This is a genomic window from Ramlibacter sp. P4_H7, from assembly GCF_056400765.1.
In genome coordinates this window covers 1-110,618 of the sequence record NZ_JBFUKP010000007.1, presented here as the reverse complement: position 1 = coordinate 110,618, position 110,618 = coordinate 1, and the positions used below count along the sequence as shown (strand labels likewise).

Genomic DNA, 110,618 nt, shown 5'->3' with positions numbered 1-110,618 from the left:
TCAGCGGAAGTTCGTGCTGTTACAGCATCCCGTCCTACATCGGCGTCAGACGTGAAAAACTCATGTGCTCCGGAACGATGAGCCAGGTGTTTGCGTGAATATTCACGGGGCGCCGAGGGCAGTGCGGATGGCTCGGCAGCGGTCGTTCGTCAGGCTTGGCAGGCTTGGCAGGCACTTTGTATACATGTATAAATGCATCCATGCCTGCCTCATCCATGACCCAGACGACGTCCTCCGCGGTCACGCAACTGCTCAGGCAGTCGCTTGATCGCGGCCGCTGGGCTTCGGGCGCGCCGCTGCGCCAGGAGGAGATCGCGGCAGAGCTTGGCGTCAGCCGCGTTCCCGTGCGCGAGGCGCTGTTCCAGCTGCAGGCGGAGGGCCTGTTGCGGATGGTTCCGAACAAGGGCATGTACGTGCGCACGGCCAGCGCCGCCGACCTGCGCGAATGGTTCCGCCTGCGCCGGCTGATCGAAAGCGACGTGCTGGAAGAGGCGGTGCCCCTGCACACTCCGGCGACGATCAACCGGGCTGAGACGGTGCAGGCCGCGCTAGACAAGGCGCAGGCGGTGGACGACTGGATCGCGGGCGATCGCGAGTTCCACGAGGCGCTCTATGCCCCGGCGCAGCGCCCCGAGTCGCTGGCGATCGTGCGCCGCCTGCGCTTCCTGGTGGACCGTTTCTATTTCGCGAAGATGAAGCCCGGCACGCGGGCGCACGGCTGGGCCGACGAGCACCATGCGCTGGTGCGCGCGGTGCGAAGGCGCGATGCGAAGGGGGCCGTCAAGGTGCTGCAGGCGCACCTGGCCGCCACCGAGCGCAGCGCGCTCGCGGCGCTGGCGAAGGGCTGAAGGAGCACACCATGGCCACGTACGGATGCAGCGTCGAATGGTCGCGCGGCGATGCCGCATTCAGCGACCTGCAGTACAGCCGCGCGCACACCTGGCGCTTCGACGGCGGCGCCGTGGTGCGCGGCTCCAGTTCTCCGCACTCGGTGCGGGTGCCCTTCTCGGATCCCGGCGCCGTGGATCCGGAAGAGGCGCTGGTCGCGGCCGTGTCCAGCTGCCACATGCTCTGGTTCCTGTCGCTGGCGGCCGAGGAGGGTTACGTGATCGACAGCTACAGCGACAGCGCCCGGGCGAGCATGGGCCGCTTCCCGGACGGCCGGCGCGGCCTGACCGAGATCGTGCTGCGGCCGCTGGTGGTGGTGTCGGGGGGCAGGACGCCCGACGATGCCGCTCTCGACGCCCTGCACCATGCCGCGCACGCCCGTTGCGACATCGGCAACTCGGTCCGCGGCGAGGTGCGCGTGCAGGGAAGCTGGCGCATGGCCGGCGCCGGGGCCAGCTGAGTGGCGCGCGGCGGTCGCCAGCACTACCACGTGTACGTGGTGGAACTGGACGACCGGGTCTGGAACAACGCGCGCTTTCGCCGCTGCAATCCCGACTACCGGCTCGGCATGCCCTTCGTCTACGTGGGCATGACGGGACTCGACCCGGACCTGCGCTTCGACCGCCACAAGGCGGGCATCCAGTCCAACAGCTTCGTGCAGGACCACGGCGTGCGGCTGCGGCCGGACCTCTATGCCATCTACAACCCCATGCCCTATCGCGCCGCCTGCGAGATGGAGGTGGAACTGGGCATCGCCCTGCGGGAGAAGGGCTACGGGGTGTGGCAGGCCTAGTTCGGCGCGTGGCGATCAGGCGTCCGGCGCCGCCGGCGGCGGCGCCACGAAACGCTGCAGCAGCGGCCCCACGATGTCCAGAGGCAAGGGAAAGACGATGGTGGAGTTCTTGTCCGCCGCGATGACGGTCAGGGTTTCGAGGTAGCGCAATTGCAGGGCCTGCGGCTGCTTCGCCAGGATCTCCGCGGCTTCCGCAAGCTTGTGCGAGGCCTGCAGCTCGCCCTCGGCATGGATCACTTTGGCGCGGCGTTCCCGCTCCGCCTCCGCCTGCCGGGCGATGGCGCGGATCATGGTGTCGTTCAGGTCGACATGCTTGATCTCCACGTTGGTCACCTTGATGCCCCAGGCATCGGTCTGCGCGTCCAGGATCTTCTGCACGTCCAGGTTCAGGCGCTCGCGTTCGGACAGCATCTCGTCGAGTTCATGCTTGCCCAGTACCGCCCGCAGCGTCGTCTGCGCCAGCTGGCTGGTCGCCTCGAGGAAGTGCTCCACCTGGATGATGGCGCGCTCCGGATCCACCACGCGGAAGTACAGCACGGCGCTCACCTTCACCGAGACGTTGTCGCGCGAGATCACGTCCTGGCTGGGGATGTCCATCACCACCACGCGCAGGCCCACCCGCACCATCTGCTGGATGCCCGGGATCAGGATCACCAGGCCGGGTCCCTTGACCTTCCAGAAGCGGCCGAGCTGGAACACGACGCCGCGCTCGTATTCGCGCAGGATGCGCAAGGCCGACATCGCGAACAAGATCGCCAGCAGCAGCAGCGCGCCGAAACCGAGGCCTCCAACCATGTCGTTCTCCTTGTGTTGCCGGCCGCTTCAGGCGGCCACCACTTCCAGCGTGCCGTCGTGCCGCGAGGTCACCCGCACCCGGTCTCCCGCCTGCAACTGCTGCGGGCCGCGCACTTTCCAGTGTTCGCCCTGCACCAGGGCCCAGCCCTGGCCGCCCGCGTACTCCAGCAGTTCGCCGGCGGCCCCCACGAGCGTCTGCGCGCCGGTGCGCACCGGCCTGTTGCGGGCGCGGGCCGCCATGCTCGCCAGCAGCAGCAGGAAGCCGGCGGAGGCCAGCGCCAGCAGCCCGACCAGGGGCAGCGGCACGCCCCAGCCGGGCGAGTCAGTGTCGATCAGCATCATGGCGCCGAAGGCGAAGGCGATCACGCCGCCCAGCCCCAGCACGCCAAAGCTGGGCATGAAGGCCTCCGCCACCAGGAAGGCCACGCCCAGCAGGATCAGGCTCAGCCCCACGTAATTCACCGGCAGCATCTGCAGGGCGAACAGCGCCAGCAGCAGGCAGATCGCGCCGACCACGCCCGGCGCCACCATGCCCGGATTGCTGAACTCGAAGACCAGGCCGTAGATGCCGATCATCATCAGCAACAGCGCCAGGCTGGGATTGGCGATGGTCGACAGCACCCGGCTGCGCCAGTCCTCCTCGAAGGGCACGACCGGCGCGGCGCGCGTCTGCAGCCGCCGCACGCCGGACTGCAGGCGCACCTCGCGGCCATCCAGTTGCTGCAGCAGATCGGGCAGGTCGCGCGCGACCACGTCGACCACCCGCAGCTGCAGCGCCTCGCTCGCCGACAGGCTCACGGCCTCGCGCACCGCGCGTTCCGCCCACTCGGCATTGCGCCCGCGCAGCTGCGCCAGGCTGCGGATGTACGCGGCCGCATCGCCGATGCGCTTGGCTGTCATCGCGTCGCCCGGATCCGCTGCTGCGCTCGCGCCGGCGCCCGAGGCCGGCTTGGCCGGCGGCAGCGGGTTGGCGGGCTGGCCGCCGCCCGGCATGCCGATGGCCACCGGTGTTGCCGCGCCGAGATTGCTGGCCGGCGTCATCGCCGCCACGTGGCTGGCATAGAGGATGTAGGTGCCGGCACTGGCCGCGCGCGCGCCACCGGGCGCGACGAAGGTGGCCACCGGCACGGTCGCGGCCAGGATGTCCTTGATCATGCTGCGCATGGCCTGGTCGAGCCCGCCGGGGGTGTCGATCTGCAGGACGAGCAACTGCGCCTGCTGCTGGCTCGCGGCCGCCAGCCCGCGGCGCAGGTAGTCCGCGGTTGCCGGCCCGATCGCGCCGTCCACCTGCAGCACCAGCACCGGGGCGCTGGTGACAACGTCGCTCCGGGCCCAAGGCATGGCAAGCACCAGGGCCAGCAGACAGACCAGGCGGCACGCTGCGCAGCGCATGCAGGGAGTCTAGGCCGTGTGCCGCCGCCGTCAACAGCGGCCCTGCCAGCTCTCGCAGCCTGCCCGCCGCAGCATCGCGGCGCGAGCGCGGTGCGGGCCCGATTCCCCGATGAGGAAAGGCCCGCGGAAGCGGGCCTCTCGGGCGGGAGGTGGCCCGGCTCAGTGGTCCATGGGCCCGTGGCTCGGGTGCGAGAACCTGTAGACGCTGTCGTCGGCGGGGCCGCTGACTTGCAGCACGGCGCCGGCGCCCTTGGCCACGCGGGACAGCGCATGGTCGACCATCAGGTACTTGCCGGGGTATTGCACCTTGAAATCGACGATGGTCGCGCCGCCGGCCGGCACCAGCGTGGTCTGCACATTCTCCTTGACGGTGTTGGTGGCGCCTTCGCTGTACACCTTGTCGAAGATCTCGCCGATCACGTGGAACGACGACACCTTGTTGGGCCCGCCGACGCCGAAGTACACGCGCACCGTCTCGCCCGCCTTGGCGGTCATCTGGTGCTCCTTGGTGAGCGCGCCCACGGCCCCGTTGAACAGGTAGTAGGTGGGCAGTTCGTCCGCAGCCTTCTCGGGGCTGTACGCGTGGTGGCCCTTGGTGCCGAAGGCGTGGTCCGTGTACAGATCGCCCTGCATCACGTAGAACTCCTTGTCGACCTTCGGCAGGCCCTTCTCCGGCTCGACCAGGATGAGCCCGTACATGCCGGCCGAGATGTGGTGCGCCACCGAGGGCGTGGCGCAGTGGTAGACGTAGAGGCCGGGGTTGAGCGCCTTGAAGGTGATGGTCTTGGTCTCGCCGGGCGCCACTTGCGTGTGTTCGCCGCCACCGAGGCCGCCGGTCACCGCGTGCAGGTCGATGGAGTGCACCGCCTTGCTGTTCGCGTTGTTCGTGAGCTTGACTTCCACCGTGTCGCCCTTCTTCACGCGCAGCATGGGACCGGGCACCTTGCGGCCGAACGTCCAGTAGGTGAAGGTCGTGCCGTCGTCCAGCTTGCCCTCGAGCTCCACGGTTTCGATGGCGTACTTCACGAGCTGCGGCGCGCGCGCGCCGAGCGGCTTCGGCACGGCGTTCGGGTCCTGCGACACGCTCACCGCATTGGCGGCGGCCGGCGCGATCGGCGCGGCGGTCGAGGCGCCGAGGATCGCGGTGGCCTTGGCAGCGGGCCTGGCGGCAGCGGACGCATCCGCCGGGCCGGTCACTTCCAGCACGCCTTCCATGCCGATCTGGCGATGGCCCGGGATGGAGCAGTAGTAGCTGAACTTGCCGGACTGGGTGAGCTTGAGCGTCACCGTCACGGGGCCGCTCTTGCCGGTGAACTTGGGCGACTTCACGTCGAGTTCCGGGAACACGATGTCGTGCTCGGCCCCTTCGCCGCTGGACACTGTGAGCACGATGGTGTCGCCCACCTTGCCGCGCAGGACGGGGTTCGCATGGCCCTGGTCGTCCAGGTACACCATCTTGCCGCCGGACATGCCGGTCTTCAGCGCGACCTTCTGCACCGCCTGGGCGGTTGCGGCGGGCGTGGCGGCGGCGGCGACGGCCTGCTGCTTGGCGATAGCGGTCGCGCCGACGGAGCCGATGAAGGGCGACGCTGCGAACAGCAGCGCGACGGCGAACGGGACGGGTGCAATGGCACGGTGGAACATCTTGGCTACCTGCTTTCTTTTCATCTTTCGCGGGCACGGTCCCCGCGGGACCAACGAGCTCTGGGCTGTTGAAAAGAATGTAGGTTCGTGCCGTCGGTGCGGTTTTGATGCAGCGCAATGCAAAGGTGCATCTCATTTGCACCTTTGATCTGGATCAGGTCAGCCGGGCTTGCCGTCGACGCGCGCACGCGTCAACACCGTCCAGTACGTGACGAAATAGAGGGCGAATCCGGCCGACCAAAGCAGTGCCGAGGCGAGCACCGCATGGACCGTCCAGCCCGGAACGGCGAGCGGGACCAGCACCCGCACGAAGGCGGCGAATGCGACGAGCCCGTAGCAGGCCACGTCGGTAACGCCGGCGCGCAGTGGCCGCCCGGTGTGGCCGCGCGCGGTGCGGGTCATCATGCCGATGACCAGGCCGCCGACCGCGCCCACGGTGAGCGCGTGCGTCGCCGCCGAGGGAAGGATCCAGCCTGCGGCCGCCAGCGCGCGCAGCGCCAGGTGCGCGGGGATCCAGGCGTAGGCCAGGTGCAGCACCCACACGAGCGGTTTGCGCAGCGTCGCCCACGGGCGCCAGAGAAGCCAGCGCACTGCGTGCAGCAAGGCCGCCGCCGTTGCGATGGCGCCGACGGCCCAGGCCGAGGCCTGCAGGACGTCGGCCGCGAGCAGCAGCAGCACGGCGCCGAGGGCGCCCTTCTCCACCCACGGATTGCGCTGCGCGTTGGTGCCCGGCACGCCGTTGATCGTGAACATGGGAATGACGCGGCCTCCCATCACGCAGATGATGAACAGCACCACGTCCAGGGCGATCCCGATCCCGGCCCAGGCCGGCACGCTCAGCACGCCCATCTGCCCCAGGTGCACCACCAGCGTGGCCGCCGACAGCAGGAGCAGCAGCGCGACGAAGAAGTAGTTGCGCCGCGTGCCGGCCCGGTAGAACGGGATGCCGAGCGCCACGGCGGCGGCCAGCGGGAACGCCGCATTCACCAGGGCGGAAAGCCAGCCGTAGGGCGTGAGCACCAGGACGCGCGCGGCCAGCCACAGCGCCGCCAGCGCCGCCAGCCGGCCCCCGGTCGGGGTGGGGAGCCCGGTCCAGTTGCGGCCCGCGGTGAACAGGAAACCGACGATCACCGCCAGCACGAAGCCGAACAGCATCTCGTGCGCGTGCCACAGCGGCCCCGGCAGATAGGGCGCGGCCAGGTACCCGTTGAACTGCAGCGCCCACAACAGGATCGACAGCGCCGCGAATCCGCTGGCCAGCAGGTAGAAGGGGCGGAAACCGAGTTGCCACAGGGCGAAGCCCTGGGGCGGGGGCGGCGCCGGCTCCTCGATCGGAAGGAAGGTGGTCATGGAGACTTTCTGGATGGAGCGGCGCCGCCGTGCCGGCGGCGCCACGCGATGGCAGCGCCGGCCATCGTGAGGGCGAACAGAGCGAGGGCCAGCGCATTGCCTGCGGCGCCGTGCGCACGCCAGCGGAGATCGAAGAAGCCGGCCGCCAGCCGCAGCGCCAGCGACAGGTGCAGCACCGCCAGCGGCAGGTAGAACATCGGCCCGTACTGCACCTTGATGCGCGTGACGGCAGGGAGGATCACGGGCGCGTGGCCCATGATCATGCTGACGACGAAGCCGAGACCCAGCGCGTGCAGTGCGGTGTCGCGGGCGGGAAAGCCGAGCGCGGTCGCTGCCCAGGCCACGCCCCCCACGGCGAGCCACGCGTATCCGCCCAGCAGGCACACCGCCATGTAGCGCGAGAGTCCGTCGGCGCGCACCGTGCGGCGTGCGATGTCGAAAGCGAACAGCCACAGCGCCAGCGCGAACAGCGACAGGCCGAACAACACGCCGCCCACGCGGGCCGACAACGAGGAAGCGGCCGCGCCCAGCACCAGCAGCGCCAGGATCGCGAGCAGCGCCGGCTGCGCCCCGGGGCGGCGGCGCATCAGACGCGTCATCTCCAGCCGCTCGGCGGCGATGGTCATCACCAGGAAGGCGAACCACCAGGGAAGCACCGCCACGGCATTGGCGCCCAGCGCGAACAGCACGTTGCCGACGAACCAGGCGGCCGCGCTCACGAGGAGCAGCCCGGTGTGGCTGGCGCGCTGGCGGTGCAACAGCAGGATGTTGACCGCGATGAAGACGGCACCGGCGGCGGCCAGCAGCCAGGCCGCGACCGCATCGGCTCCCCGCAGCAGGGTCAGCGCCGCGAAGCCGCATGCCAGAGGTGTGGCCCATGCAAACCGGCGCTTGGCCGCGACGGCGCGCTCGATGGACACCACCGTGCCCAGGAAGCCGCACATCATCAGCGCGGCATGCGCCAGCGCGGCGCGGCCGAGCCAGGGCGCGTCGGGACTGGCGACCGCCAGCCCCAGACGAAAAAGCCCGCCGGCGATGCCGGCGAGCAGCGAAGAAGCGACACAGGCAACGAGCAGCGCGCCGACCAGGCGGCGCGTGCTCACCAGCCCATGAAGCTGCGGGCTTTGGCGCTCAGGCGCTGCTGCGTCCATGGCGGTTCCCAGACCAGTTCGACGTGGATCTTCAGGTCCGGCGGCAGCGCCTTGTCCAGCGCGTCCTCCACGTCCTCGACGATGATGTCCGTCACCGGGCAGGCTGCGGAAGTCATGGTCAGGTCCACGTCCAGGCGGCCGTCGGCCACCTTCACGCCGTAGACCAGCCCGACGTCGACGATGTTCATCGCCACTTCGGGATCGACCACGCTCTCCAGCGCCTGGACGACGATGAGCAGCAATTCCGGCGGTCCGGTGTAGGGGAAGCGTTGTTCGCTCATGCCGGGCCCCCGGGACGTTGTGCGCCCTTGGGCTGCGCGTGGAGGTCGATGAACAGCATGCGGGCGAGCTGGTTGCGGTTGTTCACCAGGTCTTCCACGGTGTAGCGGTCCAGCACGGCGTAGAAGGCGGTGACCGCCTCGCCCAGCACGCCGCGCAGGCGGCAGTTGGGGGCGATGTGGCAGTCGCCGCCGGACTCGCCGAAGCATTCCGCCACCGCGTCCCCGCCTTCGGCGGCGCGCACCACCTGGCCGACACGGATCTTCTGCGGCAGTTCGCCCAGCTCCAGCCCGCCGCCCTTGCCGCGCACGTTGGCCAGCCAGCCCTGCTTGCCGAGGAAGTGCACCACCTTCACCAGGTGGTTCTCCGACACGTCGAAGGCCTGCGCGACCTGCGCGATGGTCGCGCGCTGTCCCGGCTGCACGGCCAGGTAGATCAGCACGCGCAGGCTGTAGTCGGTGAAAGTGGTGAGCTTCATGGCTTTTGAACCTTAATGGCCGGCAGGGGCCGGCCATTGACCAGGATCAGCTTCGTGCCGGAAGCTCCCCGCCGGTCGTCACCCTCTGCCGGGCCTTGCCGCCGCCCAGCAGCCGCAGGGCATAGAGGGCCAGGAACAAGGCGCCGATGGCGAACAGGATGTCGCCGGGGACGCGCAGCCACACCAGGGTTTCCATCACGCCGGAGTGGATGATCTCCGGCGAGCGGGCGTACCACAGGCCCTTGGTGATGCTGGCGTAGGCCTGGTAGATGCCGGCGGGCAGCAGCGACAGGAACACCATCATGGCCAGGCCGATGTTCAGGCCCCAGTAGGCGGGCTTGAGCAGGCTGTCGGCGTGCAGGTTGCGGGCATACAGGCCGCGCAGGCAGAACAGCATCAGGCCGATGCCCAGCATGCCGTACACACCGAAGAGCGCGGCGTGGCCGTGGGCGGCGGTCATGTTCAGGCCCTGCACGTAGTACAGCGAGGCGGGCGGGTTGATGGCGAAGCCGAGCAGGCCGGCACCGACGGTGTTCCAGAAGCCGACGGCCACGAAGCACAGCACCGGCCACTTGTACGCGGCGAGCCACGGCGTGCCTTGCGAACGCTTCCAGGTCTGCAGGGCTTCCAGGCCGATCAGCGTCAGCGGCACGACTTCCAGCGCGGAGAACACGGCGCCGACGGCGATGATGGACGTGGGCGTGCCGGTCCAGTACAGGTGGTGCAGCGTGCCCAGGATGCCGCCGAACAGGAACACGATGGTCTCTGCCACGATGGCGCGGTTGGCGCTGGAGGCGCGCACCAGGCCCAGCTTGGTGAAGATCAGCGCGATCACGGCGGTGGCGAACACTTCGAAGAAGCCTTCCACCCACAGGTGGACCAGCCACCAGCGCCAGTATTCGACCATCGAGTAGTGGGTGTTCTGGCCCCACACCAGCGAGGTCGCGTAGAAGCCGCCGATGCAGGTGGCCGACAGGAACACCATGGCGATCAGGCCGCGGGACTCCGAAGGCGTCTTGAGCGCCGGCCACAGGGCTCGGCCGAGCAGCACGGCCCACAGCAGCAGGCCGACGAACAGCAGGATCTGCCAGACGCGGCCCATGGAGGTGAATTCCAGGCCCTGGTTGCCGAGCCAGAAGCTGAAGTCGGTGCCGTTGCGTTGCAGCGTGCCGAGCCAGCCGCAGGCGGTGGAGCCGACGACGATCACCAGCAGTGCGTAGAACAGGAAATCGGCGCCGAGCTTCTGGAACTTCGGCTCCTTGCCTCCCAGCAGCGGCGCGATGTACAGGCCCGTGGCCAGCCAGGCGGTGGCGATCCAGAAGATGCCGACCTGGGTGTGCGCGGTGCGGCTCACCACGTAGGGGAGCACCTCGGCAAGCGGAATGCCGAAGAAGGACTGCCCCTCCACCGCGTAGTGCGCGGTGACGACGCCCATCACGATCTGCAGCAGCATCAGGCCGATCACGACGAAGAAGTACTTGCGCGTGGCCAGCATCGACGGCGTGGCCTTGACGCCCAGCAGCGGGTCGGACTTGGGCGGGACGGCTTCCTCTTCGTGCTTGCCGGCGCCGTGCAGCCACAGCATGGCGGCGATCGCGGCCAGGAGAAGGATGACGGAGGCCATCGACCACATGGCGGCCGAGGTCGTCATGGTGTTGCCCACCAGCGGCTCGTGCGGCCAGTTGCTGGTGTAGGACAGGCCCGTTTCCTCGGGACGGTCGGTGGCGGCGGCCCAGGCGCTCCAGAAGAAGAACGCGGTGAGCGCCTCGCGATCGGCCTTCGTCTGCACCAGGCCTTCGCTCATCGCGTACTGGTCGCGCAGCTTGGCGAGCGACGGGTCGTTGCCGAACAGGCTTGCGTAGTGATCGGCCGTCTGCCGGATCGCCTGCGCACGCAGCTCGCTCACGGTCACCTTGCCGGTGGCCGCGTCGTACGTGTTGCGGCGCATCTCGTCCTTCAGGGCGCCGGCGACGGCGCCCTGCTCGGTGGCCGTCAGCGCGGACGCATCCTTGGCGATCGTCTTGGCGCGCAGGGTCTGCAGCGCCGTGGCTTCACGGTGCAGCCAGTCGGCCGACCAGTCCGGCGCGACGTAGGCGCCGTGGCCCCAGACGCTACCCTGCTGCTGGCCGCCGCTGGCGAGCCAGACCTGCTGGCCGCGCTGGACCTGTTCACCGGTGAACAGGACCTGGCCGCCGCTGGTGACGACCGCGCTGGGAATCGGGGGGGCCGTCAGGTAGATCTGCCAGCCGAGGTAACCGAGGAGGCCGAAGGACAGCACGAAGATCAGTGCCAGCCAGCGCCAGAGGGGATTGTTGCTTCTCATGATGGTGTTTCCTGCTTGGATCCGTAGGTGCGCGTTCAGCCTCCGCAGCCGCCGCCGCAGCAGCTGCCGGCGCTGTCCGCGGCCGGTGCGTCCTGGGTGCGGGTGATGGCGACACGCCAGAGGTCCGGGCCGTTTTCCAGGTAGTCCCAGGTGAACTGCCCGGGCATCTGGGCGTTGAACTGGTAGTACAGCGGGCGCGGATCGTGGTCGTTGACCAGCTCCAGGGCCTGGCCGGCGGCCAGGCCGCTGAAGGTGGAAAAGATGAGGGGATGGCGGTCGCGCGGCGCGATGGTGCGCACGTCGATGCGGGATGCGGTCATGGTCATGCGGACTCCTCTTTGCTTAAAGGTGTATTTGGAATGCACCTATTGTTCGAGGACCCGTCCCGAGGGGGTTTGACGCAGATCAAGGTTCGGCGCCGCAGCGGGCGCGGTGACGGACGCGGGCGCGCCGCGGACGCCTCAGGCGCTGGAGCTGTTGCGCCAGGCCGCGCGGGCGACGGCGTCGAGGGCGCCTTCCACCACGGGGTGCGCGGACACCAGGCGCAGGCTGCCCTGCGCCATCATGGAATGGAGCTTGCGGCGTGTCATCGAGCGGGTGGCGCCGCTCGCGTGCGCGAACATGAACAGCAGCCCGTGCGGGCTGGCCCAGGTGAGCTGCCAGCGCTCCCAGCCGGCGCCGAGCAGATCCACGTAGGCGCCGATCTCCAGCTCCGGCGGGGGCAGCGTATCGTGCTCCGATGGCGGGGCGTCGATCGGCCGGGCCGATTCCGGCACGAAGCCGGACTCGTGCATCTCCAGTGGCGCCAGCCAGGTGTTCACCTTGTCCGGCAGCGGTTCCGGCTCGGCCTCGGAGGCACGCAGCGCAGTGCCGGTCGCCGAGGACAGTGCCAGGTCGCGCAACGCCGACAGCAGGTTCTGCCAGCGGTCCGTGTCGGCCGGCAGGTGGTCGATGCTGGCCAGGCCGGCATCGATGCGCTCGACCAGCGCGCGCTGGTGCGCCGCGACGCGCGCGGCCAGCGCGGGTTGCACGCTCCAGAGCACCGTCCGCACCACCCAGCCGCAACCACCGGGGTCTTCGGCGCCGGTGGTGTCCATCAGGCGGGCCTGCGCCATCACCTGGGTCCATGGCCCCGTCAGGAACGCCAGGGCCTCGCGGGGCGCCTGGGCGGCATCGGGACGTTCCAGGATCTGGCGCGCCAGGCGCTCGGCCAGCAGGTTGCGCTGCTCGGCGCGCATCAGGGCCCGTACCGCCCGCTCGCGGTTGCGCCGCGTGCGCGGCTGCGCTTCGTCCCAGGCTTCCTGCAGCGCCGACACGGCGATCTCGAAGTTCTCGGGGCCGCCGCCACCGGCATCCAGCAGCGCTTCGGTCGCCTGCTGCAGTCCTTCCATGAAGCCTGCGAAACCGGGCTCGTCCGCCGAGCTCCACGCCAGGCTGCGCTGCGTGATCTGCTCCAGCAGCTGCCGGGCCGGATGGTTGCGATCGCTGAAGAAGCGCGGGTCCCCCAGCGCCAGGCGCAGCAGCGGCGGCTCGAGGTCCCGCACGACGTCCCGAACGGCCGGCAACAGGCGCGGGTCCTCCGCGAGGTTGTCGACCAGCAGGTGCACGACTTCCAGTCCCAGGGCCTGCGCCGGACGCCTGGCCTCGTCGCGCAGGGCCGCGCGGAAGGCCGCCAGGCTGTCGCGCCCCCGCCCGGGCATCGCGGCCTGGCGCTGGCGCAGCTGCAGCAACAGCTGGTCCACCTTGCGCATGTCCTGCACCATCTCCAGCGCCGCCGGCAAGGTATGCGAGAAGTCGCTCTCGCCGAAGACGGCCACGGCTTCCTCGCCGTCCCCGGCATCGCCGGCCAGCAGCTTGCGCAGTTCGCGGATCGTCAGTTGCGTCGCGCGCGCCGCCGCGTCCTGCGGCGCCACCGCGTCCAGGTCGATGTCGGGCGTGACCGCGACGGCGGGCTGCAGGCGCAGTGCCACCGCGTCGTAGGCCTGCGCGAGATCGGGCGCCATCAGCGGCGGCAGGTAGCGAATCCAGCGACGGCGGACCGCGGGCGCCACGGGGCTCTGCCGCACCAGCCGGTAGACGCTGCGCACGTACACCTCGGGGCGCAGGGGATGGCGGTGCGGCCCGCCGGCGGGCGTGAGTTCGGCCGCCGCGAGCAGCGCTTCCAGCCGGGCGAGCTGCGGGCGGACCGCCGCTTCGAGTTCGTGCGCGGCGCGAACCAGGTCCGCGTTGTCCTGCAGCTGATCGTCGCCGAGCAGCGGCAGCGCATCGAAACCGAGGTTGGGTGCGCGGCCGCCGGCGATCGCGTGCGCGAACTCGGCGAGCAGCGCCTGCGGGAAGGAAACGGTCAGCACCTGCTGCTGGTCCTTCAGCACGCCGATCGCCTCCAGCAGCAGGCCGCGGTCCACCACGTCGGCGATGCGCGCCGCGGTGGCCGGCAGATCGCGCAGCGCCCGCGCCAGCGTGGCCTGCATCAGGCCGGCGCCGGCGGCGGCGGCGTCCTTGATGCAGGCACGGTAGAGCGACTGGTACTGCGGTTGCTGCGAGTCGCCGCGCATGGCGGCCCGTCTCCTCGGTTTACTTCAGGGCTTTATAGCGCACGCGGTGGGGTCTTGCACCTTCCTCGCCCAGGCGCTTGCGCTTGTCGGCTTCGTATTCCTGGTAGTTGCCGTCGAAGAAGACCCACTTGCCTTCGTCTTCCGCCGCCAGGATGTGCGTGGCGATCCGGTCCAGGAACCAGCGATCGTGGCTGATCACCATGACGCTGCCGGCGAACTCCAGCAGCGCGTCTTCCAGCGCCCGCAGGGTTTCCACGTCGAGGTCGTTGGAAGGTTCGTCCAGCAGCAGCACGTTGCCGCCCTGCAGCAGGGTCTTGGCCAGGTGGAGCCGGCCGCGCTCGCCGCCGGAGAGCATGCCCACCTTCTTCTGCTGGTCGCCGCCGTTGAAGTTGAAGCGGCCGCAGTAGGCGCGGCTGGCCATCTGGAACTTGCCGATGTTGATGATGTCGAGGCCGCCGGAGACGTCCTCCCACACGGTCTTGTCGTTCGCCAGTTCGTCGCGGTGCTGGTCGACGAAGGCCATCTGCACCGTCTTGCCGACCTTCACCTCGCCCGCATCGGGTTTCTCCTTGCCGGAGATCATCTTGAACAGTGTCGACTTGCCGGCGCCGTTGGGTCCGATGATGCCGACGATGGCACCCGCGGGCACCTTGAAGCTCAGGTTGTCGATGAGCATGCGGTCGCCAAAGGACTTGCTGACGTTCACGAACTCGATCACCTCGTGGCCCAGGCGCTCGCCCACCGGGATGAAGATCTCGTTGGTCTCGTTGCGCTTCTGGTATTCGTAGTCGGACAGCTCCTCGAAGCGGGCCAGGCGCGCCTTGCTCTTGGCCTGCCGGCCCTTCGGATTCGAGCGCGCCCACTCCAGTTCCTTCTTCATGGCCTTGGTACGGGCGTCCTCGGTGCGCTGCTCGGTTTCCAGGCGCGCTTCCTTCTGCTCCAGCCAGGTGGAGTAGTTGCCCTTGTAGGGAATGCCACGGCCGCGGTCCAGCTCCAGGATCCACTCGGCCGCGTTGTCGAGGAAGTAGCGATCGTGGGTGATGCCGACCACGGTGCCGGGGAAACGGGCCAGGAACTGCTCCAGCCATTCGACGGATTCGGCGTCCAGGTGGTTGGTGGGTTCGTCGAGCAGCAGCATGTCCGGCTTGGACAGTAGCAGGCGGCACAATGCCACGCGGCGCTTCTCGCCGCCGGACAAGTTCTTGATCGTGGCTTCCCACGGCGGCAGGCGAAGCGCGTCGGCGGCGATCTCCAGCAGGTGCTCGCCGCCGCTCTCCGCGCCGGCGGCGGCAATGACCGCTTCCAGCTTCTGCTGCTCCTCGGACAGCTTTTCGAAGTCCGCGTCCGGTTCGGCGTAGGCCGCATAGACCTCCTCCAGCCGCGCCTTGGCATTCATCACCTCGCCCATGCCGCCTTCCACCGCCTCGCGCACGCTCTGCTCGGGGTCGAGCTGCGGCTCCTGCGGCAGGTATCCGATCTTCAGGCCCGGCATGGCGATGGCTTCGCCCTCGATCTCCGTGTCGATGCCCGCCATGATCTTCAGCAGCGTGGACTTGCCCGAACCGTTGAGGCCCAGCACGCCGATCTTGGCGCCGGGGAAAAAGCTGAGCGAGATGTCCTTCAAGATCTGCCGCTTGGGCGGCACGATCTTGCTGACGCGGTTCATGGTGTAGACGTACTGGGCCATAGGAGTTTTCAGCGGGAAACCGCCGATTATCCCGTATGACGAAATGCGGCTGCGGCCGCAGAGGCCTCAGCCTTTCTTTTCGAGGCTGTTCTTCAGGGCGGCCTGGGCCACCTGGTCGAGCGCTTCATCGACCACCGGGCGCTCGGCGACGATGCGCAGGTGGTCGGTCGCGCGCAGCCGGTCCAGAGTGCGGCGCGACATCGAGTGGGCGGTGCCGCCCACGGAAGTGAACATGAACAGCGTGGCGTGCGGGCTGCACCAGGTGAGCTGGGCACGCACCCATTCGCCCTTGATCAGGATCTCCACCCAGGTGCCCACGCGCAGGTCCTCGGCGCGGGTGGGCACGGGTTCGCCGGCGGCATCCTCCGCCTGTTCCTCGGCCTGCCGCTGCGCCTGCACTTCCTGCTGCGCCGCCTCGGCCGAAGCCACGTGTTCCACGTCGGTGTCGACGCCGCCGTAGTCCACGTAGCCCGATTCCTGCACCTCCATCCCGTCCAGCCACATTTCCATCTGGCTGTCGGTGAAGCGGGACTCCTCCTTCCACGCGTCGTCGGCAGCCTTCTGCACGACCGCGTCGCGGCCTTCCTGCACGGCGGCCTTGTGCAGCGTGATGAGGTGGTCGAAGAAGCGCTGCGTCAGTTCCGGCGGATAGCCGATGCGTTGCAGTCCCTCGCGCATGCGCTTGAGAAGCCCGGGGATCATCTGCACGAGGCGGCGCGCGCGTCCCCGCTGCGCGGAGCTCTTCTGCACGCTCCAGACCAGGTCGTCGACCAGCGCCCGGTAGCCGTGCGGGTCGACCTCGCCGTCTTCGCAGCTCAGCTGCGCCTCGGCGACCACCTGCGCCCAGGCATTGCGCAGGAAATCGCGCACGAAATCGGCCACGTCCAGGCTCTGCAGCATCTCCAGGAATTCGGCGGCCAGCTTCTGCGCGAGCAGGTTGCGCTGCTCGGCGTGCAGCAGCGCGCGGGCGGCGTCCTCGCGCTTCTGCTTGCTGCCATGGTCCTGGTCGTTCCACTGCTCCTGCAGTTGCTCCAGCAGTTCGCGGAAGGTCTCGGCGTCCACGACCTTGCTCTGCAGCCAGTGGGTGGCGGACTCCACGGACTTCATGAAGCGTTCCCAGCCGGGATCCGTTTCGGACTGGAAGGCCAGGCTGCGCTGCGTGATGCGATCGAGCACCTGCCGCGCCGGATGGTTGCGGTCGCTGAAGAAGCGCGAGTCCTCTTTCGCCAGGCGGTGCACCGCGGATTCCATCGCCTTGAGCTGCCGCTTGAGCGCAGGCAGCAGGCGACGATCGTCCGCCAAGTGGTCGAACATCATGTGCACCACTTCCTCGCCCAGCTGCTCGCCGATGCGCGAGGGGACCGTGGCGGAAGCACCGACCTCGGCCAGCATGTCCACCGGCGCTGCCGGCACGACCGCGGGCTTGGGCCGCTGTTCCAGGCGCTTGACGAGTTCGTCCGTCTTCTTCAGGTCCTGCAGCAGTGCCATCGAGGCCGGCACCGTGTGCAGGAATTCAGCCTTGCGCGGCTGGTCCAGGTCACCCGTCAGCAGCTTGCGCAGGCGGTCCAGGGTCAGCAGTGTCTTGGCCTGGGTGTCCGTCACCGGCTTGCCGCTGGCGCCGGTGCTCTTGTCGATGCGGCCGCCCAGGGGTACCGCCGGCTCGACGCCCGTGGAGCGCAGCCACTCCGACATCTCGCGGTAAAGCCGGCGCAGGTTCACGCCCAGCAAGCCGGCGGCGGGCGTGATGAGTGCTTCGCGCCCGGTGGCGTCGGGCAGGTGCTGCTGCAAGGTGAACTGCAGCGCCCGCACGAACACGTCGGGGCGCACGGGATTGAGCCCGGGCTGGATGGTGCGCCATCCCAGCATGGTGCTGATCAGGGCATCCAGCGCCGGCAGCGTGTCGTCGACGGCGAGCGCGACTTCCTGCTGCGCGCGCGCCAGTTCGATGCTGAGGTCCAGCTTGTCGTCGGCGAACAGCTGCAGGTCCTCGAACCGCAGCACTTCGGCGGTCGTCTGGTCCTTGCCTCCGCCTTCGTAGACGAGGCGCGTGAGTTCCACGACGAAGTTGGCCTTCACCGTCTCGGCGTCTTCCTGCAGCGTCAGGATCGCATTGCGGACGTTGGGCAGCTGGAAGACCGGGACACGGCGCGGGCCGGTGGCCAGCGCGCCGGCCTCCAGGCCCTGCAGGACCTGGTCCATCAGCGTCTCGGACTGCTTCAGCATCGCCGCCAGGCAGTCGCTCAGCGAGGGCTGCATCTGGGTCGGATCGTCCGCGACGCCGAGGCGGAGCTTCATCAACTTGGCCATGTAGGAGGTCTTTCGATTCATTATGGGGGCCTGCCCTACACCGCCAATTTTTGACAGGACGGGTGACACTTTGCGCGCGACAGCCGGTGCGACGGTGCAACGCGAACGGCACGCCCGGCGCAACAACGCCATTCATGAGACAATGGCTTCTCTCGCGGCCTCCAGTTGCCAGCGAGCTCAGCGTTTCCGCTGGGGACGAAGCAGGCCACACGCCCGCTGGCTCCCGACCCACTGCAACTTCATCTGCCTCTCACTGGATCCGGCCCGCGTGGCCCGGAACGGCCGATGCCCCCGCGCCCGGGAAGGCGCTTCTTTGCTCAATGACTTTTGATGAACTGAATCTCGCTCCGGCGCTCCTCAAGGCCGTCCGCGAACAAGGCTACGACACCCCCACCCCCATCCAGGCCCAGGCCATCCCGGCCGTCCTCGCGGGCCATGACCTCCTCGCCGGCGCGCAGACCGGCACCGGCAAGACGGCGGCGTTCACGCTGCCGATGCTGCACAAGCTCACCAAGGGTCAGGGCAAGCTCAACAAGTTCGGCAAGGACGGCATCGCCGCCCTGGTGCTCACGCCGACGCGTGAACTCGCCGCCCAGGTGGAAGAGTCCATCCGTACCTACGGCAAGTACCTGCCGCTGTCCTCCACGGTCGTCTTCGGCGGCGTGGGCATGAACCCGCAGATCGACCGCATCAAGAAGGGCGTCGACATCCTGGTGGCCACGCCAGGACGCCTGCTGGACCTGCAGCAGCAGGGCCACCTGGACCTGTCCACTGTCGAGATCCTCGTGCTCGACGAAGCCGACCGCATGCTGGACATGGGCTTCCTGCCCGACGTGAAGAAGGTGCTCGCGCTGGTTCCCAAGGAAAAGCAGAGCCTCCTGTTCTCGGCCACCTTCAGCGACGAGATCAGCGACCTGGCGCACACGCTGCTGAAGAATCCGCAGAGCATCCAGGTCACGCCGCGCAACACCACGGTGCAGCGCATCACCCAGGTGGTCCACCCGGTGGGACGTGGCAAGAAGAAGGAACTGCTGGCCCACGTGATCCAGGAACACGACTGGTCGCAGGTGCTGGTGTTCACCCGCACCAAGTTCGGCGCGAACAGCGTGGCCGACTTCCTGGTCAAGAAGGGCATCACCGCGATGGCCCTGCACGGCAACAAGAGCCAGACCGCCCGCACGCAGGCGCTTGCCGGCTTCAAGAGCGGCGACATCCGCGCCCTGGTGGCCACCGACATCGCCGCGCGCGGCATCGACATCGACGACTTGCCGCACGTGGTGAACTACGAGATTCCCAACGTGCCGGAGGACTACGTCCACCGCATCGGCCGCACCGGCCGCGCGGGCAAGGAAGGCGCGGCCGTCTCGCTGGTCTGCCTGGACGAGGAAGGCTTCATGCAGGAGATCGAACGCTTCACCAAGCGGGACATCCCGGCGCAGGTGATCGAGGGTTTCGGCCCCGACGCGAACGAGCAGGCCGAACCCATCGCCATGGGCCGCCAGGTGCTGTGGGGCGGCAAGGGCCGCCCGCCGGCGCGCGAGGTGATGAACGCGGCGGCCAAGGCGGCGCGCAGCGAAATGATGCAGCGCATGCGCGACAACAAGGACAAGTCGGGCCAGACCGGCCGGCGCGGAGGCGGCGATGGCCGCACTGCCGAAGGCCGCAATGGCAACGGCAACGGCAACGGCCAGCCCGCACGCAACGGGAGCGGCCAGCAGCCTCGCAATGGCAATGGCAATGGCAATGGCAATGGCCAGCAGGCCCGCAACGGCAACGGCCAAGGCAAGACCCAGCAGCCGCGTCCCGCGCGGCAGCAGAACGCGCGCAATGGGCAAGGCGGCCACGTGTACACCGACGGCAACGGCAACGGCAACGGCCAGCAGCCTCCGCTGCGGGACGAGGATCGGCAGCCGCGCGAGGGCGCGCACAATATCCGCAGCCCCTTCGTGGTGAGGGAGCCCGTTCAGAGGAGCACCGATGGACAACCCGATCCGCTCCGCACCAGCGTCGACAGCATGTCCAAGGGCGGACGGCGCGGCGGCAGCCGCCCGAACCGCACTGGTGGCGGGGGCTACGGGACTCGTGGGCCGGGAAATCCTTCGAGGACTTCTAACCGATGATTCGGTCGCGGCGGTCCACGTGCTGGCTCGCCGCCCGCTGGAACTGCGGCATCCCAAGCTGACGACGCAAGTCGTCGACTTTGCCGCGCTCCCCGCCCTTCCCCGGGTCGACGAGGTCTACCTCGCGCTCGGAACCACCATCAAGGTGGCCGGCAGCCAGCCAGCGTTCCGCGCCGTGGACCACGACGCCAACATGGCGGTCGCCACGGCCGCCCGGGCTGCCGGCGCCGCCCGGCTCGGTCTGGTGAGCGCCATGGGCGCCGACGGCAGATCCTCCATCTTCTACAACCGGGTCAAGGGCGAGCTCGAGGACCATCTGGGTGCCCTGGGCTACGAGGGACTCGTGTTCGCGCGCCCTTCGTTGCTGGTGGGCGATCGCGCGTCGCTGGGCCAACCCGTCCGCCGCGGCGAACGATGGGGTCACGCCGTGGGACGTTGGCTGCAGCCGCTGATTCCGGCGAACTACCGTCCCATCCTCGCGCGCGATGTCGCGCGCGCCTTGTTGTGCGCCGTGCCGTCCGCGCGGGGCACCCAGGTGCTGCCTTCCGGACGCCTGCAGCAGGTGGCGGCGCAGCCCTGAGCCGCGCGATGCTCAGCTGAGGCGGCTGTTGGCCGGCAACGGGTGCGTGACCTGGTTGCGCAGTCCGCGCAAGGCCCAGTCCACGATGGGCGCCATCACGACCCACTGCAGCAGGCGTCCCGGCGAGAAGTGCCGGCGATAGGCGCGAGAACGCATGAACTCGCGCGGATCATGGAACACGCCGAGGTCGCGCACCACCATCAGGTCGCATTCCGTGGGCACGCCGCCCAGGTAGGCGTCCTCCAGGCCGTCCCACAGCATGTGGCCGTTGACGTGGATGCCATAGCCCCACTCCCAGCCGCGGTCGCGCAGGCGCTGTCGCGCCGCCGCCATGCAGGCGGGATCGAAGATGAAGGTGTCGGTGCGCAGCCAGCGGCCATGCAGCCACACCTCCACCAGGGGCCGCGCGGCTTCCTTGAGGCCGGGCGCGACGCCCCTGAGGATCTCGCCGGCCAGCGACACGTAACGGATGCGCGCGGGCAACTGGGCGAGCCGCAACATGGCGACCAGCAGGGTCGCCTTGTCCGGCGCGTCGCCGCAGCCGGCGTCGAACACCTCGCGCGCCGTGTGGGCACGCAGCTTGACGCGGCGGGTGAGGGGCAGGCGCTTGACGTAGCCGTAGATCGCCAGCGCCTTTTCGCGCTCGTTCTTGCAAAGCTGGGTGAGCGCCTGCACCCGCAGGCGCAGCTTGGGGTCCTGCAGGTCCAGCAGCGACGTCGATCGCAGCCAAGGCTGCAGTTGCGGCTCATCGGTTCCCTCGGACACGGGGGAGCGTGCGGACTGTGCCACGGGTAACGACCTTCCCAACGTTTGGTTCTGGCGGCGCCCCTGGAGCGCCAACGCTTGTGACAAAGTGTACTGTCCCGCAGCGCTTCGTTACTAGGAGAGTGGCCTAAGCGTTGTTCAGGCGATTCACCCGGACTCTTTTCCCGCCCCCGCCCCGCTCCCCGGCCTCGGGCAAAAGACGGGCGGGCAGATCGAGCCGCGGCAGCCTCTTGCGGCTGGCCAGGACGGCATCGATGTCGTCCCCCGCACCCGCGATCAGGACCAGCACGGCGCGTTCGGCCTTGGCCGGGTTGCGGGCGATCACCGCGTCGAGCACCGCCCGGTGCAGCGGCAGCGACATGCGCGGACCGTCCTGGCGGCTGGTCGAAATCTCGAAACTGGTGCGCAGCAGGGCGCCGATGGCCTTGCTCATCTGAATCATCATGCGATTGCCGCAGGCGCGCAGCAGCCCCTGGTGAAACCGCAGGTCATAGGTGACGTAATCGCCGCCCTCCTCCACCGCGCGCTTCATGCCGGCGAACGCCGCCTCGATCTCCGCGATGTCCTGCGCTGCGGCGCGTTCGGCGGCCAACCGCACCGCGGCAGGCTCCACCACCCGGCGCAGCTCCTGCAGCTCGCGCAGGAACTCGCGCGTGAGCCCGATGCGCGACTGCCACATGACCACGTCGGGATCGAACCAGTTCCAGTGTTCGGAAGAGAGCACGCGGGTGCCGACCTTGGGTCCCGTGCTCACGAGCCCCTTGCCGACCAGGGACTTGACCGCCTCGCGGATCACGGTCCGGCTCACTCCGAGCTCGGCACCGAGCAGCGGCTCCGGCGGGATGGTCGCGCCGGCCGGATAGCGCCCGGACACGATGGCCTCGCCGAGGTGGTCGACCGTGTTGCCGTAGACGTTCTTGATCATGGGCGGCCCTCCGCCGGGCCATTCATATGACCATATGACCAAGCCTGCATCGGGATCGACCCGCATGCGGGCCGAATCCGGGTGCAATGCTGATGACGCGCCAATTCATTCATGCTACAAGGTCCGTCGCCTTCCGCATCATCCGAGGAACGATGGCCACAGTCGACATCAGAGGAGTGGAGAAGTACTTCGGCACCGCGCACATCATTCGCGGTGTCGACATCTCCATCGAGGATGGACAGTTCGCGGTGTTGGTCGGGCCTTCGGGCTGCGGCAAGTCGACGCTGCTGCGCATGATCGCCGGGCTGGAGCAGATCAGCGGCGGCGAGATCCGCATCGGCGACCGCGTGGTCAACAACCTCACGCCCAAGGAACGGGACATCGCCATGGTGTTCCAGAACTACGCGCTGTATCCGCACATGACCGTGCGCGACAACATGGCGTTCAGCCTGATGCTCGCCAAGCAGCCCAAGTCGGTGGCCGACGAGCGCGTGCGCAAGGCCGCCGACATCCTCGGCCTGGGCGCCCTGCTCGACCGCTTTCCGCGCCAGCTGTCCGGCGGCCAGCGCCAGCGCGTGGCGATGGGGCGCTGCATCGTGCGCGACCCGCAGGTCTTCCTGTTCGACGAGCCGCTGTCCAACCTGGACGCCAAGCTGCGCGTGCAGATGCGCACCGAGATCAAGGAACTGCACCAGCGCCTGAAGACCACGTCGGTGTACGTCACGCACGACCAGATCGAGGCCATGACGATGGCCGACAAGATCGTGGTGATGCGCGACGGCCTGGTGGAGCAGACCGGGACGCCGCTCGAGCTGTACGACCACCCCGTCAACCAGTTCGTCGCCGGCTTCATCGGCTCGCCCGCGATGAACTTCCTGCCGGGCGTGCTGCGGCGCGCCAACGGAGCGGCACGCGTGGAACTCGGGGACGGCCTCTGGCTGCCCGCCCCGCCCGACGTCGCGAGCGCGCAGGATGGCCAGAAGGTGATCTACGGAACGCGGCCCGAACACATGGAACTTTCCGAAGGTGAAGTCGGCGTTCCCACGGAAGTGGTCGTCGTGGAACCGACCGGCGCCGACACGCAGGTCTTCAGCAAGATCGCCGGCGTGGAAGTGACCAGCGTCTTCCGCGACCGGCATGCCTTCCGTCCCGGCGAGATGATCCGGCTGCGGCCGGACCCCACCCGCGCCCACCTCTTCGATGCCGCCAGCGGCGTCCGGCTGGACTCCTGAACGAGCCCGCCGCAGGACCCCTTGCGCTTCCCCTTTGCGTCAACCACAGGAGACAATCTATGACGAACCGTCGCAAGTTTCTGAACCAGGCCTCGGCCGGCGCCGCCGCCGTCTCGCTGCCGCTCCTGTGGCCGGCGAGCGCCCAGGCGCAGTGGAACAACCAGCCCGAGAAAGGCGCGAAGCTGCGCGTGCTGCGCTGGAAGCGCTTCGTACAGGGTGACGAGGACGCCTACATCGCGAACGTCAAGAAGTTCAGCGACAAGTACGGCATCGAAGTGCGGCTGGACAACGAAGGCTGGGAAGACGTGCGCCCGAAGGCCGCGGTGGCCGCCAACACCGGCGCCGGCCCGGACATCATCCTGTCCACCAACGACGACGCCAACCTCTACCCGGACAAGCTGGTCGACATGACCGACGTGGCCGATTACCTGGGCAAGAAGTACGGCGGCTGGTATCCGGCCTGCGAGGCCTACCTGCGACCCGACGGGCGCCGCTGGATCGGCGTGCCGCTGGGCGGCACTGGTTCGATGATGGTCTATCGCGACAGCCAGATGAAGGCGGCGGGCGTCAGCGCCTTTCCCAAGGACACCGACGGCTTCCTGAAGATGTTCCAGGCGCTCAAGGCGAAAGGCACGCCGGGCGGCATGGCGCTGGGTCACGCCACGGGTGACAGCGGCTGGACGCAGTGGCTGATCTGGGCCTTCGGCGCCGCGCTCGTCGACAAGAACAACAAGGTCACCATCAACAGCCCGGAGACGCTCAAGGCGCTGGAATACGGCAAGGAGCTGTACGCCACCTTCGTTCCCGGAACGCTGTCCTGGCTGGACCCGAACAACAACAAGGCCTTCCTCGACGGCCAGGTCTCGGTGACCAACAACGGCATCTCGATCTACTACGCCGCCAAGAACTCCACCGACCCGAAGGTGAAGGACATGGTGGCCGACATCCAGCACGCCACCTTCCCTGTCGGTCCGGTCGGCGTGCCCACCGAGTACCACCTGTTCTTCAACCAGATGGTGTTCAAGCACTCCAAGTACCCGAAAGCGGCCAAGGAGTTCGTGCGCTTCATGATGGAGGAGGAGCAGTACGGTCCCTGGATGCAGGCGGCCGGCGGCTACATTTCGCAGCCGTTGCGCGCGTACGAGAAGAATTCGGTGTGGACCGTGGACCCGAAGAACACGCCGTACCGCGACGCCGTGAAGAACATGCGTCCCGCCGGCTACATGGGCAAGCTGGGCTACGCCTCGGCGGGCGCCCTGGCCGACTTCATCGTGCAGGACATGGTGGCCGAGGCCGTGAGCGGTTCCAAGACGCCGAAGGAAGCGGCGGAACGCGCACAGCAACGCGCCGAGCGCTACTACAAGGTCTGAACCGAAGGCCGACATGCTCCGCCAGCTCCAGAACAGCCGCAACTTCCTCGGGTTGCTTTTCATGCTGCCCGCGGCAGTGCTGCTGCTGCTCTTCCTGACCTACCCGCTCGGCCTGGGCGTGTGGCTGGGATTCACGGACGAAAAGGTGGGGCGTGTCGGCCAGTGGATCGGCTTCGAGAACTATGCCTTCCTGTGGGGAGACAGCGTCACGCGGCTGGCGCTGTTCAACACCCTCTTCTATACGGTGGTCGCCAGCATCATCAAGTTCGCGCTGGGCCTGTGGCTTGCGATCCTGCTGAACGAGCAGATCCCGTTCAAGACCTTCTTCCGCACGGTGATCCTGCTGCCCTACATCGTGCCCACGGCGCTGTCGGCGATCGCCTTCTGGTGGATCTACGACTCGCAGTTCTCCATCGTCAGCTGGACCCTGGTGAAGATGGGATGGATCGACCGCTACATCGATTTCCTGGGCGACCCGTGGAACGCACGCTTGTCGACCATCGCGGCAAACATCTGGCGGGGAGTGCCCTTCGTGGCGATCACGCTGCTGGCGGGCCTGCAGACCATCTCGCCGTCGCTCTATGAAGCCGCGGCCATCGACGGCGCCACGGGCTGGCAGCGCTTCCGGCACGTCACGCTGCCTCTGCTCACGCCCATCATCGCGGTGGTGATGACGTTCTCGGTGCTGTTCACCTTCACCGACTTCCAGCTGATCTACGTGCTCACGCGCGGCGGCCCGCTCAATGCCACGCACCTGATGGCCACGCTGTCGTTCCAGCGCGCCATTCCCGGCGGCGCGCTCGGCGAAGGTGCGGCGATCGCGATCGCGATGGTGCCTTTCCTGCTGGCCTCCATCCTCTTCAGCTATTTCGGCCTGCAGCGCCGTGCCTGGCAGCAGGGAGCCGACCAATGAGCAAGCCCTCCAACGACAGCGAAGGGATGACCTACCTGAGTTCGCTGCCCCGCCGGGTGGTGACGCTCTACGTGCCGCTGCTGGTGTTCGTCATCGTGCTGCTGTTCCCGTTCTACTGGATGGCGATCACGGCTTTCAAGCCCGACAACGAACTGCTGTCGCGCGAAGGCAATCCCTTCTGGGTGATCGGGCCCACGCTCGCGCACTTCGAAAAGCTCTTGTTCAAGACGGCTTATCCGGAGTGGCTGTGGAACACGGTGGTCGTCTCGGTGGTCGCCACTTTCGTGTCGCTGCTCGCCTCGGTCATGGCCGCCTACGCGATCGAGCGCCTGCGCTTCAGCGGCGCCAAGCACGTGGGCCTGTCGATCTTCCTGGCCTACCTGGTGCCGCCCTCGATCCTGTTCATCCCGCTGGCCACCATCGTGTTCAAGCTCGGGCTGTTCGACACGCGCTGGGCGCTGATCCTCACCTACCCGACTTTCCTGATCCCCTTCTCCACCTGGCTTCTGATGGGCTACTTCCGCTCCATCCCGTACGAGCTGGAGGAATGCGCGCTCATCGATGGCGCCACGCGGCTGCAGATCCTGTGGAAGATCATCCTGCCACTGGCGGTGCCGGGGCTGATCTCCGCGGGCATCTTCGCGTTCACGCTGTCCTGGAACGAATTCATCTACGCCCTGACCTTCGTCTCGTCGTCGGAAGTGAAGACGGTTCCGGTCGGCGTCGTCACCGAACTGGTCGAGGGGGACGTTTACCATTGGGGGGCGTTGATGGCGGGCGCATTGCTGGGCTCGTTGCCGGTGGCCGTCATCTATTCGTTCTTCGTCGAGTATTACGTGTCGGGCCTGACCGGCGCGGTCAAGGAATAGACATCCCCATGAAGAGAAAGAAGCCAGAGGAGCTGCGCTCCCAGCAGTGGTTCGGCCGCCAGGACCGGGACGGATTCAACTACCGCAGCTGGGTCAAGGGCAAGGGCGTCCCGCACAACCAGTTCGACGGCCGTCCCGTCATCGGCATCTGCAACACCTTCAGCGAACTCACGCCCTGCAATTCGCACTTCCGCACGCTCGCCGAGCAGGTGAAGATCGGCGTCTACGAGGCCGGCGGCTTCCCGCTGGAGTTCCCCGTGATGTCGCTCGGCGAGACGCTGCTGCGCCCCACCGCCATGCTGTACCGCAACCTGGCCAGCATGGACGTCGAGGAATCGATCCGCGGCAATCCCATCGACGGCGTGGTGCTGCTCATGGGCTGCGACAAGACCACGCCGTCCCTGCTGATGGGTGCTTCCAGCGTGGACCTGCCGACCATCGGCGTCTCCGGCGGACCGATGCTCAATGGCAAGTGGCGCGGCCAGGAGCTCGGCTCGGGAACCAGCGTGTGGAGCATGAGCGAGCAGGTGCGCGCCGGCACGCTGAAGCTGCAGGATTTCTTCGAGGCCGAAAGCTGCATGCACCGCAGCCACGGGCACTGCATGACCATGGGCACCGCCTCGACSATGGCCAGCATGGTCGAAGCGCTCGGCGTGGGCCTGCCGGGAAACGCCGCCTATCCCGCGGTCGATGGTCGCCGCAACGTGATCGCGCGCATGGCGGGCCGCCGCATCGTGGACATGGTGCACGAGGACCAGAAGCTGTCCTCCATCCTCACGCGCGAGGCCTTCGAGAACGCGATCAAGACGCTGGCCGCGATCGGCGGCTCCACCAACGCCGTGATCCACCTGATCGCGATCGCGGGCCGGCTCGGCGTCAAGCTGTCCATCGAGGACTTCGACCGCCTCGGCAGCGAACTGCCCTGCCTGGTGAACCTGCAGCCCTCCGGCAAGTACCTCATGGAGGACTTCTGCTATGCCGGCGGCCTGCCGGTGGTGATGCGCGAGATCGCGCCCATGCTGCACCTTGGCGCCGTCACGGCGAACGGCAAGACCGTGGGCGAGAACATCGAAGGCGTGCAGAACTGGAACACCGAAGTGATCCAGCCACTGTCCGCGCCGTTCAAGGAGAAGGCGGGCATTGCCGTGCTGCGCGGCAACCTGGCGCCGCGCGGCGCGGTGATCAAGCCCTCAGCCGCGACGCCGTCCCTGATGAAGCACCGGGGGCGCGCTGTCGTGTTCGAGAACATCGAGGAGTTCCACACTCGCATCGACGACGAGAACCTCGACGTGGACGAGAACTGCGTGCTGGTGCTGAAGAATTGCGGTCCCAAGGGCTACCCGGGGATGGCCGAGGTCGGCAACATGCCCCTGCCGCCGAAAGTGCTGCGCAAGGGGATCACCGACATGGTCCGCATCAGCGACGCGCGCATGAGCGGCACGGCTTATGGCACCGTGGTGCTGCACACCGCCCCCGAAGCTGCAGCGGGCGGCCCCCTGGCCGTCGTGCGCACCGGCGACTTCATCGAGCTCGATGTCGCACAGCGCCGCCTGCACCTGGACATCAGCGACGAGGAACTGGCGCGGCGGCTGGCCGCCTGGACGCCTCCTGCGCCGCCGCTGGGCAGCGGCTACTGGAAGCTGTACGTGGACCACGTGCTCCAGGCGGACCAGGGTGCCGACCTCGATTTCCTCGTCGGGCGCCGCGGCAGCTTCGTGCCGCGTCCGGACGAGCCGGAGCCCGAGGGCGGCGCCCTCGGCGCCTTCGTTCCGCGCGACAACCACTAGCCCCGTGCGTGCGCTCGTCGCCGTCGACTGGGGCACCTCGTCCCTGCGCGCGGCGTGCATCGCCGGCGACGGGACAGTGCTGGAGCAGCGCGCCAGCGAACGCGGCATCCTGACCGTTCCCGCCGGCGGTTTCCCCGGCGTGCTGCACGAGATGTGCGGCGACTGGCTTGGCGATCCGTCCACCCTGTGCCTCGTGAGCGGCATGGCGGGCAGCCGCCAGGGCTGGCGCGAGGCGGCGTACGTGGCCTGCCCCTGCGGGTTTGGCGAACTGGCGCAGGGCCTGACCTGGATCGAGCCGCGCCGCATCGCGCTGGTGCCCGGCCTCCGTTGCGAATCGCGCGGCGTCCCCGACGTGCTGCGCGGCGAGGAGGTGCAGGCCTTCGGCGCCGCGGACTTGCTGCAGGAGTGCGATGGCTGCTTCGTGCTGCCCGGCACCCACAGCAAGTGGCTGACGCTGCGCGCGGGGCGCGTCGAATCCTTCGCCACGTTCATGTCGGGCGAGCTGTACGCGCTGCTGCGCCAGCACTCCATCCTCGCGCGCATGATGCCGGCCGCGGACGGCGCGCTCGACGAGCCTGCCTTCCTGCGCGGCGTGCAGCAGGCGCAGGACAGCGGCAGCCTGCTGCGCAGCGCATTCAGCGCACGCTCGCTCGCACTGTTCGAGCGGCTGCCGACGACGTCCCTGCCCAGTTACCTGTCCGGGCTCGTGATCGGCGAAGAACTGCGGCTGCGCGACGCCGGGCTCACGGGCGTGGTGCTGGTCGGCAACCCGGCGCTGACCCGACGCTACGCGCTCGCCCTGCGCTCGCTGGGCTGCGCATCGCGCAGCCTCGGCCCCGAAGCCACCTGGCGCGGCCTGTGGGCGCTCGCCCAAACCCTGGAGTCCTGAAGGATGGAAGCCCTGCTCTCCCAAGCGTGGCGGCATGCCCTGGCGCGCTTGCCCCTGGTCGCGATCCTGCGCGGCATCACGCCGGCGGAAGTCGAAGGTGTCGGCGATGCGCTGTGGTCGGCCGGCTGGCGCCTGCTGGAAGTACCGCTCAATTCACCGGATCCGCTGGACAGCATCGCCGCCCTGGCGAAACGCCACCCGCATGCGATCGTCGGCGCCGGGACGGTGCGCACCCCCGCGGAAGTGCGGCAGGTGCACGATGCAGGCGGCCGCCTGGTGGTCTCGCCGCACTTCGACGCCCGCGTGGTCCAGGCGGCGGTGGAGCTCGGCATGATCGCGCTGCCCGGCGTGCTGACACCCAGCGAAGCGTTCGCCGCGCTCGAGGCGGGCGCCACCGCTCTGAAACTGTTCCCGGCCGAGATGGTGTCCCCGGCGGCGGTCAAGGCCCTGCGCGCCGTCCTGCCGCCGGAGGTGATGCTGATGCCCGTCGGCGGCATCACGCCTTCGGGCATGGCGGTTTACCGGGCCGCCGGCGCCAACGGTTTCGGCATCGGCTCTTCGCTGTACAAGCCGGGCATGGATGTGCAGGCGGTGGCGGCATCGGCGCAGGCCTTCGCCGATGCATGGACGGGTACGATGCGCGCATGAACGCGCCGGCCACTCCCGCCCCCTCCTCGTCCCATGTCCACTTCGGCCTGAACGGCCGCGTCTGCATCGTCACCGGCGCCGCGCAAGGCATCGGCGAGGCCTGCGCGCGTCGCTTCGCGCGCGAGGGCGCAAAGGTGGTGATCGCGGACATCGACGACGCGAAAGGCCAGGTCCTGGCGCAGGAGCTGCAGGGGCTGTACGTGCGCTGCGACGTCGGCGACAAGGCACAGGTCGACACGCTCGTCGCCAAGACCCTGCTGGCCCACGGTCGCATCGACGTGCTGGTGAACAACGCGGGCATCTTCAAGGCGGCGGACTTCCTGGACGTCAGCGAGGCCGACTTCGACGCCGTGCTGCGCATCAACGTGAAGGGATCGTTCCTGGCGGGGCAGGCGGTCGCGCGCGAGATGGCCAAGGCGGGCGGCGGCGCGATCGTGAACATGAGCTCGGTCAACGGCACGCTGGCCATCCCGAACATCGCCAGCTACAACGTCAGCAAGGGCGGCATCAACCAGCTCACGCGCGTCATGGCGCTGGCGCTGGCCGACAAGGGCATCCGGGTCAACGCCGTCGCGCCCGGCACCATCGCCACAGAACTGGCGGCGAAGGCCGTGCTCACGAGCGAGGAAGCCCGGCAGCGCATCCTGATGCGCACGCCCATGAAGCGGCTCGGCGAGCCGTCCGAAGTGGCGGACGTGGTCGCCTGGCTGGCGAGCGACGCCGCCAGCTACGTGACCGGGGAAATCGTGGTGGTGGACGGCGGGCGGATGACGCTCAACTACACCGTGCCGGTGTGAGCCGCTAACGCGCCTTGCGGGCCGGCGGCTTGCGCGCGGCGGCACGGCGCGCGGGCGCTTCGACCTGGTTTTGCTCCATGAACTCGCGAATCAGCCGGCGGACGACCTGCGACGGCGTCATGTCCTGCGTATGGCACAAGGCCTCGAAAGCCAGCTTCTTCGCGGGATCGATCAGGATGGTGAGCCGGGCGGTCTTGAGCTCCATGGGCAGCGGGTTCCGATGTGAATCGGATTCTAATGAGTTTCCGCTGCTGCAGCGGGCGGCCCTCACCCCGGGTTGTGACCGTTCGCTCGCGCCAGGTCGACGCCATGCCGGGCCAGGTAGTCGCGGATCAGCTGGCGCACGACCTGCGAAGCGGTGATGTCCTGTGAGGCGCACAGCGCCTCGAAAGCCTTCTTCTTCTGCGCGTCGATGAGGACGGTGAGGCGGGCGGGTTTCTCTTCCATGCGTTCCTTGCCGGTTCCAGACATGATAAGAATGTGCACTTATCATGTGACTGGAATGGTAGTACTTCCGCGCGCAAGAGCCACGGAGAATCCCCGCAAGCCCGATCGGTTTGCGGCTCAGGTTCCTGTAGGGCGTTCCTCGCGCTGAGCTTGGCAGCAAGGACTCTTGCGGCGGCCCTCGGGCGCACCGGCCGGGAGGGTAAATTCGCTCGTGAGGGAGCCGTCCCAGCCCGACGGCGTCAGGCTGCAGCGGGAACTGCGCGCGCCGCCAACGGCGCTTCCCGGATCGGCAGGTGGATCAGCGCCGCCGCGACCGCCAGCACGATGTCGACGTACCAGACCCAGTCGTAGGAGCCGGTGCGCTCGAACACCTTGCCCCCCATCCAGGAGCCGACGAAGGCGCCAAGCTGGTGCGTGAGCATCACCACGCCGAATAGCGTGGCCATGTTCGCCGGTCCGAAGAACTTGGTGACGAGTCCCGCCGTCGGCGGCACCGTGGAGAGGTAGGTCAGTCCCATCACCGCGGCGAACACCAGCACCACGGTGCCGGTCTTGGGTGCGAACAGGAACACCAGCACCGCCACCGCCCGCGCCGCGTAGATCAGCGACAGCAGCGACTTCATGCGCCAGCGTCCCATCGCCCAGCCCACTGCGAGGCTGCCCACGATGTTGAACAGCCCCAGCATGGCGAGCGCCCAGCCGCCCCACTGCGTCGGCAGGCCGCAGGCCTCCACCACGCCGGGCAGGTGCACCGCGAGGAACGCGACGTGGAAGCCGCACACGAAGAAGCCCGCGGCCAGCAGCAGGTAGCCGCGCTCGCGCAGCGCCTCGGCGACGGCTTCGCGGGCGCCCTTCGGTCTGCGACCCGCGGCATCCGGGGCAGCGACGGCCGCGCCGCGCAGGATCCACGCCGCGGGGAGGCAGAGCAGCACCATCACGGCGAGCACCTGCATGGCGGAGGCCCAGCCCATGCCCACGATCAGTGCGGCCGCGATGGGCGCGGTCGCGAACTGGCCAAAGGAGCCGCCGGCATTGACGATGCCGGTGGCCATGCCGCGCCGGGCCGGATCGATCATGCGCACGCTCGCCGACATCAGCACCGCCGGGCCGGCCATGCCGGAGCCTCCCGAAGCGAGCACCCCGATCGCGAAGATCAGGCCCAGCGTGCTGGTCATGAACGGCGTGATGAAGGTGCCGATCGCCAGCAGGACCACGCCGGCGATCAGCACGCGTGCGGCGCCGTAGCGATCGGCCAGGGCACCGGCAAAAGGTTGCGTGAGGCCCCACCACAACTGGCCGAAGGCGAACGCGAGGCTGATGCTGCCCAGGCCCAGGCCCGTCGAAGTGTTCAGCGCGGGCAGGAACAGGCCCATGCTCTGGCGCGTACCCATGGTCAGCGCGAAGGTGCCGGCCGCCGCCAGCATCACCAGCCAGAAGGCGGCGCGTCGGTTCGCATCAGTCATCCACGTCTCCATCGGGAAGGTCCGCCAACAGTGTCTGGCATTCATCGAGAAGTGCATGCAAAGCCACCACGCGCCGCAGGCCCAGTCGCTCGTTCAGTGACTCCTGCGCCACACGCCAGCGACGTTGTGCCTCCTGCCGCTTGTCCCGGCCGGCGGGCGTGGCGCTCACCAGCCGGCTGCGGGCGTCGGGCCCCGGCTCCAGCACCAGCAAGCCGGCGTCGATCAGCGGCCGCAGGTTGCGCGTGAGCGTGGAGGCATCCACCTTCATTTCGCGCGCCAGGTCCACCGGCCGCACCGGCCCGAGCTTCACCACGTACGACAGCAGCGAGTACTGCGTGCCGCGCAGCCCGGTCTTCCCGACCTCGGCGTCGTAGCGCTGCGCCACCCGGCGCATCAGCTGGCGCAGCTTGAGGTTGGTGCAGCCCTGCGGCTTGACAATGGTGTCCATGGTGATTATTGTAGCTGCAACCATTGCATATGCAAGTATTCTTCAACGGAGCGGACGAATGAGCAAGGTGGACCAGCTGGAAGCATGGCTCGCGCAGGAACGCGAGGTGGCACGGAAGTTGGAGGCCGGGGTGGGCTGCGGCGTGGCCACGCCCGAGCAGGTGGCCGGCCGCAGCGGGCTGGAGATCATGCAGGCGATGCTGCGCGGCGATCTGCCCTTCGCGCCGATCGCGAAGACGCTGGACTTCCAGCTGCTGGAGGTCGAGGAAGGGCGTGCCCTCTTCCAGGGCACGCCGGGTCCGGCGCACCTGAACCCGCTCGGGACCGTGCACGGCGGCTGGTACGCGACGCTGCTGGACTCGGCGCTCGGCTGCGCGGTGCACACGAAGATGCCGGCCGGCCGCGCCTACACGACGGCCGAACTCGGCGTGAACCTGGTGCGCTCCATCGGCCCGAAGGTGCAGCGGGTGCGCGCCGAAGGCCGCGTGCTGCACTGCGGGCGCCAACTCGCCACCGCCGAAGCCCGGCTGTTCGGCCCGGACGGCACGCTGTACGCGCACGCGACCACCACCTGCCTGGTGTTCGAGCTGCGCTGAGCGCCACTACTTCTTCTTGCCCCAGCCGTCGAAGGAGAAGGTGAAGATCAGGTCGACGCCGGTGCGTTCGCCGGCTTCGGCGCGCACCGTCACCATCCGCGAGACGTCGTAGAAGATGAACAAGGTGCCCATGGCGCCGGACAGGCTGCGTTCGTAGGCCGCGTAGAAGTTCTCCGCGAAGCGCTTGCCGACGCGCACGACCGCACCCGAGGTGCTGTCGGGCCGCACGCTGAGGTCATCGATGCCGAGGGAACTGGTCAGTCCCTTGCCGGTTCCGCTGCGGCCCGCCAGCAGCGCGGTCGCGGCGCGCTGCAGCACCGCGGTCTCCGCACCGCCGCCCGCGGAAGAACGGCCCAGCACGACGTACGAGAGGGTCTCCGCCTCGGACAGGCCCGCTTCCGAATACAGCTCCACGTGCGGCGACTGGGCACGCCCGGTCACCTGCACGCCCACCTTGGGCGTGAGGAGGGGCCGGACCGCCAGCACGTCGATCGCCGGGTTGTCGGCCGCACCCGTGAAGCGCAGTTCGCCCCGCTCGATGGTCATGCGCTGGCCATAGGCTTCGTAAGTCCCGCCCACAGTGCGGATCTGCCCGACGATCTGCGGAGTGCCGGCGGTCGTGCCCTGCACCTGCACCGAACCGGCCAGGCGCGTGTCGATGCCGCGCCCCGCCACGCGGAAGTCCTGGCCCAGGTCGAAGCCGATGCGCAGCGTCACGGTGCGCCCGCCCTCGCTCGGAGCCGGCCGCTGCTGGCGCTCGGCTTCCGTCGCCGCCACGCCCGGGGCATTGCGCACGATCACGTCGTCACCCAGGCGCGGAGGCGCCTCGTCGGGCACCTGGATGCGGGCGCGGTCCACGTGCAGGTCCCCGGTCACGACGGTGCCGCCGCGGTCGGTGCGTGCCGACACCGGACCGGAGACCGTGAGCTGGCGATCGGACCGGACACTGGCGCGCAACTGCGACAGCTGCACCTGCGCCTGGAAGACCGGCCCCTGCGGCGTCCAGCTGCCGTCGCCGAAGGCCAGCAGCGTGCCTCCGCCGCCGCCTCCTTCCGGGCTGCCATGCAACAGGAACTCGCTGACGACCAGGCGCTGGCCCGCGAGCTGCGCCCGCAGCCGACCGTTGCGCAACTCGATGCCGTCCACCACCGAACGCAGCGCCAGGTCATCCGCCTCGAGCGGCCCGGAGAACTCGGGCTGCCCCCGCGTGCCGGCAATGACGATGTCGGCGCCCAGCGAACCGCGCAGGCGCCAGCCGGGAGGGGCCAGGACCGACCACACGCCGATGCGCGGAAGGCGCGCCTGCAGGCGGCCGGAGATCGGCGCCTGCTCCGGCCAGGTCCATCCGTCGTCGGCCGTGCGGACCAGGCGCGTGCGCACCTCGCCTTCCGCATGCCCGGCGCGCTCGCTGTCCCATAGCAGCGCCAGCACGAGCTGCTCGCCGCGCGTGCTCACGGTGAGGCGCGCCTCGCGCACGCCGGCGCTCACGCGAGCCGCCGCGCCGTCGATGCTTTCGGCCAGCACGTTGACGTCGCCGCGCACGCGGGCGAGCGAGGCATCGATCCGTAGCGTGGTGCCCAGCTGGGCGTTCCACTGGGCATCGAACACCATGTCACCCGAGAGCGCCGAGCCGGCCAGCTGTTGGCCGCCGACCAGTTCGATCCAGGCGATCGGCAGGCCGCTCAGGTGGCCGGAGGTCGAGAGCTGGCCGCCCTGCCGGCGCACCGGCGACCAGGCCAGCACCGCGTCGGTCGCCGGCGCGCCGCTGCGCATCGTCGGCGCGCGCAGCAGGGCCTCGCCCGCGGTGAGGTCGAAGTTGCCGGCGCCGGCGTGCCAGTCGACGGGGCGCTGCAGCTGCAGCTGCCACGGGTCGCGCGTCACCGAGGGATCCTCCATGCGCACGCCGAGGGAGGCCACCTGCCCGCGCCACGCCGACGCGCGGCCCCCGCTGCCCAGCGTGGCGCCGAGGCGGCCGGCGGCCTGCAGGTCCAGCCGGCGCTGTCCCCGGTCGGCGGCGCCGCGCAGCACCAGCGCCGCGTCGCTCAGCCGGCCCTGCACCTGCAGGTCCGCCTCGCGCACGGTCCACGGCAGGGGCGCCGCATCGTCCGCGGCGGGCACGGTCTCCCAGCCGAAGGCGCGCGCGCTGAAGTGGCCGTCCACCGAGGGATCCTGCCAGCCGCCCTGCCAGGCCAGCTGCGCCTGCGCCTGTCCACGCAACGCGAGCGCACCGAACACCTTCTGCAGCCCGGGCCAGCGCGCGATCCAGTGCTGCGCCTGCGCCAGGTCGCTGGCGGCGAGATCCGCCGAGCCCTGGCCGCGTGCCGGCGCTATGCTGCCCCGTGCTTCTCCCTGCAGGCCAGGCGCGCGCAGCTGCAGCCGGCCGTTGCCTGCGTTCGCCTGCGGCTGCCACTCGATGCTGCCTTCCAGGACGGCGTCGCTGGTGCGCAGCCGCGCCTGCGCGAGCGACAGGGTGTCGCCGCTCCAGCGACCCTGCGCCACCAGCTCACGCAAGGCCATGGCAGCCGCGGCGGCCGCCAGCCCGCCGCCGTTCGCACTGCCCGCACGGGGCGCACCCGCCTGGAGCGACAGGTCGAAGGCAACGCTGCGTCCCTCGCCCTGCAGTTTCAGCGGACCGCTGAGCGGCAGGGGCGCGAGCGCGGTGTGCAGCCGCGCGGGGTCCACCTTGTCGACGCGTCCCTCGAAACGCCAGCCCTGCCCTTCCCAGGCCCCGCTGCCCTCGATCCGCCCGCCGGCCGTCTCCGCGCTCAACGCCTTCACCAGCGCCACGCCATCGCGCCACTCGCCCTGCACGCGCGCGCTCGCCACGGGCAGCCGTCCGGCGTCCCACGGGCCCGCCGCGTCGTTGCGCACTTCGCCGCGCAACGCGTAGCTGGATTTGTCCTGTGGCAGCACCTCGACGTGCCCGGACAGGCGTGTGCGCGGCGCCGACGGCCACAGGAGCGCCAGGTCCAGCTGCCGGAAATCGGCCTCGCCCCGCGGGACCGGCATGGGCGCGAAGGGCGTGATCCGGGCCGTCGCCGTCGCCTGGGGCAAGTCGTCGGCCTTGGCGGACGCCCGCACCACCTGCAGCTTGCCCTCGGCCGAGATGTCGGCAGCGGGGCCCTTGGCGCGTAGCTGGAACTCCAGCGGCACCGGCTCGCGCACGCCCGGCACCGGCGCGGTGAAACGGCCGGCGAGCTGCGCATCGAGCGTCAGCGGTGCGCGCGCCAACAGCGTCGCTTCGCCGTGGTAATCGCCGCCGGCGATCCGCAGCGACTTCAGGGCGACACGGTGCAGCGTGCCATCGAAGGCGTACTGCGCCGCCAGCCCGCTCGCCTCGAACTGCGCTCGCCCCTCGTAGGCCAGCGCACCCACGCGCAGATCCTCCACCTGCACGCGCCAGGGCAGCGACAGGTCCTGCGGCGGCGCCAGCGGCTGGTCGCTGCGCGCGCGCAGGTCGACCACGCGGGCACGGGCGACGTGCACCTGCTCCAGCTGCAGCGTGCGGTTCAGCAGCGCGACGGGCTGCCATTCCAGCCGGATGTCCTCCGCCTCCAGCCGCAGGCCGTCGCGCTCCCACACGATGCGCTGGATGTGCCAGCCACCGCGGATGGAACCCTGCACGCCTTCGCCGCGCAGCGCGCCGCCGGAACTGGCCTGGCGCAGCAGCCATTCGAGCGAGCCTTCGCGCCCCGCCCACCACCACAGGCCGGCGGCGATCAACGCCAGCAGCAGCGTCAGGCCCACGAGGACGCGGACCGTCCAGCGCGTGATCTGGAGCGCCCTGGCCTTCAAAACACGAACCCCGCCGTGATGTGCAGCCGGAACTTGCGCGGCTGCACGCCATAGGCGATGGCGGCCTCGATCGGCCCCACCGGGCTGCGCCAGCGCACGCCGGTGCCGACGCCGGTCTTGAAATGGAAGTCCGATGGCCGCTCGGCCACGGCGCCGGCGTCGACGAACACCGTGTGCTCGAACGCCGTGGCCTGTCCGCGCAGCTGGATCGGACGCTGCCATTCCACGCTGCCCACCGCCATGTAGTGGCCCGGCCCCACGAGCCCGTCGGGCAGCGGCACGCCGATGTCCAGGAACTTGTAGCCGCGCACGGAGGTGTCGCCGCCGGTGCGGAACAGCTGCGTCGCCGGCACGGTGGCCGTGTCGCTTGCGAACACGGCCCCGCCTTCCAGCCGCAGCTGGATGCGGCTGCGCTCGAGCGGCCGCAATCCGATCCAGCGCACCAGGGTGCGCTGGAATGGCTTGTTGTTGCCGTTGAGCGTGATGCCGCCGCCGAACTCGATGCCGATGCCGTAGCCGCTGCTGGGCAACTGGATGTTGTCGAAGTAGCGGCCGGTCCAGACGTAGTTGGCGCTCAGCGCCGCGCCCTCGCCCGTGTCCAGCGGCGTCAGCGGCACGTTGCCGGGGTTCTGCACGGTGGTGCGCTCGTACTGCAGGTACACGTTGCGGTCGATGTGGTCGCCGTTCTTGAAACGTCCGAAGCGCAGGCGCTGGCCGTGCGTCACCAGGCGGTCGTCGTCCAGCTTGTCCGCCCGCGCCAGCACCGACCAGCGCCAGCCGCGCTCGTCGGGCGTGTCGGTCCACTCCGTCTGTGCATACGGATTCTTCTTCTCCGCCTGCAGCTTGGTGACCGCGCGCCAGCCGATGCCGGGAATCCGGTTGTGCGTGTGCTCCACCGAGGCGCGGGGGCCGCCGTCGGTGGTGAAGCCCACGCCCAGCACCACCTTCTGCAGGGGCGCCTCGCGCACGGTCACCTGCACCGGCGCCGCCGCCGGGTCGGATTCGGGGTCGACGAAGATGAAGGCGGAATCGAAGTAGCCGCTGCCCGACAGCCGCAGCTGGGCCTGCACGATCTTCTCCTGGTCGTACACCATGCCGGGTGACAACCGTGCGAGCCGCGGCACCAGCAGCGGGTCGTAGCGCTCGATGCCGGAAACGCGCAGCTCGCCCAGGTGGAACAGCGGACCCGAATCCAGCCGCAGGCCCAGCTTCGCGGAGGCGGTCGCCGCATCGACGTCGGCCAGGCTGTAGCTGATCCGGCCGGCCGGATAGCGGCGCGCCAGCAGCTGGCGGGTGGCGTCGGCCTTGGCACGGTCCCAGCCGGTCTGGGTGAAGGGCTGGCCGGGCCGCAGCGTCCACTTGCCGCGGATGCCTTCACGCTGCGCCGTCGCGTCCGCGTCGGGGCTGGTGGCAATGTCACCCTCGAAGTCGATGGCCGCCTCCGAGACCTGCGTGCGCGGGCCGGGATCCACCTCCACCAGCAGGGTGGTGCGGGGGCCGGGCTCGCGGGCGATGCGGACCTGCGGCGCGAAGTAGCCCTGCGTCCCCAGCAGTTCCCGCGCGTCCTTCTCGGCCAGCACGATGAGCCGCGCGATCTCCGCGTCGTCCAGGTCGGTCACTTCGCGGTAGCGGCGCAGCTCGAGGTTGCGCTCGAGGAGTTCGCGCAGCGGGTCCGGCGCACGCACGACCAGGTCGAAGGCCGGCGCCTGCGGCTGGGCCAGGGTCGCGAGCGGAAGCAGGCCCCCGATGGCCAGCACCGCCGCGGCGAGGAGCTTGCGGAACATGGAGCTGCGAGGATCGCAGCGCGGCGGGAGGGGGATCGTAGGCGGATGGCTACTCATGCGGGACGGGCGCGCGAGGTAGCTATCATGCCCCCATGCGAATCCTGCACACCATGCTGCGCGTGGGCGACCTCCAGCGCTCGATCGACTTCTACACCCAGGTGCTGGGCATGAAACTGCTGCGCACCACCGAACGGCCGGAGCAGAAGTATTCGCTGGCCTTCGTCGGCTACGGCACGAACCCGGAGCACGCCGAGCTGGAGCTCACCTACAACCACGGCGTGGACAGCTATGAGCTGGGGACGGCGTACGGGCACATCGCCATCGCCGTGCCCGACGCCTACGCGGCCTGCGAGCGCATCCGCAAGTCCGGCGGCAACGTCACGCGCGAGGCCGGACCCGTGAAGGGCGGCAGCACGGTGATCGCGTTCGTGACGGACCCGGACGGCTACAAGATCGAGCTGATCCAGAGGGACTCGGCGGCCTAGCCCTCCGACGGGCGTCGGGCCGACGGCTGGGCGCCGGCGGCCGTCGCTAGATCTGCACGCGCGTACCGAGCTCGATCACGCAGTTGTTCGGCAGTCGCAGGAAGTCGGCGATGTTGCCCGCGTTGCGCGACATGAACGCGAACAGCCGTTCGCGCCAGAGCATCATTCCTGGCGCTCGGGTCGGGATGACGGTTTCCCGGCTCAGGAAATAGGTCGTCTCGAACAGGTCGATGGGCAGTTCCGCGGAGCGGCACAGGGCCAGGGCCTCCGGGATGTCGGGCGTGTCCTTGAAGCCGTAATGGACCTGCACGCGCCAGAAGCCCGGCGCCAGCGATTGCACCTGCACGCGGTCGGACGGCGGCACGAAGGGAACGTCCTGGAACACCACCGTGAGGATCAGGTTGCGTTCATGCAGGACCTGGTTGTGCTTGAGGTTGTGGAGCAGCGCCTGCGGCACGGTGTCCTGGCTGGCGACCGCGTAGACCGCGGTGCGCTTCGCGCGCATCGTCTCGTCCTGAGCGAGCGCCTGCAGGAAAGGCAGCAGCTCGGGGTCCCCCTGGCTGATGCTGCCCACCAGGAGCTCGCGGCCGCGCCGCCAGCTGGCCATCACGGTGAACAGTGCGAGGCCGAGCACCAGCGGGAACCAGCCGCCCTGGAGGAACTTCAGCGAACAGGCCGCGACCAGGATGGCATCCACGACCAGGAACAGCACGGTCGCACCAGCCGCCACGGGCAGCGAGTACTTCCAGGCGTGGTGCACGACGAAGAAGGTCAGGATGGTGGTGGCCAGCATCGTCACGGTGACCGCGATGCCATACGCCGATGCCAGCGCGGAGGAGCTGCCGAAGCCCAGGACCGCGAGGACCACCGCCGCAAGCAGCAGCCAGTTCACCAGCGGCAGGTAGATCTGGCCCATCTCCTTCTCGGACGTGTACATCATGTGCATGCGGGGCAGCAGGCCCAGCTGGATCGCCTGTTGCGTGAGCGAGTAGGCACCGGTGATCACCGCTTGCGACGCGATGATGGTCGCCACGGTGGCCAGCACCACGGCGGGGATCAGCAGCGCCGGCGGGAACAGGCGGAAGAAGGGGTTCTCCAGCGCGCCCGGATCGCGCATCAGCAGGGCCGCCTGCCCCATGTAGTTGAGCACCAGCGCGGGCAGAACCAGGCCGCACCAGGCGATCTGGATCGGCCGCTTCCCGAAGTGGCCCAGGTCCGCATACAGCGCCTCCGCGCCGGTGAGCGCCAGCACGATGGCCCCGAGGACGACGAAGAAATGCCAGCCCTGGTGGCCGACAAAGGCGAGCGCATGCAGCGGATTCAGCGCGGCCAGGATGCGCGGCTCCTCCATGATCTGCAGCACACCCGTCACGGCGAGCACCACGAACCACAGCCCGATGACCGGGCCGAACAGCTTGCCGACCACGCCCGTGCCCAGGCGCTGGAACGAAAACAGGCCGACCAGCACGCCCAGGGAGATCGGCAGCACGTAGGGTTTCAACGCCGGCGTGGCGACCTCCAGGCCTTCCACGGCGCTCAGGACCGAGATGGCGGGGGTGATGATGCTGTCGCCGTAGAACAGGGCCGCCCCGAACATGCCGACCAGCAGCAGCGCCTGGCGCCGCCGCGCCGTCGTCCCCGCCGCCTTGGCGGCCAGCGCCGTCAGCGCCATGATCCCGCCCTCGCCGCGGTTGTCCGCGCGCAGGATGAGCACCACGTACTTCAGCGTCACGACGAAGATCAGGCCCCACAGCACCACCGACACGGAACCTATGAGGTTGGATGCGTCCAGCGCCAGCTGGTGCTCGGGGTTGAAGATTTCCCTGATCGTGTACAGCGGGCTGGTGCCGATGTCTCCGTACACCACCCCGAGCGCGCCCAGGGTCAGGGCGGCGCGGCTTTCCCGCTGAACGCTTGTCGTCATCATTCCGGTGTGCAATTCCATGGAGACCGCAGTCTGCCGCCGGCGACGTTAGGAAAGCATATGGGGCGCGGCTCAGGCCGCGGCGAGCCGATAGCCCACGCCGGTCTCCGTGAGCAGGTAGCGCGGTTCGTCCGGCTTCTCTTCGATCTTGGCCCGCAGCTGGCCCATGTAGAGGCGCAGGTAGTGGGTGTGGGCCAGGAATTCCGGCCCCCACACGTCCGACAGCAGCTGCCGGTGCGTGACGACCTTGCCGGCACTGCGCACCAGCCGCGCCAGCAGCTTGAACTCGGTGGGGGTGAGGTGCACCGCCTCGCCCCTCGCCTCGACGGAACGCGCCTCGAGATCCACGCGCAGGCCCTCGGACTCGTACACGGTCAGCGCCGGGGCCAGCGCCGTTCCGCGGTGGCGCATCGCCACGCGGATGCGGGCCAGCAGTTCTCCCACGCTGAACGGCTTCGTCAGGTAATCATCCGCCCCGGCGTCCAGCAGCTTCACCTTCTCGGATTCCTGGTGGCGCGCCGAGACCACGAGCACGGGAATCCGCCCTTGCCGATGCGCATCCCGCACCAGCTCGCTGCCGTCGCCGTCCGGCAGTCCCAGGTCCAGCAGGACCACGTCCGGCGGCGCGTTGCGCAGCAGGGCGCGCGCCTCGCTGACGGACACGGCCGTCTGCACCTCGAAGCCTTCCACCGCGAGCGTGGATTGCAGCATGGAGCGGATCGCCTGGTCGTCTTCGACCACCAGCACGCGCAGGGTCATGCGGGTTCCGTCGCGGGCTGGGTGGCCTCCACCGGAAGCGCCAGCACGAAGGTGCTGCCGCCGCCGGGGCGCGCATGCAGCGACAGTTCGCCGCCATGCGCGCGCGCGATCGCGCGGCAGACGGCGAGGCCCAGGCCGGCGCCGCGCTGGCCGGAGCGGTCGCTGCGATGGTAGGGCTCGAAGATGGCCAGTTCCTCTCCGGTGGGGATGCCGTTGCCCCGGTCGTGCACGGCCACTTCCATGCGACGCCCCTTGAGCGCCACTTCCAGCTCGATCGCATCCGCGCTGTACTTGAGGGCGTTGTCCAGCAGGTTCTCGAGCAGTTGCGCGAGCAGCACCGGGTCGGCCTTGACCAGCGGCAGTCCGGCGGGCACGCGGGACTGGATGCGGTGCGCCGCGTCGCGGTCCCGCACGCGCGCCAGCACGGACCCCACGATTTCCTCCAGCGACTCCCAATCCGTCCGGAGCTCGCCGGCGTGGTCGAGCCGCACCAGCTGCAGCGTGTTCTCGGTCAGCGTGGCGAGGTGCCGCGCCTCGCTCACGATCGTCGCGAGCAGGCGTTCCTGCTGGGGCGGCTGCAGCCGGTCACGCTGCGTCTGCAGCGACGAGGCGGCGCCCATGATGGCGGCCAGCGGCGTGCGGAAGTCGTGCGAGATGGCCGCCAGGAAGGTGCTTTGCGCACGGTGCCATTGCGACTGCTCCTGCGCGTCGCGCATGGCCGCGGACAGCTTCAGGCGCCAGAGCGCCTCGCCCGCCTGCGCGCAGATCGCCTGGGCGTGCTCCCGGCCACCGTGGTCGTACGCGGACACGTTCTGCACGCAGGCGGCGCCGCCGGGGTGGTTCTCCGCGCGCAGCGGCAGGTACCAGGCGTTCAGGCCCGGCCAGCGTCCGGTGCCGGGGCCCAGCGTCGCGGCCTCGCGGATGCAGGCCAGCATGCCGTCGCGGAAGACGGGCACCTGCTGCGGTTGCAGGTGCAGTTCCCCTTGCGCATCGAGCAGCGCCACCAGGCAGGGACCGGGAAAGGCGCGGCCCAGATGGCGTTGCGCCAGCAGGTGGACTTCCGCCGGCAGGGAGGCAGCCGCCAGGTCGGTGGCGAGCTCCTGCAGCTGGCGCGCACGCCGTTCGTTCAGGCGCGCTGATTCCGTTTCGCGCCGCAATGCGCTGCCCAGGTGGCTGATGACGAGGGCGACCGCAAGCATCGTGAACAGCGCGAACAGGTTTTCCTGCGCCTCCACCTGGAACGTGAAGCGCGGCGGGATGAACAGGAAATTGAGCAGCGTGACGGCCGCGATGGCGCAGGACATCGATGCGACCCATCCGAGCGTGTAGGACGTGACCACCACCGCCAGCACGTAGACCATCGCCTGGCTGGTGACGCTGACGTAGCGGTCCAGGAGCAGGTTGCCCGCCGTCGCCGCCGCGAGCAGCCCGCACACGATCCATGCATCGCGTGCTTTCCGGTTCGAGGGACCGGCGGAAGCGACTGCCCCATTCATGCCCGCAGGGTAGCACCGGGCCCATCAGGATTGCGTTAGGAAGCTTGCCCTACAGGATCGAGCGGATCCAGTGGTCCACCGAGGCGGAATAACCCGGGGCGACCCCGAGCCGGTCGCTCACGCCGGCGTGCGAGAGGTCCACGGGCTGGACCTGCACCACCCTTCCCATCGATTGCGCCTTGCGCTGCAGGGCCTGCGCGCCGGGGCAGGTCCGCGTGCGGCGCGAACACACGGCGAGCAGCGGCGGCGCCTCCGCGGACAGCAGGTGCTGAGGCGACAACTGCTCCCAGAACTGCGGGTCGCGGCCCAGCGCAGCTTCATAGAAGTCGTAGTGCGCGCGCATCAAGGCCGGTGCGTCGACCACCGGGTTGTCCAGGCTCACCGAGCCGCGCCAGGGCTGCGCGCCCACGGCGCGCGCGAGGGCGGGTGCGGCATTGAGCAGCATCACCAGGTGGCCGCCGGAGGAATGGCCCAGCAGCACGACCTGTCGCCCATCCGCGCCCCAAGCCGCGGCACGCGCCTGCACGGCCGCCAGGGCGCGGGCGACGTCGCGCGCCTGTTCCAGCGGATCGGCTTGCGGCAGCATGCGGTAGTTGGTGGACACGACCACGTAGCCGCGCGCCGTCCAGTACCGCACCTTGCCGAGGACGAAGTTGGGCGACGCCTTGTCCCCGGTGTGCCAGGCCCCGCCGTGCACCAGCAGCAGGACCGGCCCGCGGGCGGACCCCGGCCGGTAGACGTCGAAGCGCTGCGCCGGGTCGTCGCCGTAAGGGACGTCCCGTTCGACGCGCACCTGCAGGTCGTTGGCGGCCGCAGCCGCGCTGTCGTCCTGCGCCGCCGTCGCGGCCAGAGCCAGCCCCAGCGCGCCCAGCCAGCACAGCCGGGCGAGCCGGTTCATGTCCGGGGCAGCGCGGCCGCTTCGGCGGCCAGACGGGTGATGCGCGCCCAGTCGCCGGCCGCCAGCGCATCGGCCGGCGTCAGCCAGGACCCGCCGACGCAGGCGACGTTGGGCAGCGCCAGGAATTCACGCGCGTTCTGCGCGGTGATGCCACCGGTGGGACAGAAGCGCACGTCGTTGAAGGGGCCGTGCCAGGCCTTGAGCATGGGCGCGCCGCCCGCCTGCATCGCCGGGAAGAACTTCAGCGCGTCGTAGCCGTCCTCCTGCGCCATCAGGATCTCGCTGCCGGTCGCGACGCCGGGCAGCAGGGCCAGGCCCAGGTCATGGCAGGCCTTGCCCACGCCGTGCGTGTAGCCCGGGCTGACGGCGAAGCGCGCGCCCGCGAACGCGGCGGCCTGCGCATCGGCGGCGCTGCGCACCGTGCCGGCGCCGACCACCGCCTCCGGCACCTCCTTGGAAATCGCCTCGATGCAGCCCAGCGCCACCGGCGTGCGCAGCGTGATCTCCAGCATGCGGATGCCGCCCGCGACCAGCGCGCGCGCCAGCGGCACGGCATGGGCCCGGTCGTTCAGGACGATCACCGGGATCACCGGGGCGTCCTGCATCACCTCGGCGGCGCCCGGCCGCTCCGCGATCGGTTTCAAAGCCATGTGCAAGCGCCCTCCTCGGCAGCCAGTGCATTGCGCCGCATGCCGGCGAACAGCTCGCGGCCTGTGCCGTGACCATTGCCGTCACGCTGCGCGTCCGTGATCTTCGCGGGCTCGCGCCGCGACCATTCCTGCGCGTCCACCAGCGCCTCCAGCGTTCCCGCCGGTGCGTCCAGCCGCACGACATCGCCGTCGCGCAGCAGCGCGAGCGGACCGCCGGTGGCCGCCTCGGGCGAGACGTGGATCGCTGCCGGCACCTTGCCGGAGGCGCCGCTCATGCGGCCGTCGGTGACCAGCGCCACCCGGAAGCCCTTGCCCTGCAACACGGCCAGCGGCGGCGTGAGCTTGTGCAGCTCGGGCATGCCATTGGCTTGCGGGCCCTGCCAGCGCACGACGCACACCACGTCGCGGTCCAGTTCGCCGGCCTGGAAGGCCGCGTGCAGGGCCTCCTGGCCGTCGAAGACGCGGGCGGGCGCCTCGATCACGTGGCGGTCCTGCGGCACCGCCGAGACCTTGATGACGCTGCGCCCGAGGTTGCCGGTCAGCAGCTTCAGGCCGCCCGTGTCGCTGAAGGGCTGCCGCGCGGGACGCACCACGGCCTCATCGCGCGACGGCCCGATGTCGGACCACGCGAGCCGGCGATCTCCCTGTGCCTGCAGCGCCGGCTCGCGCGTGTACTCGCGCAGGCCGCCTTCGCGCACGGTGAGCACGTCCTCGTGCATCAGGCCCGCGTCCAGCAGTTCGCGGATCACGAAGCCGGGGCCGCCGGCCGCCTGGAACTGGTTCACGTCTGCAGTGCCGTTGGGATAGACGCGCGACAGCAGCGGCACCACGCCGGAGAGCTCGTCGAAGTCGTTCCAGTCGATCGCGATGCCCGCGGCACGCGCCACGGCGACCCAGTGGATCAGGTGGTTGGTGGAGCCGCCGGTGGCCAGCAGCGCCGCCATCGCGTTGACGATGCAGCGCTCGTCGACGACGCGGCCGATCGGTGCGAAGCGCCGGCCCTTGAGGATGCCCAGGGCCGTGCGCACGGCTTCGCGCGTGAGTTCCTCGCGCAGTTCGGCCTGCGGCAGCACGAAGGCGGCGCCCGGAACGTGCAGGCCCATGGCCTCCAGCAGCATCTGGTTGCTGTTGGCGGTGCCGTAGAAGGTGCAGGTGCCCTGCGTGTGATACGCCTTCATCTCCGCGTCGAGCAGCGCCTCGCGGCCCACCAGGCCCTGCGCCGCCCGCTCGCGGACCTTGGCCTTCTCGCTGTTGGACAGGCCGCTCGGCATGGGGCCGCCGGGCACGAACACGGTGGGGAGGTGGCCGAAGTGCAGCGCGCCGATCAGCAGGCCGGGAACGATCTTGTCGCAGATGCCCAGCATCAGCGCCGCGTCGAACACGTCGTGGCTCAGGCCCACGGCGGTGGCCATGGCGATCACGTCGCGCGAGAACAGGCTCAGCTCCATGCCGGCCGTGCCTTGCGTCACGCCATCGCACATCGCCGGCACGCCGGCGGCCACCTGCGCCGTGCCGCCGTGCTTGCGCACCTCGTCCTTGACGATGGCGGGGTAGCCGGCATAAGGCGCATGCGCCGACAGCATGTCGTTGTAGGCATTGACGATGCCGATGTTGGGCGCGCGCTCGGCGACCACCCGGAACTTGTCGTTCGCGGGGATGCCGGCAAAGGCGTGGGCGACGTTGGCGCAGCCCATCCGGTCGGCGCCGCGGTCGCGCGCGGCCGCTTCGTCGATCCGGGCCAGGTAGGCGGTGCGGGTGGGGCCGCTGCGCGCGCGGATGCGCTGCGTCACGGCCTTCACCACGGGGTGAAGGTTCATGGTCATGTAACTCGGTTACGTGCATCCTACCCCGCCTGGTACCGCTTGTGGCTGGTGGGCGGGTACGTACCGGTTACCAACTTCCGGGACGGCGCGCGCTCCGCTAGAGTTGCATCCGTGACCGAAGTGCCCAAGCCGCGGCGGGACGCAGCCGCCATGCTCGAGAGAGCCATCGCCGAATGGGGCGGAGACGACGATCTCTGGATCTTCGGCTACGGCTCCCTGATCTGGCGGCCCGACTTCGATTTCATGGAGCGCCGCCCGGCACGGGTGCATGGCTGGCACCGCGCCCTCAAGATGTGGAGCCGCATCAACCGCGGCACCCCGGAACGTCCCGGCCTGGTGTTCGGCCTGCTCACCGGCGGCTGTTGCCGTGGCATGGTGTTCCGGGTGCGCAAGGAACACGGCGCGGCCATCCTCACGAAGCTGTGGTCGCGCGAGATGGCGACCGCCGTGTACGACCCCAAGTGGCTGTCGGCCGACACCCCGGAGGGCCCGGTGCGCGCCCTGGCCTTCACGCTGTCGCGCAAGAGCCCCAGCCACACCGGCGAGCTGAGCGAAGAGGAATACCGCGCGATCTTCGCCTTCGCCTCGGGCATCTACGGCACCACGCTGGACTATGCGCACCGCACGCTGGAAGAGCTGCGGCGGCACGACATCCGCGACCGCAACCTCGAGAAGCTGCTGCGGCTGATCCAGGCCGACCGCGAGAAAGCCTAGGAGCCCGCCCGCTGCGCCAGCAGGCGCTCGGCCCGCACGAGGTCTTCCAGCGTGTCGATGTCGGTAACGATGCCCTCGTCGTTCAGGTCCAGCACCAGCGGCCTGGAGGCGCGCACGATCGCCGCCGCCCCTTCCGCGCCCCGCAGCGACTGCAAGTCATTCCCGTGCTCGTGCGCGAAGCCCACCGGATGGCCGCGCATGCCGCGGTACAGGGGTATCACCAGCGAAGCGCGGCGCAGCGCATCGGCCACGGCCCGCAGCGAGGCCGGTGTCACCAGCGGCAGGTCGCCCGGCAGCACGAGCCAGCCGGCCGCATCCGCGGTCGCCGCCACGCCGGCCGCGATGGAGTCGCCCATGCCGGGATGCCCCGCGTCTTCCACGTGGTAGGGCAAGCCGCTCGCGCGCACGGCGGCGAGCGTGTGTTCCAGCACCGGCTGGCCGGCGAGCAGCGCCTGCAGCTTGGACCCCGCGCCGCCGGAGGCGACGAAGCGCTCGCCGCGTCCCGAGGCGAGCACCAGCACGACGGGCGACGGGTCCGTCATCACGCCGTCGGGAACGGCAGCTCGCGCGGGGTCTTGCCGGTCAGGCGGCCAATGGCGTTGGCGAAGGCGGGCGCCAGCGGCGGCAGCCCCGGCTCGCCCATGCCGGTCGGCGGTTCGGCGCTGGGCACGATGTGCACGGCGATGCGGGGCATGTCAGTGATGCGGGGGACCACGTAGTCGCCGAAGTTGCTTTGCTGCACCACGCCGTCCTTGAACGTGATGGCCGCGCCCGGCAGGCAGGTGCCCAGGCCCATGAGGGCCGCACCCTGCACCTGCGCCTCCACCGACAGCGGGTTCACCGCCAGGTTGCAGTGGACGCCGGCCGTCACGGCGTGCAGCCGGGGCTTGCCTTTCTCCACCGAGGCTTCCACGACATAGGCCACCACCGACTGGAAGGACTCGTGCACCGCCACGCCCCAGGCGCGACCGGCCGCGAGCTGGCGCTTGCCATAGCCGGACCGGTCCACGGCCAGCTGCAGGGCCGCCTTGTGGCGCGGGTGCTTGTCGCCCATCAGCTTGAGGCGGTAGGCCACCGGGTCCTGCGACGTGGCGCGCGCCACCTCGTCGAGCAAGGTCTCCATGGCGTAGGCGGTGTGCGTCGAGCCCACGCTGCGCCACCACAGCACCGGCACGTTGACCTGCGGATGGTGCACGGACAGGCGCATCGGCACCTGGTAGGGCTCCTTCATGCCCTCCACCATGGTCTCGTCGATGCCGTCCTTCACCATGAAGTCCTCGAAGGGCGAGCCCTTGAGGATGGACTGGCCGACGATCACGTGGTCCCACGCGAGGATGTTGCCCTTCGCGTCGAAGCCGATCTCGGCGCGGTGCACGTGCAGCGGCCGGTAGTAGCCGCCCTTGACATCGTCCTCGCGGCTCCACAGCGTGCGCACCGGCGCGTTCAGGCCGGCCGCGCGCGCGGCCCGCGCCACCTGGCAGGCCTCCACCACGTAGTCGCTGGTGGGAATGGCGCGCCGGCCGAAGCCGCCGCCGGCCATCTGCGTGTGGATGCGCACCGCTTCCGGGGAGATGCCCAGTACCTTCGCCGCCGCCACGCTGTCCAGGCCCGGCATCTGCGTGCCCAGCCACAGTTCGGCCGCGCTGCCGCTGAAGGCCACCGTGCAGTTCAGCGGCTCCATCGGCGCATGCGCCAGGTAGGGGAACACGAACTCCGCGCTGATCCGGTGCGGCGCGGATGCCAGGCGCGAGACGTCGGCGTCGTACTTCACGGCCCCGGTCTTGCGGGCGAGTTCGCGGTAGCTGGCCAGCAGCCGCTCGCTGTCGGCCTTCTCCACGCCGGCCGTGTCCCATTCGAGCTTGAGCGCATCGCGCCCCTGCTTGGCCGGCCAGTAGCCGTCCGCGACCACGGCGACACCCTCGCCGCCGCGGTCAAGGGGGATGCGCAGCACGGCCTTCACGCCGCGGATGGCCTTGGCGGCCGTGTCGTCGACGGACCTGGGCTTGGCGCCGAACACGGGCGGGTGCGCCACCACCGCGGTGAGCATGCCGGGCAGGCGCACATCGATGCCGTAGCCCTGGCCGCCGCTGGACTTGGCGCGTGCGTCGAGCCGTCCGGTGGGCTTGCCGATCAGGCGGAACTGCTTCGCATCCTTCAGCGTGACCTGTTGCGGCACCGGCTGCTTCATCGCCGCCTCGGCCAGTTCGCCGTAGCCGAGCTTGCGCCCTGCCGGGCCGAGCACGAAGCCCCGCTCGGTGCGCAGCGTGGCAGCGTCCGTTTTCCATTGCGTCGCGGCCGCCGCCACCAGCATGGCCCGCGTGCGGGCCCCGAGTTCGCGGTACTGCAGCCAGGAGTTCTTGATGGAGTTGGAGCCGCCGGTCAGGTGCATGCCGAAGGCCGGGTCCACGTACGCCGGATCGGCATTGCCGTGCACGCTCTTCACCTTGGACCAGTCGGCGTCCAGTTCCTCGGCCAGCAGCATGGGCAGTCCGGTCTGCACGCCCTGGCCGAAGTCCAGCCGGTTGATGGTGACGGTGACGGTGCCGTCGGGAGCGATCTGCACGAAGGCCGCCGGCATCTGCGTGGGCTTGAGGCCCTCGGCCTGCGGGCCGTTCTGCTGCGCGGTGGCCGCCAGCGGGAAGGCGCCCAGCGCGAAGCCTGTGGCGCCGGCCAGCTTCAGGAAGGTCCGGCGGGCCATGCCCTCTTCAGGCGCTGCAGGTTGCGGCAACAGGCCCTGCAGGACCTTGGGCAACTCGAAGGTGGTGGGTTCGAAATGCATGGCGTCCTCCTTCAGGCGAGCGTGCGCGCCGCGTCGTGGATCGCCGCGCGCACCCGGGCGTAGGTGCCGCAGCGGCAGATGTTGCCGGCCATGGCGGCATCGATGTCCGCGTCGCTCGGTCGCTTCTTGGCCTGCAGCAGCGCGGTGGCGCTCATGACCTGGCCGCTCTGGCAATAGCCGCACTGGGCCACGTCGTGCTTGACCCAGGCCGCCTGCACGGCCTGGCCGACGCGGTCGGCGGCAACCCCTTCGATGGTGGTGATCTTCTTGCCGGCGGCTGCCGACACCGGCGTGACGCAGCTGCGGATGGCCTGGCCGTCGAGGTGCACGGTGCAGGCGCCGCACAGCGCCGCGCCGCAGCCGAACTTGGTGCCGGTCATGCCCAGCGTGTCGCGCAGGGCCCAGAGGATCGGGGTGGAGGGATCGGCATCGACCGTGAGGTCCTTGCCATTGACGTTCAACGTGGCCATCGTGCTTCCTTCGGTGTGTCGCCGCGTCCGCGACTGTACGCGGCGGATTCTGAGCTGGCGATGAGCACCGCCGGAACGGATGCGACAATGGCCCTGTCCCCAGTACGAGTTCCATGAGCAGCCCTGTCCACCGCATCGCCGAACTGCGCAAGAGCTACGAACGCGCCGAACTGAGCGAGGACGCCTCGCACGCCGATCCGCTGAAGCAGTTCCACCAGTGGTTCACCGAAGCGATCACGTCCGAGATCCCCGAGCCGAACGCCATGACGCTGGCCACGGTGGCGGGCGACCTGCGCCCCAGCACCCGCGTCGTGCTGGTCAAGGGCTACGACGAACGCGGCATCGTCTGGTACACCAACTACGAAAGCCGCAAGGGCCAGGAGCTGGCCGGCAATCCCTACGCCGCCCTGCAGTTCCACTGGGTCGAGCTGGAGCGGGTGGTGCGCATCGAAGGTCGGGTGGAGAAGACCAGCGCCGAGGAGAGCGACGCGTACTACGCGACCCGGCCGCTCGATTCGCGCATCGGCGCGTGGGCGAGCCCGCAAAGCCAGGTGATCCCGGGGCGCGGCGTGCTGGTGAGCAATGCGGCGAAGTACGGCGCGCAGTTCCTGCTCAGCCCGCCGCGGCCGCCGCACTGGGGCGGCTACCGGCTGGTGCCGGACCAATGGCAGTTCTGGCAGGGGCGCAAGAGCCGGCTGCACGACCGGCTGCGCTACCGGCTCGCGGGCGACTCCTGGGTGCGCGAGCGGCTCGCGCCCTGATCACTTGACCGCGACGGCCTCGGTGACGCGGTAGTACAGGCCGTACTCGTCATCCGTCAGCGTCGCGAAGCGGCCCTCGACGGTCACCGGGTCGAGCGTGTACTTGACCGGCGTCTTCGTCTTCACTTCCACCATGCTCTCCGGGCCGCCGGGCGTGCAGAACTGGCAGGTGAGCGGAACCGAGCTGAGCAGGAAGTGCGTCTGCCGTTCGCCGGGTTCCAGGGGCATCATGAAGCCCTGCACGCGCTGGAGCTTCTGGCCCAGCGCGAGCTGCTCCTTGGTGAACACGGGCAGCAGCTTGTTCTTCTCGGTCCGGGTCTGCACGGCGGTGAGCACCTCCCAGGACACGACATCGGTGCGCTGCGGCAGCGGCGCGAACGGGCTGTTGGGACTGTGCACGCCCGGCCCCGTGCCCTGCGGCAGCGGCGTCGACAGCTGGGCCCAGGCCGCACCGGCGGCGAGGGTGGAAGCGAGGACGAGGGCGGCGATCTTCATGGCGGTGGTTCCTTGGGCCCGCGCGCGTTGGCGGCAGGCAGTCGTCAGCAAGTCTATCCCCGCTGCAGCAGCTGCGCCACGTCGACGCGGTAGGCGCTGATCGCCGGGATCAGCGCCGCGGCGCCTGCCGTCAGCACCGCCACGGCCGGGACCCAGGCCTCCGCCGGCATCCACACCGCGCCCGACACCGGCAGCGACTGCTGCGCCTGCAGGATCGCGCCCACCAGCGCAGCGAGGCCGTGGCCCAGCGCCAGGCCGAGCACGCTGGCCAGCACCGCCAGCCACAGGCCTTCGGCCAGCAGCAGCGCGCTGACCTTGGCGGGGGACGCGCCCAGCATCCGCAGCATGGCGAGGTCGGCGCGCCGCTCGCGCACGGCGCTCCACAGCGCGATGAACACCGAAAGCGCCGCGGTCAGCAACAGCACCGCGCCCACGCCCTGCAGCACCTCGCTGCCCACCCCCAGCATGCGCAGCAACCGGGTGACCTCGATCGCGGGCGCGGCGGCCTGCATCGGCGTCTGGCTGTTCACGTAGCGCGGGAACGCGGCGGCCGCCAGCGGCGTGCGGTAGCGCACCAGCGCCATCGTGACCTCGCGATCGGCGTCGCCATCGGAGTGGTCTTCCTCCTTGCCGCCGGCGGGGTGCGCCTCGTGCACGTGCCACACCGATTCGGTGGACGTGAGGATCAGGCGGTCGACCACGCAGCCGCAGGGCGCGAGCACACCGGTGACCTGGTACGGCGCGTCGCCGTGCGACCGGCCGCCCGCGCCGAGCCCGTGGCCGCCGACGAAACTTGCGCCGGGCTTCAGGCCGGCGGCTTGCGCCACCTGCGCCCCCATCACCGTCTCCATCGGCCTCGACCAGACGCGCCCCTGCAAGAGTTGCAACTGGTAATGCGCCAGGTAGTCGGGCGTGGTGCCGACGATGCGGAAGCCGCCGAAGCTGTCCCCCAGGCTGAGGGGAATGACCTGCGCGACCTGCGGATGCCGCGCCAGCGCCTGCACGTCCGCCAGCTTGATGTTGCCCGGCGGCACGTCGATGTGGAACACGCCCGACAGGATCAGCTGCATGGGGCTGCCCTTGGCGCCGACCACCAGGTCGATGCCCGCGAGGTCGCGCTGGAACGAGCGATCCAGCTGCCCCGTGACCAGCAGCACGAAGGTGATCGACGCCAGCCCCAGCGTCAGCAGCACCAGGTTCAGCACGGTCGCGAGCGGCCGCGCCCAGAGATAGCGGAAGGCGAGCGCCAGCAGTTTCATGCCGCGGCCTCCTGCGGCGCGAGCGACAGCACCTGCACACCGAGCAGCACTGCGCGCACGCGCGCATCGTGGGTCGCGACGACCAGCGTCGCGCCGCAAGCCGCCGCCGCTTCGCGCAGCAGCGCGAGCGCGGCCGCCGCGGCCTCATCGTCCAGGCTCGCGGTCGGCTCGTCGGCCAGCAGCACCCGGGGCTGCAGCAGGACCGCGCGCGCCAGCGCCACGCGCTGCGCCTGGCCACCGGAGAGTCGCCCGGGCAGCCGGTGCGCGAGGTCAGCGACGCCGAGGGCATCGAGCACCGACCGGACGCGCGCCGGGTCTTCCGGCAGTCCCGCGGCGAAGAACGCCAGGGCCAGGTTGCGATCGACCGGGAGGGCGTCGCTCAGGTGCAGTTGCTGCGGCAGGAAGCCGATGGTGCGGCCGCGCCAGCGATCGCGCGCGCCGCCGCGCAGTTGCGCCACGTCCTGCCCCGCGACCCGCAGCTGCCCGGCATCCGGCGTGAGCAGTCCCGCCACCAGCGCCAGCCAGGTGGACTTGCCGGCGCCGGAGCGCCCCTGCAGCAGCAGCGTGCCGCCCTGCGGCACCTCCACGTCGGGAAAGGAGAGCGTCGCGCCTTGCGGGTAGCGGTAGGTGAGTCCGCGCGTCTGGATCACCGGCGCGTGAGTTCCGTGAAGGTCTTGCGGAACTTGGCGACCTTGGGCGCCGCGACGGCCAGGCAATAGCCCTGCGTCGGGTTCTTCTCGAAGAAGTCCTGGTGGTAGTCCTCCGCCGGCCAGTAGTTGGCCATGGGCAGCACCTCGGTCACCACGGGGCGGCCGAACAGCTTGTCCTGGCCGATCTGCCTCAGCAGGTCGTCGGCAACCTCTTTCTGCTCCGGCGTCGTGTAGTAGATGCCGCTGCGGTACTGCGTGCCGACATCGTTGCCCTGCCGGTTCATCTGCGTCGGGTCGTGGACCACGAAGAAGATCTCCAGCAGCTGGCGCGTGCTGACCTGGGCCGGGTCGTAGGTCAGCTTCACCACCTCGTTGTGGCCGGTGCGGCCCGTGCAGACCTGCTCGTAGCTGGGACGCTCGGTCTCGCCGTTGCTGTAGCCGGATTCGACGTCCGTCACGCCGCGCACTTCCTTGTACACCGCCTCGGTGCACCAGAAGCAGCCGCCGCCCAGGACGATGGTTTGCAGGTCGCTCATGGCTTTCTCCATCAGCCCCGACTTTAGTCGCTCCGGCGCGCGGGCTGGCCGCGCCTGCGGGGGCGCCACGGCCGGGCTGCCTTGACGCCGGCGGCCGCCGACGGGTACATTACTAACCGGTCAGTCAGTAATATTTTCCGGCCGTTTCCAGGCCCCACTCCATGTCCCTCAGCAAGCTCACCGACCGCGGTGAAGACCACCAGGCCCGGCGCGAACGCCGCAAGGAGGCCCGTCCGGGCGAACTCCTGGACGCGGCCCTGGACTTGTTCGTGGAAAAGGGCTTTGCCGCCACCCGCTCGGAAGAGGTTGCGGCGCGCGCCGGGGTTTCCAAGGGCACCCTGTTCCTCTACTTCCCCACCAAGGAAGAGCTGTTCAAGGCGGTCGTGCGCGAGAACATCTCCGGCCGCTTCGCCGAGTGGGCGCAGGAGTTCGAGACCTTCGAAGGTTCCACGGCGGACATGGTGCGCTACTGCATGCGCGTCTGGTGGGAGCGCATCGGCGCCACCCGCGCCTCCGGCATCACCAAGCTGATGATCAGCGAGGCGCGCAACTTCCCCGAGCTCGCCGCTTTCTACCAGCAGGAGGTGATCCGTCCCGGCACGGAGCTGGTGCGGCGGATCCTGCAGCGCGGCGTGGAGCGCGGCGAGTTCCGCTCCATCGATCTCGACTACACCGTGTTCAGCATCGTCGCGCCGATGATCTTCCTGATCATGATGAAGCACTCCCTGGGTGCCTGCGTGCCGCAGGAGTACCCGCTGGACCCCGAGCGCTACGTGAACGCGCAGGTGGAGACGCTGCTGCAAGGCCTGTGCGTGCGGCCCGCCGCGACCGGGAGTGGCGCATGAAGCGGCACTGGAAGTGGCTGCTGGTCGCCCTGGTCGCGCTGGTGGTGGTGGCCGGCGGCTGGCGCGCGGTCTCCGGCCGGCGCGCCCAGCAGGCAGCCGAGGCGCAACTGGCCACCCAGCGCGCGCAACCCACCGTGGAACTGGCCGCCGGCGACTTCGTGCGGGCGGAGGTGCGGGAGCTGCAGCGGGCGCTGCCGGTGTCCGGCTCGCTGAAGGCCGTCGATTCGGCCTACGTCAAGGCGCGCGTCCCCGGCGAACTGCAGGGCCTCGCGCTGCGCGAAGGGGACCCGGTCAAGGCGGGACAGGTCGTCGCCCGCATCGAAGCGACCGAGATGCAGGCACGGCTGAAGCAGGCGCGCGAGCAGGCCGATGCAGCCCGGGCGCAGATCGACATCGCCGAGCGGCAGTTCAGCAACAACAAGGCGCTGGTCGACCAGGGCTTCATCTCGCGTTCCGCGCTGGACACGTCGGCCAACAACCTGGCCGCGGCGCAGTCCAACCACAAGGCGGCGCTGGCTGCGGTGGACCTGGCCGCCAAGGGCATGGAGGACACGGTGCTGCGCGCGCCGATCTCCGGCATCGTGTCGCAGCGCCTCGCGCAGCCGGGCGAGCGGGTGCCGGTGGACGGCCGCGTCATCGAGATCGTCGACCTGAGCCGCCTGGAACTGGAAGCGACGCTCAGCGCGGCCGATTCCGTGGCCGTGCAGGTGGGCCAGCTGGCGCAGCTGCAGGTCGAAGGCAGTGCGCGGCCGGTGACGGCGCGCGTCGTGCGGATCAACCCGAGTGCCCAGGCGGGCAGCCGCAGCGTGCTGGGCTACCTGGCCGTGGTGGACCCCACCGGCCTGCGGCAGGGCCTGTTCGCCCAGGGCACGTTGGCCATCGGCCGCGCGTCGTCGCTGGCGGTGCCGCTGTCCGCGGTGCGCACCGACAAGCCCGCGCCCTACGTGCAGGTCGTCGAGGACAACAAGATCGCGCACAAGGGGGTGGCGACCGGTGCGCGCGGCGAAGCCGACAAGGACAGCTGGGTCGGGGTGACCGGCGTGCAGGCGGGCGCCGTGGTGGTCCGCGGCCACGTGGGACCGCTGCGCGAAGGCACGGCCGTGAAGTTCACCAAGCCGCCGAGTCCCTGACATGTGGTTCACCCGCGTCAGCCTGAAGAACCCCGTATTCGCCACGATGGTGATGCTCGCCATCGTCGTGCTGGGCCTGTTCTCCTACCAGCGGCTGAACGTCGACCAGTTCCCCAACATCGACTTCCCGGTGGTGGTGGTGCAGACCGAGTACCCGGGCGCCTCGCCCGAGATCGTGGAGAGCGAGGTCAGCAAGAAGGTCGAGGAGGCGGTGAACTCCATCGCCGGCATCAACGCCCTCACCTCGCGCAGCTACGAGAGCCTGTCGCTCGTCGTGATCGAATTCCAGCTGTACGTCGACGGCCGAAAGGCGGCCGAGGACGTGCGCGAGAAGATCGCCGCCGTCCGCCCGACCTTCCGTGACGAGGTGAAGGAGCCGCGGGTGCTGCGCTTCGACCCCGCGAGCCGGCCGATCTGGTCGCTGGCGGTGCTGCCCGACGCCAGCAAGGGAACCCGGCCGCTGTCGGCCGTGGAGCTCACCAACTGGGCCGACCAGGTGCTCAAGAAGCGGCTGGAGAACGTGCGCGGCGTCGGTTCGGTGACGCTGGTGGGCGGCACGCGGCGCGAGATCAACGTGTACTTGAATCCGCCGGCGATGGAAGCGCTGGGCATCACGGCGGACCAGGTGGTGAACGCCGTGCGCAGCGAAAACCAGGACCTGCCGGTCGGTGCGATCCGCTCCGCTTCGCAGGAACGCGTGGTGCAGATCGATGCGCGCATGAAGCGGCCGGAGGATTTCGGACGGATCATCGTCGCGCGCAAAGGATCAGGAGCCGCCGGTCAAGCCGGCGGGGGCGCGCCGGTGCGCGTGGACCAGGTCGCCACCGTGTCCGACGGCGGCCAGGAAGTGGAAAGCCTCGCCCTCTACAACGGCCGGCGCACGCTGCTGCTGCAGGTGCAGAAGGCGCAGGACGAGAACACCATCGAGGTCACCGACGGCCTGAAGGCGGCGGTCCAGGAGATGCAGGCGCAGCTGCCCCCCGGCCTGAAGCTGGAGCAGGTGGCGGACGCCTCGCGGCCCATCCGCGTCTCGGTGGAGAACGTGCGGCGCACCCTGCTCGAGGGCGCGATGCTCACCGTGCTGATCGTGTTCCTGTTCCTCAACTCGTGGCGCTCCACGGTGATCACCGGCCTCACGCTGCCGATCGCGCTGATCGGCACCTTCCTGTTCATGTATGCCTTCGGCTTCTCCATCAACATGGTGACGCTGATGGCCCTGTCGCTGTGCGTGGGCCTGCTGATCGACGACGCGATCGTGGTGCGCGAGAACATCGTGCGCCACGTGCAGATGGGCAAGCCGCCGTTCCAGGCCGCCATGGACGGCACGCAGGAGATCGGCCTGGCCGTGCTGGCGACCACCTTCTCCATCGTCGCCGTGTTCCTGCCCATCGGCTTCATGGGCGGCATCATCGGCAAGTTCTTCCACGAGTTCGGCGTGACCATCGTCGCCGCCGTGCTGATCTCGATGTTCGTGAGCTTCACGCTGGACCCGATGCTGTCCTCCGTCTGGCACGACCCGGAGATCGAGGCGCACGGCAAGCCCAAGGGCCGGCTCACCCTGTACGACCGCAGTGTCGGCCGCGTGACCGGCTGGTTCGATCGCGCGACCGAGCGCCTGGCCGAGGCCTACCAGGCCATCCTGCGCTGGTCGCTGGGGCACAAGCTCGCCACCGTCATCGGCGCCGTCGTCATCTTCATCGTGAGCATCGCGATGGTGCCGCTGCTGGGGACCGAGTTCGTGCCCAAGGCGGACTACTCGGAGACCAGCGTGAGCTTCTACACGCCGGTCGGTTCCTCCCTGGAGCTCACCGAGGCGAAGGCGCAGCAGGTCGAGGCCATCATCCGCGAGTTTCCCGAGGTGAAGTACACGCTGGCGACGATCAACACCGGCGCGCAGGCGGGCAAGATCTACGCGTCGGTCTACGTGCGCCTGGTGGATCGCAAGCAGCGCAGCCGCAGCGTGGACCAGATGGCGGGCATCCTGCGCGAGCGCCTGAAGCAGGTGCCCGGCATCACGGTCACGCACGCCGGGCTGCTGGACGCCGTGGGCGGCAACAAGCAGGTCGAGTTCTCGCTGCAGGGCCCGGACCTGAAGGAACTGGAGCGGCTGTCTGCGCTGGTGATGGAGCGCGTGCGCGGCATCCCCGGACTGGTCGACCTGGACTCCAGCGTCAAGCCCGACAAGCCCACCATCGCGATCCAGGTGCGGCGCGATGCGGCCTCCGACCTCGGGCTGTCGATCGCGCAGATCGCCGGCTCGTTGCGCACGCTGGTCGCCGGCCAGACCGTGGGCAACTGGCGCGCGCCCGACGACCAGACCTACGACGTCAACGTGCGGCTGGCCCCCGACGCGCGCAACGCCCCGGCCGACCTGGAGCGCCTGCCGTTCGCCACCGGCAGCAACGCCGACGGCAGCGCCCGCATCGTCCGCCTGAACCAGGTGGCGGGCGTGAGCGAAGGCACCGGGCCCAACCAGATCAACCGGCGCGACCTGACCCGCGAGGTGGCGGTCAACGCCAACACGCAGGGACGGTCCGCGGGCGATGTCTCCAACGACATCCGCGCCCGGCTGGAGACCATCCAGTTCCCGCCCGGCTACCGCTACCAGTTCAGCGGCTCGACCAAGAACATGAAGGAGTCCTTCGGCTACGCGGTGTCCGCGCTGGCGATGGCGGTGATCTTCATCTACATGATCCTGGCCAGCCAGTTCAAGAGCTTCCTGCAGCCGCTGGCGCTGATGACCTCGCTGCCGCTCACGCTGATCGGGGTGGTGCTGGCGCTGATGATGTTCCGCTCCACGCTGTCGATGTTCTCGGTGATCGGCATCGTCATGCTGATGGGCCTGGTGACCAAGAACGCCATCCTGCTGGTGGACTTCGCGATCCGGATGCGCGAACAGGGCATGGACCGCTCCGCCGCCCTGCTGCAGGCCGCGCGCGTGCGGCTGCGTCCCATCCTGATGACGACGCTGGCGATGGTGTTCGGCATGGTGCCGCTGGCCTTCGCGCTGACCGAGGGCTCCGAGCAGCGCGCGCCCATGGGCCAGGCGGTGATCGGCGGGGTCATCACCTCCTCCCTGCTCACCCTGGTCGTGGTGCCCGTCGTCTACTGCTACCTCGATGACCTGGCGCAATGGTTCAAGCGCCGCCGCCGCCCGGCGGCGGGGGGTGCCGGGGCCGCGGCCGTGCCCGCTTCTAAAATGGGCGGTTTGTCCTGACCGCCTGAAAGAAAACCCATGAACGCCCCGATCGACACCGAACGCGCCCGCTTCAACATGATCGAGCAGCAGATCCGCCCCTGGGACGTGCTCGACCTGGACGTGCTCGCCCTGCTGCAGAACGTCAGGCGCGAGGACTTCGTGCCCATCGCGCACAAGGCGCTGGCCTTCACGGACATGATGGTCCCGCTGCTGCCGCACGCCGAAGAGGCCCTGCGCAACGGCTGGTGCATGCTGGAGCCCAAGCAGGAAGCCCGCCTGCTGCAGGATGCCGCCCCCAAGGCGCACGAGAAGGTGCTGGAGATCGGCGCCGGCTCGGGCTACATGGCCGCCCTGCTGGCCAGCCGCGCCCAGCGCGTCATCAGCATGGAGATCGTCCCCGAGCTCGCCCGCATGGCACGCGAGAACCTGCAGCGCGCCGGCATCCGCAACGCGGAAGTGCGCGAGGGCGACGGCGCCAAGGGGCTCGCCGCGGAAGGCCCGTTCGACGTCATCGTGCTGTCCGGTTCGGTCAGCGAAGTGCCGCAGGCCCTGCTCGCGCAGCTGAAGGTGGGCGGCCGGCTGGCGGCCATCGTCGGCGGCGAGCCGGTGATGCGCGCGACCTTCGTCACCCGCACCGGCGAGGCCTCCTACACCACCACCCAGCCCTGGGACACGCTGGCGCCGCGCCTGGCGCACTTCCCCGAGCCTTCGCGCTTCCACTTCTGAGCATGATCCCGCAGGTCCGTCCCGCCGACTGGAACGACTGGCTGCAGGCGCAGGCGGCGCGGCCGGTGCTGCTGGACGTGCGCGAACCGTGGGAAGTGCAGGTCGCCAGCGTGCCGGCCGACCCCGCCTTCGACTTCGTGCCGATCCCGATGAACCAGGTGCCGGCGCGGCTCGCGGAGCTGCCGCAGGACCGGCCCATCGCCATCCTGTGCCACCATGGCGCCCGCAGCCAGCGGGTGGCGATGTTCCTGGCGCAGCAAGGCTTCACGGACGTCGCCAACATCGCGGGCGGCATCGAGGCCTGGTCGTGCGAGCGCGACCCGAACATTCCTCGTTATTGAGGCGCGGTCCAGGACCTCACACTGCAGCAGAACCAGAGAAGGACGGAAATGAACAAGAAGCGGCTTCTCCCCCTGGCGGCGACCCTGCTGGCGTTCTACGGCACGGCGCGCGCGGAAGGGCTGCTCGAGCTGTACGAGGCCGCGAAGGCCTATGACGCCACCTGGCAATCGGCCCGCAACCAGTACGACGCCAACATCGCCCGCGCGAACCAGGCGCGCGCGGGGATCCTGCCGCAGGCGGGCATCACTGCCGGCGTCAACCGCAGCAACGTGGTCACCGACGTCGGCCCTTCGTCCAACCAGCCCGGCTTCACCACCGACCGCACCTTCACCAACCAGCAGGGGGTCGTCAGCGCCTCGCAGCCGCTGTACCGCCCCGCCAACCTGGCCACGTACCGGCAGGGCGAACGCCAGCTGGACCTGGCCCAGTACCAGCTGGTGGCCGCCGGCCAGGACCTGATGATCCGCGTGTCGCAGGCCTACTTCGACGTGCTGGCCGCGCAGGACACGCTGGCCTTCGTGCGGGCGCAGAAGGCAGCGACGGCCGAACAGCTCGCGTCGGCCAAGCGCAACTTCGAGGTGGGGACCTCCACCATCACCGACACGCGCGAGGCGCAGGCCCGCTACGACCTGGTCCTCGCGCAGGAAATCGCCGCGGAGAACGACCTGCGCGTGAAGCGCCTGGCGCTGGACACCGTGGTCGGCAAGACCGACACCCAGCCCAACCCGATCAACGCGCCGGTCGCTGTGCCGCCGGCGCAGCCCGTGGACGCAGATGCCTGGGTCGCCGCGTCCGAGAACGCGAGCCCGGCGATCCTGCAGGCGAAGAAGGCCGTGGAAGTCGCCGAGCTGGAGACCGAGAAGGCCAAGGCCGGCCACAAGCCCACGCTCGACCTCGTCACCAGCTACGGCGTCAACAAGAACATCGGCGCCAGTCCCACCATCGCGGCGGACAGCAAGGTCACCACCGGCACCGTCGGAGTGGCCTTCAACCTGCCGCTGTTCGCCGGCTTCGCCACGCAGAACCGCATCCGCGAGACCCTGGCCCTGGAAGACAAGGCCCGCACGGACCTGGAAGGCACGCGCCGCCAGGTGGCGCAGGCCGTGCGCACCGCCTTCTTCGGCGTGCAGTCCGGCTACGGCCAGGTGCGCGCGCTGGAAGCGGCCGAAGCCTCCAGCCAGAGCGCGCTGGACGCCAACCGCCTGGGCTACCAGGTCGGGGTGCGCATCAACATCGACGTACTGAATGCGCAGAGCCAGCTGTACCAGACCAAGCGCGACCTCGCGCAGGCCCGCTACAACGTGCTGCTCGGCCACCTGCGCCTGCGCCAGGCCAACGGCACGCTGCAGGCGGAGGACCTCGTGCGCCTGAACACGCTGCTGGTGCCCTGAGCGCGGCGCGGCGCGCGCAGCGACGCCGCAGTTGGTGCTACCATCGCGCCCCAGGTGCCGGGGGGCGCCTGCCCGCAAAAGAGGCCCTCACCCCCATTCGCAAGCTGGTCCCCCTGTGACAGCAAGCCCAATCGTCTGACCGAAGCGGGAAAGGTCGACCACGATTCGGAGCCTTGCCATGTCGCTTTCCCCTCCCCTTTCCGTCGTCACCGGTGCCGGTTCCGGCATCGGCCTCGCGCTCGCGCACGCGCTGCTCGACCGCGGCCACGAGGTCGTCGCCATCGACCTCGACCCCTCGGCGGTCGACCCGCGGGCGCGGCGCCATGCGATCGACGTCCGCGATGCCGCGGCGATGGCCGCGCTGGCCACGGCGCACCGCGGCCGTCCTGTGCAACACGTGTTCGCCAATGCGGGCATCGGCTCGCGGGGCGACGTGCTCGATGCGACCGACGCCACCTGGCAATGGGCCTTCGACGTCAACGTCACGGCCGCCGTGCGCACGCTGCGCCTGTGGTGGCCGCACCTGCGCGAGGGCGGCGGCCATGCCGTGGCCACCGTGTCCAGCGCGGCGCTGCAAAGCTATCCCGGCGCGGGTCCCTACCGCGCAAGCAAGGCCGCGTTGCTGGCCGCGCTCGAAGGCCTGCACTACCAGGCGGCCGGCAGCGGGGTGACCGTGCACGCGCTGTGCCCCGGCCTGGTCCGCACGCAGGTCACGGAGGTGCAGCGCTACGCCGAGGCGGCACTGCTCGCTCCGGAAGGCCGCAACCCGTTTTCCGAGTACATCCGCCAGGCCATGCCGCATGCGGAGCCGGCCGATCATTTCGCGCAGCGCGTGCTGGACGGGCTGGACCAGGGCGCGCCCTTCTACTGGTTCACCCATCCGGAAACGCACGACTGGATGCTGGCGCGGCACCGCGCCATCGAGTCCGGCGGCAGGCCCTTCAGCGACTTCGGGAGTGCTCCGTGAACGCCTGCATCGTCGAACTGAAGACGCGGGCGCGCATCGCGCTGAAGGCCTTGCGCGCGGGAGACGATGCGCTGGTGCGGCGCGCCGCCAGGGTGAGCGGCGCGCCGGCGTACGTGCCGCCGGAGTGGCAGCTGCGGCACGCGCTGGCCCTGGCCGCGCAGGCGGTGGGCTTTCGCCACTGGGAGCACGCGCGCAGCGTCCTCGGCGGCGAGGCGCATGCCGGCGACGACATGGGGCGCTTCTGGCATGCGCCCGCCTGCGAGACGCTGCTGAACCACTGGTTCGCGCGCTACGACGAGGCGGCCGCGTTCCAGCAGGAAACGCCCGCCGCCACCCTGCTCACCTACGGACGCCAGTTCGTCGTGGTGGGCGCGGACTACCTGCGCGAGATCGGCGTGGGGCAGGCCTTGCCGGAGGCTGCGGCGGAGCGCTTCGACGCAGTGCGCGCGTACGGCTCGGACCGCTGGCTGCAGTGGTGCGAGGCGCGGCTGCGCGCACCGGCCGGCACCTGGGTCCGCTAGCGGGCGAGCAGCGCCAGCACGGCGTGCGCGGTCTTCGCGGCGGCGCCCCGGTGTGCTGCAGCGAAGTGCTCGGCGGCGTCGACCGCCTGCTGACGCGCGGACGCGTCCCGGGCGAGCGTCACCGCCACGCGCAGGCCCTCTTCCATCGACGCGACGCGCAGCGCCGCGCCCGCCTCCTCGGAAAGCTGCGCGGCGTCGCTGAAGTTGAAGGTGTGCGGGCCCATCACCACCGGGCAGCCGCAGGCGGCGGCCTCGATCAGGTTCTGCCCGCCCAGGGGCAGGAAGCTGCCCCCCAGCAGGGCGACGTCGCTCATCGCGTAGTAGAGAGCCATCTCGCCCAGCGAATCGCCGACCCACACGTCGGCCGGCGCCGGCGCATCGATCCATGCACTGCGCCGCGAGACGCTCAAGCCGGCCTGCGCGACCAGCGCTGCCACTTCGTCGAAGCGTTGCGGGTGGCGCGGCACCAGCAGCCATTGCACGCCGGGATGCTTGACGATGGCGCGCAGGAATTCGGCCTCCTCGCCCTCGCGCGAGCTGGCGAACATCACCACCGGCCGGGGCGAGGTGGAACGCCAGTCGCGGCCCTCGCTCAATTGCGCCGCATCGGGCGTGGCGTCGAACTTGAGGTTGCCGAACACGCCGTGCACGGTCGCCCCCGCTTGCGCGAGGCGGCGCGCATCGCCCTCGGTCTGGGCCCAGGCGGCGCGCAGTGCGCCATAGGCCGGACGCGACAGACGTGCCAGCCGCCGCGCCTGCGCCAGCGACTTCTCGGACAGCCGCGCATTGGCCAGCGCCAGCGGGATGCCGCGCGCATGGCAGGCCGCGGCGATGTTGGGCCACACCTCGGTTTCCATCAGGATGCCGGCGCTCGGACGGAAGTGGTCGAGGAAGCGGCGCACCGCGGCCGGCGTGTCCCAGGGCAGCCACGCCTGCGCGTCGCCTTCGCGCAGCAGCCGCCGCCCTTCGGCACGGCCGGTGGCGGTGCCGTGCGTGAGCAGGATGCGCAGCCCGGGCTGCTCGCGCCGCAGCGCGTCGATCAGGATGGCCGCCGCGCGCGTCTCGCCCAGCGACACCGCATGCAGCCACAGGCGCCCCGGCTCGGTGGCGCCGGCGTAGTGGCCGAAGCGTTCCTCCACGTCCTCCAGGTAGCCGGGCTCGGCCGCGCCCCGGCGCCGCAGCTTCCGGCGCAGCAGCGGCTGGGCGCCGATCAGCACCAGGGAATAGAGCGGCCGGATCATCCGCCGATTGTGACGGCCTGCCAGGCGGCCCACACCGCATCGACGCCGGGCGTGGGCGAGGCGAACACACTGCGCTGGCGGGCCGCAGCTAGCGGGCCGGTGCGCCATGCGGTGTCGAAGTTGTAGACCTGCACGTGCGGCAGGTCGAGCGCCACGGCGATGTGCGACAGGCCGCTGTCCACGCCGATCGCGCCGGCGCAGTGGGCCATGCGTTCGGTGAGCGCGTCCAGCGACAGGCGCGGCCACACCTCCGCCTGCGGTCCCAGCGCCCGCGCGATCCGCTGGCTGGTCGCGCGCTCGCCGTCGCTGCCATGCGGCAGGCCGAGGCCGTGGCCCTGCGCCAGCAGGCGCTGGCCGAGCGCGATCCAGTGGTCCTCGGGCCAGCACTTGTCCTGGCGTGAGGTGCCGTGAATCAGCACCACCGTGTTCCCGCGCACCGCGCCGGCGTGCCCGAGGCCGAAGCGCGGCGGTCCCTGCAGCGGGTAGCCGAACACCTGCGCGCACAGGGCGCGGCCCCGCTGCACCGCGTGCGACGCCGGATCCACAGTCACGGCGACGTCCGCCACCCAGCGCGTGGGCGCCTCGTAGCTGGAGCCCTCGGTGCGGTTGGCCATCGCGTAGCGCCGCCCTTGCGGCGTGAGCCGCGCCATGTGCGCGATCAGCGCCGACTTGGTGAGCCCCTGCAGGTCGATCACCGCGTCGTACGGCTCGGCATGCAGCTCGCCGCGGAAGGCGCGCCACTCAAGGCGCGTGGCGCTCGCCAGCGGCGCCTTGCGCCACTTGCGCAGCTCGCAGGGGATCACGCGGGCCACGCCCTCGCAGCGCTCCACCAGCGGCGCGAAGCCACGCTCCACCACCCAGTCGATCTTCGCTTCGGGGAAAGCCTCGCGCAGGTCCTGCACCGCCGGCATCGTGTGCACCACGTCCCCGAGGGACGACAGCTTGACGATGAGGACCCGGCCCGGCCTCAATGCGCCGCCTCGGCGATCTGCGCGTCGGGCTTGACGCTGCGCAGCAGGGACAGCATCTCGCCCTCGATGCGGTGCATCGCCTCCTGCGTGTGGCCCTCGAAGCGCAGCACCAGCACCGGCGTGGTGTTGGAGGCGCGGATGAGGCCGAAGCCGTCGCTCCAGTCGACGCGCAGGCCGTCGATTGTGGACACCTGCGCCTGCGGGAAGCTGGCCTTCTTCACCAGCGCGTCCACCACGCGATGCGGCTCGCCCTCCTCGCACTTCACGTTCAGCTCCGGCGTGGAGAAGCTGGTGGGCAGGTCGTTGAGAACCTTGCTGGGATCGGGGTGGCGCGACAGGATCTCGAGCAGCCGGCAGCCCGCGTAGGTGCCGTCGTCGAAGCCGTACCAGCGCTCCTTGAAGAAGATGTGGCCGCTCATCTCGCCGCCCAGCGGCGAATTCACTTCCTTCATCTTCGCCTTGATCAGCGAGTGGCCGGTCTTGTACATCAGCGGCTGGCCGCCGGCGGCCGCGATGGCGGGCGCCAGGCGCTGCGTGCACTTCACGTCGAACAGGATGGTCCCGCCGGGCACGCGCGACAGCACGTCCTGCGCGAACAGCATCATCTGGCGGTCCGGGTAGATGTTGTTGCCTTCGCGCGTGATGATGCCCAGGCGGTCGCCGTCGCCGTCGAATGCCAGGCCAAGGTCGGCGCCGGTTTCCTTCAGCTTCGCGATCAGGTCGCGCAGGTTCTCCGGCTTGCTGGGATCGGGATGATGGTTGGGGAAGTTGCCGTCCACCTCGCTGTACATCTCGGTCACGTCGCAGCCGATGGCGCGGAAGATCCCCGGCGCCGAGGCACCGGCCACGCCGTTGCCGCAGTCCACCACGATCCGCAGCGGCCGCGCGAGCTTGATCTCGTTGCGGATGCGGTCGCGGTAAGGCGCGAGCACGTTGATGTTGCGCACCTTGCCGGGCGCGGCGGGCTGGTCCCAGCCGGCTGTTTCCATCATCTTGCGCAGCGCCTGGATCTCGTCACCGTAGATGGCGCGGCCCGCCAGCACCATCTTGAAGCCGTTGTAGTCCCTGGGGTTGTGGCTGCCGGTGACCTGGATGCCGCTGTTGCACAGCGTGTTGGCGGCGAAGTAGAGCATGGGCGTGGTGACCATGCCGACGTCGATCACGTCGACGCCGCTGGCGACCAGGCCTCGAACGAGTGCCGCCGACAGCGACGGGCCGCTCAGGCGGCCATCGCGCCCGACGGCGACGGCCGTTTCGCCTTCGCGCCGGGCGAAGGTCCCGAAGGCGCGGCCGAGCGCCTCGGCCACCTCTTCCGTCAGCGTCGCGGGAACGATGCCGCGCACGTCGTAAGCCTTGAAAATGCTGGGGCTGAGCTGCATGGGGAATGCGATCCGGATGTGGTTGGGAGTGCCTTGCATTCTAGGGGGCGCCCGCGCAGGAACATGTCCGGAAACGGCCAGTCCCGGTCCGGGCGCTGCGTATCATGACCCCATGAACCCGGTCGAACCCGCCCTGAGCCCCGATGCCTGCTACCTCGCACTGAAGGCGAAGGATGCGCGCTTCGACGGCAGCTTCTTCACGGGCGTGACCAGCACCGGCATCTACTGCCGTCCCGTGTGCCGGGTGCGCACGCCGCGGCGTGAGAACTGCCGCTTCTTCGCCCATGCGGCGCAGGCCGAAAGCGCCGGTTTCCGTCCCTGCCTGCGCTGCCGTCCGGAGCTGGCGCCGCAGGCGCTGCGCTGGTCACTGCAGGATGCAAGCGCCGTGCTGGCCCAGCAGGCCGCCCGCCTGCTGGACGAACCGGAAGCGTGGGGCGGCGACACGCCGTCGGTGGAACTGCTCGCGCAGCGGCTGGGCATCAGCGACCGGCACCTGCGCCGGATCTTCGAGGCGCAGCTGGGCGTGTCGCCGCTGCAGTACCTGCAGACGCGGCGGCTGCTCAGCGCCAAGCAGCTGCTGGCCGACACCGCCCTGCCGATCACGCAGATCGCGCTCGTCAGCGGCTTCGGCAGCATCCGCCGCTTCAACGCCGCGTTCACGGCGCACTACGGCCTGAGTCCCGGCGCGCTGCGGCGCGAGGGCACCCAGCGCGATGCCTTCGCGCTGGTGCGGCTGGGCTACCGCCCGCCCTACGACGTGGAGGCGATGCTCGGCTTCTTCCGCACGCGCGCCATCGAGGGGCTGGAGGCCGTGACCGATCGAACCCTGTCGCGCACGCTCGCCCTCGACGCCCACGGCCGGCGCTGGGAAGGCTGGCTCAGCATGGCCTTCGACGAGGCGCACTGCCAGGTGCTGCTGCGCGTGAGCGAATCGCTGCACGGCGTGCTGCCACTGGTGATCCGCCGCGTGCGCGCCGCGCTGGACCTGGATGCCGACCCGCACGCGATCAACGCCCGGCTGCACGGCAGCTTCCCGCTGGGCGACGGCCTGCGCGTGCCGGGCGCGCTCAGCGGCTACGAGCTGGCGGTCCGCGCGGTGCTGGGCCAGCAGATCACCGTGGCGGCGGCACGCACGCTGGCGCAACGGCTGGTGCATCGTTTCGGCACGCCGATCGAAACGCCGGACCCGGCCCTGCGGCACCTGTTCCCGGCACCGGAAGTGCTGGCCGCGGCGTCAGGCGATGCGCTCGGTTCGCTGGGCATCGTGCGGCAGCGGCAGGGCGCGATCGTCGCGATCGCGCGCGCGGTCGCCGAAGGCGGCCTCACGCTGCACGCGGGCGCCGACGTTCCGGCGACGACCGCGGCGCTGAAGGAGCTGCCGGGCATTGGCGACTGGACGGCGCAGTACATCGCGATGCGCGCGCTGCGCTGGCCCGACGCCTTCCCCGCGGGCGACGTCGCGCTGCACAAGGCGCTGGGCGTGCAGCAAAGCAAGCAGCCGGCGCGCGAGGCCGAGGCGGCGTCGCAGGCCTGGAAACCCTGGCGCAGCTATGCCGTCGTGCGCGCATGGAGCGCCCTCTCCCAAGGAGTCTGAGATGGAACACAACACGGTGCGCGTCTGCACGCGCTACGAAAGCCCCCTGGGCACCATGCTGGTGGCCGCCAGCGACACGGGCATTGCCGGTGTCTGGTTCGACGGCCAGCGCCACGGGCCCGACAGCAGCGGCTGGCGCGAGGACCCGCAGCACCCGGTGCTGCGCGAGGCGGTGGCGCAGTTGCGGGCGTACTTCGCCGGCGAGCGCGACGGGTTCGACCTGCCGCTGGACCTGGACGCCGGCACGCCCTTCCAGCGCAGCGTGTGGAGCGCGCTGCTGGCCATCCCGCGCGGTGCGACGACCAGCTATGCGCAGCTGGCGCGCCAGCTGGGCCGGCCGCAGGCGGCACGCGCCATCGGTGCCGCCGTCGGGCGCAATCCCGTGAGCATCGTCGTGCCCTGCCACCGTGTACTGGGCACGGGCGGCAGCCTCACGGGTTACGCGGGCGGACTGGAACGAAAGACCGCGCTGCTGCGGCTCGAAGGCGCACTGTCCCACTGACGCGATGCCGGTTTCCTCTGTCGTCGATTTCATCGCGCTGGCCGCGATCTGGGGTTCGTCCTTCCTGTTCATGCGGCTCGCGGTCGTGGAGTTCGGGCCGCTGCCCACGGCGGCGATGCGGGTCGGCATCGCCGCCGTGTTCCTGCTGCCGCTGATGCTGGCCAAGGGCCATGGCAAGGTGTTCCTGCGCCACTGGCCCGCGATCTGCCTGGTCGGCATCCTGAACTCCGGAATCCCGTTCTTCCTGTTCTCGTTCGCGTTGCTGTCCATCACCACCGGGCTCTCGGGCGTCCTCAATGCCACGGTGCCGTTGTTCGGTGCGCTGGTTGCGTGGGTCTGGCTGAAGGACCGACCGACCGGTTCGCGCATCGCCGGACTGGCCGTGGGCTTCCTGGGCGTGGCGATGCTGGCGTGGGACAAGGCCAGCTTCCAGCCGAATGCGGCCGGCATCGCGCCGGCCTGGGCCGTGCTGGCCTGCCTGCTGGCGACGACCTGCTACGCCTTCGCCGCCAGCGCGACCAAGCGCTACCTCACGGGGCTGCCGCCGCTGGCGACGGCCACCGGCAGCCAGGTCGGCGCGGCCGTTGCGCTGGCGCTGCCCGCCGCGTGGCTGTGGCCGGTGGAGCGGCCCGGATCGCAGGCCTGGCTGTCGCTGCTGGTGGTCGGTGTCCTGTGCACCGGCATCGCCTACGTGCTGTACTTCCGCCTGATCGAGCAGGCGGGCCCGGCGCGCGCGCTGGCCGTGACCTTCGTGGTGCCGGTGTTCGCGATCCTGTACGGCGTGCTGTTCCTCGGCGAGCAGGTGACGCCCTGGATGCTGGTGTGCGGCGCGGTGATCGTGTGCGGCACGGCCCTAGCCACCGGCCTGCTCAAGCTGCCGTCGCTGAGGACGCAGCCGTGAATTCGGCGCGCCGGATCAAGCTGCGGCTCGCCGCCACCAAGCCGCGCAATCCGCTGGTGAGCGCGGCGGCACAACGCAAGGCGGGGTCGCATCGCAAGTCGCGCGCGGCCGAGCGCCAGGCGGACAAGGCCCAGCTGCGCAAGCAGCTCAAGGACTTGTGACGGTGGCTTAGAAGCGCGGCAGGTCGGTCAGGCGCCGGCCGGGCCGCTCGCCGACGGCGGCCAGCGATTCCGTGCCTTCGGACATCACGTCCACCTTGACCTCGGAGCCCATCTGCAGGGTGCCGCGCTCGGTCGGGAACAGCGTGACGACGGTGTCGCCCTCCACCAGGCGGTCCACCACCTCGACCAGGCGCGTGGGCGCGGGCCGCAGGTCCCAGTGTTCCAGGCTGGGATCGACCATGCCCATCATCACTTCGCTCACCTGGCTGCCTTCCAGGCGAACGGCCGTGATGGCGTAGAGCACGCTGGGCGCCGGGCCGCCGGGGAAGGCGGGCGTGAGCGCGGCCATGCGCGAAGAGGCAATCGATTTCTCAACCATGCGGCACATTGTGGTCAGCCACGGGGTCCGCACGATAAGCCGACCCCGCGTGGAAGCGTGGGAGAGTGCCTACCATGGGCCGTACACTGGCGCCCTTTCCCATGTCCGCCGCAGTCCCTTTCCCCGTTTCCGGGCCCGCGCTGACGCGCGCGCACGCGCGCCGGTTGCGCGACGCCTACCGGTCCGCCGGCTGGCCCTGCCAGGATGCGCTGGAGATCGACCTGCTGGCCGCCGGCCTGCTGGAGCGCGTGCGCTCGGGCGACGGCCACGAGACGCTGCGCGTCACCGATGCCGGCGTGCAATGGCTGGCCACCGTGCTCGCGCGCAACCGCGCGGCGCTGTCGGCGCACGAGGCGCTGGTGCAGCGGGTCGCGCAGGAAATGGCGCGCGCCGGACGCCTGGCGTGGACCGGCCTGAGCCTGCGGGCGCAGGTCGCCACCGGCGAGACGGCCAAGCCGCTGCGCTGGTGCATCGCGCGGCCGGACGTCTTCTCGATCCGCCACACCTCGGTGGAAAGCTACGTCGAACCGATCGTGCACGAGATCAAGGTGCGGCGCTCCGACCTGCTGGCCGACCTGCGCCAGGAAGCCAAGCGCGCGGCTTACCGCGACCTCGGCGAATGCTGGTACGTGCTGGGCAACGACGGCCGCGGGCGCGCGATCGGCGAACCGGACGAAGTGCCCGGCGAGTGCGGAGTCATGGTGCTGCGCGCGGACGGCGGCTTCAGCGTCGCCCGCCCCGCGCTGCGACCGGCGCGCGCGGGACTGCCCTTCGGCGTGTGGATGGCGCTGGCCAAGGCAACGCCGATTCCGCACGCCGACGAGGACGCGCAGGGGCTGCTGGACGCGTCCAACTAGCGTACGCGGCCCCAACTGGGGCTACTGCTTGGGATGCTCCAACTTGCCGGGCGGCGGGTCGTTCTTCGCGCGCTCGTGCCCCTTCTCCGGGTCCATCGGATTCGACACCGGCTCGGGGTTTCCAGGCTTGGGCGGATCCGTGGGCGCCGGGATGGGCGGGGGCGCGTTCCAGTTCATGCGGGTCCCGGCTTCACTCGCGCTCAGGCTTGCGCGCGGGCCGTTCCTCGCGAGCGGGTTCGCCGCTGGAGAGGCCGTCGCTCGGGATGTCGTCCTCGGGGACGAAGGTGGGCTCCTCGCGATCGAGGCCAGGCGCGGGGGGCGTGATGCCCTGGGGCGTGCGGACGGTGGGCATGGGGAACTCCTCTGGATCAGATCGTGGGTTTGGTCACCCCGGGCTCCTCCGGTTCGGCCGGCGGCAGGGCCTGGCCGAATTCAGGCTCCACCGGCAACTGCGACGGGTTGGAGCGCGGCGTGTCCGTGTCGCCCGGCTCGGGATCCGGCTCGACAGGATGGGTGGGCGGATGGGAGGTGGCCATGGTCAGAACGGGCTCTTCGGGTTCAGCGTCAGGTCGCGGGGAACGGTGGCCGTGCCCTGCTGCACGTCTGGCTCGCCGGACTCGTCCACGCGCGCGGAGAAACCGTCGTCCAGGCTGTCGTTGAGCGGCTCGCCCGCCCGCAGGCTCGGATCGATGTCGTGATGGTTCATGGCAGCCTCCATGCGTCCATGGTGACCCGCGAGCCGGCGCCGTTCGTTCGGAGACGGGGCCGTGTCGCTGTAGTCCTGCGGGCCGAAGCTCAGTGCTTGTCGTCGCCGAAGCGCTGCTGCGCCTCGCGGCGCACCACGTTGCTCGGCTCGTGCGTGAAAGGCAGGCGGGGCAGCCCGATCAGGGCCTGCAGCCGGGCGTGCGCCCGGTCCATGTCGGCACCGATCATGGCGAGCGCCACCTCGTGGGTGGGATCGGACTGGGCGATCTCCATGTAAGCATTGCGCAGGCGCTGGTAGTCGGCGTCGGCGCGCGCGACTTCATCCTGCAGCGCCAGCACCTGGGCATATTCGGCGCGGCTGTAGCGCATGGTGTTCCTCCCGGAGCCCGGGGCCCGGTGGTCGTCGGCGGCTGCGGCGCGGGCGTGCGGTCCGTTCCTCGTGCTCATGCGGACCATCCTAGGAACTATCGCACGCCCGCGCTGTAGGACGAGGCGCAAACCCGCTGCCCTCTGCCCGCATCGCGCGTGCAAAAGGGCGCACGCCACGCTGCAGAGCCAGCACGGAAGGGCTGCGAATGGGTCAGTCGAACTTGACGTTGTTCTCGCGCACGGTCGCGACGAAGCCGTCGTACTGCCGGCGGAAGAACGCAGCGAAATCGTGCGGCGTCATGCCGTAGCTGGCAAAGCCTTGCGCGACGAGCTGGTCGCGCACTTCCGGGCGTGCCAGGGCGGCGCGCAGTCCGGCGCTCAGCTTCTCCGTCGCATCGGCCGGCAAGCCGGCCGGGCCGAAGAAGCCCGCCCAGGGAGTGATGGTCAGCTTGCCGATGCCCAACTCGGCCGCGGTCGGCACATCGGGCAGCAGCGGACTGCGTTTGGGCAGCAAGGTCACCAGCGCCCTGGCCTTGCCTTCCTTGACGAAGGTGGGCATCAGCGTGCCGGTGGAGAAGATCATGGAGATCTGCCCGCTCGCCAGGTCGGTGAGCGCCTGCGCATCGCCCTTGTAGCGGGCGTTGACCACCTTGGCGCCGCGGGTGGACAGCAGCTGCAGCATCGCGAGTTCGGCGGCGCTGTTGCTGGAGGCGGAGGTGTACTTGCCCGGATGGGCGGCCACCAGGTCCAGGAACTCGGCCAGGTCCTTCGCGGGGATGGTGGGCGCGATGGCCAGGAACATCGAGAACTCGCCGGCGGAGCTGATCGGCACGAAGGCCTTGAACGGGTCGTACGGCGGGTTCGGGCGCAAGGCGGGCACCGCGACCATCGAGGTGTTGGTGCCCATGAGGATGGTCGCGCCGTCCGCCGGCGCGCGCATCACTTCCTGTGCCGAGATGATGCCGTCGGCGCCCGGCTTGTTGTCCACGATCACCTGCTGCCCCAGCTCCGCGGCCAGGCCCTTCGCGATGATGCGCGTCATCACGTCCGCGGCACCGCCGGGCGTGAAGCCGACCACGATGCGCACCGGCTTGCCTGCGGCGACCTGGCCGAATGCGGTGGGCCACGCTGCCGCTGCGGCGGCGGCCGCCAGGCCCTGTAGCGCCTGCCGGCGGCGAATGCTGCTGTCCATCTCGTGTCTCCTGGTTCTCTTGAATCCCGTGCGCTTCAGGACTTGCGCGTGACCGTCACGATCCCCTGGTCGGCGTCGACGCGCACCCAGTCGCCGGTGCGGATCACCGAGAGCGGGTCGATGTCGAAGTCCGTCATCGCCGGCGCATGGCTGACCACCGCGCCCAGCGCCACCTTGGTCGTCATCTGGTTGAACAGCCAGGCCGCCGGTGCGGTGCCCATCACGCGCGCCAGGTGGAACTGCGCCGACCAGCCGGAGGACCCCTTGGCGCCGGGAAACACCAGCACCTTGCCGGCAAAGCTCTGGCCGCGCAGTTCGTGCCGCGTTTCGACGACGGTGCCGGTGCGCGGGTCCACCCCGCCCCAGCCGGAGATCGGCTCGTTGGTGACGAGCGCCTCGCCTTCGGCGACGCCGGGCACGACCTTGCGGCCGCGGATCACGATCGTCTCGCCTGCCTGCGCGACGGGGGAAGTTTCCGAAGGGACTGCGGTGTTCATGCGGCGCTCCAGCGACCGGTGCAGGCCGCATCGATGCATTGCGCGGTGGTGCCGAACCAGGCCTGCACGCCCAGGATGGCGGGCAGGTAGTGCGCCTGCTTGGCGGAGTCCAGCGCCACGACCTTGGTGCCGGGCGGAACCGCGCGGCTCATCGCGGAGCAGCTGTCGGTCATGATCTTGCCGCCCGCGTCCTCGATGATCTGCGTGTAGCCGTTGCGCGTCGCCACTTCCTTGATCGCGCGCGGCGTCCAGATCCAAAGCGCGGAGTCCGCGTGCACCTTGCGGCCCTCGATCAGCTGCGCGGCTTCCCAGATCTGCTCGATCGTGTAGTGCGGGCAGCCCAGCATCACGTAGTCGACCTTGCGGTCGTGGCCGGTGGCATTGATGCGCTCCAGCGTCGCGGCCCGTTCGCGCGCGCCGTAGTGCCGCGTCTCGGTCGGCTTGTTGCCTCCGTAAGCCTGTTCGGCGGTGTTCGCTTCCGGCGTGATGCCCACCAGGTGGAACATCTCGACGCCACCGGACGAGGACGCCGCGGCGCCGAAGTGCTTGAGCTTGGGCAGGTTGGGCACCTGGCCCACGCCAGTGATCACCGGAACGCGCTCCTGCACCCACTCGCCCATCCAGTAGCCGAACAGGCCCCAGTCCTCCACCGTCTCCACCGGGATGTCGAGATGGATGCCCAGCGTGCCGCGCCGGTACTCGTCGCGGTGGAAGCCCCAGTCGGGGATGCGGCAGGTGAGCATGGCGGCGCCGACGCTTTCCCGGCCTTCGGTGTTGGTGCGCCCGCCCAGCACCGAGTTGCAGTACACGACGGCCGATGATTCCATCCAGGCGCAGTGCTCGCCCCGCGTCGGCACGTTGCCGACCTGGTAGGGCGTGCAGGTGTTGAGGATCTGCACGCCCAGGCGCGCGGTCTCGGCCTCGCTCTTCTTGTAGAAGCGGACCATCTCCTCGGACAGCCCCATCTCCTTCGGATGGTGCGGATCGAAGCCGAGCTGCAGGTGCGAGGTGAAGGCCTTGACCTTGGGGATCTGCACCACTTCCGCGCTGTCCAGGCTGAACTCGCTGAACACCGCGTCCATGCCGCCCTTCTCCAGCGCGAAGTCGCGCATGAAGGGCGTGGTGGCCGTGACGGTTCCGGTCACGTTGTGCGTCTCGACCAGGTTCTCGGCGCCGAGCGCCTCGCCGTAGCGGATCAGCAGGTCCATCGCCTTGGCGACGGCGGCGCCGCCCTCGCCGTCGCGCATGGCCTTTTCGACGTCGGTCAGGCGCATGCCTGTGCTCCCGCCAGGGTGGCAGCCTTCTCCTGCGTGGCCCGCAGGTAGACGCCTTGCCGCAGCAGTTCCTGCTGCAGGGTCGGCACGTCGACATGGCGCGGCTGCACGCCCTGCGCGACGGCCAGCGCAGCGGCCGCGCCGGCGGCCTGGCCGGTGATCCAGCACTGCGGGATCTCGCGCATGAAGCCGTGCGAGTTGCGGTCGCAGGAGACGTGGCGGCCGCAGGCCAGCAGGCCGTCGAGCTGCTCGGGCACCAGCGCGCCGTAGGGGATGGAGATGTTGGGGAACTTGGGCGAGACCGCCGGCGTCACGCCCACCTCGTCCCACAGCGCCGTGCCTTCGGGCCAGCGGCTGCGCAGCACCGCGTCGACGCCCGTGAGGCGGCGCGCGTGGCGCACGCCGATCTGCGGCGCCGACAGCATCATGTACGCATCCTCGAAGCCGGGCGCGTGCTGGCGGTAGTACGCGAGGTGCGATGCCATCGCGCGGTGCGAGCGCACCTCCACCGCGGTGAGGTCGTCGACGTCGAGCGCGGAGTAGCCCGACTGGCGCGGCCCCATGAACAGCGCGATGTCGTCGCGCCAGGACACGAAGGGACGCTCGAACAGGCCGCACTCCTCGCGGCCGCCGGCCATGAAGGCCTGGAAGCCCTCGGGGTTGCCGCCGCGGAACGCGATCCACTTGTTCATGTCGACGCCGCCGAACAGCCAGGCGGTGTTCATGCAGTGGTGCACGTCTTCCTGCTCGATGTCGTTGACGTAGGCCGCGCCGGCACGCGCGAACAGGTCGCCGTCGCCGGTGGCGTCCACCACAACCTTGGCGCGGATCGCCATGCGGCCTTCCTTGCTCTCGAAGGTGGCGCCGCAGACCTTGCCGTCTTCCATCAGCGGCATCGCCGCCCATGAGTGGTACACCAGCTTCACGCCGCGCTCGATCATGATTTCCTGCGACAGCAGCTTCAGGCGCTCGGGATCGATGGTGGGCGACCAGGTGACCACGCCGTGGTACGCGGCGGTGCGAAAGGACCAGTGGTGCGCCTTGGACGGGTCCTTCGAGCCCCAGTCTTCCGGTGCCGGGCCGGCCACGGCATCGGCGGGCAGGCGGTCGAACAGTTCCTCGGCGAATCCGCGGATCACCAGCTGGCCTTGCCAGTCGGTCATGCGATCGATCCAGATCACCAGGCCGCCGGTGGAGAGACCGCCGAGGTGGTTGTAGCGCTCCAGCAGGACGACGTCGGCACCGGCACGCGCAGCGGCCGCCGCGGCGGCGGTGCCCGAAGGGCCGCCGCCGACCACCAGCACGTCGCACTGCCGGTACAGCGGAATATCGCGTCCGGGTTCGTGGACGGTGCCCAGCTGCGGGCGCGGCGGCTTGGCATCGCGTTCGAAGATGTCGGACTGCAGGATGCGCTCGTCGCCGCGCACGGCGGTCTTCATCCGGGGCTTGTCGGTGCTCATGGTCATGGGTTGGTTGTGCGGGTGAGCACGGCGCCTTGCGACAGCGGGCCCACGTTGCGGCGGTAGATCTGCAGCCAGCCGCGGTCGAACTGCTTGGCGGGCGGCTGCCATTCGAGGCGGCGCTGCTGCAGCACCGCATCGTCGACTTCGAGGTCGACGCGGCGGGTGTCGAGGTCGATGGTGACGGTGTCGCCATTGCGCACCAGCGCGAGCGGCCCGCCGAGCGCGGCCTCGGGCGCAACTTCGGCAACGACCAGGCCTTTGCACACCAGCCCGGAGAGGTGGCCGTCGGTGAGCATCGCGACGTGATCGCCCAGGCCGGCGCCGTCGATGGCGAACACCACGCGCGAGGCGCCGCCGCCCATGGCGGGACCGCCGCACGCGCCGGCGCCACGCATCACGATGACTGAGCCGCGCGGCACCGTCTTCTCGCGCAGCGCCGCGACGGCTGCGTCGGAGGTGTCGAAGCACAGGGCGGGGCCGCTGAAGCGGCGCACCTTGCGCTCCGCGATGCCGGGCTTGGTGAGCGCGCCTTCGGGCGCCAGCGAGCCGCGCATCAGCACGATGGCCGGCCGCGGCGCCACCGGGCGCGAGACGGGACGGATCACTTCCGCGTTGCCGACCTGCACCTCGCGCAGGTTGTCCGCAACGCTGCGGCCGGTGACGGTCGTCACGTCGCCGTCGAGCAGCGGCTGCAATTGCTTCATCAGTGCGCGGCAGCCCCCGGCCGCCTCGAATTCCTCGATCAGGTGCTCGCCGATCGGACGGATGCCGGCCAGCACCGGCGTCTCGGGGCCCAGCCGCTCAAAGAGGCCGTAGACGTCCACGCCGTTCTCCGCTTCGGTGGCCACCGCCTGCAGGTGCTTCACCGCGTTGAGCGAGCCGCCGATGGCCAGCACCGCCTTCACGGCGTTCGAGAACGCGCCGGGCTGGAGGATGTCGCGCGGCTTGAGGTCGTCCCACACCATCTGCACGATGCGCTCGCCGGCGGACTTCGCGTCGGCGAACATCTTCGGCGACAGCGCCGCCACCGGCGCGCTGCCGGGCAGCGCCATGCCGAGCGCCTCGCAGACGACGTGCATGGTGTTGGCGGTGCCGAGGCCCGAGCAGACGCCGGGCGACCGGATCGCGCAGCGGCTCATGCCGATGACGTCCTCGGTCGACGTGCCGCCGCCGATCTGCGCGTGCATCGAGTGGATGAAGACCTCCTCGATGTCGACGTGCTCGCCCTTGTATTCGCCACTGGCCTGGTAGCCGCAAGGCACCATGACGGTGGGCACGTTCAGGCGCGCCGCCGCCATCAGTTGGCCCGGCACCGTCTTGTCGCAGGAGGTCAGGCAGACCATGCCATCGAGCTGCGCGCCTTCCACGGCCGCCTCGATGTCGTTGGTGACGAGGTCGCGCGCCGCCAGCATGTAGGCGCCGCGCGCGCCCGCGCCGGTCACGAAGTCGCTGGGCGCGGCCGTGCGGATCTCGAAGGGCACGCCACCGGCGGCGCGGATCGCCTCCTTCACCACCTTGGCGACCTGGTCGAGGTGGCTGTAGCAGGCAGCCAGCTCCGAGCTGCTGTTGACCACGGCGATCTTGGGCTTCTCGCAATCCTCTTCCGGAATGCCCATCGCCTGCCACTGCGCATTGCGCACGGCCCAGAGATAGGAGCCCCTCGGAAAATTGCTGCGCAGCTTGCGCGCCGGTGCGGTCATGGATGCGGTCTCCTGGATGTCGTGGTCAGCGGGGTTCGGGCACGTGGCCGCCGAGGTCGGCGGCCAGCGCCTTGGCCATCTTCAGCAGCTTGGGCGCGACCACCTGGCGCAGGTGGTCCTCGGTGTAGACGAAGGCCGCGGTTCCGCAGTTGAGCGCCATGATTTCGCCGCTCGGTCCCACCAGCGGCACCGAGACGGAATTGATTTCACGGTGGAACTCGCCGGCGGAGATGCTGAAGCCGACGTGGTCGGCTTCTTCCAGCGAGCGCTTCAGCCCCGGCTCCAGCGCCGCCCAGTCGCTGCCGCGCGCGAGCCGCAGCGATTCGATCAGGTGCTGGCGCTCCTCGCTCGGCAGTGCCCACAGGTAGGCGCGCCCCAGCGCGGAGTTGGCGATCGGTGCGCGCGACCCGACGTCCAGGCGCGGCGCCAGCATGGTCGTGCGCGGACGACAGGCCTCGATCAGCACCATGTCCAGTCCATCGGGCACGGCCAGGTACACGGAGCCGCCGGCGTCTTCGGCCAGCGCCTGCATGTGCGGCCGCGCGATCGCGCGCACGTCGAGGCCGGCGAGGAAGACCCGGGCCAGCGACACGACGCCCGGACCCAGCATGTAGCGGTCGCCCTCCGGCTCCTGTTTCATCAGGCCGAGCGTGACGAGGGTGGACGCGAGGCGCGTCACCGTCGGACGCGGCACGCCCGTGAGGCGCGACAGTTCCGTGGACGTCAGGGAGCGGCGCAACTCGGTGAAGCAGCGCAGCACCGCGATGCCGCGCTCCAGCGCACTGACCGTGTCCGGCCGCTGCTGAGCCAGGCTGTCCTTGTCCTCCGTTGCGTCCATCTTGCATATTTTGGACGCGACGCTCAAAATAGTAAAGAGTTTCAGCCAGTTTTGACGTCGAACAAGACCAGGAGACAAGGAAAATGGTTGAGAAAAGCATTTCGCGGCGCCGCTTCGCCGCCTGGGTAGGCTGCGCGGCGGTGCTGCCGCCGCTGGCCGGCACCGCACAGACCGCCTTCCCGCAACCGGGGCGGCCGATTCGCATCGTGGTCGGCCTGGCCGCCGGCGGCTCGCTGGACAGCCAGGCGCGCGCAGTGGCGCGCCGGCTGACCGAAGTCGCCGGCACGCAGGTGATCGTGGACAACAAGCCGGGCGCCAGCATGATGCTGTCGGCCAGCGAGGTCCTGCGCGCGCAACCAGATGGCTACACGTTGCTGTACGCGCCCTCGTCCCTGTTCGCGCAGAACCCGCACACGCTGTCCAGCGTGCCCTACGACCCGTTCAAGGACTTCACGCCGATCACGCTGGCGGCGCGCGGCCCGCTGGTGCTCACGGTGCACCAGTCGCTGCCGGTGCAGAACGCGAAGGACCTCGTGGCGTGGGCGAAGGCCCATCCGGGCCAGCTCAATTTCGCCTCCTTCGGAACCGGAACGTCCTCGCACATCTACGCCATCGCGTTCGCCAAGGCGGCCGGCATCCAGGTGACGCACGTCCCCTACAAGGGCACGGCCGAAGCCGCGCGGGACCTGCTGGAGGGCCGCGTGCAGGCCTACTTCGATGCGGCGCCCACCGCGATCCAGAACGCCGCGACCGGCCGGATCCGCATGGTCGGCGTCGCCTCGCCCAAGCGCATGCCCGCGGCGCCCGACGTGCCGACCTTCACCGAGCAGGGGATCCCCGGCATGGACCTGACCAGCTGGATCGCCTTCGTCGGTCCCGCGAAGATGCCGCCGGAACTGGTCGCCCGCCTGAATGCGTTGCTGGTGCAGTCACTCGACGCGCCCGACGTGAAGGACTTCTATGCCAGGGGCGCCTGGGAAGCCGCGCCCTCCAGCCCGGCGGAGCTGAGCCACGAAATGCACGTGGCCTACGACCGCTGGGGCCAGATGATCAAGCAGATCGGTTTCGAGAAACAGTAGGTACCCGACTCCCCATGAAGCTCCTGCAGAACCTCCTCGCCATCGCCGCGTGCGCCGTGCTGCCCTTCGCCGCAAGCGCCCAGGCGCCCTTCCCTTCCAAGCCCGTGACCCTGATCGTGCCGAACGCCCCCGGCGGCGCGATCGACATCCTCGCGCGCCTGCTCGAACGCAACCTGAGCGACACCTGGAAGCAGCCGGTGATCGTGCAGTACAAGCCGGGCGCCGGCACGGTCATGGGCACGGACTTCGTTGCCAAGTCGCCGCCGGACGGGCACACGATCGGCCTGGTGATCACGGGCCACATGATCAACCCCAGCCTGCGCAAGAACATGCCGTTCGACACGCTGAAGGACCTGTCGGGCGTGTCGCTGCTCGCGATCTCGCCGATCGTCATCACGGCCAACCCCAAGCTGCCCGCGAGCGACGTGAAGGAGCTGATCGCGCTGGCGAAGAAGGACAAGCTCAGCTACGCGTCGCCCGGAAGCGGCAGCTCCATGCACCTGGGCGCCGAGCTGCTGAAGTCCACGGCCGGCATCGACATGCTGCACACGCCGTACAAGGGCTCGGGCGGCGCCTATCCCGACGTGATGGCCGGGCGCGTGGACCTGCTGTTCGATCCGCTGTTCTCCTCGCTGCCGCACATCAAGTCCGGCGGGCTGAAGCCGATCGCCATCCTGAGCGCGAAGCGTTCGACTATCGCCCCGGAGATCCCCACCGTGGCCGAGACGCTGCCCGGCTTCACGGTGGACAGCGTGTTCGGCGCCGTGGTGCCTTCCGGCACGCCGCGCGACGTGGTGCACAAGCTCAGCGCGGACATGAACAAGGTGCTGCAGTCGCCCGAAGTGAAGCAGCGCATGGCGGACATCGGCCTGTCACCGGTCGGCAACACGCCGGAGCAATTCGACGCCTACATCCGCGCCGAGATCCCGAAGTGGGCCAAGGTGGTGAAGAACTCCGGCGCGACGGCGGACTGAGCTGGCGATGAAACGAATTCATTCGATGATGCCGTCCCGCCGCGCCTTGCTGTGCGCACTGGCCGCCGCGCTGCCGCTTGCCGTTGGCGCGCAGGGCGCTGGCGAAGCCTGGCCCGACAAGCCGGTGAAGCTGATCGTGCCCTTCACCGCCGGCGGACCGACCGACACGGTCGCGCGCCTGCTCGCCACCCAGCTGCAGGCGACCTGGAAGCAGCCGGTGGTGGTCGACTACAAGCCGGGCGCCGGCACCGTGCTCGGAACCGCGCTGGTCGCCAAGGCCCCGGCCGACGGCTACACGCTGGGCATGGCGATCTCCGCGCTGACCATCAATCCCAGCCTGCAAGCGAACCTGCCCTACGACACCCGCAAGGACATCGTCGGGGTCTCGCAGGTCGCCCAGGCGCACTTCGGCCTGTTCGCCCATCCTTCGCTGCCGGCGAACACCGTGCCGGAGCTGATCGCGTACGCGAAGAAGAATCCCGATGCCCTGAGCTTCGCGACGCCCGGGGCGGGCACCGGCACCCATCTCGCGGGCGAGATGCTCGCGCACATGGCGGGCATCCACATGGTCCACGTGCCTTACAAGGGCAGCGCGCCGGCGCAGCAGGACGTGATCGGCGGCCGCGTGCCGCTGCTGTTCGACATCCTGTATTCCTCGATGCCCTTCGTGAAGGACAAGCGGCTGAAGGTGATCGCGCTGTCCAGCCCCAGGCATGCGGTTTCCAATCCGGAGATCCCGCTGATCGCCGACACCGTTCCCGGCTTCAGCGCGATGAGTTCCATCGGCGTGATCGCCCCGGCGGGCCTGCCACCGGCGCTGCTGCAGAAGATCAGCGCCGACATCGCGCAGGCGGTGCGCAGCGCCGAGATGGGCGCGCGCATGGCGCAGCTGGGCCTGGAGCCCGTGGGGTCCAGCGCCGAGCAATACAACCAGCAGATCCGCCAGGAGATCGACAAGTGGGCGGGCATCGTGAAGACCGCGAACATCAAGATCGAGTGAAGGAAAGAGACCCGATGGCCCTGCAACTGAAACCCCTGCAGCCCTTCGCGGCGGAGGCGAGCGGGATCGACCTGCGCCAGCCGCTCACCCAGCAACAGGTGAAGGAGATCGAGCACGCGATGGACACGCACGCGGTGCTCGTGTGGCGCGACCAGCCCCTGAGCCAGGACCAGCAAATCGCGTTTGCGAAGTCGCTCGGTCCGCTGGACCTGGGCCTGCGCAAGCTCAAGGGCGGCCCGCACCGTTTCAAGTATGCGGAGCTGGCCGACATCTCCAACGTCAAGGTGGACGGCGAAGTCGCCGGCCGCGAGCACGCCAAGATCGTGGGCAACGTGGCCAACCAGCTCTGGCACAGCGACAGTTCTTTCCAGAAGCCGCGCGCCAAGTACTCCATGCTCTCGGCCGTCACGGTGCCGGAATTCGGCGGCGAGACCGAGTTCGCCGACCTGCGCATGGCTTTCGACGCGCTGCCCGAATGGCGCAGGCGGCAGGTGGAAGGCCTGGAGGCGGTGCATTACGCGCTGCACTCGCGCTTCCTGCTGGGAGACACCGGGTACACCGAGGAGCAGCGCAACAGCATCCCGCCCGCGACCTGGCCCCTGGTGCAGACGGACCCGCGTTCCGGCCGCAAGATCCTGTTCGTCGGCGTGCATGCCTGCGAGGTCCAGGGCATGACCCTCGCCGAAGGCCGCATGCTGCTGATGGACCTGCTGGAGCACGCCACCCAGCGGCAGTTCGTGGTCCAGCATCACTGGCGAGTCGGTGACCTGGTGATGTGGGACAACACGGCCACCGTGCACCGCGGCCGCTGGTTCGACTTCTCCGAACGGCGCGAGCTTCGCCGGGCAACGACCGAGGAAGTGCCGGCCTGAGCCGGCGAAACATCCCGCATTCGGGCCGCGTCTTGATTTTTGCTAAGGCTGCGTCAGCCGCGCGGAACGGCCGAGCCTTGCGCGCCCCGAACGTGCAGCAGTGCGATGGTCGCCTGCCCCAACGTACGGAGCATTCCATGCTGAGAGCAAACCCCTGGACCCTGGCACTGGTCGTCGCGGCCGCCGCCCTGGCGGCCGCCGCCGCCCCCGCAGTTCTTGCCGCCGGCGCGCCCCCGGCCGCGCATGCGCACGACGGAGCGCCAGGCGCGACCCTCAAGCTGGACCACGGCCGCAAGTGGGCTTCGGACGCGCCGCTGCGCGACGGCATGGGACGCATCCGTGGGCTGCTCGCCCCGAAGGTCGCGGGCGCGCATGCAGGCACAATGGGGACGGCAGAGTACGCCGCCCTCGCGGGCCAGGTGGAGGTGGAAGCGGGCAAGATCGTCGCCAACTGCAAACTGCCGCCCGAGGCGGACGCAGTGCTCCATGGCGTGCTGTCCGACCTCATGGCCGGGACCGACGCCATGGCCGGCCGCGGCAAGGCCACGGCCCCGCGCGACGGCTTCGTGAAGGTGGTGGCTGCCGTGAACGACTACGGACGCACCTTTGAACATCCCGGCTGGAAACCCATCCGCTGAACGCCGCGCCGGGAACCGCGCCGTCCCGGCACTCGCGCTGCTGAAGGCCCTGCCCCTGTTCAAGGCGCTCGACGCGGCCGCCCTCGCGCGCCTCGCCGCGGCCACCGAGCGCCGCCTGTTCGCACGCGGCCAGCGCGTGTTCGCCCGCGGAGACGATCCCACCGGCCTGTACGTGCTCGTGCATGGCCAGGTCCGGTTGCTTGGCCGCGCCCGCAGCGGCGGTGAGCGCCTGGCCGGCGTGGTGCAGCCGGGCCACAGCTTCGGCGAGCCCGTGATGTTCCTCGAACGCCCCGCGCTGGTCGATGCCGAGGCCGCCACCGATGCGCTGGTGCTGCACCTGCCCAAGGAGGTCGTGTTCGACGAGATCGAGCGCAACCCGCGCTTCGCGCGCAGGTTGATCGCGGGACTCAGCGCCCGGCTGGAAGCCCTGGTGCAACAGCAGGAGCGCCACGAGCTCGGAGGCGGCCGCGCCCGCCTGGCCGGCTACCTGCTGCGCCAGGCCGGCGAGCGCGTCGACGTCCCCTTCACCCTGCCGGCGGCCAAGGCCGCCGTCGCGGCCCACCTGCGCCTGACGCCCGAGCATTTCTCACGGCTGCTGCACGAGCTCGCCGGCGAGCGGCTGCTGCGCGTGGAAGGTCGCCGCATCACCTTGCTGCAGCCCTCCCGGCTGGCAGCCCTGGGCCATTAGGAAAGCATGACGAACCCCCGTATCGCGCTCATCCATGCAACGCCGCTAGCGGTCGAGCCCATCCGCGCCGCCTTCGAGCGCCACTGGCCGCAGGCGCGCCGAATGAACCTGCTGGACGACAGCCTCTCGGTGGACCGCGCACAGGACGGGCACCTCACGGACGCGATGGTCCGGCGCTTCACCGACCTCGCTGGCTACGCGCAGCGCACGGGCTGCGACGCCATCCTGTTCACCTGCTCGGCGTTCGGGCCGGCGATCGAGGCGGCGGGTCGCGCGACCGGGTTGCCCACGCTGAAGCCGAACGAGGCGATGTTCGAGCAGGCGCTCGCACTGGCTCCGGCCGGCCGCCCACTGCGCCTGGGGTTGCTGGCTACCTTCGAAGCCTCGATCGCCTCGATGGCGGCGGAACTGCAGCAGCTGGCGCGCGAGCGCGCCGTGCCGATCGAACTGCACAGCGTGTTCGTGCCGCAGGCGATGGACGACCTCGCGCAGGGCCGCGCGGCCGACCACCACCGCAGGATCGCCGAGGCCGCGCGTCCGCTGGCAGACTGCGACGCGCTCATGCTGGCGCAGTTCTCGATGGCGGCAGCCGCCCCCGCGGTGCAGGCGCAATGCCCCTGCGCCATCCTGAGCAGCCCCGATTGCGCGGTGCTCGCGCTTCGCCAAAGAATCGCCCATGCCTGAAACCCGCCTGCCCGCCGAGCGCATCTGCCGCTTCCTCACCACCGCGCTGGAGCGCCTGGGCCTGCCCGCGAACGACGCCCTCACCGTCGCCGAGCTCATGACCGAAGCCGAAGTGCAGGGCTCCGACGGCCACGGCGTGATCCGCCTCGTGCCGTATGCGCGCCGCATCCGCGCGGGCGGCATCAACCTGCGGCCGACCATCCGCGTCCTCAAGGAAAAGGCCGCGATGGCCCTGATCGACGGCGACAACGGCATGGGCCACCTGGTGATGAAGCAGGCCACCGAACTGGCGATCACCAAGGCGCGCCAGTGCGGCGTGGCCTGGGTCGGTTCGCGCATGTCGAACCACGCCGGGCCGGCCTCGCTCTACGCGCGCATGGCGCTGCCGCACGACATGGTCGGCATGTACTTCGCCGTGGGCAACGCGAACCACCTGCCGCCCTGGGGCGGGCTGGACATGCTGCTGTCCACCAACCCGATCGCGGTGGCCGTGCCCGCGGGCGAGGAGCCGGCCGTGGTGCTGGACATGGCCACCACCGTCGCCGCCTACGGCAAGGTCAAGGCCAAGGCGCAGCGCGGCGAGCAGATGCCCGTGGGCTGGATGATCGACCGCCAGGGCGAGCCGCTGACCGATCCGAAACGCGCCGACGAGGGCTTCCTCATGCCCATCGGCGGCTACAAGGGCTACGGCCTGGCGATGGTCGTGGGCCTGCTCGCCGGCACGCTCAACGGCGCCGCCATGGGCACCGAAGTGATCGACTTCAACAAGGACCAGGCCACCATCACCAATACCGGCCAGGCCATCCTGGTGATCGACCCCGCTGCCTTCGGCGAGGTCGATGCCTTCAAGGCCCGGGTCGACAAGCTGGTGCGCGAACTGCGCGGCAGCGAACGCATGCCGGGCGTGGAGCGCATCTGGATGCCGGGCGAGCAGAGCCATGCCAAGCGCCTCGCGAACGAACGCGACGGCCTCGCGCTGCCGCCCGCCCTGCGCACGCAGCTGGACGACTTCGCCCGCGAAATCGGCATCCCGCTGCTGCAGGACACGCCATGAACAGGAGACTCCCCATGATTTCCCGCCGCTTGCTTCTCGCGCTGCTGCCCGCGCTCTGCGCCACCGGCTTCGCGCATGCCCAGGCGCCCTGGCCCAACAAGCCGATCCGCATGATCGTGCCGCTGGCCGCCGGCAGCGCGGTCGACAACGCGGCGCGCATCGTCGCGCAGAAGATGGCGCAGAACCTGGGCCAGTCCATCGTGATCGACAACCGTCCGGGCGCGGCCGGCCTGATCGGCGCCGGCGAAGTCGCCAAGGCGGCGCCCGACGGCTACACGCTGGGCGGCTTCAACGACAGCATCATGACCATGCTGCCGAACATGAACCCGAAGATGCCCTGGGACATCCTCAAGGACTTCGAGCCGGTGTCGCTGGTGGCGACGGTCGAATGGGGCCTGGTGGTCAACGCGGAGGCGCCGGAGAAGACCGCCGCCGACCTGATCGCCGCCGCGAAGAAGGATCCGGGCAAGCTCAACTACGGGTCCGGCGGCAACGGCAGTCCGCAGCACATCGCGATGGCGCTGTTCGCCTCCCAGGCCGGCGTGCAGATGAAGCACGTGCCCTACAAGGGCGCGACGCAGGCGGCGATGGGCGTGGCGGGCAAGGAAGTCGATGCGGCCTTCCAGGGCATCGCGACGGTGAGCTCGCTCATCAAGGCAGGCAAGCTGCGGCTGGTGGGCGTCACGACGCCGCGCCGCATGGCGCAGTTCCCGGACGTGCCGACGGTCTCCGAGTCCGGCCTGCCCGGCTTCGAGTTCAACTCCTGGTTCGCGCTGATGGCGCCCGCGGGCACGCCGAAGGACATCACGCACCGGCTGGCGACCGAGATCCAGAAGGCGCTGGCCGATCCCGACGTGCGCGAGAAGCTCAACGCGCAGGGCCTGACGCCGCGCGGCACCACGCCGGAGGAACTGGGCACGGCGATGCGTGCGCAGCTGGCCAAGTACGGCGCCCTCATCCGGCAGAACAACATCACCGCCGACTGAGGGCGGCGGCTTTCACTTCGGCTGCAGGTAGTTGGCCACCGCGTAGTCGGCGACCTGCTTGCCCATGCGGGCGCCCACCTCCGCCGAATTGCGGTAGTGCACGCCGCTCCAGATGCGCGCATCCGACACCTCGCGCGAGACATCGGAGAGGCGGTCCCACTTGCGCGTCACGCCCGGCAGCGTCGGGCTGCTCATGGTGAGCCCGGGCGCCTCGTCACCCAGCTGGCTTTGCAGCACGGTGAACACCGCGGCGGAGCTGATGCAGTGCGCGCACGGGTACTCGGGGTGCGCCGGGGCATCCACCAGCGGCATCCAGCCCGGATCGCGCTGGATCGCGACGTTGCCGTGCAGGTCGCCGTTGCGCACCGCCGTGATCGGCCGCCAGAAGTTGTAGGCGTACTTGGCGTCGAACACCGACACCAGCGCGTCGTTGAAGGCCATGTAGGTGAGCGCCATCAGGCGGGCGTTGGCGAGCGGGTCCAGCTGCTTCTTCGCGGCGGCCTGGCGGATGATGCCGTTGAAGGCCGGTGCGCCGGTGACGACCCAGAACTGCGCCACCTGCGTCTGCTCGGGCGCCCGGGTGCTGCCCGTGCGCGCGCCGACGGTGCGGATCTCGTTGTAGTCGCGCGCCCAGAGTTCGCTGTTGAGCGCCGGCGGCGGCGCCGGGCGGAACTGGTCGGGGTTCTTGAGCAGCCAGGGCCGCGAGGCGCCGAAGTCGTCGCTGACCGGCAGCGTGGTCATCACGTACACGCCGGGCTGCGTGACGGGCCGGTACTGGGTGGGCGCACCGACCCGGTCTTCCGCGCACCAGGCGAGCAGGGACTCGGCGACCGCCTTGCCGACACTGGCGCCGCCGTTGCGCGCGGTGCCCTCGGGGGTGCGCGCGAGCGCGGCCGCGAGCGCCTCGTCGAACCCGGCGCGCTGCTCGGGAAACAGCTTGATCAACGCGGTGTGCGCGGCGACCGATGCCGCCGCGTCGGCCGATGCGCCGGCGGGCGCGGTGCCGTCGAAACGGAAGGCGCGGTAGCGCGGCTGCACCGCGTTCATGGCGTCGAACATCGCCGTGTGGACGACGGCCATGCTGCGCACGCCCATGGGGGGCGACTGGCGCGCCGTGGTGACGGCCTTGAAGGCAACGTCGTTCCAGTCCATCACCACGTCGGCGAAGCTGTGCAGCGGGCCGGCCAGCAGGGCAGCGCCCAGCATCAGCGCACGAAGGAAGGATGCGGTCGTCATGGGTCTTCTCCTCAGGAGCGGTGAACACCCGCTGCCCGCCTGTTCACCCTGTGGCGGCGTCCGGGGGCGCCTGCTGGCGCGCTTGCTGCTGGACGGTTGCTCCCAACCGGCAACGGAGCTGGAGCCGCGACTCTAGGACTGCGCGCAGGGGGCGTCCATCGCATGTCCCTGCGAGCAGCCTGCCCTTGCCGGCTCCTAGGCGTTGATGGCGCGCTGCAGCGCCGCGCGCGCCAGCAGCCGCGTCGAATCCAGCGTCGGCAGGGGGGAATTGCCGTCGTCGAGGATCAGGGGCAATTCCGTGCAGCCCAGGATCACGGCGTCGCAGCCCTGCGTCTTCATGCTCTCGATCACGCCCTGCAGGTAGCGCACCTGCCCCGGCGTCTGGATGCCGCACACCAGCTCTTCCATGATCAGGCGGCCGATTGCGTCGCGCTCGTTTGGCTGCGGCCGCACGCAGGCCAGTCCGTGGAGGGCCAGTTGCCGCGGATACACGTCGCTCTCCACCAGCCAATGCGTGCCGGTGAGGCCGAGGCGGCGGAAGCCGCGCCGCACCGCTTCGCGCGCGACCACGTCGGCGATGTGCAGCCAGGGCAGCGGCGAGCGTTCCTGCACGAGATGCCAGGCCTGGTGGATCGTGTTGTCGGGACAGATGAGGAAATCGGCGCCGACGCGTGCCAGCTTCCCGGCGGAGTCCAGCATCAGCTCGGCGACGCCTTCCAGGTTTCCTGCATCGAGGCACTCGACGTAGCGGTGCAGCGAGGGGGTGTGCAGCGACACCTCCGGATGCCGGTGCGGGCCGAGCAGCAGCGCACCCTCCGCACACACGGTGCGGTAGCACAGGGCTGCTCCTTCGGCGGAGCAGCCCACGATGCCGATGTGGTCGAACATGCCGTGGCCGCGCGCTGGAACGCGCATGGTGCCAGAAGCAGCGACGATCAGAAATGTCTCCGCACGCTGATGCTCACGCTCATGTCGGGGCTGCCCTGAGCCAGGCTGCGGGTCATGGACAGCTGGTAGCGCCAGTCGCCGGAGCGCAGCGCGCCGAACGCCGACATCTCGCGCACGGGCGCCCAGCCTCCAGTCGGCTGGCGGTACTCCAGGGACGCGCCGGCTTCGTGGCCGCCCGCGAAACTGCGCAGGCCTCCGACCTTGGCGCGCCAGGGCTCGCGGTAGGCACCGGCGGCCGGAACGTCGCTGCCCTGGTACGCCAGGTGCCCGAACGCGCTCCAGTCGCCCAGCGGCCGGACGAACTTCAGTTGGGCCTCGTAGCCGGTGCCGCCGGTGCCGACGCCGCGTGCGAGGGCGCTGGCCTGCGTCCTGAATTTCAGGAGCAGGTTGAGCCCGGTCGCATCCGGCCCCGCCGCGCGCAGCGGCACGTTGATGTTCATCGCGCCGGCCTGCGGCCCCGCCGGCAGCGGCGCGGCTGCGGCGGTACCGCCCAGGCGCAGTCCCGGGAGGTCGGCCCTGCTGCGGCTGCGGCCCGGCACGGTCAGTGCGGACACCGGGACACGGTCGCGGTCCGGATCGCGGCCCGCTCCGGTTGCGGCCTCTTCGGCGGTGGTTCCGTCGAGCCGGCGCGACGGCGGAAGATCGACGCCGTCCGGCTCGACAGGCTGCGCCCCGGCGGAAGCGGCAGCTGCCGCGGCGAGGCCGCAGGCGAAGCAGCGACGGACCGTGGCGGTGCGCAGCATGGCGGGCTCCCGCTCTGCTTAAGCGACCTGGCCACCGGCCGGCAGCTCGTCGGTGAGCGGGTGGCCCTTGCCTTCGCCGCGCGGGCCTTCGGAGGCTTCGCGGGCAATCATCGTTGGCGCCTGGTCGCTCACGGGATGGCCCTTGCCTTCGCCACGCGGACCTTCGGAGGCTTCACGGGCGATGGTCGTGGTCGCCTCGTCGCTCACCGGGTGGCCCTTGCCTTCGCCACGCGGACCTTCGGAGGCTTCACGGGCGATGGTCGTGGTCGCCTCGTCGCTCACCGGGTGGCCCTTGCCTTCGCCACGCGGACCTTCGGAGGCTTCACGGGCGATGGTGGTTCGCGCCTGGTCGCTCACGGGGTGACCCGAGCCTTCGCCACGCGCGCCTTCGGAGCCTTCACGGGCGATGGTCGTGGGCGCTTCGTCGCTCAGGCGGCCACGGCCCTTGTGGTGGTCGTCACCCGGCTCGGCCTCGCGGGCGACGTTCGTGCGCCCCTGCTCGTCGCTCAGGCGGCGGCCCTTGTGGTGGTCGTCGCCGGGCTCCGCCTCGCGGGCCACGATCGGGTTCAGGCGGGTCTGGGCGGCGCTGCGCTCGGAGGCGGACGGCACGGGAGCCGCCATCGCGGCGGTGGCCAGGGCGACGGCAAGGTAGGAAGCGCTCAGGTGGAAGACGTTCATGATGGATCCTCTCGGGTTGGCTGAAGGAAGCGGTGGGTTGCACTCGCCCTCTTTCCTTTGCATCGCCCGTGCCAACTGTGCAAAACGCACTTTTAGCGATGGAGACCCGTCTTTTCGTGACTTACTTCACGGTTTCTCGCCGAAAACAGGCGGGAAGCGAGCCCCAACCCCCACGAACCGGAGCCCCATGGGTGATTTCACCCACCCATTTCCGTGTCGGACCGTTTCAATCGTTTCAGCGCTCGGCGCGTTGCAGGCCGTGCTTGGCCATGCGGTAGCGCAGCGTGTCGCGGCTGACCTGCAGGGCGCGCGCCGCGAGGCTCACGTTCCAGTGGTTCGCCTCCAGCGCGTCCAGCAGGTGCTGGCGCTCCATCGCGTCGAGCGAGCCGACGGCGATGCCGGCCTCGCGCGGTGCGTCGCGCGGTGCGTCGACCGGGGATGCCGGCGCGACCAGCGGAAGGCCGAGGTCTTCGGCGTGCAGCAGCGGTCCACGCTGCATCAGCACGGCGCGCTCCAGGCAGTTGCGCAGTTCGCGCACGTTGCCCGGCCAGCGGTAGGCGAGCAGGGCCGCCTCCGCGTCTTCGGCCAGCGTGAGCAGCGGGCGCGCATAGCGGGTGGCCAGCCGCTGCAGGAACTCGCGCGCCAGCAGCAGCACGTCGCCATCGCGCTCGCGCAGCGGCGGGATGCGGACCTGGAACACGCTCAGGCGGTACACGAGGTCGCTGCGGAAGCGCCCGGCCTCGGCTTCCTTCGCCAGGTCGCGGTTGGTGGCGGCGACGATGCGCACGTTCACCTTGCGGTCGTGCAGCCCGCCGATCGGCCGCACTTTCAGGTCCTCCAGCACGCGCAGCAGCTTGGCCTGCAGCGCCAGCTCGAGCTCACCGATTTCGTCGAGGAACAGGGTGCCGCCATCGGCCGCCTCGATCAGTCCGACCTTGCGGGTGCGTGCATCGGTGAAGGCGCCTTTCTCATGGCCGAACAGCTCGTCCTCCATCAGCGACGCGGGCAGCGCCGCGCAGTTCACTTCGATGAAGGGGCCGCTGCCGCGCGCGCTGGCGAGGTGGCAGGCGCGCGCCACCAGTTCCTTGCCGGTGCCGGTCTCGCCCTGCACCAGAACGGCTGGCGCCGGCGAGCCGTCGGTGGGTTCCGACTGCGCGACGGCCTGGATCAGCTCGCGCAGCTTGTGCATCTGCGGGCATTCGCCCACCAGCGCATGGATGCTGGCGTGCTGCTGGTCGCGCTCCTGGTAGTAGCGCAGCACCGTGCGTTCGGCGCGCTCCTTCAGCGCGCGCTGCACGACCTCGTCCAGCGAAGCGAGCGACAGCGGCTTGGTCAGCAGGTCCATCGAGCCCGCCTTCATCGCCTCCACCGCGAGGTTGATGCTGCCGTGTCCGGTGATCATGACGATGCGCACCTCGGCGTCGAGCCGGCGCAGTTCGCGGATCACTTCCAGGCCATTCAGGCCGGGCAGCTGGAAGTCGACGATCACCACGTCGGGTGGGCTCTGCTGCGCCATGTCCACGCCCAGGCGGCCGTCGTGCGCCACCACGGCGGAGTGGCCCTGCCGTTCGAAATAGCGCGCGATGTTCTTCGCGAGCACCAGTTCGTCCTCGATCACCAGCAGCTGCGCCATGCTTCAGCCGTCTCCTTCCGCCACCGCCGCCGCCAGTGGCAACGTGATCGTCACGCGGCTGCCCGAGCCGTCGCGCGACTGCAGCTCGATCGTGCCGCCCCATTGCGCGAGCGTGCGCCGCGCCAGCGCCAGGCCGATGCCCAGCCCACCGCTCTTGGTGCTGAAGAAGGGCCGGAACAGCGCCTTGCGCGCCTGCTCGCTGATGCCCGCGCCCGAATCGTCCACCGTCATCGCCAGCCGGCCGTGGTCGGTGCGCCAGCCGATCGCGAGCGGCCCGCCGCCGGGCATCGCCTCGATGGCATTGGCCAGCACGCTCAGCAGGATCTGGCGCAGCATCGCCGGATGCGCGCGCACCGGCGGCGGCGCCTTCGGCGGCAGGTCCCAGAGCACGCCCTGGCGGTTCATCTCCGGCTGCAATTCCTGCAGGCAGTCGCGCCACATCGGCAGCGGTTCCACCGATTCCAGGGGCAGCTGCGTGGCCTGGGACACGCGCACGAGCTCCGTGATCCAGCGGTCCGCGCGGTCGACCGACGCGATGATGTCGTCGCGGTGCTCGGCCTGCTCGGGCTGCGCCGCCCGGCCGTCCATCATCTCGGCGGCCGTGCGGATGGACGCGAGCGGATTGCGCAGGTTGTGCGCCACCGCGCCCGCGAGCTCCACCGCGCTGGACAGCGCCTGCGACTCGGCGAGTCGTGCCTGCTGTTCGCGCATCACGCGGTCGGCACTGCGCACCACGCCATTGAGCGCGAGGAACAGCACCGCCGCCGAACCGGCGCAGGCGAGCCACAGCTGCAGCACCGCCTCGCGGATGGCCTCACCGAGCTGCACCGGGACCTTGTACAGCTCGATCACGCCGATCACGCGCCCCGGCTGCTCCGCCGAAAGCACGGGAATGTAGCTCTCGACGTAGTAGTGCGTCTGCTGCGACAGGCCGGCGTGCTCCTGCTTCTCCCGGCTGGCGCCGAGCGTGCCGCTGTGCACGACGAGGTCCCCGCGCAGGGCTTCCTTCAGTTCGTCGTTGTCGGCATCGCGCCGGCCGATCAGCTTGCTGTCGGTCGACCAGACCACGCGGCCGTCGGGCCCGAAGGCGTTGGCCCGCACCGGCTCGGTCATGGAGGACAGGTGCTCCATGGAGCCGAGAAAGCGCTCCTGCAGCTGGGGATCCCCGGGGTGCTGCAGGAAGCCCGCCGAGCGGTCGGTGACCAGCAGGTTGCGGATGAACTCCATGCTGACCTCGCCCTCGCGCCGCAGCATGCGGTCGGTGAGCATCTGCGACAGCAGCCAGCCGAGGCCCAACGCAATGCATACGATCACCAGCAGGCTGGTCAGCCCGAAGCGTCGGCGCAGGCTGAAGGTCGCGGCTCCGTCCATGTGCGGCCATTGTGCAGGACGGGCCTTGCGCGCAGGGCGTGCCCGACTGCCCTGCACGGATACCGTCACGCGGGCAGGTCGGTCTCTCCGAGGACCTCGCGCTCGTAGGCATGCAGCGAGGGCAGCCCGCCCGTGTGCAGGAACAGCACGTTCTCGCCGGCCCGCAGTTCGCCCTGGCGCGCCAGCCCGATCAGGCCCGCCATGATCTTGCCGGTGTAGACCGGGTCCAGCGGAATGCCCTCGGTTCGCGCGAGCATCTGCACGGCCTCCACCATGCGGGCGTTCGGCACGGAGTACTTCGGCTGCCAGTAGCCGCCCACGCACTGCACGTCCTCGGTCTTCACCTTCAGCGCGACGCCCAGCAGGTCCAGCGTGGCCTGCGCCTCCTTCAGCACCAGCGGCGCCTGGTCGGCGGGGTCGCGGCTCACGCCGATTCCGGTGATGGGGATGCGGATGTTGTTGCCCAGGAACCCCGCGACCATGCCGCCGTGCGTGCCGGAGCTGCCGGAGCCCAGCACCACGCGGTCGATCGCAATGCCCTGCTCGAACAGCTGCTGCTGCAGTTCCTGCGCGCAGGCGACGTAGCCCAGCCCGCCGATGGCGTTGGAGCCGCCGCCGGGAATGATGTAGGCCTTGCGGCCGGCGCGCGCCACGTCCTCGGCCATCTTCTGCATCTCCGCGGCCATGTTGCTGCCGCCGGGAACGACCGTGATCGCTTCCACGCCCATCAGCCGGAACATGAAGTTGTTGCCGCTCGCATGGAGGTCGTAGCTGTGGGGCACGCGTTCCTCGATGACGAAGCGGCACTTCAGTCCTTCCTTCACCGCGGCGGCCAGCGTGATGCGGCAGTGGTTGGACTGCGGCGCCCCGCAGGTCACCAGCGTATCGGCGCCCTGCGCCAGCGCGTCGGCGACCAGGAACTCCAGCTTGCGCGTCTTGTTGCCGCCGGGGAACAGTCCCAGCATGTCGTCGCGCTTGATCCAGATGCGCGGGCCCTTGCCGCCGGGGCAGCTCGCGGCCAGCGCCTGGGTGAAGTTGGGCAGGAATTCGAGCGGCGTCGCGAAGTTGGTGTAGCGGCGACGGGGAAAGCGGGAAAGGTCCATGGCGTGTCTCTCGTTTCGAATGATCGTAAGCGAATGAAAGGCCGCGAGGCGGCATCGCGTGAATAAGGCACGCAAGGCTAACCCAAGGGCAGCGCGGATGCCGCCGCCCATGGCGGACCGCGCCGTGCTCGCGCACACTCGCGCGTTCGCGGCCTGGAGATGGCCGCTTTTCTTTTTTGGGGACGCAATGATTTCTGGAATGGGATTCGCACGCCGGCTCGGCGCCATCGCGGCAGCGGTGGTTCTGGTTTCTTGTGGCGGCGGTGGCGGCGACACGTCCTCGACCGACCTGCAGTCGGCGCGCATCGCCGATGCCGACGCCGCGGCGGCCGCCGCGGCGGCGGGCACGCGCTACATCGTGAAGTTCAAGGACGGCGTGGCCGCCCCGGGAGCGCGCGGGCGCGAGATCGCGGCCGCCCACGGCGCCCAGGTGCACTACGTGTTCGAGCGGGCGATCAAGGGCTTCGCGGCCACGGTGCCGCCGACGGCCGTCGACGCCTTCCTGCGGGCGATGGAGCGCGACCCCGACGTCGAGATCGTCGAGCCCGATGGGGTGATGACCGGCACGCAGGTGGTCCAGGCCGGCGCCACCTGGGGCCTGGACCGCAGCGACCAGCGCCAGCTGCCCCTGAGCGGAACCTACAGCTACGGCGACTCCGGCGCGGGCGTGCAGGCGTTCATCCTCGACTCGGGCATCCGCGGCACGCATGTGGAGTTCCAGGGCCGCATGCTGCCCGGCTACACCGCCATCAACGACGGCTACGGCACCAACGACTGCCATGGCCACGGCACGCACGTCGCCGGCACGGTCGGCGGCCAGACCTGGGGCATGGCCAAGGGCGTGAGCCTGGTGCCGGTGCGCGTGCTCGGCTGCGACGGCAGTGGCAGCGTGAGCGGCATCATCGCCGGCATCGACTGGATGATCGCCAACGCCAGGCTGCCCGCCGTGGGCAACATGTCGCTGGGCGGCAGCGCTTATTCGACGCTGGACGCCGCGGTCGCCAAGGCCGTCAGCGCGGGCATCACGATGGCCGTCGCGGCCGGCAACAGCAATGCCGACGCCTGCACGGCGTCGCCCGCGCGCGAGCCGTCGGCATTGACGGTCGGCGCCACCGCCAGCAGTGACGGGCGCGCGAGCTATTCCAACTGGGGCACCTGCCTGGACGTCTTCGCGCCGGGCGACTCGATCACGTCGGCCAGCAACGGCTCCGACACCGGCAGCGCGGTCATGAGCGGCACTTCGATGGCATCGCCCCACGTGACCGGACTGGCCGCGGTGTTCCTGCAATCCAACCCGGGCGCCACGCCGGCCGCCGTGGCCTCCGCGATCAAGTCCGCGGCGACCACGGGCCTCGTTGCCAATGCCGGAACCGGTTCACCCAATGCGCTGATCTACACGGGGCTGTCGGCGGTGGTGGCGCCGCCGCCGGCGCCGGTCCCGAGCGCCGCGGTCTCGGTCGCTTCGCTCTCGGGCAGCGCCTCGCGCCACGGTCGCAACTGGCGCGCCAACGTCAGCGTCGCGGTGAAGGACAGCGCGGGCGCCCCGGTGGCGGGCGCGGTGGTGACGGGCGACTTCAGCGTCGGCGGCACCGGGCTCGGCTGCACGACCAGCACGGCTGGCTCCTGCAGCGTCGCCAGCGGCGCGATCAGCGGCACCACGGCGCAGACGCAGTTCAGCGTGCGGGGGATCGGCGGGACCGGCTACACCTACGACGCCGGCGCCAACGCCGTTTCGTCCGTGGTGATCGCCAGGCCCTGACGTTTGCGGGCCGGCGCTCCGGCCGCGCAGGTCAGGAGCGCTTCAATTCCGCGATCAGCGGCAGGATGACCTGCTGCAGGGCTTCCGGCGTGATCGGGCCGATCTGCTTGTGCCGGATGCGGCCGTTCTTGTCGATGATGAAGGTCTCCGGCACGCCGTACACGCCGTAGTCGATGCCCACGCGGCCTTCCAGGTCCAGCGCCGACAGCGTGTAGGGGTTGCCCTGCTGCGCGAGGAACTTGACCGCGTCCTCGGGCTGGTCCTTGTAGTCCAGGCCGATCAGCGGGACGAGATTGGAGCGCGAGATCTCCACCAGCAGCGGGTGCTCGACCCGGCAGGCGGTGCACCACGAGGCCCACACGTTGAGCATCCAGACCTGGCCCTTCATGTCGGCCGGCGAGAAGGTCTTGTCCGGCGCACTCACCTGCTTGAGCGTGAACTGCGGCGCGGGCCGGTCGATCATGGTGGAGGGCAGCTTGCGCGGATCGCGCGTGAGGCCCACGCCCAGGAACACGGCGATCACCAGGAAGATTGCGAGCGGGATCAGCAGCTTGATTTTCATTTGAGGCTGCTCTGGCTCTGGTGCTTCTTGGCCTTGTCGATCGCCTGCTGCGCCTCGGCGGGCATGTAGTTCTCGTCGTGCTTGGCCAGCACCTCGGAGGCCTTGAACTGACCGCCCGATTCCAGCCGGCCCTGCACCACCGCGCCCTTGCCTTCCTTGAACAGGTCGGGCAGCAGGCCGGTGTAGGAGACGTTGATGTCCTTCACGGTGTCGGTGATCACGAAGTGCGCGGTGAGGTTCTCGCGCCTGAGCGAGCCCTGCTTGACCAGGCCGCCGATGCGGAAGGCGCGGCCTTCCGGCGCCTTGCCGTCCAGCACCTCGGTGGGCGTGACGTACAGCGCGATGTTGCTGTTCAGCGCGTTGAGCACCAGCGCCGAGGCGGTGCCCAGGGCCAGGAGGGCGCCGGCGATGATCGCGCCGCGCTTCTGCCAGTTCTTCATGCCAGTTCCCTATCCATGCGTTCCGCCCGCGCGCGCCGCCGCAGGCTGCGGACGATCGCGTCGGTCCGGCGTTTCAACAGCAGCTGTTCAACCACCAGCGCCGCGGCGCTGACGCCGAAGCTGCCCCACACGTACAGGCCGTAGCCCCCCATGTGGAGGAAGTCGGACAGCGAGTTCCATTGCATCACGCGGCCTCCGGCAATTGCAACACCCAGTCGGTATGGGCCTCGCGCTCGAGGATGACGGCGCGCAGGCGGATGAGCGCCGCGGCGATCGAATACATCCAGAAGCACAGCGCCATCAGCAACATACCCCAAAGCATGGTCTGTGCCATTGACGGGGCCTTGGTGAGCGACACGGAGGAGCCCTGGTGCAGGGTGTTCCACCACTTCACCGAGAAATAGATGATGGGCACGTTGACCACGCCCACCAGCGCCAGCACGGCAGCGGCGCGGTCGGCCCGGCGCGGCTCGTCGATCGCCGCATGCAGCGCCATGAACCCCAGGTACAGGAACAGCAGGATCAGCTCGGAGGTCAGGCGCGCGTCCCAGACCCACCAGGCGCCCCACATCGGCTTGCCCCACAGCGCGCCCGTCCACAACGACAGGAAGGCCATCAGCGCGCCCGTGGGCGCCAGCGCCAGCGCCACCATGGACGACAGGCGGGTGTTGAACGCCATGCCGACCGCCGCCCAGACCGCCATCACCACGTAGATGAACATGGACATCCACGAGGTCGGCACGTGCAGGAAGATGATGCGGTAGCCCTCGCCCTGCTGCGCGTCCGTCGGCGCGACGAAGAAGCCCAGCCACAGGCCGGCCAGCCCGAACAGGGCGGCCAGCATCCAGAACCAGGGAATCAGTTTCCCGGCCACGGGATAGAAGTTCACCGGGCTGGAAAAACGGAACCAGTTGATCAATCGATGACTCATTCCAGCGAAATCCTCAGGGCTGCCGTGGTTGCCCACGGCGCGAAAAACAAGCTAACCGCAAGAAGCGCGCCCAGCAGCGACAGGTGGCCGCCGGCCCCCTGCCCCGACAGGTGCGCCTGCACCGCGCCCGCGCCGAAGATCAGCGTCGGGATGTAGAGCGGCAGCACCAGCAGGCTCAACAACGCGCCGCCACCCCGCACACCGAGTGTGAGCGCAGCGCCGATCGCGCCCAGCAGGGAAAGCACCGGGGTGCCGACCAGCAGGCCGGCGGTCAGCACGACCAGCGCGTCGGCGTCCAGGTCGAACTGCAGTCCCAGCACCGGCGCCAGCAGCACCACCGGCAGCCCGGACACCAGCCAGTGGGCGGCGATCTTGCCGGCCACCAGCAGCGGCAGCGGCGCGCTGGACAGCACCATCTGCTCCAGCGTGCCGTCGGCATGGTCGGCGGCGAACATGCGCTGCAGCCCCAGCATGGTCGCCAGCAGCGCGCCGACCCACAGCACGCCGGGGCCGATCTTGCGCAGCAGCGCTGGCTCCGGGCCGATGCCCAGCGGGAACAGGCTGCTCACGATCACGAAGAAGAACAGAGCGGTCAGCACCTCCGCCTTGCGGCGCATCGCCAGCAGCAGGTCCCGGCGGACAATCCCGAGGAAGGCCTTCACAGGTCCACGACCTGTCCGGGCGGCAGCGGGATCGCCTGGTGGCTGGTGAGCACGGCCATGCCGCCGGTCTTCACGTGGTCGGCGATCAGGCCGGAGATGAAGTCGACCGCCTTCACGTCCAGCGCAGTGAAGGGCTCGTCCAGGATCCACAGCGGCGCCGGGCGCGTCACCGTGCGCGCGAGCAGCACGCGCCGCTTCTGTCCCGCCGACAGGAAGCGCACGGGCAGGTCCTCGCGGCCGCCCAGGCCGAAGCGCGCCAGCGCATCCATCGCCTGGTCTTCACCGAGGTCCACGCCATCCATCTCGGCGGCGAAGCGCACGTTCTCCAGGGCCGTGAGGTCCTCCTTGACGGCCGCGCGGTGCCCCAGGTACATCAGGGCGCGGCGGAAATCCTCGCCGCCGACGCGTTCGCCGTTCCAGCGGACCTCGCCGGCATCGGGCTGCGCCAGCCCGGCCAGCAGGCGCAGCAGGCTGGTCTTGCCGGCGCCGTTGGCGCCGCGCACATGGGCCCAGCTGCCCGGGCCGATGGAGAAATCGACTCCCGAGAAGAGGGGGCGCGTGCCTCGCACGCAGGCCAGGTCGTGAACGCTGAGCATGGCCAAGCGTAACGCAAGGTACATGCCGCACCTCGTCCAGAGCGCGGGGAGTTCGCGGCGGCAGTGCGGCTTCCCAAACGCAGGAAAAAACCGGGCGCCGCATTCCTTCCCGCGAGAGCGGCGCGCGTTCCCCTGAAAGTCCCCTGCAAGCCGCCCGCAAGCCCCCCGTAAGGGCCCCGCCCGGGAGGGAGCACGTGGCCCCGGAAGCTTGACCGCGATCAAGTTTCGGGCCGCGCCGGGGGGACGGCTCTTCCGGCCGGCTCTTCCGGCATGTGGCTTGCAACTTGGCTGCGGTTTCCCTCAACCCTCCTGGAGAGTTTCAGTGATGAAGAGTATTGCAACGGGGCTCCTGGCCCTGGCGACGATGGGCCTGGCGACGACGGCGATGGCCGCGGACGGCAAGGCCGTGTACGAGCAGACGTGCGCGATGTGCCATGCCGCCGGCGTGGCCAACGCCCCGAAGCTGGGTGACAAGGCAGCCTGGGCGCCCCGCGTGGCGACCGGCAAGGCCGCCCTGGTGGCTTCCGTGACCAACGGCAAGAACGCCATGCCGGCCAAGGGTGGCAACGCTGCCCTGAGCGGCGACGACATCAGCGCCGCCGTCGACTACATCCTGTCGCAAGCCAAGTAAGACGTTCCCGGGGATGCTGCAACGGCATCCCCCAGCCCTCCGGAAAGCGGCCCTCGGGCCGCTTTTTCGTTCTTCGTCCGCTCGCCGGATTGCTGCATGTGGCGAGGTGGGTTCGGGGCGGCATAGGCTGCGCGTGGGCGGGTTGCTGCTTTCGGGGCGGCAAAGCTGCGCGTGGGCGGGCTGCGACGCGATGGCTACGGCGTTCGGTGCGCCGCTGCGCGGTGCTACCGAATTCCCTGCGCTGGGCGACCCCGCGACCCGGTTCCGCCGTGCCTGGTCCGCAGCCGTCGTGGGTCGCGGAGTCACCCACCGCAGGCGCCTGTGCCTTATTCGCGCCGCAGCCCGCCCACGCACAGCTTTGCATCAGAGCACTGGTGCACGACTGCTGGCACACTCCCGCGCTTCACAACGTCGCGCACGGCCGGGTCACGGGGCGAATAAAGCACAGGCGCCCGCGGTGGATGGTCTTGCGGCCCACACAGGCACCAATGAACCGCCCCGTCCAGCGCGGGGCATTCGGTAGCGACTGCGCAGCAGGCGCGCCGAACGCCGTAGCCATCGCCCTGTGACCCGGCCGTGCGCGACGTTGCACCCCGAACGCCGTAGCCATCGCCCCGCGACCCGGCCGTGCGCGGCGTCCCCGCAAGGAGGCAGAGCGCACGCGCCCCTGGCGACGGCGGTTGCGCGTCGCGGTGCTCAACGCGTCGCGGCCTGCGTGGAAGCGACTCCTTGCACCGGATGGAAGGCCTTGGAGATGTACGCGGCCAGCGCGTCGATGTCGGCAGCACTCATGACCGACTTCCATGCGGGCATGGAGGTGTTGGGCAGACCTTCGCTGATCGAGCGAACCAGGCGCTGCTTCGTCATGTCCTTCATCTGCTGTGGATCCGTCAGGTCGCGCGGATGCGGCTCCAGGAAGCTGCCGATCCAGCCCTTGGAGCTGCCGTCGCCCGCATGGCAGAAGGCGCAGTTCTTCTGGAACAGCTTCTCGCCCTGCAGCTCCTGCGCGCTGGCTTTCACCAGCAACGGCGGCGTGTCGTGCACCACGTAGTTGGCGGCGACCTGCGCCTCGGGCCGGGTGGGCGGCCGCACCGGCACGCTGCCGTCGCGCTCGGCGAAGGTGTGCGTGGACTGGCGCTGCGGATGCCCGACGCCCTGCGGCTCGGAGCGCGGAACGTCCTGGTGGCAGCTGCTGCAGTAGGCGTCGCGCGGGAAGCTCACGGGCCGCGACTCCCACACCTTGCCCGGATCGTTCACCTTGCCGTGGTCGTGGCAGGTGATGCAGGCGCTGCGGAACAGCCGCATGCCCTGCTGCTGGTCCGGCGTGAGCTTGTCCCAGGGCGTGTCGATCGCGAGCTCGCCGCGCGCGAACGGGAAGGCCGCCGCGTGGCGCTCATGGTCCGGCCAGCCGTTTTCCGTGGTGTGGTAACGCGTGTTCTCGGCGCGCTTGACCATGAATTCCTGGCGCACGAACTGCGAGACGGCCTCCATCTCGGCGTCGGTGAGGATGCCCGTGAAGCCCTTCATCGCCGTGCCCGGCGTGCCGTTGCGCACCGCCGCCAGCACGCGCGCGTGCGGCATGTCTTCCGGCTTCGTGGCGTGGAAGTCCCGCGGCTTCGGCGCAAGGTAGGTCGACGCGAGCGTCTTGGCATCGCCCGAGTAGCCGTGGCAGAAGTAGCACCGGAAGTTGTAGACCGCGCGCCCCAGCTCCATCGTCGCTTCGCTGGGCGGCGCGAAGGGCGCCGCGGCGGCGCGTGGGGCAGATGCCCCGGGCGGCGCGCCGGCGATGCCTCCGGTGCGGTCGCCGCATGCCACCAGGCCGGCCAGCAGGACGCCCAGCAGCGCGAAGAGCGCTCCGGCGCCCGTGCCGCCACCCTGCCTCTTACTTCTTGGCCACATTGCCTTTCTCCGGCTGGATGAAAGCGCGGAACACGTACTCGGACACGTCGGCGATTTCCTGGGGGTTGAGCACCTTGTCCCACGCGGGCATCTCCGAGCCGCGGCGGCCCTCCGCGGTGGCGGCGAACAGGACCGGCCGGCTCAGGATGGCCCGCGATTCGGCGCTGGTGAAGATGCGGGGCTTCGGGTTGATGAAGTAGGCGCGCGGGCCCTGGCCGTCGCCCTTGACGCCGTGGCAGGTCGCGCAGTTGGCGTCGTAGAACTTCCGGCCGGCAACGACGTCGCCCTTGAGGCCGTTCGGCAGCGGCAGCGCCATGCTGGCCTTGACGGCGGCGGGCGACGGCGCGGGCGCGGCCGCTGCCACCTTCCCGGCCTTTTCCTTCGCGGCGTTCTCCGCCTTTTCCGCAGCCTTGGCTTCCGCGGCGGGAATGCCGCGGGCGTGCGTGCCGGAAATGCCGGGCGTGCCTTCCACCCGCATGAAGGCCGTGCGGATGTAGTCGACCACCGCTTCCATCTCTTCCTTGTTCAGGCGGTTGCCGTAGCCGTTCATGGCGGTGCCGGGCCGGCCGGCGGCCACGGCCGCGATCATGCGGTCGCGCGAGAGTTCGGCCTTGGCCTGCGGCGAGGAGAAGTCGCGCGGCGCCGGGCGCAGGTTGGCGCTGGCCCACATGGACCCGGTGCCGCGGTCGCCGTGGCAGACCGAGCAGACCCGCGCATAGATCTGGCGGCCCTTGCTGCCGTCCGTGGCGACACTGGCGGCCATGTAGGTGTTGCGCACGTAGTCGACCACCTTGGCGATCTGGTCGTCGCTCAGTTGCGACTGCCAGCCCACCATCGCCGTGCCGGGCACGCCGGTCTTGACCGCGGCGATCATGCGCTCGCGCGTGAGCTCCTGCGCCGACTGCGGCGTGGTGAAGTCGCGCGGCGGCGGCTTCATGCTGCCTTGCGCGCGGCTCTGGCCGTCGCCCTGGTCGCCGTGGCACACCGAACAGTAATTGTGGTACAGGGCCGCCGGGGTCTGCTGCGGCGCGTCATTGCTGCGATTGCCGGCCACGGCCGGGCTCGCCATCCAGGCGGCCGCCAGGAAGCCGAGGGCTGCCAGCCAGATGCGGGCGGAACGCGGCGAACTTGAGCTTGTGAACATGTCCACTCCAAACAGATGGGACATCCCGTGCAACTTCGATGCCACCCCGCGCCGGCGTGGCACGGCGCTTGCGTTTTGGGGCCATTCACGCCGGTGACCCACGCCGGTCTTCCCCCTGGAGGCCCCCCGAAATGAACCCCCGATTCTCGAAAGCGAGCCGCCTCTGCGCGGTTCTGGGAATGTGCGGCCTGCTGCTGCTCGCCGGCTGCGCGGAGGCGCCCAAGGCGTCGTCCGGAAAGGCCTTCGAGCCGCCCGCGTACCCACCACCGCCGGAAGCCGCCCGCATCCTCTGGGAGCGCACGATCTATGGTAGCGCCGATGTCACGGCGGACGACAAGGACAGCGCGTTGCGGCGCATGGTGACCGGCGAGGTGCGCACCGGCCAGGGCATGGACAAGCCCTACGGCGTGGCCGCTCGCAACGGCAAGATCTACGTGGGCGACACGGTGGCCCGCAACATCGCGGTGTTCGACCTGAACGCCAAGAAGTTCTCGCGGATCGGAATCGACGATCCGGGCGCCCTGCGCATGCCCTTCGGCCTGGACCTGGACGCGGCCGGCAACCTGTACGTGGTGGACGGCACGCTCAAGCGCATCCACGTCTACGACGCCAGCGGCAAGTTCCTCCGGATGATGGGACAGGACCTCAAGTGGAGCCGCCCGGTGGGCCTGGCGATCGACAACGATCGCAAGCGCCTGTACGTGGTGGACGCGGGCGGCGTCGACAAGCCGGACCACAAGGTGCAGGCGCTCGACATGGAGACCGGCAAGCTGCTGTTCGAAATTGGCAAGCGCGGGGACGGCCCCGGCGAATTCAACCTGCCGCGCGACGCGGCGGTGGGCAAGGACGGCCTGCTGTATGTGGTCGACGGCGGCAACTTCCGCGTGCAGGTCTTCGACAAGGACGGGAAGTACCTGAAGACCTTCGGCGCCATCGGCCGGCAGAGCGGCCAGTTCTCGCGGCCCAAGGAAATCGCGGTGGACGCCAAGGGCAACCTCTACGTGGTGGACACCGCCTTCGGCAACTTCCAGATCTTCGACCCCGAAGGCCGGCTGCTGCTGGACGTGGGAGCGCGCGGCTCGAGCGATGGGCCAGCCAAGTTCATGCTTCCCTCGGGCATCGCGGTGGACAGCGATGGCCGCATCTACATGGTGGACCAGTTCTTCCGCAAGGTCGAAGTGTTCCGTCCCGCGGAGCTCGCCGCCACCGCCCGCTACGGCGACCAGCCGGCCGCGAGCACCGCTGCGGCATCCGCCTCCGCCACGCCCGCAGCTCCCGCCGCCCAGCGCGCAGCGTCGACGCCGGCGGCCGCGCGCTGAACTCCGTGGGGTGCCGGATTCCGGGAATCGGCCTGCAGCGATTCCCGGAATCCGGAAGCAGCACCCCCGGGGATTTGACGGAGATCAAAGTCGTGGGGTGTTTCAGGGTGAAAACGAACGTTTCCGGGCTGGCACGGGAGATGCGAAGCCTCAGCGATGGTTGCGGGAGGGTTCCGCGGCTCGTCACAAACCTCAAGGAGATGGATATGGGCTGGAAGAGATGGGTCGCGAGAGCGACGACAAGCAGGGGCCTCGGGACCCTGGCGATGGCACTCGCCTTCGCCGTGGCCGGGGTGGCAACGAGCCTTCCTGCGCAAGCGCAGATCAAGGACACCAAGCACAACCTGGGCACGACCGGCACGGGCGTGAACAAGTTCAGCGGCACCGCTGAAATCTGCGTGTTCTGCCACACGCCTCACGGTGCGGACACCAGTGCCGCCGTTCCTCTCTGGAACCGTGTGCTGCCGGCGCCGGCGTCCTTCACGACCTACGACAGCCTCGGCACGTCGTCGCTGGACGGCAAGGTCGCGCCGGTGGGCTCCGTGTCCATCGCGTGCCTGTCCTGCCATGACGGCGTGACCTCCATGAGCACGGTCATCAATGCGCCGGGCTCGGGTGGCTACAACCCCGCGGGCGCGGCCATGGCCGGCACCTGGAGCGGCGCCAACCAGACCGGTGGCACCCTGGGCGTGACGGGTCAGATCACCAACATCGGCCAGGACCTGAAGAACGACCACCCGGTCGGCATCCAGTACGGCGGCGGCGGCCTGAGCGTCTCTGCCAAGACCGGCACGCTGAAGGACGCCGATTTCAAGATGCCGTCCAACTCGGACATCAACGGCACCACGGTGTGGTGGGTGGATACCGAAGCGGCACCGAACAGTTCGCGCCAGAAGACCGACATGCTGCTGTACACCCGTGCGGCGACTGCGGGCTACACCGGCCAGACCGAAGCCGAACCCTTCGTCGAGTGCGCCAGCTGCCATGACCCGCACACCAATGCCAACCCGACGTTCCTGCGCGTCAGCAACGCCGGCAGCGCGGTCTGCCTCGCCTGCCACGTGAAGTAAGCAAGCAAATGTGCCGGGCCCAGCGCCCGGCACGTGTCTTGCAGACAGGTAGTCAATCGGGCCCCGAGGGGCCCTTTTTTCCAACTACGGAGACCTGCGATGACCAACGATCGAATCCGCCGCGACCCCAGCGTTCCGCGCCTGCGCGCGATCGCCGTCGCTGCCGGGCTGGCGTTCGCCGCCCTGCATGCGGCTGCCGCTCCCGCCGCCGCCAACGCCCAGGCCGCCCCGGCCCCGGGTCACGCCGCCGCAGCGCCGGCCGCGCCCTTCGCCAAGGTCGGCGACACCGTCATCAGCCACCAGGAATACGACGTCGCTTTCGCGCAGGCCGCGCGCGGCAAGTTCTATCACGGCAAGCCGCCCGAAGCGGAAGTCGCCAAGCTGCAGCGCGAGGTCGGCCAGCAGCTGGTGGACGAAATCCTGCTGACGCGCGAAGCCAAGCGCCGCAAGATCCAGCCGGACGCGGCGGCGGTGCAGAAGACCATCGCCAGCTACGACGAGCGCTACAAGGACAGCGCGCAGTGGAAGACGAACCGCGCACAGACCCTGCCCGCGCTCAAGGCCAAGCTGGAACGCGACAGCGTGCAGGAGCAGCTGGTCAAGCAGGTGAAGACCGCGGCCGAGCCCACGCCCGCGCAGCTGGAGCAGTACTACCAGTCGCACAAGGACAAGTTCACCTCGCCCGAGCAGGTCCACCTGCAGATGATCCTGCTGAAGGTCGACCCCTCTTCGCCGCAGCCCAAGTGGGACGGCGCGATGGAGGAAGGCAAGGCCATCGCCGCCCGCCTGAAGAAGGGCGCCGACTTCGCCGACCTGGCGAAGCTGCACTCCGGCGATCCGTCCGCCGACAAGGGCGGCGACATGGGCTACGTGCACGCGGGCATGCTGCCCGAGCCGGCGCAGAAGGCGGTGGACAAGCTCAAGCCGGGCGAGTCCAGCGAGCCCCTTGCGCTGATGGAAGGCATCGGCATCTTCAAGCTGCAGGCCCGCAAGCCCCCCGTGCTGAATTCGCTCGACAGCGTGCGCGACCGCTGCAAGGACCTGTACCTGCGCGACAAGGGCGAGGAACAGTGGACCGCGCTGCTCGCCAAGCTGCGCAAGGACACGCCGGTCAAGTTCGATGAATCGCGCTTCCTCCCGCTCGCCAAGGCCGGCGAATCCACGCCGGTCCGCTGACCGCCCCCCGGCAGTAGGTGGTGAATGCAGTCTCCGCGGCGGACATGGCTCACACTGATCGCCTGTGCCGCCGCCGCAACGGCCGCCGGCGCGCAGCAAGGCCCTGCGCCCGCTGACGCCACCCAGGGCGGCGTCCCCGCGGCCGACAGCACCGAGTCTCGCGAATGGCTGATCCCGCCGATCGGCTGGAACGGGTCGCTGGCCTACGACGTGCGCGCCACCCGCGCGCACGGCGAAGGCAGCGCGCTGTCGCAGCTGATCACCGGCAACATCGGCGCCCGCACCTTCATCTACCAGCCCTGGTTCGCGCGCGTCAGCGGCAGCCTGGGGCTGACCGGCAGCTGGACCCAGGACCATCCCGATCGCTCGGCGCCGGACGGGCCGCTGCAGATCGACGCCTCGCTGCACGAGCAGATCCGCACGCGCGAGCAGTTCGCCACCGGCTATGGCCGCATCGACGTGTTCCCGCAGAGCCGCTTCCCGTTCGAGGCGCACGTGGAGCGCAACGACAGCCGCATCGACAGCGGGCTGGCCTCGACCTTCAACTTCCAGACGCAGAACATCGGCTTCTCCCAGCGCTACCGCCCCGTGGGCGGCGCATGGGACCTGAACGCGGGCTACGACCGGCGCGAGCAGAACGGGCTCGGCTTCAAGGCAACACAGGACCTGGTGACGGCGGACTTCAACACGCACTGGAAGTACAACGAGCTGAACCTGAACGGCTCGAAGAGCCACGCGCGCTCCACCGGCATCCAGGACGAGAGCCGCTACAGCACGCTCATCGCGCGCCACAACTTCGTACCGTCCACGGCGATGTCGCTGGACACCACCGCCAACTACACGCGCACCCAGGAAAACACCGCCAGCGTGGGCAACGACCTGCAGGTGCTGCAGTGGTCCAGCGTCGGCCTCTGGCGGCGCGAGAATTCGCCGCTGCAGCTCACCGGCACTGCGCGCGCGCTGCAACTGCGGGAGGACCTCAGCAACACGACGCTGGACACCTGGGGCGCCACCCTCGGGGCCAACTATGACTACAGCCCCAACCTGCGCCTGACCGCCAACGGCGGCTTCAACGCCACGCGCAGCGGGAGCAGCGACGTCAACGGCCTGGCGGGCAGCCTCGGCGCCAACTACCAGGGCGATTCGGTCAGCGTCGGCGGCGCCCGCTACGAGTGGTTCACCGGCGGAACCGTCGGGGCGACCAGCACCCAGGGCAGTGGCGTGGAAAGCGAGCAGCAGACCGCACTCAACCTTCAGCTGGGGCACACGCTCACGCGCGTTTGGTCGACCGGCCAGCTGTCGACGCTCACCATGAACGCCGGGCAGACGCTGTCCTATACCCAGATCCGCAGCAACCTGTCGCACGCCGCCGCGCTCGGCCTGACCGATCTCACGGCCCTGCTCAACACCCTCTCCGGAACGTGGAATTCCGGCGGCAGCGACCGCAACGCCTACGCGCGGGTCACCTACAGCGACTCGATCGCCCTGCAGGGACCGGACAACCGCTTCCAGCTCTTCAATTTCCAGCTTTCCGGAAACTTCGAGCTGGACAACCAGCGTTCCTTCACGGGCGACGTGACCTACCAGCGCACCTGGCAGGAGAACGCCACCCGGCTCGATGGGGTCACCAGCGTTCCGCTTTCGCGGCAGGGCGCCTCGGCCGCCAGCGGCGAGGTGGTCTACCGTCACCAGCGCCTGTTCGGGGTGCCCCGGCTGCGCTTCGAGTCGCGCCTGAGGCTGGCCCAGGATGTGCTGAAACAGCCAGGAACCCTGCTGACGCTTCCCGATCGTGAGACAAAGCTGTGGGAAAACCGCCTGGACTGGAGCGTCGGACGCATCGACGCCCAGGCGATCCTGCGCCTGTCCTCCGTGGACGGGCGGCGCCGCGAGGCCCTCATGTTCCGCATCCAGCGCAGCTTTGGCGAGTGATGCGGCAAAAGAACGATGAAGAGAGGATGAGATGTCGACATTGAGCATGGGATCGTTCGCGTCGGCCCGGCGACTGGCCGCCCTGCTGCTGATGCTGGCTGGCGGCGTGCTCGCTGGCCTGCTGGCGACCGAGGCGCGCGCCGAGTACGGCGACGTGGTCATCAACAACTATTCCGACGCCGCGGCCATGCGCCCGGTGGTGTTTCCCCACTGGTTCCACCGCATCCGCTACCGCTGCAAGGTGTGCCACGCCGACCTGGGCTTCAAGTTCAAGGCGGGCGGCAACGAGATCAACATGGTCAAGGTGATCGACGGCCAGTTCTGCGGCGCCTGCCACAACGGCGAAGTCGCCTGGAGCATCGAGAACTGCAACATGTGCCACTCGGCCAAGCCGGGCACGCCGACGCAGGTGCACGAGAGCACGACCAACTCGCTGGTCGCGCCGGCCGCGCCCGCGGCGCCAGGCGCCGCCCCGGCGGCTGCCCCTGCGGCCGCACCGGCAGGAGGGAAGAAGTGATGCATCCCCGCCTCGCACTCGCCGCGTTCGCCGCCGCGGCCTTCACCTGGATCGCCGGCCCCGCAGTGGCCGCGGACGACCTCGCCGCCGGCAAGACCACCTACGAGGGCGGCTGCGTCGCCTGCCACGGCACCGGCGTGCTCGGCGCGCCCAAGGTCGGCGACGCCGCCGCCTGGAAGCCGCGCGCGGCCGGCGGCATCGCCGCGCTGCTGGCCAGCGCCAAGGCCGGCAAGGGCGGGATGCCGCCCAAGGGCGCCATGCCCACGCTCACCGACCAGCAGCTGCAGAACGCGATCGCCTACATGCTGTCGCAGTCCAGCGGCGGCGCCGCCACGGCCGCGGCGAAGCCCGCGCCGGCACCCGCGGCGGCGCCCGCGCCTGCAC

110 protein-coding genes are annotated in these 110,618 nt (G+C 69.9%); 47 read left to right on the top strand and 63 right to left on the bottom strand.

The window, feature by feature from the left end; all coding sequences use genetic code 11:
* The first annotated feature begins 200 nt into the window (after positions 1-200).
* The 3 genes from AC1DSA_RS12040 to AC1DSA_RS12030 are packed head-to-tail and all read left to right on the top strand — an operon-like array spanning position 201 to position 1,681.
* Positions 201-848, top strand: a complete 648-nt coding sequence (locus AC1DSA_RS12040) for a GntR family transcriptional regulator (RefSeq protein ID WP_477889369.1) — start codon at positions 201-203, stop codon at positions 846-848.
* A gap of 11 nt (positions 849-859) precedes the next feature.
* Complete coding sequence (locus AC1DSA_RS12035; RefSeq protein WP_477889367.1) at positions 860-1,348, top strand: OsmC family protein; 489 nt, start codon at positions 860-862, stop codon at positions 1,346-1,348.
* On the top strand, positions 1,349-1,681 hold the full coding sequence (locus tag AC1DSA_RS12030; protein WP_477889365.1) for a hypothetical protein: 333 nt from the start codon (positions 1,349-1,351) through the stop codon (positions 1,679-1,681).
* 15 nt (positions 1,682-1,696) lie between these two features.
* Here AC1DSA_RS12030 and AC1DSA_RS12025 read toward each other — a convergent pair whose 3' ends face one another.
* The 12 genes from AC1DSA_RS12025 to AC1DSA_RS11970 form a co-directional block, all read right to left on the bottom strand.
* Complete coding sequence (locus tag AC1DSA_RS12025) at positions 1,697-2,476, bottom strand: slipin family protein (protein WP_477889363.1); 780 nt, start codon at positions 2,474-2,476, stop codon at positions 1,697-1,699.
* Between the two features lie 27 nt (positions 2,477-2,503).
* On the bottom strand, positions 2,504-3,817 hold the full coding sequence (locus AC1DSA_RS12020) for an NfeD family protein (RefSeq protein ID WP_477889361.1): 1,314 nt from the start codon (positions 3,815-3,817) through the stop codon (positions 2,504-2,506).
* Positions 3,818-4,027: 210 nt separating this feature from the next.
* Complete coding sequence (nirK, locus tag AC1DSA_RS12015) at positions 4,028-5,512, bottom strand: copper-containing nitrite reductase (protein ID WP_477889359.1); 1,485 nt, start codon at positions 5,510-5,512, stop codon at positions 4,028-4,030.
* A gap of 159 nt (positions 5,513-5,671) precedes the next feature.
* Complete coding sequence (locus AC1DSA_RS12010) at positions 5,672-6,862, bottom strand: NnrS family protein (protein WP_477889357.1); 1,191 nt, start codon at positions 6,860-6,862, stop codon at positions 5,672-5,674.
* A complete protein-coding gene (locus tag AC1DSA_RS12005; RefSeq protein WP_477889355.1) occupies positions 6,859-7,965 on the bottom strand; it encodes a hypothetical protein in 1,107 nt (368 codons plus the stop codon). Before AC1DSA_RS12005 ends, AC1DSA_RS12010 begins: the two co-directional genes overlap by 4 nt.
* The gene (locus AC1DSA_RS12000) at positions 7,962-8,294 is read right to left on the bottom strand and encodes a metal-sulfur cluster assembly factor (protein ID WP_477889353.1); all 333 of its coding nucleotides are present in this window, start codon (positions 8,292-8,294) and stop codon (positions 7,962-7,964) included. The genes AC1DSA_RS12005 and AC1DSA_RS12000 overlap by 4 nt, the downstream gene beginning before the upstream one ends.
* Positions 8,291-8,770: an Rrf2 family transcriptional regulator gene (locus AC1DSA_RS11995; RefSeq protein ID WP_477889351.1), complete on the bottom strand. Its 480-nt coding sequence runs from the start codon at positions 8,768-8,770 to the stop codon at positions 8,291-8,293. Before AC1DSA_RS11995 ends, AC1DSA_RS12000 begins: the two co-directional genes overlap by 4 nt.
* Positions 8,771-8,816: 46 nt before the next feature.
* Positions 8,817-11,093, bottom strand: a complete 2,277-nt coding sequence (locus tag AC1DSA_RS11990; RefSeq protein ID WP_477889349.1) for a nitric-oxide reductase large subunit — start codon at positions 11,091-11,093, stop codon at positions 8,817-8,819.
* A 35-nt stretch (positions 11,094-11,128) separates the two neighbouring features.
* Positions 11,129-11,419 carry a DUF2249 domain-containing protein gene (locus tag AC1DSA_RS11985; protein WP_477889347.1) on the bottom strand — a complete coding sequence of 97 codons (291 nt, stop codon included), beginning with the start codon at positions 11,417-11,419 and terminating at the stop codon, positions 11,129-11,131.
* A 135-nt stretch (positions 11,420-11,554) separates the two neighbouring features.
* Positions 11,555-13,648 carry a DUF1631 family protein gene (locus tag AC1DSA_RS11980; protein WP_477889346.1) on the bottom strand — a complete coding sequence of 698 codons (2,094 nt, stop codon included), beginning with the start codon at positions 13,646-13,648 and terminating at the stop codon, positions 11,555-11,557.
* A gap of 19 nt (positions 13,649-13,667) precedes the next feature.
* Positions 13,668-15,335 carry an energy-dependent translational throttle protein EttA gene (gene ettA / locus AC1DSA_RS11975; RefSeq protein WP_477889344.1) on the bottom strand — a complete coding sequence of 556 codons (1,668 nt, stop codon included), beginning with the start codon at positions 15,333-15,335 and terminating at the stop codon, positions 13,668-13,670.
* A gap of 66 nt (positions 15,336-15,401) precedes the next feature.
* A complete protein-coding gene (locus AC1DSA_RS11970; protein WP_477889342.1) occupies positions 15,402-17,630 on the bottom strand; it encodes a DUF1631 family protein in 2,229 nt (742 codons plus the stop codon).
* Between the two features lie 332 nt (positions 17,631-17,962).
* On the opposite strand from AC1DSA_RS11970, the gene AC1DSA_RS11965 reads away from it, so the two are divergent.
* Both AC1DSA_RS11965 and AC1DSA_RS11960 read left to right on the top strand, forming a co-directional pair.
* Positions 17,963-19,762, top strand: coding sequence for a DEAD/DEAH box helicase (locus AC1DSA_RS11965; RefSeq protein WP_477889340.1), 1,800 nt, complete (start codon positions 17,963-17,965; stop codon positions 19,760-19,762).
* On the top strand, positions 19,704-20,342 hold the full coding sequence (locus AC1DSA_RS11960) for an NAD(P)H-binding protein (RefSeq protein WP_477889338.1): 639 nt from the start codon (positions 19,704-19,706) through the stop codon (positions 20,340-20,342). Before AC1DSA_RS11965 ends, AC1DSA_RS11960 begins: the two co-directional genes overlap by 59 nt.
* A gap of 12 nt (positions 20,343-20,354) precedes the next feature.
* Here AC1DSA_RS11960 and AC1DSA_RS11955 read toward each other — a convergent pair whose 3' ends face one another.
* Both AC1DSA_RS11955 and AC1DSA_RS11950 read right to left on the bottom strand, forming a co-directional pair.
* Complete coding sequence (locus tag AC1DSA_RS11955; protein WP_477889336.1) at positions 20,355-21,107, bottom strand: transglutaminase-like domain-containing protein; 753 nt, start codon at positions 21,105-21,107, stop codon at positions 20,355-20,357.
* A gap of 127 nt (positions 21,108-21,234) precedes the next feature.
* Positions 21,235-22,032, bottom strand: a complete 798-nt coding sequence (locus AC1DSA_RS11950) for a FadR/GntR family transcriptional regulator (RefSeq protein WP_477889334.1) — start codon at positions 22,030-22,032, stop codon at positions 21,235-21,237.
* A gap of 152 nt (positions 22,033-22,184) precedes the next feature.
* On the opposite strand from AC1DSA_RS11950, the gene AC1DSA_RS11945 reads away from it, so the two are divergent.
* The 8 genes from AC1DSA_RS11945 to AC1DSA_RS11910 are packed head-to-tail and all read left to right on the top strand — an operon-like array spanning position 22,185 to position 30,537.
* Positions 22,185-23,264, top strand: coding sequence for an ABC transporter ATP-binding protein (locus AC1DSA_RS11945; protein WP_477889332.1), 1,080 nt, complete (start codon positions 22,185-22,187; stop codon positions 23,262-23,264).
* 59 nt (positions 23,265-23,323) lie between these two features.
* Positions 23,324-24,634 carry an ABC transporter substrate-binding protein gene (locus AC1DSA_RS11940; protein ID WP_477889330.1) on the top strand — a complete coding sequence of 437 codons (1,311 nt, stop codon included), beginning with the start codon at positions 23,324-23,326 and terminating at the stop codon, positions 24,632-24,634.
* 13 nt (positions 24,635-24,647) lie between these two features.
* Entirely contained in the window at positions 24,648-25,547 is a 900-nt protein-coding gene (locus AC1DSA_RS11935) for a carbohydrate ABC transporter permease (RefSeq protein ID WP_477889328.1), read from the top strand.
* Complete coding sequence (locus AC1DSA_RS11930) at positions 25,544-26,416, top strand: carbohydrate ABC transporter permease (RefSeq protein ID WP_477889326.1); 873 nt, start codon at positions 25,544-25,546, stop codon at positions 26,414-26,416. Before AC1DSA_RS11935 ends, AC1DSA_RS11930 begins: the two co-directional genes overlap by 4 nt.
* 8 nt (positions 26,417-26,424) lie before the next feature.
* Entirely contained in the window at positions 26,425-28,203 is a 1,779-nt protein-coding gene (locus tag AC1DSA_RS11925; RefSeq protein ID WP_477889324.1) for an IlvD/Edd family dehydratase, read from the top strand.
* 4 nt (positions 28,204-28,207) lie between these two features.
* A complete protein-coding gene (locus tag AC1DSA_RS11920) occupies positions 28,208-29,092 on the top strand; it encodes a 2-dehydro-3-deoxygalactonokinase (RefSeq protein ID WP_477889322.1) in 885 nt (294 codons plus the stop codon).
* Positions 29,093-29,095: 3 nt separating this feature from the next.
* Entirely contained in the window at positions 29,096-29,740 is a 645-nt protein-coding gene (locus AC1DSA_RS11915; protein WP_477889321.1) for a 2-dehydro-3-deoxy-6-phosphogalactonate aldolase, read from the top strand.
* Positions 29,737-30,537: an SDR family NAD(P)-dependent oxidoreductase gene (locus AC1DSA_RS11910; protein WP_477889319.1), complete on the top strand. Its 801-nt coding sequence runs from the start codon at positions 29,737-29,739 to the stop codon at positions 30,535-30,537. The genes AC1DSA_RS11915 and AC1DSA_RS11910 overlap by 4 nt, the downstream gene beginning before the upstream one ends.
* A 4-nt stretch (positions 30,538-30,541) precedes the next feature.
* Here the strand turns inward: AC1DSA_RS11910 and AC1DSA_RS11905 are convergent, their stop codons facing one another.
* The 4 genes from AC1DSA_RS11905 to AC1DSA_RS11890 form a co-directional block, all read right to left on the bottom strand.
* Positions 30,542-30,742: a CopG family transcriptional regulator gene (locus AC1DSA_RS11905; protein WP_477889317.1), complete on the bottom strand. Its 201-nt coding sequence runs from the start codon at positions 30,740-30,742 to the stop codon at positions 30,542-30,544.
* Between the two features lie 62 nt (positions 30,743-30,804).
* Complete coding sequence (locus AC1DSA_RS11900; protein WP_477889577.1) at positions 30,805-30,984, bottom strand: ribbon-helix-helix protein, CopG family; 180 nt, start codon at positions 30,982-30,984, stop codon at positions 30,805-30,807.
* A 239-nt stretch (positions 30,985-31,223) separates the two neighbouring features.
* Positions 31,224-32,447: an MFS transporter gene (locus tag AC1DSA_RS11895; RefSeq protein ID WP_477889315.1), complete on the bottom strand. Its 1,224-nt coding sequence runs from the start codon at positions 32,445-32,447 to the stop codon at positions 31,224-31,226.
* Positions 32,440-32,895 carry a MarR family winged helix-turn-helix transcriptional regulator gene (locus tag AC1DSA_RS11890; protein WP_477889313.1) on the bottom strand — a complete coding sequence of 152 codons (456 nt, stop codon included), beginning with the start codon at positions 32,893-32,895 and terminating at the stop codon, positions 32,440-32,442. Before AC1DSA_RS11890 ends, AC1DSA_RS11895 begins: the two co-directional genes overlap by 8 nt.
* Positions 32,896-32,953: 58 nt before the next feature.
* Between AC1DSA_RS11890 and AC1DSA_RS11885 the strand changes: the two genes are divergently transcribed.
* Positions 32,954-33,490 carry a PaaI family thioesterase gene (locus tag AC1DSA_RS11885; RefSeq protein WP_477889312.1) on the top strand — a complete coding sequence of 179 codons (537 nt, stop codon included), beginning with the start codon at positions 32,954-32,956 and terminating at the stop codon, positions 33,488-33,490.
* Positions 33,491-33,496: 6 nt separating this feature from the next.
* Here AC1DSA_RS11885 and AC1DSA_RS11880 read toward each other — a convergent pair whose 3' ends face one another.
* Complete coding sequence (locus tag AC1DSA_RS11880; RefSeq protein WP_477889310.1) at positions 33,497-37,285, bottom strand: translocation/assembly module TamB domain-containing protein; 3,789 nt, start codon at positions 37,283-37,285, stop codon at positions 33,497-33,499.
* Positions 37,282-39,069 carry an autotransporter assembly complex protein TamA gene (locus AC1DSA_RS11875; RefSeq protein ID WP_477889308.1) on the bottom strand — a complete coding sequence of 596 codons (1,788 nt, stop codon included), beginning with the start codon at positions 39,067-39,069 and terminating at the stop codon, positions 37,282-37,284. Before AC1DSA_RS11875 ends, AC1DSA_RS11880 begins: the two co-directional genes overlap by 4 nt.
* Positions 39,070-39,161: 92 nt before the next feature.
* On the opposite strand from AC1DSA_RS11875, the gene gloA reads away from it, so the two are divergent.
* Positions 39,162-39,554, top strand: coding sequence for a lactoylglutathione lyase (gene gloA / locus AC1DSA_RS11870; RefSeq protein ID WP_477889306.1), 393 nt, complete (start codon positions 39,162-39,164; stop codon positions 39,552-39,554).
* Between the two features lie 46 nt (positions 39,555-39,600).
* On the opposite strand, the gene AC1DSA_RS11865 is transcribed toward gloA, so the two are convergent.
* The 6 genes from AC1DSA_RS11865 to edd form a co-directional block, all read right to left on the bottom strand.
* The gene (locus AC1DSA_RS11865) at positions 39,601-41,478 is read right to left on the bottom strand and encodes a potassium transporter Kup (RefSeq protein ID WP_477889304.1); all 1,878 of its coding nucleotides are present in this window, start codon (positions 41,476-41,478) and stop codon (positions 39,601-39,603) included.
* A gap of 72 nt (positions 41,479-41,550) precedes the next feature.
* On the bottom strand, positions 41,551-42,237 hold the full coding sequence (locus tag AC1DSA_RS11860; protein WP_477889302.1) for a response regulator: 687 nt from the start codon (positions 42,235-42,237) through the stop codon (positions 41,551-41,553).
* Positions 42,234-43,733, bottom strand: coding sequence for a sensor histidine kinase (locus AC1DSA_RS11855; RefSeq protein ID WP_477889300.1), 1,500 nt, complete (start codon positions 43,731-43,733; stop codon positions 42,234-42,236). The genes AC1DSA_RS11860 and AC1DSA_RS11855 overlap by 4 nt, the downstream gene beginning before the upstream one ends.
* Positions 43,734-43,782: 49 nt before the next feature.
* Positions 43,783-44,631: an alpha/beta hydrolase gene (locus AC1DSA_RS11850; protein WP_477889298.1), complete on the bottom strand. Its 849-nt coding sequence runs from the start codon at positions 44,629-44,631 to the stop codon at positions 43,783-43,785.
* Positions 44,628-45,281 carry a bifunctional 4-hydroxy-2-oxoglutarate aldolase/2-dehydro-3-deoxy-phosphogluconate aldolase gene (gene eda / locus AC1DSA_RS11845; protein WP_477889296.1) on the bottom strand — a complete coding sequence of 218 codons (654 nt, stop codon included), beginning with the start codon at positions 45,279-45,281 and terminating at the stop codon, positions 44,628-44,630. Before eda ends, AC1DSA_RS11850 begins: the two co-directional genes overlap by 4 nt.
* Positions 45,272-47,098: a phosphogluconate dehydratase gene (edd, locus tag AC1DSA_RS11840; RefSeq protein WP_477889294.1), complete on the bottom strand. Its 1,827-nt coding sequence runs from the start codon at positions 47,096-47,098 to the stop codon at positions 45,272-45,274. The genes eda and edd overlap by 10 nt, the downstream gene beginning before the upstream one ends.
* 156 nt (positions 47,099-47,254) lie before the next feature.
* On the opposite strand from edd, the gene AC1DSA_RS11835 reads away from it, so the two are divergent.
* Positions 47,255-47,818 carry a gamma-glutamylcyclotransferase gene (locus AC1DSA_RS11835; protein ID WP_477889575.1) on the top strand — a complete coding sequence of 188 codons (564 nt, stop codon included), beginning with the start codon at positions 47,255-47,257 and terminating at the stop codon, positions 47,816-47,818.
* Here the strand turns inward: AC1DSA_RS11835 and AC1DSA_RS11830 are convergent.
* From AC1DSA_RS11830 to AC1DSA_RS11820, 3 genes are read right to left on the bottom strand one after another with little or no spacing between them, the layout of a single operon-like run.
* A complete protein-coding gene (locus AC1DSA_RS11830; protein WP_477889292.1) occupies positions 47,815-48,360 on the bottom strand; it encodes a nucleotidyltransferase family protein in 546 nt (181 codons plus the stop codon). The two genes, AC1DSA_RS11835 and AC1DSA_RS11830, sit on opposite strands and share 4 nt — an antisense overlap.
* Positions 48,360-50,597, bottom strand: coding sequence for a xanthine dehydrogenase family protein molybdopterin-binding subunit (locus tag AC1DSA_RS11825; protein WP_477889291.1), 2,238 nt, complete (start codon positions 50,595-50,597; stop codon positions 48,360-48,362). Before AC1DSA_RS11825 ends, AC1DSA_RS11830 begins: the two co-directional genes overlap by 1 nt.
* Positions 50,598-50,608: 11 nt before the next feature.
* The gene (locus tag AC1DSA_RS11820; RefSeq protein WP_477889289.1) at positions 50,609-51,067 is read right to left on the bottom strand and encodes a (2Fe-2S)-binding protein; all 459 of its coding nucleotides are present in this window, start codon (positions 51,065-51,067) and stop codon (positions 50,609-50,611) included.
* Positions 51,068-51,180: 113 nt separating this feature from the next.
* Here AC1DSA_RS11820 and pdxH point away from each other — a divergent pair, with 113 nt between their 5' ends.
* Positions 51,181-51,828, top strand: a complete 648-nt coding sequence (pdxH, locus tag AC1DSA_RS11815; RefSeq protein ID WP_477889287.1) for a pyridoxamine 5'-phosphate oxidase — start codon at positions 51,181-51,183, stop codon at positions 51,826-51,828.
* Here pdxH and AC1DSA_RS11810 read toward each other — a convergent pair whose 3' ends face one another.
* The 4 genes from AC1DSA_RS11810 to msrA are packed head-to-tail and all read right to left on the bottom strand — an operon-like array spanning position 51,829 to position 54,768.
* Positions 51,829-52,323, bottom strand: coding sequence for a DUF3299 domain-containing protein (locus tag AC1DSA_RS11810; RefSeq protein WP_477889285.1), 495 nt, complete (start codon positions 52,321-52,323; stop codon positions 51,829-51,831).
* A gap of 53 nt (positions 52,324-52,376) precedes the next feature.
* Positions 52,377-53,582, bottom strand: a complete 1,206-nt coding sequence (locus tag AC1DSA_RS11805; protein ID WP_477889283.1) for an ABC transporter permease — start codon at positions 53,580-53,582, stop codon at positions 52,377-52,379.
* Positions 53,579-54,232 carry an ABC transporter ATP-binding protein gene (locus AC1DSA_RS11800; RefSeq protein ID WP_477889281.1) on the bottom strand — a complete coding sequence of 218 codons (654 nt, stop codon included), beginning with the start codon at positions 54,230-54,232 and terminating at the stop codon, positions 53,579-53,581. The genes AC1DSA_RS11805 and AC1DSA_RS11800 overlap by 4 nt, the downstream gene beginning before the upstream one ends.
* The gene (gene msrA / locus AC1DSA_RS11795; protein WP_477889279.1) at positions 54,229-54,768 is read right to left on the bottom strand and encodes a peptide-methionine (S)-S-oxide reductase MsrA; all 540 of its coding nucleotides are present in this window, start codon (positions 54,766-54,768) and stop codon (positions 54,229-54,231) included. Before msrA ends, AC1DSA_RS11800 begins: the two co-directional genes overlap by 4 nt.
* Before the next feature lie 161 nt (positions 54,769-54,929).
* Between msrA and AC1DSA_RS11790 the strand changes: the two genes are divergently transcribed.
* From AC1DSA_RS11790 to AC1DSA_RS11755, 8 genes are all read left to right on the top strand, one after another.
* Complete coding sequence (locus AC1DSA_RS11790; protein ID WP_477889277.1) at positions 54,930-55,613, top strand: TetR/AcrR family transcriptional regulator; 684 nt, start codon at positions 54,930-54,932, stop codon at positions 55,611-55,613.
* Complete coding sequence (locus AC1DSA_RS11785; RefSeq protein ID WP_477889275.1) at positions 55,610-56,743, top strand: efflux RND transporter periplasmic adaptor subunit; 1,134 nt, start codon at positions 55,610-55,612, stop codon at positions 56,741-56,743. Before AC1DSA_RS11790 ends, AC1DSA_RS11785 begins: the two co-directional genes overlap by 4 nt.
* Before the next feature lies 1 nt (position 56,744).
* Positions 56,745-59,960, top strand: a complete 3,216-nt coding sequence (locus AC1DSA_RS11780; RefSeq protein WP_477889273.1) for an efflux RND transporter permease subunit — start codon at positions 56,745-56,747, stop codon at positions 59,958-59,960.
* An 18-nt stretch (positions 59,961-59,978) separates the two neighbouring features.
* Entirely contained in the window at positions 59,979-60,668 is a 690-nt protein-coding gene (locus AC1DSA_RS11775) for a protein-L-isoaspartate O-methyltransferase family protein (RefSeq protein ID WP_477889271.1), read from the top strand.
* A gap of 2 nt (positions 60,669-60,670) precedes the next feature.
* Positions 60,671-61,009, top strand: coding sequence for a rhodanese-like domain-containing protein (locus tag AC1DSA_RS11770; protein WP_477889269.1), 339 nt, complete (start codon positions 60,671-60,673; stop codon positions 61,007-61,009).
* A 48-nt stretch (positions 61,010-61,057) separates the two neighbouring features.
* Complete coding sequence (locus AC1DSA_RS11765; RefSeq protein WP_477889267.1) at positions 61,058-62,401, top strand: TolC family outer membrane protein; 1,344 nt, start codon at positions 61,058-61,060, stop codon at positions 62,399-62,401.
* 178 nt (positions 62,402-62,579) lie between these two features.
* Positions 62,580-63,368, top strand: coding sequence for an SDR family NAD(P)-dependent oxidoreductase (locus tag AC1DSA_RS11760; protein WP_477889265.1), 789 nt, complete (start codon positions 62,580-62,582; stop codon positions 63,366-63,368).
* On the top strand, positions 63,365-63,889 hold the full coding sequence (locus AC1DSA_RS11755) for a hypothetical protein (protein ID WP_477889263.1): 525 nt from the start codon (positions 63,365-63,367) through the stop codon (positions 63,887-63,889). The genes AC1DSA_RS11760 and AC1DSA_RS11755 overlap by 4 nt, the downstream gene beginning before the upstream one ends.
* Here the strand turns inward: AC1DSA_RS11755 and AC1DSA_RS11750 are convergent.
* The 3 genes from AC1DSA_RS11750 to AC1DSA_RS11740 are packed head-to-tail and all read right to left on the bottom strand — an operon-like array spanning position 63,886 to position 67,480.
* Positions 63,886-65,130 carry a 3-deoxy-D-manno-octulosonic acid transferase gene (locus AC1DSA_RS11750; protein ID WP_477889261.1) on the bottom strand — a complete coding sequence of 415 codons (1,245 nt, stop codon included), beginning with the start codon at positions 65,128-65,130 and terminating at the stop codon, positions 63,886-63,888. The genes AC1DSA_RS11755 and AC1DSA_RS11750 overlap by 4 nt on opposite strands.
* Positions 65,127-66,101 (bottom strand): lipopolysaccharide heptosyltransferase I, encoded by a 975-nt coding sequence (gene waaC / locus AC1DSA_RS11745; RefSeq protein WP_477889259.1) that lies wholly within the window; start codon positions 66,099-66,101, stop codon positions 65,127-65,129. The genes AC1DSA_RS11750 and waaC overlap by 4 nt, the downstream gene beginning before the upstream one ends.
* Positions 66,098-67,480: a phosphomannomutase/phosphoglucomutase gene (locus AC1DSA_RS11740; RefSeq protein WP_477889257.1), complete on the bottom strand. Its 1,383-nt coding sequence runs from the start codon at positions 67,478-67,480 to the stop codon at positions 66,098-66,100. The genes waaC and AC1DSA_RS11740 overlap by 4 nt, the downstream gene beginning before the upstream one ends.
* Positions 67,481-67,592: 112 nt before the next feature.
* On the opposite strand from AC1DSA_RS11740, the gene AC1DSA_RS11735 reads away from it, so the two are divergent.
* The 4 genes from AC1DSA_RS11735 to AC1DSA_RS11720 are packed head-to-tail and all read left to right on the top strand — an operon-like array spanning position 67,593 to position 70,638.
* The gene (locus tag AC1DSA_RS11735; protein ID WP_477889255.1) at positions 67,593-69,074 is read left to right on the top strand and encodes an AlkA N-terminal domain-containing protein; all 1,482 of its coding nucleotides are present in this window, start codon (positions 67,593-67,595) and stop codon (positions 69,072-69,074) included.
* Position 69,075: 1 nt separating this feature from the next.
* Entirely contained in the window at positions 69,076-69,576 is a 501-nt protein-coding gene (locus AC1DSA_RS11730; RefSeq protein ID WP_477889253.1) for a methylated-DNA--[protein]-cysteine S-methyltransferase, read from the top strand.
* 4 nt (positions 69,577-69,580) lie between these two features.
* Positions 69,581-70,477, top strand: coding sequence for a DMT family transporter (locus tag AC1DSA_RS11725; RefSeq protein WP_477889251.1), 897 nt, complete (start codon positions 69,581-69,583; stop codon positions 70,475-70,477).
* A complete protein-coding gene (locus tag AC1DSA_RS11720; RefSeq protein WP_477889249.1) occupies positions 70,474-70,638 on the top strand; it encodes a hypothetical protein in 165 nt (54 codons plus the stop codon). Before AC1DSA_RS11725 ends, AC1DSA_RS11720 begins: the two co-directional genes overlap by 4 nt.
* Before the next feature lie 7 nt (positions 70,639-70,645).
* Here the strand turns inward: AC1DSA_RS11720 and AC1DSA_RS11715 are convergent, their stop codons facing one another.
* Positions 70,646-71,017, bottom strand: a complete 372-nt coding sequence (locus tag AC1DSA_RS11715; protein WP_477889247.1) for a hypothetical protein — start codon at positions 71,015-71,017, stop codon at positions 70,646-70,648.
* Between the two features lie 101 nt (positions 71,018-71,118).
* On the opposite strand from AC1DSA_RS11715, the gene AC1DSA_RS11710 reads away from it, so the two are divergent.
* The gene (locus tag AC1DSA_RS11710) at positions 71,119-71,874 is read left to right on the top strand and encodes a hypothetical protein (protein ID WP_477889245.1); all 756 of its coding nucleotides are present in this window, start codon (positions 71,119-71,121) and stop codon (positions 71,872-71,874) included.
* A 21-nt stretch (positions 71,875-71,895) separates the two neighbouring features.
* On the opposite strand, the gene AC1DSA_RS11705 is transcribed toward AC1DSA_RS11710, so the two are convergent.
* The 11 genes from AC1DSA_RS11705 to AC1DSA_RS11655 form a co-directional block, all read right to left on the bottom strand.
* The gene (locus tag AC1DSA_RS11705; RefSeq protein WP_477889244.1) at positions 71,896-72,051 is read right to left on the bottom strand and encodes a hypothetical protein; all 156 of its coding nucleotides are present in this window, start codon (positions 72,049-72,051) and stop codon (positions 71,896-71,898) included.
* A 13-nt stretch (positions 72,052-72,064) separates the two neighbouring features.
* Positions 72,065-72,226 carry a hypothetical protein gene (locus AC1DSA_RS11700; protein WP_477889242.1) on the bottom strand — a complete coding sequence of 54 codons (162 nt, stop codon included), beginning with the start codon at positions 72,224-72,226 and terminating at the stop codon, positions 72,065-72,067.
* A 16-nt stretch (positions 72,227-72,242) separates the two neighbouring features.
* Complete coding sequence (locus tag AC1DSA_RS11695) at positions 72,243-72,410, bottom strand: hypothetical protein (RefSeq protein WP_477889240.1); 168 nt, start codon at positions 72,408-72,410, stop codon at positions 72,243-72,245.
* A gap of 2 nt (positions 72,411-72,412) precedes the next feature.
* Positions 72,413-72,580 carry a hypothetical protein gene (locus AC1DSA_RS11690; protein ID WP_477889238.1) on the bottom strand — a complete coding sequence of 56 codons (168 nt, stop codon included), beginning with the start codon at positions 72,578-72,580 and terminating at the stop codon, positions 72,413-72,415.
* A gap of 89 nt (positions 72,581-72,669) precedes the next feature.
* On the bottom strand, positions 72,670-73,026 hold the full coding sequence (locus AC1DSA_RS11685) for a hypothetical protein (protein ID WP_477889236.1): 357 nt from the start codon (positions 73,024-73,026) through the stop codon (positions 72,670-72,672).
* A gap of 133 nt (positions 73,027-73,159) precedes the next feature.
* Positions 73,160-74,140, bottom strand: coding sequence for a Bug family tripartite tricarboxylate transporter substrate binding protein (locus AC1DSA_RS11680; RefSeq protein WP_477889234.1), 981 nt, complete (start codon positions 74,138-74,140; stop codon positions 73,160-73,162).
* Positions 74,141-74,175: 35 nt separating this feature from the next.
* Positions 74,176-74,637: an aconitase X swivel domain-containing protein gene (locus tag AC1DSA_RS11675; RefSeq protein WP_477889232.1), complete on the bottom strand. Its 462-nt coding sequence runs from the start codon at positions 74,635-74,637 to the stop codon at positions 74,176-74,178.
* Entirely contained in the window at positions 74,634-75,911 is a 1,278-nt protein-coding gene (locus tag AC1DSA_RS11670; RefSeq protein ID WP_477889231.1) for an aconitase X, read from the bottom strand. The genes AC1DSA_RS11675 and AC1DSA_RS11670 overlap by 4 nt, the downstream gene beginning before the upstream one ends.
* Positions 75,902-77,377, bottom strand: coding sequence for an FAD-dependent oxidoreductase (locus AC1DSA_RS11665; protein ID WP_477889229.1), 1,476 nt, complete (start codon positions 77,375-77,377; stop codon positions 75,902-75,904). The genes AC1DSA_RS11670 and AC1DSA_RS11665 overlap by 10 nt, the downstream gene beginning before the upstream one ends.
* On the bottom strand, positions 77,374-79,074 hold the full coding sequence (ilvD, locus tag AC1DSA_RS11660) for a dihydroxy-acid dehydratase (RefSeq protein ID WP_477889227.1): 1,701 nt from the start codon (positions 79,072-79,074) through the stop codon (positions 77,374-77,376). The genes AC1DSA_RS11665 and ilvD overlap by 4 nt, the downstream gene beginning before the upstream one ends.
* Before the next feature lie 25 nt (positions 79,075-79,099).
* Positions 79,100-79,912, bottom strand: a complete 813-nt coding sequence (locus tag AC1DSA_RS11655; protein WP_477889225.1) for an IclR family transcriptional regulator — start codon at positions 79,910-79,912, stop codon at positions 79,100-79,102.
* Positions 79,913-79,995: 83 nt separating this feature from the next.
* On the opposite strand from AC1DSA_RS11655, the gene AC1DSA_RS11650 reads away from it, so the two are divergent.
* The 9 genes from AC1DSA_RS11650 (at position 79,996) to AC1DSA_RS11610 (ending at position 87,887) form a co-directional block, all read left to right on the top strand.
* Positions 79,996-80,991, top strand: coding sequence for a Bug family tripartite tricarboxylate transporter substrate binding protein (locus AC1DSA_RS11650; protein ID WP_477889223.1), 996 nt, complete (start codon positions 79,996-79,998; stop codon positions 80,989-80,991).
* A gap of 14 nt (positions 80,992-81,005) precedes the next feature.
* On the top strand, positions 81,006-81,965 hold the full coding sequence (locus AC1DSA_RS11645) for a tripartite tricarboxylate transporter substrate binding protein (protein WP_477889221.1): 960 nt from the start codon (positions 81,006-81,008) through the stop codon (positions 81,963-81,965).
* 7 nt (positions 81,966-81,972) lie between these two features.
* Positions 81,973-82,965, top strand: coding sequence for a tripartite tricarboxylate transporter substrate binding protein (locus AC1DSA_RS11640; protein WP_477889219.1), 993 nt, complete (start codon positions 81,973-81,975; stop codon positions 82,963-82,965).
* 14 nt (positions 82,966-82,979) lie between these two features.
* A complete protein-coding gene (locus AC1DSA_RS11635; protein WP_477889217.1) occupies positions 82,980-83,837 on the top strand; it encodes a TauD/TfdA dioxygenase family protein in 858 nt (285 codons plus the stop codon).
* A 137-nt stretch (positions 83,838-83,974) separates the two neighbouring features.
* Positions 83,975-84,475, top strand: coding sequence for a hypothetical protein (locus AC1DSA_RS11630; RefSeq protein WP_477889216.1), 501 nt, complete (start codon positions 83,975-83,977; stop codon positions 84,473-84,475).
* Positions 84,444-85,163, top strand: coding sequence for a Crp/Fnr family transcriptional regulator (locus AC1DSA_RS11625; RefSeq protein WP_477889214.1), 720 nt, complete (start codon positions 84,444-84,446; stop codon positions 85,161-85,163). Before AC1DSA_RS11630 ends, AC1DSA_RS11625 begins: the two co-directional genes overlap by 32 nt.
* A 6-nt stretch (positions 85,164-85,169) precedes the next feature.
* Positions 85,170-85,847, top strand: a complete 678-nt coding sequence (locus tag AC1DSA_RS11620; RefSeq protein ID WP_477889212.1) for an aspartate/glutamate racemase family protein — start codon at positions 85,170-85,172, stop codon at positions 85,845-85,847.
* Positions 85,840-86,901, top strand: coding sequence for an Ldh family oxidoreductase (locus AC1DSA_RS11615; protein WP_477889210.1), 1,062 nt, complete (start codon positions 85,840-85,842; stop codon positions 86,899-86,901). Before AC1DSA_RS11620 ends, AC1DSA_RS11615 begins: the two co-directional genes overlap by 8 nt.
* 14 nt (positions 86,902-86,915) lie before the next feature.
* Positions 86,916-87,887 (top strand): Bug family tripartite tricarboxylate transporter substrate binding protein, encoded by a 972-nt coding sequence (locus AC1DSA_RS11610; RefSeq protein ID WP_477889208.1) that lies wholly within the window; start codon positions 86,916-86,918, stop codon positions 87,885-87,887.
* A gap of 12 nt (positions 87,888-87,899) precedes the next feature.
* Here the strand turns inward: AC1DSA_RS11610 and AC1DSA_RS11605 are convergent, their stop codons facing one another.
* From AC1DSA_RS11605 to cuyA, 7 genes are all read right to left on the bottom strand, one after another.
* On the bottom strand, positions 87,900-89,123 hold the full coding sequence (locus AC1DSA_RS11605) for a vanadium-dependent haloperoxidase (protein WP_477889206.1): 1,224 nt from the start codon (positions 89,121-89,123) through the stop codon (positions 87,900-87,902).
* 195 nt (positions 89,124-89,318) lie between these two features.
* Complete coding sequence (locus AC1DSA_RS11600; protein WP_477889573.1) at positions 89,319-90,011, bottom strand: aspartate/glutamate racemase family protein; 693 nt, start codon at positions 90,009-90,011, stop codon at positions 89,319-89,321.
* A gap of 47 nt (positions 90,012-90,058) precedes the next feature.
* The gene (locus tag AC1DSA_RS11595) at positions 90,059-90,814 is read right to left on the bottom strand and encodes a hypothetical protein (protein ID WP_477889204.1); all 756 of its coding nucleotides are present in this window, start codon (positions 90,812-90,814) and stop codon (positions 90,059-90,061) included.
* Between the two features lie 18 nt (positions 90,815-90,832).
* Positions 90,833-91,492 carry a hypothetical protein gene (locus AC1DSA_RS11590; RefSeq protein ID WP_477889202.1) on the bottom strand — a complete coding sequence of 220 codons (660 nt, stop codon included), beginning with the start codon at positions 91,490-91,492 and terminating at the stop codon, positions 90,833-90,835.
* Positions 91,493-91,727: 235 nt separating this feature from the next.
* Complete coding sequence (locus tag AC1DSA_RS11585) at positions 91,728-93,125, bottom strand: sigma-54-dependent transcriptional regulator (RefSeq protein ID WP_477889200.1); 1,398 nt, start codon at positions 93,123-93,125, stop codon at positions 91,728-91,730.
* A gap of 3 nt (positions 93,126-93,128) precedes the next feature.
* Positions 93,129-94,496: a sensor histidine kinase gene (locus AC1DSA_RS11580; protein WP_477889198.1), complete on the bottom strand. Its 1,368-nt coding sequence runs from the start codon at positions 94,494-94,496 to the stop codon at positions 93,129-93,131.
* A gap of 65 nt (positions 94,497-94,561) precedes the next feature.
* Complete coding sequence (gene cuyA / locus AC1DSA_RS11575) at positions 94,562-95,599, bottom strand: D-cysteate sulfo-lyase (protein WP_477889196.1); 1,038 nt, start codon at positions 95,597-95,599, stop codon at positions 94,562-94,564.
* A gap of 199 nt (positions 95,600-95,798) precedes the next feature.
* Between cuyA and AC1DSA_RS11570 the strand changes: the two genes are divergently transcribed.
* Positions 95,799-97,358, top strand: a complete 1,560-nt coding sequence (locus tag AC1DSA_RS11570) for a S8 family peptidase (RefSeq protein WP_477889194.1) — start codon at positions 95,799-95,801, stop codon at positions 97,356-97,358.
* Positions 97,359-97,389: 31 nt separating this feature from the next.
* Here the strand turns inward: AC1DSA_RS11570 and AC1DSA_RS11565 are convergent, their stop codons facing one another.
* The 6 genes from AC1DSA_RS11565 to ccmA are packed head-to-tail and all read right to left on the bottom strand — an operon-like array spanning position 97,390 to position 100,549.
* Positions 97,390-97,920: a DsbE family thiol:disulfide interchange protein gene (locus AC1DSA_RS11565; RefSeq protein ID WP_477889192.1), complete on the bottom strand. Its 531-nt coding sequence runs from the start codon at positions 97,918-97,920 to the stop codon at positions 97,390-97,392.
* Complete coding sequence (gene ccmE / locus AC1DSA_RS11560) at positions 97,917-98,360, bottom strand: cytochrome c maturation protein CcmE (protein ID WP_477889190.1); 444 nt, start codon at positions 98,358-98,360, stop codon at positions 97,917-97,919. The genes AC1DSA_RS11565 and ccmE overlap by 4 nt, the downstream gene beginning before the upstream one ends.
* Positions 98,357-98,545, bottom strand: a complete 189-nt coding sequence (gene ccmD / locus AC1DSA_RS11555) for a heme exporter protein CcmD (RefSeq protein ID WP_477889188.1) — start codon at positions 98,543-98,545, stop codon at positions 98,357-98,359. The genes ccmE and ccmD overlap by 4 nt, the downstream gene beginning before the upstream one ends.
* Positions 98,545-99,291, bottom strand: coding sequence for a heme ABC transporter permease CcmC (ccmC, locus tag AC1DSA_RS11550; RefSeq protein ID WP_477889186.1), 747 nt, complete (start codon positions 99,289-99,291; stop codon positions 98,545-98,547). Before ccmC ends, ccmD begins: the two co-directional genes overlap by 1 nt.
* Positions 99,288-99,908: a heme exporter protein CcmB gene (gene ccmB, locus AC1DSA_RS11545; protein WP_477889571.1), complete on the bottom strand. Its 621-nt coding sequence runs from the start codon at positions 99,906-99,908 to the stop codon at positions 99,288-99,290. Before ccmB ends, ccmC begins: the two co-directional genes overlap by 4 nt.
* A 41-nt stretch (positions 99,909-99,949) precedes the next feature.
* Entirely contained in the window at positions 99,950-100,549 is a 600-nt protein-coding gene (ccmA, locus tag AC1DSA_RS11540; protein ID WP_477889184.1) for a cytochrome c biogenesis heme-transporting ATPase CcmA, read from the bottom strand.
* A gap of 325 nt (positions 100,550-100,874) precedes the next feature.
* Here ccmA and AC1DSA_RS11535 point away from each other — a divergent pair, with 325 nt between their 5' ends.
* Positions 100,875-101,180: a c-type cytochrome gene (locus AC1DSA_RS11535; protein WP_477889182.1), complete on the top strand. Its 306-nt coding sequence runs from the start codon at positions 100,875-100,877 to the stop codon at positions 101,178-101,180.
* A gap of 696 nt (positions 101,181-101,876) precedes the next feature.
* On the opposite strand, the gene AC1DSA_RS11530 is transcribed toward AC1DSA_RS11535, so the two are convergent.
* A complete protein-coding gene (locus AC1DSA_RS11530) occupies positions 101,877-103,079 on the bottom strand; it encodes a c-type cytochrome (RefSeq protein ID WP_477889180.1) in 1,203 nt (400 codons plus the stop codon).
* Positions 103,063-104,223 carry a c-type cytochrome gene (locus AC1DSA_RS11525; RefSeq protein ID WP_477889179.1) on the bottom strand — a complete coding sequence of 387 codons (1,161 nt, stop codon included), beginning with the start codon at positions 104,221-104,223 and terminating at the stop codon, positions 103,063-103,065. Before AC1DSA_RS11525 ends, AC1DSA_RS11530 begins: the two co-directional genes overlap by 17 nt.
* A 131-nt stretch (positions 104,224-104,354) precedes the next feature.
* Here AC1DSA_RS11525 and AC1DSA_RS11520 point away from each other — a divergent pair, with 131 nt between their 5' ends.
* The 6 genes from AC1DSA_RS11520 to AC1DSA_RS11495 all read left to right on the top strand — a co-directional run.
* Complete coding sequence (locus AC1DSA_RS11520) at positions 104,355-105,542, top strand: 6-bladed beta-propeller (protein WP_477889177.1); 1,188 nt, start codon at positions 104,355-104,357, stop codon at positions 105,540-105,542.
* Between the two features lie 266 nt (positions 105,543-105,808).
* Positions 105,809-106,612, top strand: coding sequence for a cytochrome c3 family protein (locus tag AC1DSA_RS11515; RefSeq protein WP_477889175.1), 804 nt, complete (start codon positions 105,809-105,811; stop codon positions 106,610-106,612).
* A 99-nt stretch (positions 106,613-106,711) separates the two neighbouring features.
* Positions 106,712-107,788, top strand: a complete 1,077-nt coding sequence (locus AC1DSA_RS11510; protein WP_477889174.1) for a peptidylprolyl isomerase — start codon at positions 106,712-106,714, stop codon at positions 107,786-107,788.
* 24 nt (positions 107,789-107,812) lie between these two features.
* Entirely contained in the window at positions 107,813-109,717 is a 1,905-nt protein-coding gene (locus tag AC1DSA_RS11505; protein WP_477889172.1) for a hypothetical protein, read from the top strand.
* A gap of 31 nt (positions 109,718-109,748) precedes the next feature.
* A complete protein-coding gene (locus tag AC1DSA_RS11500) occupies positions 109,749-110,234 on the top strand; it encodes a c(7)-type cytochrome triheme domain-containing protein (protein ID WP_477889170.1) in 486 nt (161 codons plus the stop codon).
* A partial coding sequence (locus AC1DSA_RS11495) for a c-type cytochrome (RefSeq protein WP_477889168.1) occupies positions 110,234-110,618 on the top strand: 385 nt, incomplete at its 3' end. The genes AC1DSA_RS11500 and AC1DSA_RS11495, both read left to right, overlap by 1 nt.

Bases quoted from the DNA above. Each gene is read 5' to 3' on its own strand.
- AC1DSA_RS11635 (WP_477889217.1), top strand. From the start codon at position 82,980: ATGGCCCTGCAACTGAAACCCCTGCAGCCCTTCGCGGCGGAGGCGAGC.
- AC1DSA_RS11685 (WP_477889236.1), bottom strand. From the start codon at position 73,026: ATGAGCACGAGGAACGGACCGCACGCCCGCGCCGCAGCCGCCGACGAC.
- AC1DSA_RS11705 (WP_477889244.1), bottom strand. From the start codon at position 72,051: ATGAACTGGAACGCGCCCCCGCCCATCCCGGCGCCCACGGATCCGCCC.
- AC1DSA_RS11585 (WP_477889200.1), bottom strand. From the start codon at position 93,125: ATGGCGCAGCTGCTGGTGATCGAGGACGAACTGGTGCTCGCGAAGAAC.
- AC1DSA_RS11895 (WP_477889315.1), bottom strand. From the start codon at position 32,447: ATGACTGATGCGAACCGACGCGCCGCCTTCTGGCTGGTGATGCTGGCG.
- AC1DSA_RS11510 (WP_477889174.1), top strand. From the start codon at position 106,712: ATGACCAACGATCGAATCCGCCGCGACCCCAGCGTTCCGCGCCTGCGC.
- AC1DSA_RS11910 (WP_477889319.1), top strand. From the start codon at position 29,737: ATGAACGCGCCGGCCACTCCCGCCCCCTCCTCGTCCCATGTCCACTTC.
- AC1DSA_RS11995 (WP_477889351.1), bottom strand. From the start codon at position 8,770: ATGAAGCTCACCACTTTCACCGACTACAGCCTGCGCGTGCTGATCTAC.
- AC1DSA_RS11905 (WP_477889317.1), bottom strand. From the start codon at position 30,742: ATGGAGCTCAAGACCGCCCGGCTCACCATCCTGATCGATCCCGCGAAG.
- AC1DSA_RS11590 (WP_477889202.1), bottom strand. From the start codon at position 91,492: ATGAACGTCTTCCACCTGAGCGCTTCCTACCTTGCCGTCGCCCTGGCC.
- AC1DSA_RS11500 (WP_477889170.1), top strand. From the start codon at position 109,749: ATGTCGACATTGAGCATGGGATCGTTCGCGTCGGCCCGGCGACTGGCC.
- AC1DSA_RS12000 (WP_477889353.1), bottom strand. From the start codon at position 8,294: ATGAGCGAACAACGCTTCCCCTACACCGGACCGCCGGAATTGCTGCTC.
- AC1DSA_RS11970 (WP_477889342.1), bottom strand. From the start codon at position 17,630: ATGAAGCTCCGCCTCGGCGTCGCGGACGATCCGACCCAGATGCAGCCC.
- AC1DSA_RS11670 (WP_477889231.1), bottom strand. From the start codon at position 75,911: ATGCGCCTGACCGACGTCGAAAAGGCCATGCGCGACGGCGAGGGCGGC.
- AC1DSA_RS12020 (WP_477889361.1), bottom strand. From the start codon at position 3,817: ATGCCTTGGGCCCGGAGCGACGTTGTCACCAGCGCCCCGGTGCTGGTG.
- AC1DSA_RS11580 (WP_477889198.1), bottom strand. From the start codon at position 94,496: ATGGACGGAGCCGCGACCTTCAGCCTGCGCCGACGCTTCGGGCTGACC.
- AC1DSA_RS11990 (WP_477889349.1), bottom strand. From the start codon at position 11,093: ATGAGAAGCAACAATCCCCTCTGGCGCTGGCTGGCACTGATCTTCGTG.
- AC1DSA_RS11865 (WP_477889304.1), bottom strand. From the start codon at position 41,478: ATGACGACAAGCGTTCAGCGGGAAAGCCGCGCCGCCCTGACCCTGGGC.
- eda (WP_477889296.1), bottom strand. From the start codon at position 45,281: ATGGCTTTGAAACCGATCGCGGAGCGGCCGGGCGCCGCCGAGGTGATG.
- AC1DSA_RS11805 (WP_477889283.1), bottom strand. From the start codon at position 53,582: ATGAAACTGCTGGCGCTCGCCTTCCGCTATCTCTGGGCGCGGCCGCTC.
- AC1DSA_RS11885 (WP_477889312.1), top strand. From the start codon at position 32,954: ATGAGCAAGGTGGACCAGCTGGAAGCATGGCTCGCGCAGGAACGCGAG.
- pdxH (WP_477889287.1), top strand. From the start codon at position 51,181: ATGAGCAGCCCTGTCCACCGCATCGCCGAACTGCGCAAGAGCTACGAA.
- AC1DSA_RS11760 (WP_477889265.1), top strand. From the start codon at position 62,580: ATGTCGCTTTCCCCTCCCCTTTCCGTCGTCACCGGTGCCGGTTCCGGC.
- AC1DSA_RS11530 (WP_477889180.1), bottom strand. From the start codon at position 103,079: ATGTGGCCAAGAAGTAAGAGGCAGGGTGGCGGCACGGGCGCCGGAGCG.
- AC1DSA_RS11665 (WP_477889229.1), bottom strand. From the start codon at position 77,377: ATGACCATGAGCACCGACAAGCCCCGGATGAAGACCGCCGTGCGCGGC.
- AC1DSA_RS11740 (WP_477889257.1), bottom strand. From the start codon at position 67,480: ATGCAGCTCAGCCCCAGCATTTTCAAGGCTTACGACGTGCGCGGCATC.
- AC1DSA_RS11940 (WP_477889330.1), top strand. From the start codon at position 23,324: ATGACGAACCGTCGCAAGTTTCTGAACCAGGCCTCGGCCGGCGCCGCC.
- nirK (WP_477889359.1), bottom strand. From the start codon at position 5,512: ATGTTCCACCGTGCCATTGCACCCGTCCCGTTCGCCGTCGCGCTGCTG.
- AC1DSA_RS11915 (WP_477889321.1), top strand. From the start codon at position 29,096: ATGGAAGCCCTGCTCTCCCAAGCGTGGCGGCATGCCCTGGCGCGCTTG.
- AC1DSA_RS11775 (WP_477889271.1), top strand. From the start codon at position 59,979: ATGAACGCCCCGATCGACACCGAACGCGCCCGCTTCAACATGATCGAG.
- AC1DSA_RS11875 (WP_477889308.1), bottom strand. From the start codon at position 39,069: ATGTTCCGCAAGCTCCTCGCCGCGGCGGTGCTGGCCATCGGGGGCCTG.
- gloA (WP_477889306.1), top strand. From the start codon at position 39,162: ATGCGAATCCTGCACACCATGCTGCGCGTGGGCGACCTCCAGCGCTCG.
- AC1DSA_RS11615 (WP_477889210.1), top strand. From the start codon at position 85,840: ATGCCTGAAACCCGCCTGCCCGCCGAGCGCATCTGCCGCTTCCTCACC.
- cuyA (WP_477889196.1), bottom strand. From the start codon at position 95,599: ATGGACCTTTCCCGCTTTCCCCGTCGCCGCTACACCAACTTCGCGACG.
- AC1DSA_RS11770 (WP_477889269.1), top strand. From the start codon at position 60,671: ATGATCCCGCAGGTCCGTCCCGCCGACTGGAACGACTGGCTGCAGGCG.
- AC1DSA_RS11850 (WP_477889298.1), bottom strand. From the start codon at position 44,631: ATGAACCGGCTCGCCCGGCTGTGCTGGCTGGGCGCGCTGGGGCTGGCT.
- AC1DSA_RS11620 (WP_477889212.1), top strand. From the start codon at position 85,170: ATGACGAACCCCCGTATCGCGCTCATCCATGCAACGCCGCTAGCGGTC.
- AC1DSA_RS11765 (WP_477889267.1), top strand. From the start codon at position 61,058: ATGAACAAGAAGCGGCTTCTCCCCCTGGCGGCGACCCTGCTGGCGTTC.
- AC1DSA_RS11515 (WP_477889175.1), top strand. From the start codon at position 105,809: ATGGCACTCGCCTTCGCCGTGGCCGGGGTGGCAACGAGCCTTCCTGCG.
- AC1DSA_RS11825 (WP_477889291.1), bottom strand. From the start codon at position 50,597: ATGCATTTCGAACCCACCACCTTCGAGTTGCCCAAGGTCCTGCAGGGC.
- AC1DSA_RS12040 (WP_477889369.1), top strand. From the start codon at position 201: ATGCCTGCCTCATCCATGACCCAGACGACGTCCTCCGCGGTCACGCAA.
- AC1DSA_RS11650 (WP_477889223.1), top strand. From the start codon at position 79,996: ATGGTTGAGAAAAGCATTTCGCGGCGCCGCTTCGCCGCCTGGGTAGGC.
- ccmE (WP_477889190.1), bottom strand. From the start codon at position 98,360: ATGAAGAACTGGCAGAAGCGCGGCGCGATCATCGCCGGCGCCCTCCTG.
- AC1DSA_RS11675 (WP_477889232.1), bottom strand. From the start codon at position 74,637: ATGAACACCGCAGTCCCTTCGGAAACTTCCCCCGTCGCGCAGGCAGGC.
- AC1DSA_RS11645 (WP_477889221.1), top strand. From the start codon at position 81,006: ATGAAGCTCCTGCAGAACCTCCTCGCCATCGCCGCGTGCGCCGTGCTG.
- AC1DSA_RS11525 (WP_477889179.1), bottom strand. From the start codon at position 104,223: ATGTTCACAAGCTCAAGTTCGCCGCGTTCCGCCCGCATCTGGCTGGCA.
- AC1DSA_RS11860 (WP_477889302.1), bottom strand. From the start codon at position 42,237: ATGACCCTGCGCGTGCTGGTGGTCGAAGACGACCAGGCGATCCGCTCC.
- AC1DSA_RS11820 (WP_477889289.1), bottom strand. From the start codon at position 51,067: ATGGCCACGTTGAACGTCAATGGCAAGGACCTCACGGTCGATGCCGAT.
- AC1DSA_RS11605 (WP_477889206.1), bottom strand. From the start codon at position 89,123: ATGACGACCGCATCCTTCCTTCGTGCGCTGATGCTGGGCGCTGCCCTG.
- AC1DSA_RS11830 (WP_477889292.1), bottom strand. From the start codon at position 48,360: ATGACGGACCCGTCGCCCGTCGTGCTGGTGCTCGCCTCGGGACGCGGC.
- AC1DSA_RS11680 (WP_477889234.1), bottom strand. From the start codon at position 74,140: ATGGACAGCAGCATTCGCCGCCGGCAGGCGCTACAGGGCCTGGCGGCC.
- AC1DSA_RS12035 (WP_477889367.1), top strand. From the start codon at position 860: ATGGCCACGTACGGATGCAGCGTCGAATGGTCGCGCGGCGATGCCGCA.
- AC1DSA_RS11630 (WP_477889216.1), top strand. From the start codon at position 83,975: ATGCTGAGAGCAAACCCCTGGACCCTGGCACTGGTCGTCGCGGCCGCC.
- AC1DSA_RS11565 (WP_477889192.1), bottom strand. From the start codon at position 97,920: ATGAAAATCAAGCTGCTGATCCCGCTCGCAATCTTCCTGGTGATCGCC.
- AC1DSA_RS11950 (WP_477889334.1), bottom strand. From the start codon at position 22,032: ATGATCAAGAACGTCTACGGCAACACGGTCGACCACCTCGGCGAGGCC.
- AC1DSA_RS11900 (WP_477889577.1), bottom strand. From the start codon at position 30,984: ATGGAAGAGAAACCCGCCCGCCTCACCGTCCTCATCGACGCGCAGAAG.
- AC1DSA_RS11640 (WP_477889219.1), top strand. From the start codon at position 81,973: ATGAAACGAATTCATTCGATGATGCCGTCCCGCCGCGCCTTGCTGTGC.
- AC1DSA_RS11730 (WP_477889253.1), top strand. From the start codon at position 69,076: ATGGAACACAACACGGTGCGCGTCTGCACGCGCTACGAAAGCCCCCTG.
- AC1DSA_RS11715 (WP_477889247.1), bottom strand. From the start codon at position 71,017: ATGGTTGAGAAATCGATTGCCTCTTCGCGCATGGCCGCGCTCACGCCC.
- ccmB (WP_477889571.1), bottom strand. From the start codon at position 99,908: ATGCGCCGCAAGGCGGAGGTGCTGACCGCTCTGTTCTTCTTCGTGATC.
- AC1DSA_RS11750 (WP_477889261.1), bottom strand. From the start codon at position 65,130: ATGATCCGGCCGCTCTATTCCCTGGTGCTGATCGGCGCCCAGCCGCTG.
- AC1DSA_RS11980 (WP_477889346.1), bottom strand. From the start codon at position 13,648: ATGCGCGGCGACTCGCAGCAACCGCAGTACCAGTCGCTCTACCGTGCC.
- ilvD (WP_477889227.1), bottom strand. From the start codon at position 79,074: ATGACCGCACCGGCGCGCAAGCTGCGCAGCAATTTTCCGAGGGGCTCC.
- AC1DSA_RS11855 (WP_477889300.1), bottom strand. From the start codon at position 43,733: ATGAATGGGGCAGTCGCTTCCGCCGGTCCCTCGAACCGGAAAGCACGC.
- AC1DSA_RS11520 (WP_477889177.1), top strand. From the start codon at position 104,355: ATGAACCCCCGATTCTCGAAAGCGAGCCGCCTCTGCGCGGTTCTGGGA.
- AC1DSA_RS11785 (WP_477889275.1), top strand. From the start codon at position 55,610: ATGAAGCGGCACTGGAAGTGGCTGCTGGTCGCCCTGGTCGCGCTGGTG.
- AC1DSA_RS11610 (WP_477889208.1), top strand. From the start codon at position 86,916: ATGATTTCCCGCCGCTTGCTTCTCGCGCTGCTGCCCGCGCTCTGCGCC.
- ccmD (WP_477889188.1), bottom strand. From the start codon at position 98,545: ATGCAATGGAACTCGCTGTCCGACTTCCTCCACATGGGGGGCTACGGC.
- AC1DSA_RS11600 (WP_477889573.1), bottom strand. From the start codon at position 90,011: ATGTTCGACCACATCGGCATCGTGGGCTGCTCCGCCGAAGGAGCAGCC.
- AC1DSA_RS11790 (WP_477889277.1), top strand. From the start codon at position 54,930: ATGTCCCTCAGCAAGCTCACCGACCGCGGTGAAGACCACCAGGCCCGG.
- AC1DSA_RS11985 (WP_477889347.1), bottom strand. From the start codon at position 11,419: ATGACCATGACCGCATCCCGCATCGACGTGCGCACCATCGCGCCGCGC.
- AC1DSA_RS11945 (WP_477889332.1), top strand. From the start codon at position 22,185: ATGGCCACAGTCGACATCAGAGGAGTGGAGAAGTACTTCGGCACCGCG.
- ettA (WP_477889344.1), bottom strand. From the start codon at position 15,335: ATGGCCCAGTACGTCTACACCATGAACCGCGTCAGCAAGATCGTGCCG.
- AC1DSA_RS11935 (WP_477889328.1), top strand. From the start codon at position 24,648: ATGCTCCGCCAGCTCCAGAACAGCCGCAACTTCCTCGGGTTGCTTTTC.
- AC1DSA_RS11505 (WP_477889172.1), top strand. From the start codon at position 107,813: ATGCAGTCTCCGCGGCGGACATGGCTCACACTGATCGCCTGTGCCGCC.
- AC1DSA_RS11725 (WP_477889251.1), top strand. From the start codon at position 69,581: ATGCCGGTTTCCTCTGTCGTCGATTTCATCGCGCTGGCCGCGATCTGG.
- msrA (WP_477889279.1), bottom strand. From the start codon at position 54,768: ATGAGCGACCTGCAAACCATCGTCCTGGGCGGCGGCTGCTTCTGGTGC.
- AC1DSA_RS11890 (WP_477889313.1), bottom strand. From the start codon at position 32,895: ATGGACACCATTGTCAAGCCGCAGGGCTGCACCAACCTCAAGCTGCGC.
- AC1DSA_RS11535 (WP_477889182.1), top strand. From the start codon at position 100,875: ATGAAGAGTATTGCAACGGGGCTCCTGGCCCTGGCGACGATGGGCCTG.
- AC1DSA_RS11570 (WP_477889194.1), top strand. From the start codon at position 95,799: ATGGGATTCGCACGCCGGCTCGGCGCCATCGCGGCAGCGGTGGTTCTG.
- AC1DSA_RS12010 (WP_477889357.1), bottom strand. From the start codon at position 6,862: ATGACCACCTTCCTTCCGATCGAGGAGCCGGCGCCGCCCCCGCCCCAG.
- AC1DSA_RS11655 (WP_477889225.1), bottom strand. From the start codon at position 79,912: ATGGACGCAACGGAGGACAAGGACAGCCTGGCTCAGCAGCGGCCGGAC.
- AC1DSA_RS11780 (WP_477889273.1), top strand. From the start codon at position 56,745: ATGTGGTTCACCCGCGTCAGCCTGAAGAACCCCGTATTCGCCACGATG.
- AC1DSA_RS11710 (WP_477889245.1), top strand. From the start codon at position 71,119: ATGTCCGCCGCAGTCCCTTTCCCCGTTTCCGGGCCCGCGCTGACGCGC.
- AC1DSA_RS11700 (WP_477889242.1), bottom strand. From the start codon at position 72,226: ATGCCCACCGTCCGCACGCCCCAGGGCATCACGCCCCCCGCGCCTGGC.
- AC1DSA_RS11695 (WP_477889240.1), bottom strand. From the start codon at position 72,410: ATGGCCACCTCCCATCCGCCCACCCATCCTGTCGAGCCGGATCCCGAG.
- AC1DSA_RS11835 (WP_477889575.1), top strand. From the start codon at position 47,255: ATGCTCGAGAGAGCCATCGCCGAATGGGGCGGAGACGACGATCTCTGG.
- edd (WP_477889294.1), bottom strand. From the start codon at position 47,098: ATGAACCTTCACCCCGTGGTGAAGGCCGTGACGCAGCGCATCCGCGCG.
- AC1DSA_RS11930 (WP_477889326.1), top strand. From the start codon at position 25,544: ATGAGCAAGCCCTCCAACGACAGCGAAGGGATGACCTACCTGAGTTCG.
- AC1DSA_RS11690 (WP_477889238.1), bottom strand. From the start codon at position 72,580: ATGAACCATCACGACATCGATCCGAGCCTGCGGGCGGGCGAGCCGCTC.
- AC1DSA_RS11810 (WP_477889285.1), bottom strand. From the start codon at position 52,323: ATGAAGATCGCCGCCCTCGTCCTCGCTTCCACCCTCGCCGCCGGTGCG.
- ccmC (WP_477889186.1), bottom strand. From the start codon at position 99,291: ATGAGTCATCGATTGATCAACTGGTTCCGTTTTTCCAGCCCGGTGAAC.
- AC1DSA_RS11595 (WP_477889204.1), bottom strand. From the start codon at position 90,814: ATGCTGCGCACCGCCACGGTCCGTCGCTGCTTCGCCTGCGGCCTCGCC.
- AC1DSA_RS11735 (WP_477889255.1), top strand. From the start codon at position 67,593: ATGAACCCGGTCGAACCCGCCCTGAGCCCCGATGCCTGCTACCTCGCA.
- AC1DSA_RS12025 (WP_477889363.1), bottom strand. From the start codon at position 2,476: ATGGTTGGAGGCCTCGGTTTCGGCGCGCTGCTGCTGCTGGCGATCTTG.
- ccmA (WP_477889184.1), bottom strand. From the start codon at position 100,549: ATGCTCAGCGTTCACGACCTGGCCTGCGTGCGAGGCACGCGCCCCCTC.
- AC1DSA_RS11965 (WP_477889340.1), top strand. From the start codon at position 17,963: ATGACTTTTGATGAACTGAATCTCGCTCCGGCGCTCCTCAAGGCCGTC.